At 64.6% G+C, this 111,845-nt stretch carries 109 protein-coding genes and 1 tRNA gene (2 of these 110 running past the window's edge); 69 read left to right on the top strand and 41 right to left on the bottom strand.

The window, feature by feature from the left end; all coding sequences use genetic code 11:
• Both BME24068_RS14335 and BME24068_RS14330 read right to left on the bottom strand, forming a co-directional pair.
• Positions 1-376 carry the 5' portion of a hypothetical protein gene (locus tag BME24068_RS14335; RefSeq protein WP_174926486.1) on the bottom strand. 617 nt of this gene lie to the left of the window's left edge, so 376 of the gene's 993 nt are visible here — the first part of the coding sequence; its start codon is at positions 374-376; the stop codon falls past the left edge of the window.
• 22 nt (positions 377-398) lie between these two features.
• Positions 399-1,133, bottom strand: a complete 735-nt coding sequence (locus BME24068_RS14330; protein ID WP_174926485.1) for a CPBP family intramembrane glutamic endopeptidase — start codon at positions 1,131-1,133, stop codon at positions 399-401.
• A gap of 528 nt (positions 1,134-1,661) precedes the next feature.
• Here BME24068_RS14330 and BME24068_RS14325 point away from each other — a divergent pair.
• From BME24068_RS14325 to BME24068_RS14310, 4 genes are all read left to right on the top strand, one after another.
• Positions 1,662-2,486 carry a DUF932 domain-containing protein gene (locus BME24068_RS14325; protein WP_174926484.1) on the top strand — a complete coding sequence of 275 codons (825 nt, stop codon included), beginning with the start codon at positions 1,662-1,664 and terminating at the stop codon, positions 2,484-2,486.
• A gap of 80 nt (positions 2,487-2,566) precedes the next feature.
• The gene (locus BME24068_RS14320) at positions 2,567-4,615 is read left to right on the top strand and encodes a ParB/RepB/Spo0J family partition protein (RefSeq protein ID WP_174926483.1); all 2,049 of its coding nucleotides are present in this window, start codon (positions 2,567-2,569) and stop codon (positions 4,613-4,615) included.
• Between the two features lie 235 nt (positions 4,616-4,850).
• Complete coding sequence (locus BME24068_RS14315; protein WP_174926482.1) at positions 4,851-5,954, top strand: hypothetical protein; 1,104 nt, start codon at positions 4,851-4,853, stop codon at positions 5,952-5,954.
• 719 nt (positions 5,955-6,673) lie between these two features.
• Positions 6,674-6,991: a DUF736 domain-containing protein gene (locus tag BME24068_RS14310; RefSeq protein WP_174926481.1), complete on the top strand. Its 318-nt coding sequence runs from the start codon at positions 6,674-6,676 to the stop codon at positions 6,989-6,991.
• Positions 6,992-7,096: 105 nt separating this feature from the next.
• Here the strand turns inward: BME24068_RS14310 and BME24068_RS14305 are convergent, their stop codons facing one another.
• Positions 7,097-7,777: a BrnT family toxin gene (locus tag BME24068_RS14305; protein ID WP_174926480.1), complete on the bottom strand. Its 681-nt coding sequence runs from the start codon at positions 7,775-7,777 to the stop codon at positions 7,097-7,099.
• A gap of 161 nt (positions 7,778-7,938) precedes the next feature.
• Positions 7,939-8,232 carry a helix-turn-helix domain-containing protein gene (locus tag BME24068_RS14300; RefSeq protein ID WP_174926479.1) on the bottom strand — a complete coding sequence of 98 codons (294 nt, stop codon included), beginning with the start codon at positions 8,230-8,232 and terminating at the stop codon, positions 7,939-7,941.
• A 319-nt stretch (positions 8,233-8,551) separates the two neighbouring features.
• On the opposite strand from BME24068_RS14300, the gene BME24068_RS14295 reads away from it, so the two are divergent.
• From BME24068_RS14295 to BME24068_RS14255, 9 genes are all read left to right on the top strand, one after another.
• The gene (locus tag BME24068_RS14295) at positions 8,552-8,902 is read left to right on the top strand and encodes a DUF2958 domain-containing protein (protein WP_174926478.1); all 351 of its coding nucleotides are present in this window, start codon (positions 8,552-8,554) and stop codon (positions 8,900-8,902) included.
• Between the two features lie 316 nt (positions 8,903-9,218).
• Positions 9,219-9,971: a DUF7011 domain-containing protein gene (locus BME24068_RS14290; protein ID WP_174926477.1), complete on the top strand. Its 753-nt coding sequence runs from the start codon at positions 9,219-9,221 to the stop codon at positions 9,969-9,971.
• 125 nt (positions 9,972-10,096) lie between these two features.
• Positions 10,097-10,378 (top strand): helix-turn-helix transcriptional regulator, encoded by a 282-nt coding sequence (locus tag BME24068_RS14285; RefSeq protein WP_174926520.1) that lies wholly within the window; start codon positions 10,097-10,099, stop codon positions 10,376-10,378.
• A gap of 26 nt (positions 10,379-10,404) precedes the next feature.
• Positions 10,405-11,238, top strand: a complete 834-nt coding sequence (locus tag BME24068_RS14280; RefSeq protein ID WP_174926476.1) for a replication initiator protein A — start codon at positions 10,405-10,407, stop codon at positions 11,236-11,238.
• 253 nt (positions 11,239-11,491) lie between these two features.
• Entirely contained in the window at positions 11,492-12,130 is a 639-nt protein-coding gene (parA, locus tag BME24068_RS14275; protein WP_174926475.1) for a ParA family partition ATPase, read from the top strand.
• Positions 12,127-12,390 carry a chromosome partitioning protein ParB gene (locus BME24068_RS14270; RefSeq protein ID WP_174926474.1) on the top strand — a complete coding sequence of 88 codons (264 nt, stop codon included), beginning with the start codon at positions 12,127-12,129 and terminating at the stop codon, positions 12,388-12,390. Before parA ends, BME24068_RS14270 begins: the two co-directional genes overlap by 4 nt.
• A complete protein-coding gene (locus tag BME24068_RS14265) occupies positions 12,387-12,920 on the top strand; it encodes a DUF2840 domain-containing protein (protein ID WP_174926473.1) in 534 nt (177 codons plus the stop codon). Before BME24068_RS14270 ends, BME24068_RS14265 begins: the two co-directional genes overlap by 4 nt.
• Positions 12,917-13,504 carry a S26 family signal peptidase gene (locus tag BME24068_RS14260; RefSeq protein ID WP_174926472.1) on the top strand — a complete coding sequence of 196 codons (588 nt, stop codon included), beginning with the start codon at positions 12,917-12,919 and terminating at the stop codon, positions 13,502-13,504. The genes BME24068_RS14265 and BME24068_RS14260 overlap by 4 nt, the downstream gene beginning before the upstream one ends.
• 436 nt (positions 13,505-13,940) lie before the next feature.
• On the top strand, positions 13,941-15,899 hold the full coding sequence (locus BME24068_RS14255) for a relaxase/mobilization nuclease and DUF3363 domain-containing protein (RefSeq protein ID WP_174926471.1): 1,959 nt from the start codon (positions 13,941-13,943) through the stop codon (positions 15,897-15,899).
• A 258-nt stretch (positions 15,900-16,157) separates the two neighbouring features.
• Here the strand turns inward: BME24068_RS14255 and BME24068_RS14250 are convergent, their stop codons facing one another.
• The gene (locus tag BME24068_RS14250; RefSeq protein ID WP_174926470.1) at positions 16,158-17,540 is read right to left on the bottom strand and encodes an aminotransferase-like domain-containing protein; all 1,383 of its coding nucleotides are present in this window, start codon (positions 17,538-17,540) and stop codon (positions 16,158-16,160) included.
• A gap of 118 nt (positions 17,541-17,658) precedes the next feature.
• On the opposite strand from BME24068_RS14250, the gene panE reads away from it, so the two are divergent.
• The 25 genes from panE (at position 17,659) to BME24068_RS14125 (ending at position 43,949) form a co-directional block, all read left to right on the top strand.
• The gene (gene panE / locus BME24068_RS14245) at positions 17,659-18,576 is read left to right on the top strand and encodes a 2-dehydropantoate 2-reductase (RefSeq protein WP_174926469.1); all 918 of its coding nucleotides are present in this window, start codon (positions 17,659-17,661) and stop codon (positions 18,574-18,576) included.
• A 13-nt stretch (positions 18,577-18,589) separates the two neighbouring features.
• Positions 18,590-19,081: a PaaI family thioesterase gene (locus BME24068_RS14240; protein WP_174926468.1), complete on the top strand. Its 492-nt coding sequence runs from the start codon at positions 18,590-18,592 to the stop codon at positions 19,079-19,081.
• Positions 19,082-19,154: 73 nt separating this feature from the next.
• Positions 19,155-20,324 carry a YbfB/YjiJ family MFS transporter gene (locus tag BME24068_RS14235; RefSeq protein WP_239007612.1) on the top strand — a complete coding sequence of 390 codons (1,170 nt, stop codon included), beginning with the start codon at positions 19,155-19,157 and terminating at the stop codon, positions 20,322-20,324.
• A gap of 67 nt (positions 20,325-20,391) precedes the next feature.
• Positions 20,392-21,204, top strand: coding sequence for an isocitrate lyase/PEP mutase family protein (locus BME24068_RS14230; protein WP_174926467.1), 813 nt, complete (start codon positions 20,392-20,394; stop codon positions 21,202-21,204).
• A 223-nt stretch (positions 21,205-21,427) separates the two neighbouring features.
• Positions 21,428-22,348 carry a cysteine synthase A gene (cysK, locus tag BME24068_RS14225; RefSeq protein WP_174926466.1) on the top strand — a complete coding sequence of 307 codons (921 nt, stop codon included), beginning with the start codon at positions 21,428-21,430 and terminating at the stop codon, positions 22,346-22,348.
• 42 nt (positions 22,349-22,390) lie between these two features.
• Positions 22,391-23,335 (top strand): LysR family transcriptional regulator, encoded by a 945-nt coding sequence (locus BME24068_RS14220; protein ID WP_174926465.1) that lies wholly within the window; start codon positions 22,391-22,393, stop codon positions 23,333-23,335.
• Positions 23,332-23,580, top strand: coding sequence for an EexN family lipoprotein (locus tag BME24068_RS14215; protein ID WP_174926464.1), 249 nt, complete (start codon positions 23,332-23,334; stop codon positions 23,578-23,580). The genes BME24068_RS14220 and BME24068_RS14215 overlap by 4 nt, the downstream gene beginning before the upstream one ends.
• A gap of 49 nt (positions 23,581-23,629) precedes the next feature.
• Positions 23,630-24,175 (top strand): GNAT family N-acetyltransferase, encoded by a 546-nt coding sequence (locus BME24068_RS14210; RefSeq protein ID WP_174926463.1) that lies wholly within the window; start codon positions 23,630-23,632, stop codon positions 24,173-24,175.
• Positions 24,176-24,421: 246 nt separating this feature from the next.
• Positions 24,422-26,425: a conjugal transfer protein TraG gene (locus BME24068_RS14205; protein ID WP_174926462.1), complete on the top strand. Its 2,004-nt coding sequence runs from the start codon at positions 24,422-24,424 to the stop codon at positions 26,423-26,425.
• Positions 26,422-26,886: a ribbon-helix-helix protein, CopG family gene (locus BME24068_RS14200; RefSeq protein WP_174926461.1), complete on the top strand. Its 465-nt coding sequence runs from the start codon at positions 26,422-26,424 to the stop codon at positions 26,884-26,886. Before BME24068_RS14205 ends, BME24068_RS14200 begins: the two co-directional genes overlap by 4 nt.
• Positions 26,883-27,908, top strand: coding sequence for a P-type conjugative transfer ATPase TrbB (gene trbB, locus BME24068_RS14195; protein WP_174926460.1), 1,026 nt, complete (start codon positions 26,883-26,885; stop codon positions 27,906-27,908). The genes BME24068_RS14200 and trbB overlap by 4 nt, the downstream gene beginning before the upstream one ends.
• The gene (locus BME24068_RS14190) at positions 27,905-28,288 is read left to right on the top strand and encodes a TrbC/VirB2 family type IV secretion system protein (RefSeq protein ID WP_174926459.1); all 384 of its coding nucleotides are present in this window, start codon (positions 27,905-27,907) and stop codon (positions 28,286-28,288) included. The genes trbB and BME24068_RS14190 overlap by 4 nt, the downstream gene beginning before the upstream one ends.
• The gene (locus BME24068_RS14185; RefSeq protein ID WP_174926458.1) at positions 28,285-28,554 is read left to right on the top strand and encodes a VirB3 family type IV secretion system protein; all 270 of its coding nucleotides are present in this window, start codon (positions 28,285-28,287) and stop codon (positions 28,552-28,554) included. Before BME24068_RS14190 ends, BME24068_RS14185 begins: the two co-directional genes overlap by 4 nt.
• Positions 28,555-28,568: 14 nt before the next feature.
• On the top strand, positions 28,569-31,019 hold the full coding sequence (trbE, locus tag BME24068_RS14180) for a conjugal transfer protein TrbE (RefSeq protein ID WP_174926457.1): 2,451 nt from the start codon (positions 28,569-28,571) through the stop codon (positions 31,017-31,019).
• A complete protein-coding gene (trbJ, locus tag BME24068_RS14175) occupies positions 31,016-31,744 on the top strand; it encodes a P-type conjugative transfer protein TrbJ (RefSeq protein WP_174926456.1) in 729 nt (242 codons plus the stop codon). The genes trbE and trbJ overlap by 4 nt, the downstream gene beginning before the upstream one ends.
• A gap of 11 nt (positions 31,745-31,755) precedes the next feature.
• Complete coding sequence (locus BME24068_RS14170; RefSeq protein ID WP_174926455.1) at positions 31,756-32,049, top strand: hypothetical protein; 294 nt, start codon at positions 31,756-31,758, stop codon at positions 32,047-32,049.
• A complete protein-coding gene (gene trbL / locus BME24068_RS14165) occupies positions 32,046-33,428 on the top strand; it encodes a P-type conjugative transfer protein TrbL (protein WP_174926454.1) in 1,383 nt (460 codons plus the stop codon). The genes BME24068_RS14170 and trbL overlap by 4 nt, the downstream gene beginning before the upstream one ends.
• 12 nt (positions 33,429-33,440) lie before the next feature.
• Entirely contained in the window at positions 33,441-34,145 is a 705-nt protein-coding gene (gene trbF / locus BME24068_RS14160) for a conjugal transfer protein TrbF (RefSeq protein WP_174926453.1), read from the top strand.
• Entirely contained in the window at positions 34,142-35,131 is a 990-nt protein-coding gene (gene trbG, locus BME24068_RS14155) for a P-type conjugative transfer protein TrbG (protein ID WP_174926452.1), read from the top strand. The genes trbF and trbG overlap by 4 nt, the downstream gene beginning before the upstream one ends.
• 2 nt (positions 35,132-35,133) lie before the next feature.
• Positions 35,134-36,426 carry a TraB/TrbI/VirB10 family type IV secretion system protein gene (locus tag BME24068_RS14150; RefSeq protein WP_174926451.1) on the top strand — a complete coding sequence of 431 codons (1,293 nt, stop codon included), beginning with the start codon at positions 35,134-35,136 and terminating at the stop codon, positions 36,424-36,426.
• Positions 36,427-36,437: 11 nt separating this feature from the next.
• Entirely contained in the window at positions 36,438-36,689 is a 252-nt protein-coding gene (locus BME24068_RS14145; protein WP_174926450.1) for a DUF2274 domain-containing protein, read from the top strand.
• Between the two features lie 228 nt (positions 36,690-36,917).
• Complete coding sequence (locus tag BME24068_RS14140) at positions 36,918-38,075, top strand: AAA family ATPase (protein WP_174926449.1); 1,158 nt, start codon at positions 36,918-36,920, stop codon at positions 38,073-38,075.
• Complete coding sequence (locus BME24068_RS14135; RefSeq protein WP_174926448.1) at positions 38,072-40,294, top strand: S8 family peptidase; 2,223 nt, start codon at positions 38,072-38,074, stop codon at positions 40,292-40,294. Before BME24068_RS14140 ends, BME24068_RS14135 begins: the two co-directional genes overlap by 4 nt.
• A gap of 75 nt (positions 40,295-40,369) precedes the next feature.
• Entirely contained in the window at positions 40,370-42,169 is a 1,800-nt protein-coding gene (locus tag BME24068_RS14130) for an ATP-dependent nuclease (RefSeq protein ID WP_174926447.1), read from the top strand.
• Positions 42,162-43,949: an ATP-dependent helicase gene (locus tag BME24068_RS14125; protein WP_174926446.1), complete on the top strand. Its 1,788-nt coding sequence runs from the start codon at positions 42,162-42,164 to the stop codon at positions 43,947-43,949. Before BME24068_RS14130 ends, BME24068_RS14125 begins: the two co-directional genes overlap by 8 nt.
• Before the next feature lie 733 nt (positions 43,950-44,682).
• Here BME24068_RS14125 and BME24068_RS14120 read toward each other — a convergent pair.
• On the bottom strand, positions 44,683-45,561 hold the full coding sequence (locus BME24068_RS14120) for a LysR family transcriptional regulator (RefSeq protein ID WP_174926445.1): 879 nt from the start codon (positions 45,559-45,561) through the stop codon (positions 44,683-44,685).
• On the opposite strand from BME24068_RS14120, the gene BME24068_RS14115 reads away from it, so the two are divergent.
• On the top strand, positions 45,540-46,430 hold the full coding sequence (locus BME24068_RS14115; protein WP_239007595.1) for an NAD(P)H-dependent oxidoreductase: 891 nt from the start codon (positions 45,540-45,542) through the stop codon (positions 46,428-46,430). The two genes, BME24068_RS14120 and BME24068_RS14115, sit on opposite strands and share 22 nt — an antisense overlap.
• Positions 46,431-46,454: 24 nt before the next feature.
• Here the strand turns inward: BME24068_RS14115 and BME24068_RS14110 are convergent, their stop codons facing one another.
• Positions 46,455-47,621, bottom strand: coding sequence for a pyridoxal phosphate-dependent aminotransferase (locus BME24068_RS14110; protein WP_174926444.1), 1,167 nt, complete (start codon positions 47,619-47,621; stop codon positions 46,455-46,457).
• A 53-nt stretch (positions 47,622-47,674) separates the two neighbouring features.
• Between BME24068_RS14110 and BME24068_RS14105 the strand changes: the two genes are divergently transcribed.
• Together BME24068_RS14105 and thpR are read left to right on the top strand one after the other, a co-directional pair.
• Positions 47,675-48,322, top strand: coding sequence for a GntR family transcriptional regulator (locus BME24068_RS14105; protein ID WP_174926443.1), 648 nt, complete (start codon positions 47,675-47,677; stop codon positions 48,320-48,322).
• A gap of 255 nt (positions 48,323-48,577) precedes the next feature.
• Positions 48,578-49,165: an RNA 2',3'-cyclic phosphodiesterase gene (thpR, locus tag BME24068_RS14100; protein WP_096503261.1), complete on the top strand. Its 588-nt coding sequence runs from the start codon at positions 48,578-48,580 to the stop codon at positions 49,163-49,165.
• A gap of 9 nt (positions 49,166-49,174) precedes the next feature.
• Here thpR and BME24068_RS14095 read toward each other — a convergent pair whose 3' ends face one another.
• The 10 genes from BME24068_RS14095 to BME24068_RS14050 form a co-directional block, all read right to left on the bottom strand.
• Positions 49,175-49,657 carry an NUDIX hydrolase gene (locus BME24068_RS14095; protein WP_174926442.1) on the bottom strand — a complete coding sequence of 161 codons (483 nt, stop codon included), beginning with the start codon at positions 49,655-49,657 and terminating at the stop codon, positions 49,175-49,177.
• Positions 49,658-49,706: 49 nt separating this feature from the next.
• The gene (locus BME24068_RS14090) at positions 49,707-50,591 is read right to left on the bottom strand and encodes an NAD(P)-dependent oxidoreductase (protein WP_174926441.1); all 885 of its coding nucleotides are present in this window, start codon (positions 50,589-50,591) and stop codon (positions 49,707-49,709) included.
• Between the two features lie 160 nt (positions 50,592-50,751).
• Positions 50,752-51,093, bottom strand: a complete 342-nt coding sequence (locus BME24068_RS14085) for a gamma-butyrobetaine hydroxylase-like domain-containing protein (RefSeq protein ID WP_174926440.1) — start codon at positions 51,091-51,093, stop codon at positions 50,752-50,754.
• Complete coding sequence (locus BME24068_RS14080) at positions 51,090-52,085, bottom strand: HEAT repeat domain-containing protein (protein ID WP_174926439.1); 996 nt, start codon at positions 52,083-52,085, stop codon at positions 51,090-51,092. The genes BME24068_RS14085 and BME24068_RS14080 overlap by 4 nt, the downstream gene beginning before the upstream one ends.
• Before the next feature lie 32 nt (positions 52,086-52,117).
• Positions 52,118-52,906: an ABC transporter ATP-binding protein gene (locus BME24068_RS14075; RefSeq protein ID WP_174926438.1), complete on the bottom strand. Its 789-nt coding sequence runs from the start codon at positions 52,904-52,906 to the stop codon at positions 52,118-52,120.
• The gene (locus tag BME24068_RS14070; protein WP_096503249.1) at positions 52,903-53,778 is read right to left on the bottom strand and encodes an ABC transporter permease; all 876 of its coding nucleotides are present in this window, start codon (positions 53,776-53,778) and stop codon (positions 52,903-52,905) included. The genes BME24068_RS14075 and BME24068_RS14070 overlap by 4 nt, the downstream gene beginning before the upstream one ends.
• A gap of 37 nt (positions 53,779-53,815) precedes the next feature.
• Positions 53,816-55,240 (bottom strand): ABC transporter substrate-binding protein, encoded by a 1,425-nt coding sequence (locus BME24068_RS14065; protein ID WP_174926437.1) that lies wholly within the window; start codon positions 55,238-55,240, stop codon positions 53,816-53,818.
• 38 nt (positions 55,241-55,278) lie between these two features.
• Entirely contained in the window at positions 55,279-55,524 is a 246-nt protein-coding gene (locus BME24068_RS14060; protein ID WP_096503245.1) for a 4Fe-4S dicluster domain-containing protein, read from the bottom strand.
• Between the two features lie 17 nt (positions 55,525-55,541).
• Positions 55,542-57,281, bottom strand: a complete 1,740-nt coding sequence (locus BME24068_RS14055) for a fumarate reductase/succinate dehydrogenase flavoprotein subunit (protein WP_174926436.1) — start codon at positions 57,279-57,281, stop codon at positions 55,542-55,544.
• Entirely contained in the window at positions 57,281-58,048 is a 768-nt protein-coding gene (locus tag BME24068_RS14050) for a GntR family transcriptional regulator (RefSeq protein ID WP_096503241.1), read from the bottom strand. Before BME24068_RS14050 ends, BME24068_RS14055 begins: the two co-directional genes overlap by 1 nt.
• Before the next feature lie 346 nt (positions 58,049-58,394).
• Between BME24068_RS14050 and BME24068_RS14045 the strand changes: the two genes are divergently transcribed.
• From BME24068_RS14045 to BME24068_RS13995, 11 genes are all read left to right on the top strand, one after another.
• Positions 58,395-59,606, top strand: coding sequence for an MFS transporter (locus BME24068_RS14045; protein WP_174926435.1), 1,212 nt, complete (start codon positions 58,395-58,397; stop codon positions 59,604-59,606).
• A gap of 275 nt (positions 59,607-59,881) precedes the next feature.
• Positions 59,882-60,283, top strand: coding sequence for a DnaJ family domain-containing protein (locus BME24068_RS14040; RefSeq protein ID WP_174926434.1), 402 nt, complete (start codon positions 59,882-59,884; stop codon positions 60,281-60,283).
• A complete protein-coding gene (gene tadA / locus BME24068_RS14035) occupies positions 60,280-60,855 on the top strand; it encodes a tRNA adenosine(34) deaminase TadA (protein ID WP_174926433.1) in 576 nt (191 codons plus the stop codon). The genes BME24068_RS14040 and tadA overlap by 4 nt, the downstream gene beginning before the upstream one ends.
• Before the next feature lie 113 nt (positions 60,856-60,968).
• Positions 60,969-61,907: a muramoyltetrapeptide carboxypeptidase gene (ldcA, locus tag BME24068_RS14030; protein ID WP_174926432.1), complete on the top strand. Its 939-nt coding sequence runs from the start codon at positions 60,969-60,971 to the stop codon at positions 61,905-61,907.
• 321 nt (positions 61,908-62,228) lie between these two features.
• On the top strand, positions 62,229-62,933 hold the full coding sequence (locus tag BME24068_RS14025; protein ID WP_174926431.1) for a GntR family transcriptional regulator: 705 nt from the start codon (positions 62,229-62,231) through the stop codon (positions 62,931-62,933).
• Positions 62,934-63,082: 149 nt separating this feature from the next.
• Positions 63,083-64,567, top strand: a complete 1,485-nt coding sequence (locus BME24068_RS14020; RefSeq protein ID WP_096503229.1) for an NCS1 family nucleobase:cation symporter-1 — start codon at positions 63,083-63,085, stop codon at positions 64,565-64,567.
• A gap of 10 nt (positions 64,568-64,577) precedes the next feature.
• Positions 64,578-65,405: an aspartate/glutamate racemase family protein gene (locus BME24068_RS14015; RefSeq protein ID WP_174926430.1), complete on the top strand. Its 828-nt coding sequence runs from the start codon at positions 64,578-64,580 to the stop codon at positions 65,403-65,405.
• 149 nt (positions 65,406-65,554) lie between these two features.
• Positions 65,555-66,508, top strand: a complete 954-nt coding sequence (puuE, locus tag BME24068_RS14010) for an allantoinase PuuE (RefSeq protein ID WP_174926429.1) — start codon at positions 65,555-65,557, stop codon at positions 66,506-66,508.
• Positions 66,505-67,026, top strand: a complete 522-nt coding sequence (gene uraD, locus BME24068_RS14005) for a 2-oxo-4-hydroxy-4-carboxy-5-ureidoimidazoline decarboxylase (RefSeq protein ID WP_096503223.1) — start codon at positions 66,505-66,507, stop codon at positions 67,024-67,026. The genes puuE and uraD overlap by 4 nt, the downstream gene beginning before the upstream one ends.
• Positions 67,027-67,088: 62 nt before the next feature.
• Positions 67,089-68,102 carry an allantoicase gene (gene alc / locus BME24068_RS14000; protein WP_096503221.1) on the top strand — a complete coding sequence of 338 codons (1,014 nt, stop codon included), beginning with the start codon at positions 67,089-67,091 and terminating at the stop codon, positions 68,100-68,102.
• Positions 68,099-68,611: an ureidoglycolate lyase gene (locus tag BME24068_RS13995; RefSeq protein ID WP_174926428.1), complete on the top strand. Its 513-nt coding sequence runs from the start codon at positions 68,099-68,101 to the stop codon at positions 68,609-68,611. The genes alc and BME24068_RS13995 overlap by 4 nt, the downstream gene beginning before the upstream one ends.
• A 61-nt stretch (positions 68,612-68,672) precedes the next feature.
• Here the strand turns inward: BME24068_RS13995 and BME24068_RS13990 are convergent, their stop codons facing one another.
• A complete protein-coding gene (locus BME24068_RS13990) occupies positions 68,673-69,656 on the bottom strand; it encodes a LysR family transcriptional regulator (protein ID WP_174926427.1) in 984 nt (327 codons plus the stop codon).
• A 151-nt stretch (positions 69,657-69,807) separates the two neighbouring features.
• Here BME24068_RS13990 and BME24068_RS13985 point away from each other — a divergent pair, with 151 nt between their 5' ends.
• Positions 69,808-70,212 carry a RidA family protein gene (locus tag BME24068_RS13985; RefSeq protein WP_096503215.1) on the top strand — a complete coding sequence of 135 codons (405 nt, stop codon included), beginning with the start codon at positions 69,808-69,810 and terminating at the stop codon, positions 70,210-70,212.
• Between the two features lie 248 nt (positions 70,213-70,460).
• Positions 70,461-70,871, top strand: coding sequence for an ACT domain-containing protein (locus BME24068_RS13980; protein ID WP_096503213.1), 411 nt, complete (start codon positions 70,461-70,463; stop codon positions 70,869-70,871).
• Between the two features lie 95 nt (positions 70,872-70,966).
• Here BME24068_RS13980 and BME24068_RS13975 read toward each other — a convergent pair whose 3' ends face one another.
• Entirely contained in the window at positions 70,967-72,160 is a 1,194-nt protein-coding gene (locus BME24068_RS13975) for a urate hydroxylase PuuD (protein ID WP_096503211.1), read from the bottom strand.
• 54 nt (positions 72,161-72,214) lie between these two features.
• Positions 72,215-72,568 carry a hydroxyisourate hydrolase gene (uraH, locus tag BME24068_RS13970; RefSeq protein WP_012364099.1) on the bottom strand — a complete coding sequence of 118 codons (354 nt, stop codon included), beginning with the start codon at positions 72,566-72,568 and terminating at the stop codon, positions 72,215-72,217.
• A 510-nt stretch (positions 72,569-73,078) separates the two neighbouring features.
• Between uraH and BME24068_RS13965 the strand changes: the two genes are divergently transcribed.
• Positions 73,079-74,491, top strand: coding sequence for an 8-oxoguanine deaminase (locus tag BME24068_RS13965; RefSeq protein WP_096503209.1), 1,413 nt, complete (start codon positions 73,079-73,081; stop codon positions 74,489-74,491).
• Between the two features lie 80 nt (positions 74,492-74,571).
• Here BME24068_RS13965 and BME24068_RS13960 read toward each other — a convergent pair whose 3' ends face one another.
• Positions 74,572-75,501, bottom strand: a complete 930-nt coding sequence (locus BME24068_RS13960; protein WP_006402708.1) for a LysR substrate-binding domain-containing protein — start codon at positions 75,499-75,501, stop codon at positions 74,572-74,574.
• Between the two features lie 221 nt (positions 75,502-75,722).
• The gene (locus tag BME24068_RS13955) at positions 75,723-75,932 is read right to left on the bottom strand and encodes a dodecin (protein WP_096503207.1); all 210 of its coding nucleotides are present in this window, start codon (positions 75,930-75,932) and stop codon (positions 75,723-75,725) included.
• A 135-nt stretch (positions 75,933-76,067) separates the two neighbouring features.
• On the opposite strand from BME24068_RS13955, the gene BME24068_RS13950 reads away from it, so the two are divergent.
• Positions 76,068-76,961: an NAD(P)-dependent oxidoreductase gene (locus tag BME24068_RS13950; protein ID WP_096503371.1), complete on the top strand. Its 894-nt coding sequence runs from the start codon at positions 76,068-76,070 to the stop codon at positions 76,959-76,961.
• A 66-nt stretch (positions 76,962-77,027) separates the two neighbouring features.
• Here BME24068_RS13950 and BME24068_RS13945 read toward each other — a convergent pair whose 3' ends face one another.
• From BME24068_RS13945 to BME24068_RS13930, 4 genes are all read right to left on the bottom strand, one after another.
• Positions 77,028-77,474 (bottom strand): hypothetical protein, encoded by a 447-nt coding sequence (locus BME24068_RS13945; RefSeq protein ID WP_027784713.1) that lies wholly within the window; start codon positions 77,472-77,474, stop codon positions 77,028-77,030.
• Between the two features lie 343 nt (positions 77,475-77,817).
• The gene (mscL, locus tag BME24068_RS13940; protein ID WP_096503205.1) at positions 77,818-78,249 is read right to left on the bottom strand and encodes a large conductance mechanosensitive channel protein MscL; all 432 of its coding nucleotides are present in this window, start codon (positions 78,247-78,249) and stop codon (positions 77,818-77,820) included.
• A gap of 235 nt (positions 78,250-78,484) precedes the next feature.
• Positions 78,485-79,645 carry a tetratricopeptide repeat protein gene (locus BME24068_RS13935; protein ID WP_174926426.1) on the bottom strand — a complete coding sequence of 387 codons (1,161 nt, stop codon included), beginning with the start codon at positions 79,643-79,645 and terminating at the stop codon, positions 78,485-78,487.
• A 79-nt stretch (positions 79,646-79,724) separates the two neighbouring features.
• A complete protein-coding gene (locus BME24068_RS13930) occupies positions 79,725-80,405 on the bottom strand; it encodes a PspA/IM30 family protein (protein WP_059233905.1) in 681 nt (226 codons plus the stop codon).
• 440 nt (positions 80,406-80,845) lie between these two features.
• Here BME24068_RS13930 and BME24068_RS13925 point away from each other — a divergent pair, with 440 nt between their 5' ends.
• A complete protein-coding gene (locus tag BME24068_RS13925) occupies positions 80,846-83,365 on the top strand; it encodes a penicillin-binding protein 1A (protein ID WP_174926425.1) in 2,520 nt (839 codons plus the stop codon).
• Positions 83,366-83,451: 86 nt separating this feature from the next.
• Here BME24068_RS13925 and BME24068_RS13920 read toward each other — a convergent pair whose 3' ends face one another.
• From BME24068_RS13920 to mfd, 4 genes are all read right to left on the bottom strand, one after another.
• Positions 83,452-83,985, bottom strand: a complete 534-nt coding sequence (locus BME24068_RS13920) for a DUF3574 domain-containing protein (RefSeq protein WP_338138545.1) — start codon at positions 83,983-83,985, stop codon at positions 83,452-83,454.
• Between the two features lie 76 nt (positions 83,986-84,061).
• Positions 84,062-85,081, bottom strand: coding sequence for a threonine/serine dehydratase family protein (locus BME24068_RS13915; protein WP_096503197.1), 1,020 nt, complete (start codon positions 85,079-85,081; stop codon positions 84,062-84,064).
• A gap of 59 nt (positions 85,082-85,140) precedes the next feature.
• Positions 85,141-86,361, bottom strand: a complete 1,221-nt coding sequence (argE, locus tag BME24068_RS13910) for an acetylornithine deacetylase (protein WP_096503195.1) — start codon at positions 86,359-86,361, stop codon at positions 85,141-85,143.
• A gap of 95 nt (positions 86,362-86,456) precedes the next feature.
• The gene (mfd, locus tag BME24068_RS13905) at positions 86,457-89,927 is read right to left on the bottom strand and encodes a transcription-repair coupling factor (RefSeq protein WP_096503193.1); all 3,471 of its coding nucleotides are present in this window, start codon (positions 89,925-89,927) and stop codon (positions 86,457-86,459) included.
• Positions 89,928-90,035: 108 nt separating this feature from the next.
• Here mfd and ispD point away from each other — a divergent pair, with 108 nt between their 5' ends.
• Both ispD and ispF read left to right on the top strand, forming a co-directional pair.
• Entirely contained in the window at positions 90,036-90,746 is a 711-nt protein-coding gene (ispD, locus tag BME24068_RS13900) for a 2-C-methyl-D-erythritol 4-phosphate cytidylyltransferase (protein WP_096503191.1), read from the top strand.
• Between the two features lie 28 nt (positions 90,747-90,774).
• A complete protein-coding gene (gene ispF / locus BME24068_RS13895; RefSeq protein WP_096503189.1) occupies positions 90,775-91,260 on the top strand; it encodes a 2-C-methyl-D-erythritol 2,4-cyclodiphosphate synthase in 486 nt (161 codons plus the stop codon).
• A 134-nt stretch (positions 91,261-91,394) separates the two neighbouring features.
• Here ispF and BME24068_RS13890 read toward each other — a convergent pair whose 3' ends face one another.
• The 4 genes from BME24068_RS13890 to ompR form a co-directional block, all read right to left on the bottom strand.
• A complete protein-coding gene (locus tag BME24068_RS13890; RefSeq protein ID WP_096503187.1) occupies positions 91,395-91,922 on the bottom strand; it encodes a carboxymuconolactone decarboxylase family protein in 528 nt (175 codons plus the stop codon).
• Between the two features lie 76 nt (positions 91,923-91,998).
• The gene (locus BME24068_RS13885; RefSeq protein WP_006478563.1) at positions 91,999-92,547 is read right to left on the bottom strand and encodes a peroxiredoxin; all 549 of its coding nucleotides are present in this window, start codon (positions 92,545-92,547) and stop codon (positions 91,999-92,001) included.
• A gap of 191 nt (positions 92,548-92,738) precedes the next feature.
• Positions 92,739-94,100: an ATP-binding protein gene (locus BME24068_RS13880; RefSeq protein ID WP_096503185.1), complete on the bottom strand. Its 1,362-nt coding sequence runs from the start codon at positions 94,098-94,100 to the stop codon at positions 92,739-92,741.
• Positions 94,101-94,140: 40 nt separating this feature from the next.
• Complete coding sequence (gene ompR, locus BME24068_RS13875) at positions 94,141-94,875, bottom strand: osmolarity response regulator transcription factor OmpR (RefSeq protein WP_004192636.1); 735 nt, start codon at positions 94,873-94,875, stop codon at positions 94,141-94,143.
• 257 nt (positions 94,876-95,132) lie between these two features.
• Between ompR and BME24068_RS13870 the strand changes: the two genes are divergently transcribed.
• The 3 genes from BME24068_RS13870 to BME24068_RS13860 all read left to right on the top strand — a co-directional run bounded on the left by BME24068_RS13870 (position 95,133) and on the right by BME24068_RS13860 (position 98,302).
• Positions 95,133-95,411, top strand: coding sequence for a hypothetical protein (locus BME24068_RS13870; RefSeq protein WP_174926423.1), 279 nt, complete (start codon positions 95,133-95,135; stop codon positions 95,409-95,411).
• Between the two features lie 118 nt (positions 95,412-95,529).
• A complete protein-coding gene (locus BME24068_RS13865; RefSeq protein WP_174926422.1) occupies positions 95,530-97,026 on the top strand; it encodes a DUF1800 domain-containing protein in 1,497 nt (498 codons plus the stop codon).
• Positions 97,027-97,093: 67 nt separating this feature from the next.
• Positions 97,094-98,302 (top strand): DUF1501 domain-containing protein, encoded by a 1,209-nt coding sequence (locus BME24068_RS13860; RefSeq protein WP_174926421.1) that lies wholly within the window; start codon positions 97,094-97,096, stop codon positions 98,300-98,302.
• A 30-nt stretch (positions 98,303-98,332) separates the two neighbouring features.
• Here the strand turns inward: BME24068_RS13860 and hpnD are convergent, their stop codons facing one another.
• The gene (gene hpnD / locus BME24068_RS13855; protein WP_174926420.1) at positions 98,333-99,166 is read right to left on the bottom strand and encodes a presqualene diphosphate synthase HpnD; all 834 of its coding nucleotides are present in this window, start codon (positions 99,164-99,166) and stop codon (positions 98,333-98,335) included.
• A 249-nt stretch (positions 99,167-99,415) separates the two neighbouring features.
• Between hpnD and BME24068_RS13850 the strand changes: the two genes are divergently transcribed.
• Positions 99,416-99,502, top strand: a tRNA-Leu gene (locus BME24068_RS13850).
• 326 nt (positions 99,503-99,828) lie between these two features.
• The gene (locus tag BME24068_RS13845) at positions 99,829-100,119 is read left to right on the top strand and encodes a hypothetical protein (RefSeq protein ID WP_096503167.1); all 291 of its coding nucleotides are present in this window, start codon (positions 99,829-99,831) and stop codon (positions 100,117-100,119) included.
• 114 nt (positions 100,120-100,233) lie between these two features.
• On the opposite strand, the gene BME24068_RS13840 is transcribed toward BME24068_RS13845, so the two are convergent.
• The 4 genes from BME24068_RS13840 to BME24068_RS13825 form a co-directional block, all read right to left on the bottom strand.
• Positions 100,234-100,464, bottom strand: coding sequence for a hypothetical protein (locus BME24068_RS13840; protein WP_096503165.1), 231 nt, complete (start codon positions 100,462-100,464; stop codon positions 100,234-100,236).
• 140 nt (positions 100,465-100,604) lie between these two features.
• Positions 100,605-101,714 (bottom strand): class II histone deacetylase, encoded by a 1,110-nt coding sequence (locus BME24068_RS13835; RefSeq protein ID WP_174926419.1) that lies wholly within the window; start codon positions 101,712-101,714, stop codon positions 100,605-100,607.
• Positions 101,715-101,730: 16 nt separating this feature from the next.
• On the bottom strand, positions 101,731-102,948 hold the full coding sequence (locus BME24068_RS13830) for an MFS transporter (protein ID WP_174926418.1): 1,218 nt from the start codon (positions 102,946-102,948) through the stop codon (positions 101,731-101,733).
• A 22-nt stretch (positions 102,949-102,970) separates the two neighbouring features.
• Positions 102,971-104,026 (bottom strand): porin, encoded by a 1,056-nt coding sequence (locus BME24068_RS13825; RefSeq protein ID WP_174926417.1) that lies wholly within the window; start codon positions 104,024-104,026, stop codon positions 102,971-102,973.
• 305 nt (positions 104,027-104,331) lie between these two features.
• Between BME24068_RS13825 and BME24068_RS13820 the strand changes: the two genes are divergently transcribed.
• Both BME24068_RS13820 and BME24068_RS13815 read left to right on the top strand, forming a co-directional pair.
• Complete coding sequence (locus tag BME24068_RS13820; protein ID WP_096503157.1) at positions 104,332-105,474, top strand: helix-turn-helix transcriptional regulator; 1,143 nt, start codon at positions 104,332-104,334, stop codon at positions 105,472-105,474.
• Positions 105,475-105,572: 98 nt separating this feature from the next.
• Positions 105,573-106,571: a 2-dehydropantoate 2-reductase gene (locus BME24068_RS13815; RefSeq protein ID WP_174926416.1), complete on the top strand. Its 999-nt coding sequence runs from the start codon at positions 105,573-105,575 to the stop codon at positions 106,569-106,571.
• Positions 106,572-106,827: 256 nt separating this feature from the next.
• On the opposite strand, the gene BME24068_RS13810 is transcribed toward BME24068_RS13815, so the two are convergent.
• Both BME24068_RS13810 and BME24068_RS13805 read right to left on the bottom strand, forming a co-directional pair.
• Complete coding sequence (locus BME24068_RS13810) at positions 106,828-107,277, bottom strand: MarR family winged helix-turn-helix transcriptional regulator (protein ID WP_174926415.1); 450 nt, start codon at positions 107,275-107,277, stop codon at positions 106,828-106,830.
• 62 nt (positions 107,278-107,339) lie between these two features.
• Entirely contained in the window at positions 107,340-108,485 is a 1,146-nt protein-coding gene (locus tag BME24068_RS13805; RefSeq protein ID WP_174926414.1) for a glycerate kinase, read from the bottom strand.
• A gap of 428 nt (positions 108,486-108,913) precedes the next feature.
• On the opposite strand from BME24068_RS13805, the gene tig reads away from it, so the two are divergent.
• The 3 genes from tig to clpX all read left to right on the top strand — a co-directional run.
• Positions 108,914-110,260: a trigger factor gene (tig, locus tag BME24068_RS13800; protein WP_096503149.1), complete on the top strand. Its 1,347-nt coding sequence runs from the start codon at positions 108,914-108,916 to the stop codon at positions 110,258-110,260.
• A 140-nt stretch (positions 110,261-110,400) separates the two neighbouring features.
• Positions 110,401-111,054, top strand: a complete 654-nt coding sequence (clpP, locus tag BME24068_RS13795) for an ATP-dependent Clp endopeptidase proteolytic subunit ClpP (protein ID WP_006496351.1) — start codon at positions 110,401-110,403, stop codon at positions 111,052-111,054.
• A gap of 163 nt (positions 111,055-111,217) precedes the next feature.
• On the top strand, positions 111,218-111,845 hold the beginning of the coding sequence (gene clpX / locus BME24068_RS13790) for an ATP-dependent Clp protease ATP-binding subunit ClpX (RefSeq protein ID WP_006754177.1). The gene runs 644 nt beyond the window's last position; the window shows 628 of its 1,272 coding nt (coding positions 1-628); the start codon lies at positions 111,218-111,220; its stop codon lies off the right edge, out of view.

The following is a 111,845-nucleotide window of genomic DNA, read 5'->3' as shown; positions in this document are numbered from 1 at the left end:
GCCGGTCAATTAAGACTGTAATGAGATTTCCACTGAGTTTGCCCGCAGCTTCAAGAAAGGCAGGCAAAGCTCGCCAGCGAACGGGTTCGTTGAGTTTCTTAAAGGAGATGCGCCGCCCGTCAGGGAGCCAACGTTCACGGAATTCTTGCAATAGTGGTAGCCATTCGTTCAGCGCCAGATCAGTGGTTACTAAAAATGAATAAGCTTCGTGCGTCGCCTCCTTGTGCTGGCCGGAGTAATCGCTGGCAATGATCATGGCTCCATTTGCTACGGAAGCCAACATACCTGGGAATTTTGTCTCGGTGATGCTAAGCGAATCACTCAAGCTAAATAGGTAGCCCGCGCCTTCGTCAATTACGGATTGCCAAATCTTCATTTGGTTGTCGGTCCTACTTAAGCTACGTTTGAATGCGTGCGATTACTTGATCGCAGACCAATGCAAAGGCGATAGCGTAGGCGTGCAAGCTGATTGGAAGTGCCAGGCCATCGGAGCGAATCCGCGCTAATGCGAACACAAGCCCAAGCGCGAAGAGCGTCAGGAAGGTTGTCAGGTACTGGTAGCTCGTGTGGTGTTGGTAAGAGAAGAAGGTTGCCGTACCCACGACCGCAACCGTCGCGATCCATCTATTTGCCTTGAATGGCAGCAGCGAAAGCAAAAAATGCCGGAAGGCGAGTTCTTCCACGATAGGCGGCAGGAGCAGCAGACAGGCCACCATGACGGCGATCTGCGCTGGCGTCTTATGGTCGTAGAGGATCGTCATGCTGACTTCACGTGGTTGTCTGAGCCACAGTGCCGTGCCATAGGCAGCCAGATAGATAGCTGATACCGCCAAAATGCCTTGCACGATATGCTGGTGCCGAATGTCACCTATGAAGCGGATATTTGGGAAGTACCAGCGCTTGTGGGCGGCGAATAAAGCGAGAAGCAACAAGGCAGACGGCCCGTAGAACACGGCAATCGTGTAGTGCACTGTGTCTTGTAGGCTGAACTGGCTGACGATCCAGGGTAGGGTCAGCCGATAGATGCGGTAGGCCAACAATCCGAGCAGTAAGGCCAAGCTCCATCGGGTGGCAAAGGGTTGCCCCAAACCAAAAATATTTCTGAATCGTTGCGCATCCAGTCGCATTTCCATTTCGTTCCCACGTCCTGATTTACGTATGTCCGACTAAGAATAATCGAGTCGGGTGTCTCCCGGCGATGCCGGGCCGCGCTGTCGTGCTCCGCATCAAGCCTCGCTGCGCGAGTCTCGCCCCTGACGGGCTTCCATCCCTGACGCCTACGGCCCGGATTCCCTCGATCCGGGCCTGCGCGCTTCGCTTGCGTGCGGTCGGCACACGGGATGGCCGTTGCCTGTCCAGCCGTCTCCCCTGACTTCCTCCCCTTGTCCGCGACTGTAGCCCGCGGCCGTGCGCCGTCAAGGCGCGCAGGGCCGTGTCCTCGGCTACGCCTGCGGGCCGCGCCAACCCTGCGCTTTTCTCCTTGACGGCGCCCGTCCGCGCGCTCCTGACCGTCGCGGGCGATGAACTCAGGAAAGACGGTGGCAACGAGGCCAACCGGGTTCTTCGTGCCGACCGCACCGAACAGCCGAAAGGCTGGGCTTCCGAATCTAGGAATCCGGTTGCGGTGAACAGCAAACCGTTTCTTTATCAGGAGAAATGCCATGCAACTCGCTACCCGTTTCGCTTCCCGTTCGCCGATGCTGCGTTCCGATTATCCCTTGTCGGATGACCAGATCCGCGCCGTTGCACCTTCCATCTTCGCCGACGCTCCGCACGAAAGCCGTTCGGGACGGTACAGCTACATCCCCACCGCAACCGTGCTGCAAGAACTGCGTGGGGAAGGCTTCGAGCCTTTCATGGTGTGCCAGACCCGTGTGCGCCACGACGACCGCCGCGACTACACCAAACACATGATCCGGCTGCGCCACGCCAGCCAGATCAACGGACGCGAAGCCAACGAGATCATCCTGCTGAACTCCCATGACGGGACGAGCAGTTATCAGATGCTGGCCGGAATGTTCCGCTTCGTGTGCCAGAACGGCCTCGTTTGCGGCGACGCCGTGGCGGACGTGCGCGTACCCCACAAGGGCGACGTAGCCGAGCACGTCATCGAAGGCGCCTACGAAGTCCTGCACGGCTTCGACCGGGCGCAGGAATCCCGCGATGCCATGCAGGCAATCACCCTGGACAGCGGGGAATCGGAAGTATTCGCCCGCGCCGCGCTGGCGTTGAAGTACGACGAAGCCACGCCCGCGCCCATCACCGAATCGCAAATCCTGAGGCCACGTCGTCGCGACGACAGCCGCCCCGACTTGTGGAGCGTATTCAACCGCACGCAAGAAAACCTTATCAAAGGCGGCCTGTCCGCCAGCGCCGCGAACGGTTGCCGCCAGACCACGCGCCCGGTGCAAGGCATCGACAACGGTATCCGCCTCAATCGCGCCTTGTGGCTGCTGGCCGATGGCCTGCGCCAGTTGAAAGGCTGATTCCCCACGCGGCAGGGGCAGGCGGTAGCCCTTGCCGCTTCTCTCGCTGCTGCACCCCTCAACCGATTGGAGTCCTCACCATGAACGCCGTAACCAAAGCCGAAGCACATACCATCGAATCCGCCGCGCCACTGGAAATGGCCGACCCGACCAAGAACCTCATCTTGGTTCCGCTGTCGCAGTTGTTGCCGCGTCGTTCCAAGCGCAATGTCCGCACGACCCCGCGCCAGTCCATTCCCGCACTGGCCGCGTGCATTGCCCGCGTCGGCCTGCTGCAAAACCTCATCGTCATCCTCGCCGCCGATGGTGAGCAGTACGAAGTCGTCGCGGGCGACCGCCGCCTGACCGCATTGAAGCTGTTGGCAAAGAAGAAGCGCATTGCCGCCGATTACGACGTGCCGTGCCTGCTGGTGGCCGATGCGTCCGCCCGTACCGTGAGCCTCGCCGAGAACGTGCAGCGCGAGAACATGCACCCCGCCGACCAGTTCGCGGCCTTCGCCGCGCTGGTCAAGGAAGGCCGTCCCATCGAGGACATTGCCGCCGACTTCGGCGTGTCCCCGCTGGCGGTGCAGCGCCGCTTGAAGCTGGCGAACGTCTCGCCGCGCCTGCTGACCGACTATCGCGCCGGAGCCGCAACGCTGGAACAGTTGATGGCCTTGACCATCACCGACGACCATGCCGCGCAGGAAGCCGCTTTCTACGGTGCGCCGGAATGGCAGCGCAGCCCGTCCGCATTGCGCGAGCGCCTGACCGAGCGTGAAATCACCGCTACGCATCCGCTGGTGCGTTTCGTCGGGCTGGACGCATACACCGAGGCAGGCGGCGGCATCCGCCGCGACCTGTTCGCGGAAGGCGATGCCGGAACTTACCTGACCGACGCCGCCCTGCTGGAAACGCTGGTGCGCGGCAAGTTGGACGCGCTGACCGAGGACGTGCGCGCCGAGGGTTGGGCATGGGTGGAAGCCGTGCCGCATTTGAGCCATGCCGAGCGGCAGGCGTTCCAGAACGCGCCGCGCCAGCGCCGCGAGCCGAGCGCCCGCGAAGCCAGCCGCATCGCTTCGCTGCAATCTCGTCTCGAAAAGATCGATGCTGAACTGAAAGAAGCATACGACGCGGAGGACGAGGGCAGGACCGAGGCGCTGCAACCGCGCCGCGAGCAGGTGGCCGAGGAACTGCAAGCCATCGAGGACGCCTTGCGAGACTATGCATCAGACGTGCGCGCCGTGGCCGGTGCCATCGTTACGCTGGATCGTGACGGCGAGGCCGTGACTCATCGCGGCCTGCTGCGCGAGGCCGAGGCGAAGGCGTTGCGGACGCTGGAAAAGCTGCGGCAGGGTTTCAGCGCAGGCGAAGGCGCGAATGACGAGGAAAGCGACCATGCCGACGAAGCGCCCAAGACCGCGAGCCTGTCCGACCGGCTGGCGCAGCGGTTGAGCGCGCAACGCACGGCGGCGCTGCAAATCGAAGTTGCCCGGCACCCGCATATCGCGCTGGCCGCGCTGGTGCATGGCATGGTGCAGGCCGTCTTGCAGCCCCACACCTACGGCGACGGCCTGCCGCTCGGCGTGCGCCTGACCGTGCAAGACCGGCTGGAAGGCATGGCCCCTGACGTGCCGGAATCGCCTGCCGCCGTGGCGCTGCGAGAGTTGCAGCAGGTCGCAGGCGAAGCGTTGCCGCAGGACAGCGCCGAACTGTTTGCCGCGTTGCAGGCGAAGCCGCAAGACGAACTGGTGCGCTTGCTGGCCGTGTGCGTGGCGTCCACCGTGGACGTGGTCACGCCGCGCGCCATGCAGCGCCAGCCCGGCGCGGAACTGGCGCAGGCTGTCGGTTTGGATATGGCTGCATGGTGGAAGCCGACCGCCGAGGGCTATTTCTGCCACCTCGTCAAGCCCGCGATTCTGGAAGCCGTGGGGAAGTTCGCGTCGGCACACGTTACCCGGCTGGCGAAGTTGAAGAAGGGCGACATTGCCAGCGAAGCCGAACGGCTGGCCGAGGGCACCGGCTGGATGCCTGCCGTGTTCCAGATCGACCACGACACGGAGCCGAAAGGCCTACCGGAGGCGGTAGGCGATGCCGACGCGCCGGAAGATGCCGCCGCCGAGGTGGAAGCACACGCACTGGCCGCGTGAGGTAGCCCCATAGCCCCGGTGCGCAGCGTCGGGGCTTTCCTTCATCCAGAACCGGGCGCGGCAAGACTGCCGCGCCTGGTCAATGTCCACCGCAAAATCTCCCCGTCGCCGCCTTAGGCCAGGCAGCGACGGGGCGGGCGTACAACGCGCCTTGCGCGCGGTACGGCACAAATCAACTCCAGTTCCAGGTATTGCAGTCGTAAGATTACACATCTTCCTTGCTTCGCTCTAACACATGAAATACTCAAAATCTTTTGCTCTATACAATTTCGATCATGGCTTTGAAAAACCGGGGACGATTCGATTTGGTTCGTTTGAGATAAAAATATCTGAAGCGAATATCCTCTCTGCGTCAAAATTATCGCGTCGTGCCGCCACCAACTTCACGTGGAACTCGCGAGGCGATCGCATTGTTTCAAAAACGCCAGCTAAAATTGGAAAAATATCTAGAACAGCAACTGTTCGCCGAGTTTATTCAAAACCCAATGTCATCCAGTCATCTGACAATTCTGTTGATCCCGGTGGGATTGGCGATCTTTGTCTGTTTTTGTCATTTTTGACTGGACGCCGGGTTTTCCAAAAATCGGAATTGAGTGGTCTTGAGGGAGGTTACTACGGCGAATCGGTTGTTGGTCGAAACTATTTTCTTACTCTTGGACCCAACTGGCCCGATGTAGATGCGCTTCAACGAGAAGGGCTATTTCCAGTTTTATGGGCAATAGTCAATTCCAATTCAACAAACGACATGATTGGGAAAATATGCTACGTAAGTGCTTCGCTAGACTCCATTTCTACAAAATGGTTTAAAGGCGAAGGGGTGCGGTATAGCGAAGATGAGTGCGCCGCAATTGACAGAGCAAAGAGAAATATAGAATCCATCATTCGTGATGAGCTTAAGAATTCATCGGCTGCGGGCGATGCTTTGCCAAGGGTTGGCGGCCTTTTTGCTCCGTCGGCATTGATGAAGCTTAGTTCCTTTTTAATTGCCCAAGGACTGCTATCGAACGAGCCAAGTAAGGATGAAATGGGTCGGTTAAAGTTATTAAACTCAATACGGAATCGTGTGGTTCATTCGACCGACATTCCATCGGAGATACATAAAGACTTTAATCGCCGTGGTGAAATTGCGGCGTGCGTGCTTGCGATCACTAGCGAGATATGCTCGGTCTATATCGCGGGGGTTTCTGGTATAAGAGATTTTCAGATCGAACAATCAAGAAAATATATTGTGGATTTCTTTAAAACTGGGGTTTTTAGAAATCACAAGGTTTTTGATGAGGACTATGAGACCTTTTTCGCTAGACTTGAAGGAAATTGGCTGAATGGAAATGGGATTTAGTCCGGCACTTGTCCATACGCTTTGACGGTCTTGGGCGTGTCGGCGTTACCGCCGCCGGGCTTTCGGGCTACGCCCCGTGCCGCTTGGCCGTCACGACCATTCGGCTTCAATCCCTCCCGCCTTCGCGCCTCCGGCGCTGCGCGCTGACGCTTGCCGAACTGCCCCCGCCGCAATGGGCGGGGCTTGTTGGGCTACGCCCCGGCTTGCTCCTGCAGGTTGTGCAAAAGCGCGCCGTCTCCGAGGCCGGCGGCTCGTCGCCTATACGACACGAAGGACGGTTCATCGACACGCCGCCCGGCCCTGCCTATGGAGCTTCTACTCCACGTCTGACGCACGAAGCCGCAAGCTGAGGCAGGGGCGTTCTCGCCTTGTCGTTGTTGGTTGGCGTTGCCCGCTTTGGGGCACAAGCCAGTGGAGCCGTCATGCGGGATGCCGAAGTCGGCCACCTCTCCTTGAGGAAGCGGGCGGCCCCTGCGTCCTTGGCTTGTCGTGAATCCTGGCGAGGGCACGGCTACACCTTGGGCTTCATGGCTGCAACCTTCCAGCGAAAACAATTTCCCCGCCGCTGCGCGGCTTCCTCGCGCAGCAAATTCTTTTCGCTTCCAGGTGCTCCACGGTGTTGCGCCCGCTGCGCGGTGCAGCCAGCCCAGCCCCCGCCGGTCGGTTCACAACAAGGACGCGATGGGCGCGACCTCGTTCAACCCGAAAGGAGAAACATCATGGCTAACATCGGCACTTTCACCGCAGAGAAAGACGGCTTTACCGGCACGCTCCGCACCCTGACGCTCAACGTCAAGGTGAAGCTGGTCCCCAACGACAAAGGTGACAGTGAGAACGCCCCCGACTTCCGCGTGCAGGCGGCGAGCCACGATATCGGCGCGGCGTGGAAGAGAGTCAGCAAGGCCGAACGGCCTTACGTGTCTGTGACCCTCGACGATCCTTCGTTCTCGGCAACGGTCTATGCCCGCCTGATCGAGAATGAGGACGGCACGCACGACCTGATCTGGTCGCGCAGCAAGCCGCAGCAGGCGGACTAACCGCTACCACTGCGTCCCGCCCATTGCGGCGGGGCGCCGTGCTGCTGGCGCAGCACAACACGCATGGGCCTACGGCGCTCCGCGTTCCTTCACTACGACCTCAATTCAATTGGTGCGAGGGGAGGGACTGGTCGACGCAGGCTGAATCAGGTCTCTTTCCAGAATTTCTACGCAGCGATCAACAAAGCCTTGTCTTGCCTGCGCGTCGGGAATTATTTCTCCGAGAGCCTGCGCTATGGTTTCTTGGTATTTTTTCTTTTTTGAACTTAAGAGCCTTGAGGAAATGAATCTGAATTTCCCTTCCCTAAGGATCGTAATGGATATGGTGTAGTTCATCTCTCTGATGCTAGGGGGAGGCATTTCCAGTTCATCGCCTTCGCGTTTCAGATTGAGGTCGGAGAAGACGACATATCGTTGTCCATCTATCTCGTCAGGGATAGGAATCTGCAGTGTTCCAAACTGCCTTGAGTAGCTGACGACCTCACCAAATCCAATGCCGTGCTTGATGATGTTCTGCCCATTCTTGGACGGGTCGTACTCATAGAGTTCGCTGCTCGAATATGGATGCCCGTTGAGGGGGATCGACTCGTAAAATTCCGGCAGCAAGCGCTTCAGCGCATACTCCTCGATGTCGGTTTTGCAGGCGTAGCTGACCTGGATCTCGTCTTGTATAAATTTGAACAGTAGATCTTGTCGATCTTCAGGCAGTCGCTGGGATTTGATCTTTTCTTCAAATTCATCCTTGCTGAGGCCCTTGATGATCTGCCAGGCGTCCACACGATCCATTTGAGTCCCTATACGTAAATTTGAAGTATTCGCCCGGCGCGTCGTCGTGATACGTCTTCGGGCTTTTGTCTCGTGCTTTGTGCCAGGAAACTGTCGCCGTTGCCCGGCTTCAACCTAGCACATCTCAGAGCCGCTGCTTGCGGGGGAGTTCGCTTGAACGTCTAAGGCGCGTCGCGTTCCTTCAAGACGGCCTCCAGTTCCTGGTGCACCAGCGCCAGAATCTGCTCGGTCTCACGCATGCTGTTGCCTGCGTAGGCCAGCGTCAACAGCGTGAGCGGATGGATCTCCATCACCTCGCACAACTCGGCCAACTTGTTCAGGGTCGGGCTTTTCAGATCGCGCTCCAGAGAACTCAAATAGGTACGGCTGGACACGTCGGAGAACGCTTCTTGGCTCAAGCCACGCGCTTTCCTGACCGTCCGTATCGCCGCCGCCAGTGAGTGCTTTGCCGTCACCTATGGTTTCCCCTGAAAAACCAAGATGACAGCCGATTGCGCCCTATAGGGCTACAATCTATAGTGTTCATTTTCGCAATGTTGATTTCCGTATTTGTGCCTTTACGGAAATCCGCATCGGCGGATGCCGGCAGAATCGGGGAACCGTATCCGTGCTTTTCCTGACTCTCACAATTCCGCCTCTGCGTTCTTGTGCTTGTGCGGATTCGGTGGCTTGTGCATCCGTGCTTGAACACGAAAGCACGGATGCTGCTTGGCAGTTGCGTGCTTCGACGGAAAAGCGTTTCCGTGCATCCTTGGCTTTGCGGAGTTCCTGACCATGACCGGACTGCTGACCACCGCCGACCAACGTGCGCAATTGCTTGCCAACGGCGTGGCACGTGCCGCCGGCCAAGGCATTGACCCGCTGCCGGTAGTGCGGCTGTTCACGCCCGATGCGCACGCGACCTGGCTGCTGGCCGCGCTCGATCCGGCCGATGGCGATACCGCCTGGGGATTGATTGACCTCGGCATCGGGATGCCGGTACTGGGAACGGTCAAGCTGTCCGACTTGGCCGGCATCGTCGGGCCGCAACATTGGCCCATCCTGCGCGACCAGTATTTTCACGCCGCAAGGCCGTTATCGGAGTACGTCCAGCTCGCGCAGCGCGACGGCTCCATCCCCGACTGACCGGGGCGAATTGTGTCTTTCTCAGTCTAGTTCCAGACGGCTACGGTCTGGATCGGCACTCTTGCACCAACCAGGTGCGAAACTGATCGAAAGAGACATGATGCGCAGCGCGACTTGCGGCAGGGTGTCCTGTGTTGCGCGCGGTTTCCCCCTGCGCAGCCGTCGCACTCGGACGTTCCATGTAAGGCTTCGGAGCTGATCGATCTTGACACCCTCCCTACAGCTTGAGTTTGCGCTTCCTTGATGGCGTTTTGATTGCCGTAGCTCCCGTGTTCAATGTCCCTGGCGACGTTCCTGTTGAACAGAAGGTCGCGTCATGGCTGATCGAAGCACCTATGCCTGGTATCCCACCGCCGCGTACCTGTACGTTCTGCATTTGGACGGCCCCGCGCTGGCGTGGGAGTACCTGCGTCGCCACCCCGACTACCGGCGTGACTGGCTTCGCCGTCGCGGGCAACCTCAGACGGCGCAGGCTTGGGGCCTGCGCCTGCTGGAAGATCCGGCACTAGATGCGCGCGACGCGCATCCGACTTGGTTTCCCGACCATGACGGTGTGCTCCAGCTCTATCCAGATGCCGACCCGCCGCCTGATGCGGCTTTGTTTGAGTTCTGGCGTATTCCCGGCCACAAGCACCTGACCCACGATGGCAAGCGCCTGGTGCTGGTGTCGCGCTGGCCGGGCTGCTGCATGCGGCTCGCGCTGGCACCGGGTTTGGCCGATGGCATGGCCTACCTCTATGCCGTCCGCGCGTGCGCCTCATCTTGCGCAAGCTACCGCACGATCACAGCCGAGCTGAACAAGCTGGTGACGGCGGACGGAGCCGTGCCTGCGGCGGCCCGTTCTCGGCCTGCACCGGCTGCGCTGTTGGAACTGCACACTTTGCAGGCGCTCGACGCGACTCTCGCGGGCGCGTCCTTGCGCGAAGTCGCCGAAGGACTGTTCGGCATCGAGGCCGTGGCCGTCAACTGGTACGCCGACGGCGGCCTGCGCTCGCGCGTGCGACGACTCGTGCGGCGCGGCCAATCGCTGATGCGCGGCGGCTATCGCCGCCTTGCACAGATCGATTGACCTGCAGAGGGTCGTTTTGCACCGCAGGCAAAACGACCCTCTGTGCAACGCATCGCTATCTTGAGACTGACTCCATCCGGCTGCGCTCGTGCTGCCGGCGTTCTTGCCAGATGGAGGTTCATCCGATGCGTCCCGCTCCCTTGCGGCCTGCCGTTGCACCCGTCGCCACGCCTGCACAACCCCAACGCTACCTGACGAACGACGAAGCCGCCGAATACCTGCGGCTGTCGCCGCGCACGCTCGAAAAGCAGCGCGTCATCGGCAATGGGCCAAAGTTTCGCAAGTTCGGCCGCCGCGTCATGTACGCGGTGGCCGACCTCGATGCCTGGGCAGACCAGCGCAGCTACGAAACCACGTCCGATCCCGAATACGCCGAACACCATTCGGCCGACAGCCGTGCGCGCTGATCGTTGGCTCGCCGGTGGCCGTCCCCATGTCCAGCCCATCGCGGGAGCGGGAACAGCTCGACTTGTTCCGCGCATTGCCGGGCGACATGGTGCCGCGCGATGCACAGGACCTGATGGCATACCCGTTTTTCTCGCTGGCGAAGTCGCGGCGCACCGAGCCGATCGACTTCCGCAGCGGGAACGTCACGATCCGCGTGGAAGGCACGCAGGAGCACGGCATAGCGACCATATGGGACGCGGACGTGTTGATTTGGGCGGCCTCGCAGATTGTGGAAGCGCGCGACGCGGGCCTGCGGCCGTCGCGCCTGATGCACGCCACGCCCTACGAGATCCTGCGCTTCATCGGGCGCGGCGTGTCGCTGCGCGACTACCAGCGCCTCAAGGCCGCGCTCGACCGGCTGCAATCGACCACTGTGGCGACTTCCATCCGCGAGATGACAGGGCGTCGACTGCATCGCTTCTCGTGGATCAACGAGTGGAAAGAGCTGGCCGACGCCCGCGGCACGCCGCTGGGCATCGAGCTGATCCTGCCGGACTGGTTCTATGCCGGCGTGCTCGACGCAGCCTTGGTGTTGACCATCGACCCGGCGTATTTCCGGCTCACCGGAGGCATCGAGCGGTGGCTGTACCGCCTGGTGCGCAAGCATGGCGGCAAGCAGCCTGGTGGTTGGCAATTCGACTTCCGGCACCTGCACCGCAAGTCGGGCAGCACAGCGAGGCTCTACGACTTTGCCTGCGACTTGCGCGCGCTGGTCGTGCGGCAATCGCTGCCCGGCTACGTGCTCGGCATCGAGCGAATGCCGGACGACGGAACCGAGTTGCTGACCTTCCGGCCCGTGCCGTCGACGGCACGGGGATAACTCGGGGAAAACGTGTGGACGGCCTCGTGCTATCAGGCGTGCCGGGTATCGTGCCATCAGGCGTGTGCCTATCGTGCTATCAGGCGTGCGAAATCGCCGGCAAGCCAATAACGGCGCGGGTTTCGGCGCTCTCTAACTTACCTAACTTAAAAGCTCTAACTTTTGGTAAGAGCGCGCCGGTTCGGTGGATAACCACCCAACGCCACGAAGCGCGGCAGCCAAAGCCCGGCTTTCCAACACGGAGGGCCGCGCCATGATCGTTGCCTTTCTCAACCAGAAAGGCGGCGTCGGCAAGACCACGCTCGCCACTCACGTTGCCGGCGAGCTCGCGATGCGCGGACAGTCGGTCATCCTGCTGGATGCCGACCCGCAAGGCTCGGCCTTGGACTGGACACAGCGCAGAAGCCAGCAAGGCTTGCCACGGCTGTTCAGCGCCGTGGGCCTTGCCCGCGAGACGTTGCACCAGGAGGCACCGGAGCTGGCCCGTGCCGCCGATCATGTCGTCATCGACGGCCCGCCGCGCATCGCCGCCTTGGCGCGGTCCGCGCTGCTGGCGGCAGAGCGCGTGCTGATTCCGGTGCAGCCCAGCCCCTACGACTTGTGGGCCTCGTCCGAGATGGTGGCGCTGATTCGAGAGGCGCAGGTGTTCCGGCCTGCACTGCGCGCGGCCTTCGTCGTCAACCGGCGCGTCAGCACCACCATCATCGGCCGCGAGGCGCGCAGCGCGCTCGCCGAACAACCGCTGCCAGCGCTACGTGCGGAGGTGCATCAGCGCATCGTGTTCGCCGACAGCGTGGCCGCTGGTCGGCTTGCGCGTGAGACAGCGCCCGACAGCGCCGCCGCACGCGAGATCGCCGCGCTGACCGACGAGCTGCTGCGGTGGCCGACATGAATCAGCGCAACGGCAAGCGTGTCGGCATCGGCGCGCGTCCACCGGCGAACCCGCACGCCGAGGCGTGGGTGCGCCAGGGCGACGCCGACGGCATCCAGAAAGGCGATCTCTACACCGCGCGCCTGACCCTCGACATTACGACCGCCATGCGGGCGCGCATCAAGGTGTCAGCGTTTACGCAAGGCGTGACCGTAGCCGAACTGCTGCGCGCACTGCTGGAACGCGAGTTTCCCGCGAACCATCCGGAGAATCTTCCATGAACGCATCAGGTCTACCGATCACGGACGCATCACCACCATCCCTTGCGGTGCTCGCCGGTCAGGCCGGCATCGCGCCGCTGACGTGCGTTTCGCTCGCTTTCATCGAGCAGCGCATCGACGTATATCTGCGCTTTGGCGAGCCGGCACGCACCGTTCGGCTCGATCGCTGGCGGCGTTGCGCGGTGTTCCTGCCGGGCGCGATGTTCTGCCGCATTCACTGGCAAGCCAACGACTACGGCACGATTCGCTGGCAACTCATGGTGATGCAGGCTTGCACGCCGCTGGACGCGGCACAGCGCATCCCCGGCGTGCTGCCGGGCGCACGCCTGTTGCTGCACGCCGAGAGCGAACCCGCCGTGCGCGCAGTGCTGGCGCAGCTCGACGCCATCGAGGCGCAGAACATCGCGCCCGCCGACGTGTCGCCCACGTACTGGCGCACGCTCGGCAATCGTCTCGCAGCGCGCTTGCTGCTGCCGGCGTACACCGCCGAGCGGCACGCTGCCTGGCTGGCCAGGAGGTTGCTGCCATGACGATCGTTTCCACATCTGTCGTCCCGCCGCATCCTCGCTCGCGCGGGCGCGCTCGCATCGTCGTGGCGACACTGGCCGCCATCGGCTTCGCTGCCCTGGCCTGGGTGTCTTTTGTCTCGCCGCCGCCGCGCCTGACCTACAACCCATCCGACAGCGTAGCGGTCGGCTGGTATCGCGTCGAACCGTTCGACTCGCGCACCGCCTTACTGCCGCGTCGGTTGTCCGTGGACAGCATCGTGCTGGTGCCGCTGCCGGCCGAGGCCGCTGCACTGGCCGCGCAGCGAGGTTACCTGCCGGTGCAAGTGCCGCTGCTCAAGCGCGTGGGTGCGATTGCGCCGCAGGTGGTGTGCATTGTCGGCGGCATCGTCCGCATCGACGGTGTGCCTTCGGCCGCCGTACTGCGCGCCGATCGGCTGGGCCGGCTGCTGCCATCTTGGCAGCAGTGCCGCCGCCTCCAACCGGGCGAGCTGTTCTTGTTGAGCACGACCAATCCGGCGTCGTTCGACAGTCGCTATTTCGGTCCGGTCAGCGCGTCCACCGTGATCGGTGTCGCGCACCCGGTCTGGCTGGAGACACGTCGATGACGGCCGCCGATTCACTGCGTTTCATCGTGCCATCCGGCGTGTTATTCCGCTGGCCGTCGCCGTGTCGTCGCGCGTGTCGTGCGAGCGCATCCGCGCTGCACGTCGCACAACATTCGGCGACGCTTTCCCCCATGCAGACATCTTGTCTTGAACGCGCTCGGCCGAGGGCCGTGGCCGCGTTCCCCGGCGCGCTGGCTGCAAGCAGCGCAGCGCCGCCGGGCCGCCGATGCCCGGAGCGACAGAGCAGGGCAAAGGCGGAAGGCAAGATAAAAGGTCGCGGCACATGGCCGCTTGAAAACCTTGTCTGCACGTGGAGGTGGTGCGGCACGCGCCAGGGACCGGCGGCGTGCCGCGAAGGTGCGCAACGCCGCATCGGCGTTGGCGAAGCCGCGTGCTTCGTCCGCTGGACGGCGACGCTTTTAGATGGAGCAGCATCATGAGCAACCGCGACGACGACCGTTTCCGCGTCCGGCCTGGTGCGCCGAAACAGCGCGGCGATGCCTACGTCAACAAGGTGCTGCGGCAGGCCAACAAGGCAGGCGCGAAGCTCGGCAAGACAGCCGGCAAAGTCGGCCAGCGCCCCGGTTCCCGGTTGGGTCGCGGCCACATCGCGGCGCATTTCGCTGGCCGGGGACTTGGGGCGAACGCGCGGCGCGTGACGATCAAGGCCAGGCTGGTAAATCTGGCGAAGGCCGGGCCGCGCTCGACCGCCGCACACCTGCGCTATATCGAGCGCGAAGGTGTCGATCGACAGGGTGGGGCAGGGCACGCCTATGGGCCGACGACCGATGATGCCGACCTTGAAGCGTTCAAGAAGCGCGGCGACGGCGACCGGCACCAGTTCCGGTACATCGTCTCGCCGGAGGATACCGAACAGCTCGACGACCTGCGTACCTACACCCGTCACCTGATGGCGCGCATGGAGGCGGATCTGGGCTCGCGGCTGGAATGGGTTGCGGTCGATCACTGGAACACGGACAACCCGCACACGCATGTCGTCCTGCGCGGCAAGGACGATACCGGCAAAGACCTCATCATCTCCCGCGACTACATCGCCGAGGGGATGCGCCAGCGGGCGTCGGAGCTGGCAACGGAATGGCTGGGGCCGCGTACCGAGTTGGAAATGCAGCGCGCCATGTTGCGCGAGGTGGAACAAGAACGGTGGACGGGGCTGGATCGCAACTTGCAGCGCGAGGCCGGCGATGACGGCTCGGTGCGCGTCGAACGCTTCGCCGAACCCCGATTGCAACGCCAGCGGCAGGCGCTGATCGGTCGCCTGCAATACTTGCAGCGCATGGGGCTGGCGACCGAGCAGCAACCCGGCATATGGGCCATCCATGCCGGGGCCGAGCCGACCTTGCGGGCAATGGCCGAACGCGGCGACATCATCCGCACCATGCAGCGCGCCATGAGCGGCCAGCAGCGCGAGCTGACCGTGTTCCAGGCCAGCAAGGATGGCCGTGCCATCGTGGGTCGCGTCGCCGGTAAGGGGCTGGCCGACGAGCTGTACGACAAGGGCTACTTGATCGTCGATGGCATGGATGGCAAGGTGCACTACGTCGCGTTGCCACCGCGGTCGGAGCTGGAGCAGTACCCGACCGGCGCCGTGGTGGAAGTCAAAGGCGCGGCCGACGTGCGTACCGCTGACCGGAACATTGCAGCGCTGGCCGTCGATGGTGTGTATCGCACCGATCATCACCTTGCCGTCGCACAGGGACTAGCCATGCCCGACCGCGATCCGGGCGAGGTGGTGGCCACCCATATACGCCGACTCGAAGCCTTGCGCCGCGCTGGCATCGTTGAGCGCGAAGCTGAAGGCGTGTGGCGTATCCCCGATGGCCTGGCTGAGCGAGGCCGCCAGTACGACGCGCAGCGTCTCGACGGTGGTGTCGCAGTGGAGCTGAAATCGCACCTGCCCATCGCGCGGCAGGTCCGCGCGATCGGTGCCACCTGGCTCGACCAGCAGTTGATCGGTGGCGGCAAGGGGCTGGGCGACCTTGGCTTTGGTGCGGAGGTGAAGGACGCTCTACGTGAACGCGCCGACTTCCTGGCCGAACAAGGGTTGGCGAAGCAGCACGGGCAGCGCGTTGTCCTCGCGCGCAACCTGTTGGCGACGCTGCGCGGGCGCGAACTGACGCAGGCCGCGCAGGAAATAGCCGCCGAAACCGGCTTGGAGCATCGGCCGGTGGTCGCCGGGCAGCGCGTGGTCGGCGTCTATCGGCGCAACGTCATGCTCGCCAGCGGGCGCTACGCGATGCTCGATGACGGCATGGGTTTCTCGCTGGTGCCGTGGAAGCCTGTGATCGAACAACGGCTAGGGCAGCAACTTACCGCTACAGTGCGCGGCAGCGGAGTGTCGTGGAGTTGGGGCCATCAGCGCTCCCCCTCAATATGACTACGACAGGGCGTTGTCTTTCTCCTCCCCCAAACTTCTGCAGTACATCCCACGGCTGGACGCGGCGCATATCAACACCATTGAAAATCGGACCTAGTTCGATCTATTCCCAAGTCGGTCGAACCGGGTCATCTCATCATCGCGGATGAGCAGTTATGGCGCGAGGCGCGTGAACATGTATATGGAAGAGAGATTGATACACAGTGTTGGAGATCGGGGGCGGAATCGTCTAGTTATGCGTCGCTCGCTCGGGCACGTTCATTGATCCATCGCACTGGCAAGAACATCAAAGATTCGTTTGTTGCTGCATTGCGCGACATTGAACCGTAGATATTCTCCCGCCGTGGAGGAGACACTAAAAACGTTTCCCGGGGCAAGAACGACATGTTTCTCCAAAGCTCTTTGTGCGACTTCCGAAGATTTGAGCCCTTCAGGCAGCTTTGCCCAAACGAACATTCCCGCCGCTGGCCGTGTCCAGAGAGTGAAACCTAGGTGTTCAAGCCGCCCGATCGTGGAAGCCATATTTTTCGCCAGTCGTGGGCGTAAGCCGTCCAGATGATGACGATAGCTGCCGTCAACAAGAAGACGATGGGTAATTTGTGCGGGCAAGTCGCTCATGCCGAAGCTAGTGGCAAGAGCAAGATCAATAAGTCCCTCGATCCAGTCGCTCCGGGTAGCGATAAAACCGCAGCGTAACGCAGCAGTTAAGGTCTTGGAAAAGCTACCAAGAAGGATGACCCGTTCAAAACCGTCGAGAGCCGCTAGGCCCGGCGTTGGGTGATCCTCAAGATCGGCATATACACAATCTTCTACCAGTACAAGGTTGTGCAGTTCAGCTAGCTTAAGCAGTCGATGCGCCGTTCCGACGCTGATATTTGCACCGGTTGGATTATGCAAAGCACCAGTTGTTAAGTAGATTTTGGGATGGTGCTCGATGCACGCCGCAGCAAATCGATCGAGATCCGGCCCGTTTGGTGTGTACGGCACGCCAACAATATTTACGCGCTGTGCTTGCAGCGTTGACTGGAAGCTGAAATAGCAAGGGTCATCTACTAAAACAGTATCTCCGGGTTGAAGCAGGAATCGACACACTATGTCGATTGAGCGCGTGGCCGAATCTGTGAGCAAAATTGAATCCGGCCCAATGGCAACGTCACGGTCGTTCAGCCGTCGTGCCAATTGTTCGCGCATCGGGAGGAAGCCTTGGGGTGCTCCGTATGCGGTGAGATTGGCTTTTTCCTCACGTGCCACCCCGCGAAAAATTCTCCGCATAACTTCACTGGGCATCCACTCGTCGGGCAACCAGCCACAACCGGGTATCAAGGAGGGGTCCTTGACAGCCAGGGACTGACGCATGATCCATAACGGATCTATCGCACGCTCGAAATGCGGACCCGACTCCATCAACTTGAAGGGGCGTACCCGCGCAGAGGCATAGAAGCCCGACCCTGGTTTGACTTCTACTTCGCCTTCCGCCACTAGGCGGTCATAAGCCTCGACGACAGTTGTTTTGGATACGCCTTGCGTCTCCGCGAGCTGTCGGATCGAAGGAAGCTTTGCGCCTGGAGCCTTCTCTATGCGATTGCGTATTACCGCCATCACCACCTCGATGCGGGTGGGGGACTTGCTGCTGTTGCTCATCCGTACCTCTCAGTGAACCAGTACAGTCTCTTGAAACCGTACCTGATTGTATCTCGTTAATCTGGCTCTTGCTTGATATAAGAAACGGTTCAAGGACCATTTCAACGAGGCCAGTTTTATGCGCGTTCTCACTGTTGGTGCCGGCGCTATTGGCGGGTATTTCGGAGGTCGGTTGCTGCAAGCTGGCCATGATGTGACTTTCCTCGTGCGGCCCGGCCGAGCAAAGGAACTGACCTCGGGCGGACTAAGGATTCATAGCCCGCACGGAGATGTATTTTTTAGTTCTCCGCCAATCGTTCTGGCCAATGATCTTACGGAAAAATTCGATGTCATCCTTTTGAGCTGCAAGTCTTACGACTTGATTGATGCCATCCAATCGTTCACACCGGCCGTGGGCCCTCAAACCTTAATCATTCCGTTGCTAAATGGAATGAAGCATCTGGAAATGCTTGACGAAAAGTTCGGGCGAGAGCGCGTATTGGGTGGGCTATGCACAATCCATACGACATTGAATGAAGAACGCGAAGTCGTTCAATTGCAACCAATCCAGTCGCTGACTTTCGGGGATCGCGGGAATAATCAGCCGGAACTTCTACGTTCGGTTGATCGCTTGATTGGGTCTGGAAACTTCAATGGTTCCATCAGCGAGACCATCGAACAAGACATGTGGGAAAAGTGGATATTTATAACTCCGTTGGCAGCGGCGACATGTCTGATGCGAGCGTCCACCGATCTGATTCTCAGCGCACCAGGCGGTAGAGATTTCATCGCCACGCTGATTGAAGAATGTAAATCGATTGCTACCGCATATGGCCATGAGCCTAGAGACCAATTTGTCGAGCAGCGGCTTTCATTGCTGACTGCGGACGGTTCGCCGCTCACCTCGTCTATGTTCCGTGACATCCAGGCAGGCTTCCGAGTGGAGGCTGATAACTTGATTGGCGATCTGGTGACACGAGCTGCTGCAAAAGCCATCCCGGTTCCTTTGTTGCGCGTGGCATATACACATCTAAAAGCCTACGAGGCTCAACATTAAAGACGGAGGGAATATGGCTAACGAAAATTTGAATCGAAATATTGGCATCGTTACGAGGGATGTCTTGCTATCAGAAGATGGACTGACCTTTATGAAAGGTCTTCTCGACGGCCGCCACCCCTATCCACCATTCGCCGACATGATTGAAATCGAGTTTTCGGAAATAGATGTCGGGCACGCTGTTTTTATAGGCAGGCCAACACCCAGGTTCTTCAATCCCATTGGATCGATTCAGGGTGGATGGGCGGCAACTATTCTGGATGCGGCAATGGGCTTTGCGACTCACGCGACACTCAAGATAGGCGAAGGCTGGACCACGATTGAGATGAAGATCAACTACGTTCGTCCAGTATTGCCTGCGAGCGGGCTTGTGCGCTGTGAAGGCAAGGTAATTCACCGGGGTGGGCGGATAGCTACTGCAGACGGCCGACTCCTTGATGAACAAGGAAAGCTGTTAGCCCATGGCAGCGAGACCTGCATGATTTTCCCAGCGGAAGTTGCCTGAAATTATGCCGGTAAATGTGGATATGCGTGCTGGTAGAACAATTAGCGATGGGCCTGGACCTTGGGCCGTGGCCATGGCCGGATTTGGTTCACTGGCAATGGCGCTTTCTCTTGGTCGGTTCGTTCTTACGCCGTTGCTGCCGATAATGCTGCGTGAAGGTACGGTAACCCTCGATCAGGGTGGGGCCTTGGCAACCATGAACTACATCGGCTACCTCCTCGGAGCGCTAGTCAGCCTCTGCATACGCCCCGATCCCGCCCGGATGGTGCGCGCCTCTCTGGTACTTACCATAGCTATGACGCTGGCGATGGCGTTGCCAGGGGGCATGCTTTTTTGGGGAGCATGGCGATTCATCTCCGGGATTTGCTGCGGGTTCGTGATGGTCTACGCTACGGCCTGGAGCCAGCAGCGGCTCGCGGAGCTTGGTCACCTGAAATTGGGCGGGGTGATGTTCTGTGGCCCAGGTGTCGGTGTGCTGCTAACCAGCGTGCCTACATTTGGCATGACCGCCGCGCATTGGCCCGCGAGTTGGGGGTGGGCTGCCTTCACGATTCTCGGTGTGGCGATGCTCGCACCCATCTGGCGCATTCTTCGGTCGCCGTCCCGCTCGCGCCGCGTGGGTCGGACGACGGGGTCGGAATCATCGACTACCGAATCACATATGACTTTGCAGCTCGATCTCGAAGCTGTGGCGATAACAATAATCTTCGGCCTTGCGGGTTTCGGCTACATCATCACAGCTACATTCCTGCCCGTTATAGCTCGCCATGCGATGCCCGGAAGCACATGGATTGAGTTGTTTTGGCCGTTGTTTGGCGTTGGTGTCACTGTGGGCGCATGGCTGGTCGGGCGCATCGGGCTGCATCACGACAATAGGCATATCCTGATAGTTCTGTACACGGCTCAAGCCATTGGTGTTGGTACCGCCATTGTGTCGCCTACTGTAATGGGCTTCGCCATCAGCAGCCTATTAGTCGGTGTTCCATTTGCGGCCATCACGTCTATTGCGATGCGCGAGGCTCGCCGTTTGCGAGGATCTAAAGCGGTGAAACTGATTGGCCTCATGGTTGCAATTTACGCCAGTGGTCAAATTGCTGGGCCACCTCTCGCAACAGCTTTAGTAGCACGTACAGGTGGGTTCAATGCATCGCTTGGCGTAGCCGCAGCAGCGTTGACTATTGGCGCACTTGCTTGCCTAGCTTTATCTCTTCTCAAACCCGTTCGTGATCGCGATATCAGATAAAAACTAAATACGCGGATCGACGATTTCATTAGTAGCATTCCTACATATGTAAAATGGAGCGAACATCGTGAGCGATCACACAGAAAGTCGGCGTCAGGCTGAAATATTCTCGCAACTGCATGGCAAAGAGTATCCACTTGTGCTTGTCAATGTATGGGACGCGTGGTCAGCAATCGAATGCGAGGCGGCGAGTCATATGGCACTTGCAACGAGCAGCCACTCCGTGGCCTCAGCTTTAGGCTACAAGGACGGAGAGAATATTCCGCTCCAATCACTGCTAACTGTAGTGGAGAGCATAAGCCGCGCCACGTCCATTCCTCTTACAGTGGACTTCGAGGCGGGTTTTGGAGATACGTCCAAGGCGATTGAGGATAGCGTTGCCTTGGTAATCGACGCCGGAGCTGTTGGGGTCAATCTCGAAGATGGCCTCTTAGATCATAAGCGAATCCTGTCTAGTGCCGACCATCATTGTGAACGGATAGCCGGGGCTCGGGCCGCAGCTGATGGCCGTAATGTACCCTTGTTCATTAACGCGAGATTCGATGGAATACTTCTCGAAAGGCGACAGACTGAAACGCTCGTTGATGAGGCTATCCGGCGATGCAAGCTGTACCAGGAGGCCGGAGCCAACGGGCTATTCGTACCAGGGTTAACTGAATTGCCATTGATACAGCGGCTAAGTCAGTCGATCGATCTGCCGCTGAATATCATGATGGTACCCGGTTGTCCAACTGTCGATGAATTGGCCTCTGCTGGAGCCAGGCGGATAAGCCTTGGGGGGGCGCCGTTCGAATTCGTGCGGCGAGCGTTTCGTCAGGCAATCAAGGACTTTTCAGCCGACTCTTCAGCCTTCTTCTCGTCCGTGCGGGCCAGGACGTAAGCACCTCCCGGCTCGATGTGGTGCATGTCTCTCACCGTAGCTCTGTCACGAGGATCTGATCTCCTTCTGATAGGAAATTAGTCAATCCGTCCATGTTTATGTACCGGTACAGTAATACAAATCTGTACCTGTTCTGTCTCTGGTGAAGTTGTCGATATGGGACAGAGAATATGCGACTGGCTCTATTGCCTAACACCTTTGGAAGATTTCATAGGAGAACATCATGATCTACGACGACATAACCCGCACCATTGGTCGCACGCCACTCGTGAGGTTGAGCCGACTAGGCGGCGATCGGTTTGGCTCCATTCTCGCAAAGCTGGAAATGCGTAATCCGGGGGGCAGCGTGAAGGATCGCGTTGGTTTAGCTTTGATCGAGGATGCAGAGGCGAGTGGCCGGATCAAGCCCGGTGCTACGTTGATCGAAGCAACGGCAGGAAACACCGGTATTGGCCTCGCTGTCGCCGCAGCTGTAAAGGGATATCACTTAATCGTCGTGATGCCTGAAGTCATGTCGGAAGAACGAACGGCTCTGCTGCGACATTTTGGTGCCGAAGTGCGCCACACGCCGGGTATCTTGATGGCGGACGCTGTGCAGCTTGCGAAGAAGCTCCTGCAAGAGATTCCGGGAGCGATTCTCCTGGACCAGTTCAACAACCAGTCGAACACAGCAGTACACCGTCGCACTACTGCCGAAGAAATTTGGGCCGATACGAGCGGAGATATTGATGTTCTGGTTGCTGCTGTCGGTACAGGTGGAACTCTCATTGGGACGGCAGGCGCATTGAAAGAGAAAAAACCCAACTTGCACGTTGTTGCAGTCGAACCGCTGGATTCCAATGTGCTTTCCGGCGGTAAAGCGGGACAGCATCGTATTCCCGGCATTGGGGTCGGTTTTGTACCTCCTCTGTTTGATCGCCAACTCGTTGACGAGGTGATCGCGGTGTCAAACGATGACGCCTTCAGCGCAGCACGTATGTTGGCGAAACGCGAAGGCATTTGCGCTGGTATATCAGGTGGAGCGGCGATTCACGCTTCTTTGTCTCTGTTGCAGCGGCCAGATATGCAGGGCAAGACAGTAGTAGCCATCCTGCCGGACACTGGTGATCGTTACGCTAGCTCGGGGCTTTTCGATCACTCGTAAGTTCGGCCTGGTTCGCTGCATCGTCACTGGAGGCAACGGTTGATGGAACTTCGGCATCTGAAGTGCTTTCTGGCCGTTGCAGAAGAATTGCACTTTGCGCGTGCAGCGGAACGACTGCACATTGAACAATCTCCACTGTCACGAGCGATCAAGGAGTTGGAAGAAGATCTTGGCATCCAGCTTTTTGTTCGCACTACACGAAGTACCCGGCTAACTCTTGCAGGAAAGCTGTTTATGGAGCATGTGCCGCGCGTCTTCACTGCTTTACAGCAGGCGCGAGATAGCGTGCGGGCTGCCGCTAATGGATTTCATAGTCAGTTGCGCGTCGCACTCTCAGATGGCATCCCACCGTCGCGCTTCTCAACCTTTCTGGCGTTGTGCCGCCAAGAAGAACCCGAGATCGAGATACGTCTGTTCGAGGTTCCATTAGCGCAACAGATCAAAGGATTGCACGACGATTTGTACGATGTGGGATTTGCTCGATCAGATGATGTCGGAGACGGCATTCTTGCTGAAGCTGTTTGGGACGATCCATTGATGGTGGCGATGCCAGCGCGCCACCCTCTAATGACATACAAGCGCATCCCTCTTGAGGAAGTTCTGCACTATCCACTGGTACTTGGAAATCCTCACGCATGTGAAGGCTACGCAAGGCAAATCGAACGCGTACTGCGTCGTGTCGATCGCGAGCCGTTAGTCGCTGAACGGGTTTCGTCCGTCGATTTGATGATGGCACTGGTGGCGGCAGGATTCGCCTTGGGTTTGATTGGTGCCTCGCAGATCGCCGCCAGCCGCGAGCCCGGCGTGGTAGCCCGACCGTTAGCTGGTCGTGCAGCCATGCTCACCACGTACTTACTCCGATCAGATAACGAACTTTCGGAAACACTAGCTCGCTTCGTTGAACGGACAAATACCTTGGGATTGTCTCCTACCAAGGAGCCGGCCGTATTGCCTGATTCCAGCGCTTCGGAGGAAATCGAACCATGAAAAAGGTCATCTTTCTTCTGCTTGCTTCAATGTTAGCTGCTTGCGGTAAGTCCGAGCTGGTCGAAACAGTTGACTCGCTCGCGGCAAACCCAGAGCGTTTGAAGGAACTGCATCAGCAGTGCAAGACAGATCGTGCCAAGCTTGGCGATGCTCTCTGTGATCGTGCGGCCGAGGCAATCAATCGGCGTTTTTTCGGCAATGGCCAGACTCCGTATAAACCACCTAAGGAGCAGCCCAAGTTCTGATCGTGGGCGAGTCGGTACCAATTCCAGCTATTAACCACGAGGAGTTTCCATGACTTCCCACACACCTGACGATGTGCGGCTCATCGACTGCTGCGAAGCAGAACACGCATCCGCCATTCTGGCGATATTGAACGAGGCTATCGTCAACTCGACGGCCTTGTATGACTATGTTCCTCGGCCGCCGCAGGCGATGACTAACTGGTTTGCCACCAAGAAAGCAAATGGATTTCCTGTCGTGGGCGCCGTCGATGCTTCGGGAAAATTGTTGGGCTTTGCAAGTTGGGGCTCGTTTCGCGCATTTCCTGCCTACAAATACACAGTAGAACACAGCGTATATGTGCATTACGAGCAGCGGGGACGTGGTCTTGGCAAGCTTCTGATGAACGACTTGATTTTGCGTGCACGTAAGGCCCAACTGCACGTACTGGTCGGGTGCATCGATGCCACCAATACCCCCAGCATCAACTTGCATGAGCGACTGGGGTTCGTACATTCCGGCACGTTTCCCCAGGTCGGATTTAAGTTTGGTCGCTGGTTGGATGCGGCATTCTATCAACTCAATTTGGAAACGCCGGTACAACCGCAGGATGGCTAAGAAGCTCGCCGAGCCAAAGTCTAGTTCGTCATCTTTTCACCAAAATCTCCATTTTTTTAACTCGCCACGCCGCAATGCGCCATCGCTTGCGGCGTTTCGCTTTAGTTCGACTCTGCGCGGAATCTTGCTTTTTCCTCGACGTTTCTCCCGATAACGGTCTTTGACCGGCCCTAGACCTGACTCTGATCCTCGCATGTGCGGCACGCCTTTGTGCCGCGTGTTGTGCAGGAGAAAGCGGAGGCCAGGATGCAAGGTCAAGGCGTGCTGTTCGGACAGGTTGCCGTCGTGTTCGGCGTTGTGATCGCAGGCGTAGAGGCCGCGACACAGTGGACAGCAGCGGCTCTTGCCTTCCAGCTACGCCTTGGCTCGCCGTGGTTTGATTTCTTCGGTACGCCGGTCTACTACCCGTGGCGGCTGTTCGGGTGGTGGTTCCTCTACGACGGTTACGCGCCACGCATCTTCAACATAGGCGGGGCCATCGCGGCCGGCAGCGGCCTGGTGGCCGTGCTGGTCGCCATCACCATGTCGGTTTGGCGCTCGCGGCAGTCGAAGCTCGTCACGACCTATGGTTCGGCGCGCTGGGCCGAAACCGCCGATATTCACAAAGCCGGCCTCGACAAGCCGGCCGGCGTATTCCTCGGCCTGCATCGCGGTCAGTACCTGCGGCATGAAGGTCCAGAACACGTACTGACTTTCGCGCCGACGCGCTCGGGCAAGGGCGTCGGCCTTGTCGTGCCGACGCTGTTGAGCTGGCCGGCGTCCGCCGTCATTCACGACATCAAGGGCGAGAACTGGCAGATCACGGCCGGTTGGCGCTCGTGCTTCTCGCATTGCCTGCTGTTCAACCCGACCGATGCGAGGTCGGCCGCGTACAACCCGCTGCTCGAAGTCCGGCGCGGCGCGTATGAAGTGCGCGACGTACAGAACATTGCAGACATTCTGGTCGATCCCGAAGGCGCGTTGGAGAAGCGCAACCATTGGGAGAAGACCTCACACGCGCTGCTGGTCGGCGCGATCCTGCATGTGCTCTACGCAGGCGAGGACAAGACGCTGCGTGGTGTTGCCAACTTCCTGTCCGATCCGGCTTGCCCGTTCGAGTTGACACTGCATCGGATGATGACGACGCGCCACCTGGGCGATACGTCGCATCCCGTCGTCGCGTCTGCTGCGCGCGAAGTGCTCAACAAGTCGGACAACGAGCGTTCTGGCGTGTTGAGCACCGCCATGTCATTCCTCGGCCTGTACCGCGACCCCACGGTGGCCGAAGTCACTTCGCGCTGCGACTGGCGCATCGCCGATCTGATCGCATCCCAACATCCCGTCTCGCTGTACCTCGTCGTGCCGCCGTCCGACATCAGCCGCACGAAACCGCTGGTGCGCCTGATCCTCAACCAGATCGGCCGGCGTCTGACCGAATCGCTAGACGGCAGCGACGGCATCGCGCGCCGCCACAAGCTGCTGCTGATGCTTGACGAGTTTCCGGCGCTGGGCCGGCTCGACTTCTTCGAGACAGCGCTGGCATTCATGGCCGGCTACGGCATCCGTAGTTTCCTCATCGCGCAGTCGCTCAATCAGATCGACAAAGCCTACGGTCAGAACCACTCCATCCTTGATAACTGCCATGTGCGCGTGACGTTCGCCACCAACGACGAACGCACCGCCAAGCGAATCTCCGAAACGCTCGGCACCGCAACCGAGCTGCGCGCGCAGCGCAACTACGCTGGCCACCGGCTCGCGCCGTGGCTCGGGCACTTGATGGTGTCGCGTCAGGAAACCGCGCGTCCTCTGCTCACGCCGGGTGAAGTGATGCAGCTCCCGCCTGGCGATGAAGTGGTGATGGTATCCAGCGTCGCGCCGATTCGCGCCAAGAAGCTGCGCTACTACGCCGACGCCAATTTCAAGCGCCGCGTGCTGCCGCCGCCCGCGCTTGCGGCCGGGCGCTATGTCGATGCGCCGCCGCTGCGGCCCGACGACTGGAGCGGGCTGGCGATTCCCGCCGTTCCAGCGGCCCCTGTCTCAGCCGGCCTCGCTGGCGACGACACCAGCATTGCAGACGACGGCGGCCCACGTCGCCAACCGGAACTGTCCGAAGTCGCCGAATACAGCCCCGAACCGCAATCCGCCGACAACGACCTAGCGCTGCTCGATGACGACGACTTGCCGCTGCCGCTTCCTCGTCAGCTTGATCCGGCCATGCAACGCGCGGCCCGGCTGGCGTCCCTCGACCAACTAGATGGGATCGAGTTATGAGCCAGTACCGCCTCAACCTGTTCATTCCGCGCGAACACGCCAAACGCCTCGACGAACTGGCCGCCAAGAAAGGCGTCTCGAAATCCAGCATCGTCGCGGCGGCGCTCGCGTCCTGGTTGTCGCCCGACGCGGGCGACCAGCGTGAGGCTGCCATCGCCAAGCGGCTCGACCGGCTGACACGCCAGTTCGAGCGGCTGGAGCGCGACCAGAACATCGAGATCGAGACGCTGGCGCTGTTCGTCCGCTACTACCTGACCGTCAGCACGCCGGTTCCCGAAGCCCTTCAGGAAGCCGCCCGCGCGCAGGGCAAGGCGCGTTTCGAGCAATTCGTCGAACAGCTCGGCCGCCACCTGATGCGCGGCCGCAGTCTCGTGCGCGACGTGGTGGAGGAGTTGAATCCCGACACTGCACGACTCCACGACGCGGCGGCATTGGCCGAGGCCGAGGAGCGTGCGTCATGAGCGACGTGCCGCAGTCCTTCGCCACCACGTCGCTCGACCGGCGTATCCGCATGTTGCGCACGGCAATGGGGCCGCTGATCGCCGCCGCGCTCGAAGACCCAGACGTGGTGGAAATCATGCTCAATCCCGACCACACGCTATGGGTTGATCGCCTGTCGTCAGGCCGCGCCCCAATGGGCGCCGAGCTGTCCGAAGAAGACGGCGAACGCATCATCCGCCTAGTCGCCGCACACGTCGGTGCAGAAGTGCATCGCGGCCAACCGCTCTTGACCGCCGAGCTGCCTGAGACGGGCGAACGCTTCGAGGGCATCCTGCCACCGGCCGCGCCGGGGCCGGCCTTCGCGCTGCGTAAGCGCGCGGTTGGCGTCATTCCGCTGGAACGCTACATCACCGACGGGATGATGACGGTCGAACAGGCCGCATTCCTGCGTGACGCGGTACACGAGCGGCAGAACATCCTCATCGCCGGCGGCACCAGCACCGGCAAGACCACGCTTGCCAATGCCTTGCTCGCGGAAATCGCCGCCACCGGCGACCGCGTGCTGGTACTTGAAGACACCGTAGAGCTCCAATGTGCGGCGCGCGATCACGTTCCGCTGCGCACGCGCGCGGGCGTCGTGTCGATGACCGAGCTGGTGCGCGCCACGATGCGATTGCGTCCCGACCGCGTGATTGTCGGCGAGGTACGCGGCGGCGAGGCGCTGGATCTCATCAAGGTGTGGGGCACCGGGCATCCGGGCGGCATCGCCACGATTCATGCTGGCTCCGCGCTCGGCGCGCTGTTGCGCTTGGAGCAACTGATTCTCGAAGTGGCCGTGAACCCGCCGCGTGCGCTCGTCGCCGAAGCGGTCAACGTCGTCATCCACATCGCCGGCCGCGGCCGGCGTCGCCGCATCGAGAGCATCGCCCGCGTGCTCGGTTTCGATGGCGTGGGCTACCGCTTGGCGGATGTGCTGGAAGCACCGCTTCCTGAGCTGCCGCTTTCTTTCCCGTCCTCTGACCAACCTGGAGAACTGCCATGACGCAGATGCACACCCATGCTTTCCGCTTTTTCGTAAATCCGGTTTCGTGCGTCGCGCGCCTGCGCCGACTGGCTGGCCCCGCGCATCACGGCCTGCTGCTCGCTGCGGTCATGCTGATGGCGGCTGGCACGGCACGGGCATCCGGTTCGTCGATGCCTTGGGAAACCCCATTGCAATCCATCCTCGATTCCATTCAGGGGCCAGTCTCCAAGATCATCGCCGTCATCATCATCATTTCGACTGGCCTGGCACTGGCTTTCGGCGACACCAGCGGAGGCTTCCGCAAGCTGATCCAGATCGTGTTCGGCCTGTCCATCGCGTTCGCGGCATCGAGCTTCTTCCTATCGTTCTTCAGCTTCTCCGGCGGGGCCGTCGTATGAATACGGCCAATGACCTGCCGGGCTTCGAGGTGCCACTGCATCGCTCGCTCACCGAGCCGATCCTGATGGGCGGTGCGCCGCGCACCGTGGCGATTGCCAACGGCACGCTATCCGGTGCGGTCGGGCTGGGCCTGCAACTGTGGATTCCCGGTGTCGTGCTCTGGATCGTCGGGCATTCGCTCGCCGTGTGGGGCGCGCGCGTGGATGCGCAGTTCATGCAGGTGTTCGCCCGGCATCTTCGGCACAAGCCGCTTTTGGACGTGTGACGGGAGACGCCGCGATGCTGAACCTCGCCGAATACCGTCACCGTCCGGCCTTGCTTGCCGACTGGCTGCCGTGGGCCGGCCTAGTCGCGCCCGGCGTCGTGCTCAACAAGGACGGTAGCTTCCAGCGCACGGCGCGCTTTCGCGGGCCTGACCTGGACAGCGCGACGCAGAGCGAGCTAATCGCCACGACCGCGCGCCTGAACAACGCGCTGCGCCGGCTCGGCGCCGGCTGGGCGTTGTACGTCGAAGCCGAACGCCGGCCGGCAGCCGACTATCCACACTCGGATTTTCCCGAGCCGCTGTCTTGGCTGGTGGACGAAGAACGCCGCGCGACGTTCGAGGAATCGGGCAACCACTTCGAGAGCGGCTATCACCTCACGCTTCAATACCTGCCGCCGGAAGAATCACGGGCACGCGCGGCCAAGTTGCTATACGAGAACTCCCCGACCAATGGCGTGGATTGGCGAGAACGCCTGGCCGCGTTCGTTTCTGAAACCAGCCGCATCTTCGATCTGCTCGACGGCGTGATGCCGGAGATCGATTGGCTCGACGATGCCGACACGCTGACCTACCTGCACGCGACCGTCTCGACACGGCACTATCGGCTGGCTGTCCCGGAAGTGCCGTTCCACCTCGACGCGCTGCTGGCCGACATGCCGCTGGTTGGCGGCCTGGCGCCGATACTCGGCGATCGGCACCTGCGCGTCGTCACCGTGCGCGGGTTTCCGACCTCGACCTGGCCGGGGATTCTGGACGACCTCAACCGGCTCGGTTTCGCCTACCGCTGGAGCACGCGCTTTCTGTGTCTGGACAAGGCCGAGGCCGAGAAGGAACTCGGGCGGCTACGCCGGCAGTGGTTCGCGAAGCGCAAGAACGTCCTCGCGCTGCTGCGCGAGACGATCTTCCAGCAGGAAAGCCCGCTGGTCGATACAGACGCGAGCAACAAGGCCGCCGACGCGGATGCGGCGATGCAGGAGCTTGGTAGCGATCAAGTCGCCTTCGGCTTCGTCACCGCGACCGTCACCGTGCTCGATAGCGATGCCAACACGGCTGACGAGAAGCTGCGCCAGGTCGAGCGCGTGATTCAGGGCCGGGGCTTCGTGACGATCCCCGAAACCCTCAATTCGGTGGAGGCATGGCTGTCGTCGGTGCCGGGCCATGCGTATGCGAACGTGCGCCAACCCATCGTTTCGACGCTGAATCTCGCGCACCTGATGCCGGTGTCGGCGGTATGGGCCGGGCCGGAGAGGAACGCGCACCTCGACGGCCCGCCGCTGATCGTGACCCGTACCGAAGGCGCGACTCCGTTCCGGCTGGTGACACATATCGGCGACGTGGGCCACACGCTGATTGCTGGTCCGACCGGCATGGGTAAATCCGTACTGCTCGCCACGCTGGCGATGCAGTTCCGCCGCTATCCCGGTGCGCGCATCTTCGCTTTCGACATGGGGCGCTCGATGCGGGCGACGACGCTGGGCCTGGGCGGCGAACACTACGACCTCGGCGCCGATGGCGCGATCGCATTCCAGCCGCTCGCGCGCACCGACCTGGAGGGCTATCGCACCTGGGCCGCCGAATGGGTCGAAGGCCGCCTGACATACGAAGGCATCGCCGTCGGCCCCGACGAGAAGGCGGCCATCTGGTCGGCGCTCGGCAGCCTTGCCGGTGCGCCGCTCGAACAGCGCACGCTTACGGGCCTGTCGGTGCTGCTGCAATCGAACGCGCTGCGCCAGGCGCTTGCGCCGTATGTGCTCGGCGGCGCACACGGCAAGCTGCTCGACGCCGATCACGACCGGCTCGGCGCGGCTGACGTGCAGTGCTTTGAGATGGAGGAACTGATGCACAGCAAGGCCGCGGTGCTGGCCGTGCTGGGCTATCTGTTTGCGCGTTTCGATGAGCGGTTCGACGGTGTGCCGACGCTGCTGATCCTTGACGAGTCCTGGCTGTTCCTCGATGACCCGGTGTTCGCGGCGCGCATCCGCCAGTGGCTCAAGACGCTGCGCAAGAAGAACGTCAGCGTCATCTTCGCCACGCAGTCGCTCGCGGACATCAAGGATTCGACCATCGCGCCCGCAATCATCGAGAGCTGCGCGAGCCGTATTTTTCTGCCGAACCCGCAGGCGGCCGAGCCGCAGATTCGCACGATCTACGAAGGCTTCGGCCTCAACAGTCGGCAGATCGAGATCGTGGCTACTGCACAGCCCAAGCGCGACTACTACTACCAGTCCACCGCAGGCAATCGCCTGTTCGACCTCGACCTAGGGCCGGTCGCGCTCGCGTTCGCGGGCGCCTCGACACCCCAAGACCAACGCAACATCGACCGCGTGCTGACACAGGCGGGTGCTCCCGGCTTCTCGGGTGCTTGGCTGCGCCACCGCGGCCTCGATTGGGCGGCCGACCTTTTGCCGTCCGCGCCATCCGCCGCGTCCTTCCTCGCTCCTCAACCGCTGGAGGTTTCGCCATGAAAATTCGCTTTCTTGCCATCGCCATTGCCACGTTCATCGGTGTGATGCCTGTCGCGCACGCGCAATGGGCCGTCATCGACGCGACCAATCTTGTGCAGAACACGATGACGGCCGCACGCACTTTGGAGCAGATCAACAACCAAGTCCGGCAACTCCAGAACCAGGCGCAGTCGCTGATAAATCAGGCGCGCAATCTGGAGAGTTTGCCGTTCAACGTCGTCAGTCGGCTGCAATCGACGCTGGCGACCACGCAGCAGCTCATCACGCAGGCGCAGGGACTGGCGTTCCAGGTGCAGAGCATGGACCAGCAGTTCGCGCAGTTGTATCCGCAGCAGTACACCGCCACCGTGACGGGCAACCAGATGTACCAGGACGCGCACCAGCGTTGGCAGAACACGCTCAACGGCTTGCAGACCGCGATGCAGATGCAGGCGCAGGTATCGCAGAACGTGACCAGCGACGAAGGCGTGCTGACCGACCTTGTGGGCCAGAGCCAGTCAGCCACCGGCGCCTTGCAAGCCCAGCAGGCGACCAATCAGCTTCTCGCCTTGCAGGCCAAGCAGTCGATCCAGGCGCAACAGCTTCAGCTCACGCAGGGCCGCGCATCGGCGCTGGAACTGGCGCGAGAGGCCGCCGCCGTCGAACAAGGCCGCGTCATCACGCAGCGTTTCCTCGGCACCGGCACGCCGTACACGCCGCAGCCGGTGAATTTCTACGGCAACTGACGGGCACGGCCATGAACCGCACGCCCGTCCTGTTCGCCATTGCGTGCCTGCTGGCCGGTTGCGACCGGCCGCAGGCGCTGTCGGTCGATGCGCTGGCCGCTGACCCCGAGCGGCTGCACGCGCTGCACGGGCAATGCCTGCACGGCCAGCACGATGCCGCGCTTTACGCACAGGTCGAACAAGCCAACTTGCGGCGCTTTTTCTCCGGGCGCGTTGGCCCCGGCGAGTACCAGACGCTCGCCGACCTGCCGCCCATTCCGGCCAGCTTCGACGGCCCCAGCGAATCGACGGAGCAACGGCCATGAACGATGTTTCGATCATCGACCACTTCCTCAGTGTCTTTTCCACCTACATCGACTCGGGCTTTGGCCTGCTGCGTGGCGAGGTCGGATTCTTGACCGCGACGCTGGTGGTCATCGACATGACGCTGGTGGGCCTTTACTGGTCGCTCGGCCATGCCACCGACCAGGGCGAGGACGTGATGGCGAAGCTCATCCGCAAGGTGCTGTACGTCGGTGCCTTTGCCTACATCATCGGCAACTTCAACATGCTGTCCGGCGTCGTGTTCCGTTCCTTCGCTGGACTCGGCCTGACCGCCACCGGCTCGGCCGTGAGCATGGAGACGTTCCTGCAACCGGGACATCTCGCCAAGACCGGCATCGACGCCGGTATGCCGATCCTCGAACAGATCAGCGACATGGCGGGCTTTCCCGAGGTGTTCATCAACATCACGCCCATCGTCGTGATGTTCCTCGCCTGGCTGACCGTCATCGTCTGTTTCTTCGTGCTGGCGGTGCAGCTTTTCATCACGTTGATCGAGTTCAAGCTGACCACACTCGCCGGTTTCGTGCTGGTGCCGTTCGCGCTGTGGAACAAGACCGCGTTCCTCGCCGAAAAGGTGCTCGGCAATGTGGTGTCGGCGGGCATCAAGGTACTGGTGCTGGCCGTCATCGTCGGCATCGGTACGGGGCTGTTCGCGCAGTTCCCGACGACGCCCAGCGAGCCGTCCATCGATCATGCGCTGGTCGTGATGCTGGCCTCGCTCGCCTTGCTTGCGCTGGGCATCTACGGGCCGGGCATCGCCACCGGCCTCGTGTCCGGCGCGCCGCAGCTCGGCGCGGGTGCGGTGGCCGGCGCCGCCGTAGGCGCGGCCGGCACCGCGGTTGCAATCGGCGTAGCAGCTACCGGCGTCGGGGGCGCGGTCGCGGCTGGGGCGCGCATGGCGCCAGCCGCCGCCAGCGCGCTCGGCAAGGGCGCGCGCATGGCCGCGTCCACGGCGGGTAGCGCCGGAGCAGCGTTCCACGCCGGTTCTGCCGCAGCGGGTGGAGGCGCGAAAGGTGCAATGGCGGGCTTCGGCAACGTCGCCAAGACCGGAGCACAGGCCGTCGGCCAGAAGGCCGCCGCTGGCGCACGCGCGTTCGGGGAACGTGCTGCCGCTGCTTTCCGTTCGGACGGCGCGAGCGGTAGGGCATCCGGCGGTAGCAGCAGTGGCGCTGCCTCCGGCGCGACCGCATCCGGCGACTCCGCCGCCAACCCCACCGACCAGCCGCAACCCGCGTGGGCCAAGCGCCTGCACCGCCGCCAGCAACTCGCCCATGCCGCGACCACCACCGCACACACGTTGCGCGGCGGCGACGGCGGCGGCTCGGCGCAAGGCCCGAGCCTGGGCGATTCCGACCATTGAGGAGAACCAGCCATGCGATTCAAGCGACCGCAGGTGCGCTACGCCGACACGCCGCAGCCAGCCACCCCGTATCAAGCCGCCGCGCAGGTGTGGGACGAGCGCATCGGCTCGGCCCGCGTGCAGGCGAAAAACTGGCGCTTCATGGCCTTCGGCTGTCTCGCGCTCGCCTTGCTGATGGCGGGCGGCCTGGTCTGGCGATCGGCGCAGTCCATCGTCACACCCTACGTGGTGGAGGTGGACAAGACCGGCCAGGTGCGCGCGGTCGGCGAAGCCGCCACGCCGTATCGACCGGCGGATGCGCAGATCGCATACCACCTGGCGAACTTCATCACGCTGGTTCGCTCGCTCTCCATCGACCCGATCGTGGTGCGGCAGAACTGGCTCAACGCCTACGACTACACGACCGACCACGGTGCGGCCGTGCTCAACGACTACGCCAGCAAGAACGATCCGTTCGCTCGCGTCGGCAAGGAGTCGGTGACGGTGCAGATCACCAGCGTTACGCGCGCCAGTGATTGGTCGTTCAACGTCCGGTGGACGGAGCAGCGGTTCGTCAACGGCGCGCCCGCTGGCATCGAACGCTGGAACGCCGTGCTGTCCATCGTCCTGCAAACCCCGCGCACTGAACAGCGGCTGCGCAAGAACCCGCTCGGCATCTACGTCAACGGCCTGTCGTGGAGCCGCGAGCTGGATGCGTCCGAAGGAGCCAAGCCATGAACCCGTCTTTCCGCTTTTACGCTTTCGTGTTGGTCGTGGCAGCCTTGCCAGGCTGCGCCTCGCAGGGCAAGCCGCCGCCGCATATTTCGCTCGACGAGCCGGTGCAGGCACAGCAGCAGTCCGAGCCGCCCAAGCCAGTCGAAGTGGTGGAGGTGCCGAAGGTGTTGCCAATGCCGGCGCAGATGAAGCCACTGCCGGATGCGGACGACGCCAAGCCTGCGCCGGAACCGGCTGACGAAATCGTGCGAGTCTCGCGTGCGAATGCCGAGGCGCGTATGGCCCCCACGCGCGAGGGCTATGTCAACGCGATTCAGGTGTGGCCCTTCACCGACGGCGCGCTGTATCAGGTTTATGCCGCGCCGGGGCGCGTTACCGTGATTTCGCTGCAGGCTGGCGAGGAACTGGTGACGGTCGCTGCGGGCGACACTGTGCGCTGGATCGTCGGCGACACGTCCAGCGGCGCGGGCGACGCGCTCCGCGTGAGCGTGCTGGTGAAGCCCATCCGCTCGGGCCTCAAGACGAATCTGGTCATCAGCACCAGCCGGCGCACCTACCTGATCGAACTGACCTCGACGGACAAGGCATGGATGGCGTCGGTGTCGTGGGAGTATCCGAAAGACCAGATGCTCGCCTTGCAGCGTCAGGATCGGGCGGCACAAGCAGCCGCGCCGATCGACGCCGGCCTGTCGCTGGAGAAGATCCGTTTCCGCTACGCAATCAGCGGCAGCAATCCGCCGTGGAAGCCGCTGCACGCCTTCGACGACGGCGAGAAGGTCTATATCGAGTTTCCACCCGGCATCGCCCAAGGCGAGTTGCCGCCCCTGTTCGTCATCGGCTCGCAGGGTGACGGCCAACTCGTCAACTACCGCTTCCGCGCGCCGTACTACATCGTGGATCGGCTGTTCGGCGCGGCCGAACTGCGCCTGGGCGGCGACAAGGGCGACGTGGTGCGTATCGAGCGCACGGATGGCACGCGGGGGAATTGACCATGAGCCAGGATGAAAGCCCGGACGTACCGGTTCCCGATGCCGCGCCGAAGGTTGCGCCGGAGAACGTCGAGCTGCGGGCGCAGCCGCGCCCGGTGACGCGCCTCAATCGCCGCACACTCGCACTGCTGGCCGGTGGTCTCGGTGCTGCGGTGCTGGGCGCAACGATGTGGTCGTTGCAGCCGAAGCACCTGCGCGGCAATAACGACACGACCGAGCTTTACAACGTGGATCGCGTGTCGAAGTCCGAAGAACTCGGCCAGCTTCCCGCCGATTACTCGAAGCTGCCGCCGCCAATGCCGACGAAGGTGCCCGAGTTGGGGCCGCCGCTGCCGGGCGACCTCGGCCCGGTCATCGTGAAGTCGCAGCCGCCGGCCGTAGCGAACTACGCGCAGCCTGGCCAAGATGCAGCGGCGGCCGAGCGCGACGCGCTACGCAAGGAAGCTGAAGCAGCGGCGGGTTCGTCGGTGTTCTTCCGTTCCAGCAGTTCGCAGCGCGCCGCTGCCGCGACCGTTGCGCCCACGCAAATCGCCTCGGCCGTGCCAGCGTCCGGCCTGGCGGGTTTCGACCCACAGGCCGCCGGGCCGGCCTCGACAGCGGCGCAGCCGGCCGACCCGACCGCCGTGCAGAACCGGCAAGACCAGAAAGAGGCGTTCCAGACTGCCGGAATTACGCAAACCCGTAATTCCGGCAGTCTGCAAACGCCGACCTCGCCGTATCAGGTGATGGCCGGCACCGTGATCTCGGCGGCGCTGCTAACGGGCATCAAGTCCGACCTGCCGGGCGACGTGATCGGCACCGTGACGGTGCCGGTGTACGACACGGCGACGGGCCGTTATCTGCTGATTCCGCAGGGTTCGCGCATCCTCGGCAAATACAACAGCCAGGTCGCCTACGGGCAGAGCCGCGTGCAGATCGTGTGGAACCGCATCATCCTGCCGGACACGTCTTCGCTCACGCTGGACAACTTGGCCGGAGCCGATGCGGCTGGCTATGTGGGTCTGGAGGACGGCGTCGATTGGCATTGGGGACGCATCCTGGCGGGTGCCGCGCTGTCTACCCTATTGGGCGTGGGTTCCGAACTGGCCGTCTCGAACCAGGGCAATGCCAACGGCAATACCGTCATCGCGTTCCGGGATAGCGCGCAGGACACGGCCAATCAGGTCGGCCAGGAGTTCACACGCCGCAACCTCAACATCCAGCCGACCTTGACGGAGCGGCCGGGCCTGCCGGTCAGCATCATTGTCAACCGCGATCTGGTGCTGCGACCGTACCAACCGCTGTTCTTCAACTGAGGGACTTCACGATGAACACGACGCGCAAGCTGCGGCTGGGGCCGCTGCCGAAGACCGAAAGCATCAAGCTGACCTTCGCGTGCCCGTCCAGCCTAAAAGCTGACCTTGACCGCTACGCCGCGTTGCACGCGCAAGCATATGGCGAGGCTTTCGATGCCACGACGTTGATTCCGCACATGTTGGAGGCCTTTATGGTTGGGGATCGAGGGTTTCGGCGGACTAACAAATTCCCGGCCACGAAGCCCATCGCCAAAGACGGCTGACAGCTATCTGTCGCGCTTCCGATAAGTCGCCGCTGTCTGCGCCCCTGGGCCTGATGCGGTGGACTGTGCCACCTCCGCACCGTCGGCACCTGCCTCCTGTAGGAGGTAGATCGGCGCGATGTGCACATTTCCGATCTCCTTCACAGCCCTCTGAAAAGTGTGAGACAATACGCTTAGTCCGTTTTTGTTTCAATAAAATATATTTTAAATCAATGGGTTGTGCGTGTTATGGGCGAATTGAGTGGTTTGAAGGCTGATTTAGCCCAGATTGTGCGATTGGCACTGGCTGAGCAGACGGAGGATGTTCGTCTGTTCGCTGCGAGGCTGGTCAGAAAGTATCGGGGCACCGAGCCAGAGTTGGCTGAGCAGGTGGATTTGTTCCTTCGCGCCAAGCCGCATCGGGCGGGGGCGCCATTGCGCAAGGCGGCCGCGCCGTCCTTCACCGAACAGGTGCTGCCGGTGGATGATGAATCGCGTTTGTCGCTGCTTAAGGTTTTCAAGGACTCTCCGGATCGCGAAGCGCCACTGCTGTCCGCCAGTCTAGAAGAGTCCCTTGGTCAGCTAATTCAGGAGCGCAAGCAAACAGCCCGTCTCACCGCACTGGGCTTGACGCCGACGCGCTCTGCCATCTTTGTTGGTCAGCCAGGTGTCGGCAAAACGCTGACAGCGCGTTGGTTGGCAGCTCAACTTGGCGTGCCGTTGTACGTACTCGATCTGACTGCTGTGATGAGTAGCTTGCTGGGACGTAGTGGCAGCAATCTGCGCGCAGCACTGGATTTTGCCAAACGTGTCCCCTGTGTCTTGTTGCTGGATGAGATCGACGCGATCGCCAAACGACGTAGCGACGACACTGACGTCGGCGAACTCAAGCGGCTGGTGACCGTGATATTGCAGGAGGTTGATGAGTGGCCGGCGACGGGGATGCTACTGGCAGCAACCAATCATCCGGAACTGATCGATCCGGCGCTATGGCGTCGATTCGACCTCGTGGTCGAATTCAAGGTGCCAGAGGCAGCAGCAGTCAAAGAGGCAATCAAGCACTTCCTGGGGCCGGACTTCGCCCTGTTTGGGCGTTGGATCGAGATTCTGGCCTTCGCGTTTCGCGGCCAGTCCTTCAGCGACATCGAGCGCGAGATACAGCGTTTCCGACGTGCTGTGGCGTTGGGGACGACACCAGATGCAGATTTGATCGAAGAGTTCATCAAGGCGCGCGCTCTGTCGCTGGACCGTCAGGGGCGCATCGATATGGCGGTGCTGCTGGCTAAGCAGACGCGTTTGTCCCAGCACAGCATCTCGGATATCACCGGCGTGAGCAGAGACACCATTCGCAAGTACACAAGCGACGGATCGACCGTCGCGCCCAAAAAACGGGGGCGTGAGGCATGAACCAGACCAATTTCCTGATCGGGCGTGGCGAGTTGCTGACCCACGAAATCAAGGGGCCGAAGCGCGGCATGGATAAGGCTGAGGTCTACACGCTGCAGCAGGCGAGGAGTCGACTGACACCGCAGTTCCTCGACGTTGCAGCAAGCCTCGATACCTTGCCTGACAACGCCTGCCCGGGGGATTTGGGGGTAGCACGCCTCGCGCTCAATCCCAGCTACATTGCGCGCTCTTTTTTTCCGGTGGCCATGCTGCGCAGCGTAGGTCTTGAGTCGGTCGGCAGCAGGGCAGTCAAACTTACGCCGGACGGCTGGTCGAAGAAGGGACCGCCGCGGGAGTCGACCACCACAGAGCTATTCGTGGTGGGCAGGCGCCAAGCCTTCCGTCAGTTGAAGGACTGGGCAGGGCAACTGGAGGAGGGGTCGAGCGAAGCGAAGGATCTGTCGCATATCGAGCGGATTTCCGCGTTCGAACCGAAGGATCGTATCGTTTCGCTTGGCGAGGAAAAGGATCGCTTCTTCGAGGTTGGCATCCATATGCTTCCTGGCGACAATGATCAGTTCGTGCAGCGGGCATTTGCCAAGTACGCGGCTGATGTCGGCGTGAAGATCCATGCCGACTTGGCGTTTAGCGCTGGCAATCTGTGGTTCCTCCCGATTGAAGGTGCGCATGACAACGTTGTGCGTCTGGCCGAATTCTCATTTGTTCGCGTAATTCGTTCTATGCCGAAGCTGCGTGGTATGCGTCCCGTGCAGCGTTCGGCGGCTGTGACGGTGGCGTGCAGTCTGCCGACAGAACAGCCGTTATCGTCCGAGCCTAAGGTGGCTATCCTCGATGGCGGTTTGCCCGAGCTGCACGGCATTGCGCCATGGTTGCATACCTACCGCGTTCTGGATGAAAAGGCAGAGGACGATCCGGGCGGCTTGGAGCATGGCCTTGGTGTGACTTCGGCATTCCTGTTCGGCCCAATCGCTCCGAATAGCACCGCTGCACGGCCTTACTCTTACGTCGATCACTTGCGCGTTCTGGATCGCGAGACTGACTCGGAAGACCCATTGGAGCTGTATCGTACGCTGGGACTGGTCGAAGAAGTGCTGTTGTCGCGACAGTATCAGTTCATCAATTTGAGTCTCGGGCCGGATCTTCCAATTGATGACACGGATGTGCATGCCTGGACTTCCGTGATCGACGACCTGCTCAGCGATGGCGAGACGTTGATGACCGTGGCTGTTGGCAACAATGGTCAAATGGATAGGTCGGTAGGAAACGCCCGTGTGCAGGTACCTTCGGACTGCGTCAATGCGCTAGCTGTGGGCGCTGCCGACAACATCGACGCATCATGGTCACGCGCCGCGTACAGTGCCATTGGGCCGGGGCGTAGCCCCGGCGTGGTGAAGCCAGACCTCATGGCCTTCGGCGGGGATGCCGCTAACTCCAAGTATTTTCATGTGTTGGCGCCAGGTGCGAAGCCGACACTGGTGCCGCAGTTGGGTACCAGCTTTGCGTCGCCATATCTATTGCGCAATGCCGTCGGTGTCCGAGCGATTCTAGGCGCGGACTTAACGCCGCTGGCTATCAAGGCCCTGCTCGTTCACGCAGCAGACTCGTCCACGCACGACAAGCTAGAAGTGGGTTGGGGCAAGATCCCAGAAGACTTGATGGATGTTATTACGTGCCCAACCGGCGTGGCGAGGGTGGTCTATCAGGGTGAGCTGAAACCGGGAAAATATCTGCGTGCGTCACTTCCGCTGCCTGCCGGTGGTTTGCAAGGCAACATCCGCCTGAAGGCGACCTTCTGCTATGCGTCGCCCACAGACCCGCAGGATGCCGTTGCCTACACGCGGGCCGGCTTGGAAATCGTGTTCCGGCCCAGCGACAAGAAGGTCAAGGAAGGCAAGAGCAACGCGGACACGAAGGGCTTCTTCGATATGAAGAAGTACTCTACGGAAGAGGAGCGTCGTTCCGACATGGGCAAGTGGGAGACGGTCCTGCACGGTCACAAGTCCATGCGCGGCACTAGCCTGGATAACCCCGTGTTCGATATCCACTACAACGCACGCGAGGCCGGTGCGCCGACGACAAGTGCGGAGAAGATTCGCTACGCGCTAATTATCACTGTCGAGGCACCCAAGCACGCGGATCTGTACAACGACATTTTGCGCGCCTACGCCAAGATGTTGGTGCCCATTCAGCCGAAGGTCACTCTGCCTATTCGTGTGTAGCGGCAAATGCGTAGGGGGCATCTCATTGCCACGCCGTGCCGGCTTCGATAGACATAATTCAAGAAGAGATGAGGCATGAAACTCACGAGAATTTACGTTAGCAATTTTCGCAACTTTCGCGAGGTGGACGTCGTCGTAGATGGAAACGTCGTCATCGTCGGCGAGAACCGCGTTGGTAAGAGCAACCTGCTTCATGCATTGCGACTTGTTTTCGATTCAAGCTTGCCCGACAGCGGTCGACAGCTTGGGCAGGGCGATTTCTGGGATGGATTGGGAGAGCCACTCGAAGACGAAGAGATTACTGTCTCCGTAGAATTGCAGGAGTTTGAGGATGACCTAGATGTTCTCGCCCAGCTCACGGACTTTCGACTTGACGATGATCCGCACACGGTGCGGCTTACCTATAAGTTTCGGCCAATTCCTGGGTTAGAGAGGACACCGGAATGCGACGACGACTACGAATTCATCTGCTTTGGCGGTGAAGTCGAGACGAAGCGGTTTAGCCATGAAGTGCGCCGGCGCATTGCGATGGACCTCCTGCCGGCGCTGCGCGATGCTGAAGGTGATCTAGCGACGTGGCGCCGCTCGCCTTTGCGGCCCTTGCTCGAACGCGCCTTTGCAAGCGTGTCTGGCGAAGACCTCGCAGATGTTCGCAATGCTGTCCAGGCCGCGACGGGACAACTGGCGGACTTCCCTTCGGTGCAGCATTTGGAGCGGGCTCTGCAGCAACTGTTCGCATCTATGAGTGGTCCCAAGCAGGATATCGAACCCAGCCTGGGATTCGGGACGACTGACGTGACACGTCTGTTCCGCAATCTTCGGCTACTGATCGATGGCGGCCTACGCACAATTAGCGAGGCCAGTCTCGGCTCGGCCAATGTAGCGTTCCTGACTTTGAAGGCCCTGGAACTTCGCCAACTGATGGGAGAGAACCGGCGGGACCACACGTTACTGGCGATTGAGGAGCCAGAGGCCCACCTGCACCCCCATCTGCAACGCTCTGTGTATCGCCATCTATTTGAAGGTCTCGCGGGCGAGGAGGGGAACGAACAGCTCTCGCTACTCCTGACAACGCACTCGCCCCACATTGCCAGCGTCGCACCTCTGCGCTCCCTGGTGCTGCTACGCGACACGGCTGGCGAGGAGACTGTGGCCGCCTCAGCCGCGTCGATCGACCTTACCGATGAAGAGGAGGACGATCTTGCGCGCTACCTCGACGTGACGCGTGCTGAGATGCTATTCGCTCGGGGGATTGTCCTGGTCGAAGGAGATGCTGAAAAATTCCTGCTGCCAGTGTTTGCCGCCTCTATGGGGCACGATCTCGATCATCTCGGTATCACGGTGTGCTCGGTGGCGGGCACGAACTTCACGCCATACTCGAAATTCCTTGCTGCCCTTGGCATTCCGTTCTCAATAGTGACCGATTGGGATCCACAGGGTGAACGGACACCTCTCGGCTACAACCGTTCCTGGCGACTCGTAAAAACTATTGAGGAAGTACGAACGGGTGAGGATCAGGGTGGGCTCATCGAGGAAATAAGGAGGATCGAGCAGTACAGCGATTTCTCTGACCGCTGTGAGGAGTATGGAGTTTTCACCAATCTCGACACATTAGAGGTCGATTTGTTTGAAGATGAAGACTTCACGGCGGCCATCATCGAAACACTCCGGGAGCAAAGGTTAAGCGAGGAACGGCAGGCGTGGGTGATTCAGTGGGAAGACGACCCAGAGACCTTGAATCGGGAGAACTACCTGAAGCTGATTGAAGCCGTCGGAAAAGGACGATTTGCACAGCGTTTGGCGTCTCGCATTGAGGGTATCGCACCGCCCCCCTACATTGCGCGCGCAATTACCTACGTGGTCGACCGTGTCTGATCGCGCGGCCTACCTGCGGGCGGCTGCGCAGATCCAGCGCAACGCGGGGCAATGGGCAGCATACGAATCCCGTGGCCATTGCGTCGTGCTGGCGGGGCCCGGGAGCGGGAAAACCAAGACGCTCGTGACAAAGTTGGCGCGTATGCTCGCGGAGGACGTACCGGAACCACGCGGCATCGCCTGCATCACATATAACAATGAATGCGCGCGCGAGCTAGAAGATCGGCTGGCTTCACTCGGGGTAGCGCCGGGTGGACGTGTGTTTGTTGGGACCGTGCATTCCTTCTCGCTTACGCAGATCCTCTTACCCTATGCCAAGGTCGCCCGATTGGGTCTGCCTGAAGGCTTCGGTGTGGCGACCCGAGCTGAGCGACAGGCGGCGCTGGCCGAAGCGGTGAACCTCACGATCGAAGCGCCCGGCAATCCTCAAGACTGGGAATTCCGGCTCGGCAACTATCGCCGATCAATCCTAAATCGCGAAAGTCAAGAATGGCGTGATACCGAACCAGAGCTTGCGCGCCTTGTTGAGGCCTACGAAGCACAACTACGTCGCCGTGGCCTGATCGACTTCGATGACATGCCCTTGCTGGCGGTGCGAGCGCTGCGTGACAACCCGTGGTTGCAGCGGGCACTGCTCGCCAAGTATCCCGTGCTCGTCGTCGATGAGTACCAGGACCTTGGTGTAGCGCTGCATCGCATGGTGATGGGGTTATGTTTTCGTGCCGGCATGCGGCTCTTTGCCGTGGGCGATGTCGACCAATCGATCTACGGGTTCACAGGGGCTCGCCCCGATCTGCTCCGCAGACTGTCCGAGCGCGAGGACGTGGAGACAGTGCGTCTGCGGCTGAACTATCGCAGTGGAAACCGTATCGTAGTTGCCTCGCGCGTGGCCCTGGGCGAAGAGCGCGATTACGAGGCTGCTGATGCTGCGGTCCAAGGAACGGTGTATATCCACCCCACTGGCGGCACCTATGAGCAGCAGGCGGCACGCCTTGTAGGCGAGTTGCTTCCGCAAGCGCTGAGGCGTCACCCGCAGCTCGGCTATCGCAATGTTGCGGTGCTTTACCCAGCCGCTTGGATCGGCGATGCGGTTGCCGGCGCGGCGCAAGCTGCCGGCATCCCAATTGTGCGCATAGACGGCAATGCCCTATACCCGCGTTCTAGTCGCCTCATGCAGTGGTTGGAGTTATGCGGCCAATGGTGTTGTGGCGGATGGCGAACGGGGAAGCCGCGTTTTACTCGCCTGACGCAGGAGGGGCGGCGACTGTTCGCAGAGTCCATAAATGGTGATGAACAGGCGATGGACTTTCATCGCCGATTGATTGCCGCGCTGTGGGATAGCCGGGATGCAAACCTGAACCTACATGGTTGGCTTGCAAGACTGTCGAGAGACGTGATCGAACCATTTGCCTCCGAATGCCCTGCGCTGAGGGATGAGATGGACACCTTGGCTGTCTTTGCTGCCCGGATTGCTCCGGAGGGAGATCGTGCCGATATGGTTCTGGGAGAGTTGGCTGGCGACGGCGAGCATTTGAATCGGCTAACACTGTCGACGCTGCACAGCGCAAAGGGCAGGGAGTTCGACGTGGTGTTCTTGTTCGGTATGGACCGCGGACGGCTACCGCGCAACGGAGTTGGTCCGCAGCAGGTCGTCGAGGCGCGCCGACTGTTTTACGTAGGCTTTACCCGGGCCAAGTCTGAGGTTCATCTAGTGCACAGTGCGGGGCGTTCATCGCCATTTGTGGAAGAAATTGAAATTCACCTAGCCGAGGATGCTTGACGGCCCCGCATTCGGCGCCGGCAGCCTTCCTGCGGGGGCAAAGCTGCGGTACGAATGGTTCTAGGTGGCATAATGCTGCGCATGCGGGGTGCCCTTGATATCATGTCTACTGATTGACGATGGACTAGCCAGAATCGCCGCCCCGCAAATTGCTCCATCTACGGCGCCGGCAAAAGGTTGACGCTTATGACGGTAAAAGCGACGGTAAAGGCCCATGTCGATCACTGCCAAACCCTTTAACCATGCGGGCTTGCGAGACCTGTTGATGATCGAGTGGGAGTGAATTGACGTCCTTCGAGGACTATCGCCAGCTATCGAAAAACTGTCGTGACGTGTTGATTTTCAAGTCAATGCGTCGCGGCACCTATCGGCGGCTATCCGCCGGCCAGCAAAAAAGGCTGACGATAAATCTGACGGTAAGAACCGAGGCCGACATTCGCATTCACGATTCAGACTTTTACCGTCCTTGACGGTAAAAGTCTTCCCGGGAAAGCTTGTTTTACCCGGCTTTCCGGGCATCAACAGATATCCCGATCCCTGACGCTGTACTAGCAATCTGAAGCCCAAATCCAAGATTTATATAAGGCTTCTGATCCTGCCCGTCGCTGCCATTATCCTGCGGTGCCGATGAGCGGCCTTTCTCGCGCGCCATCAAGTATTTCGTGATCCACTTGCACAGCAGGTTGGCATGTCGTGCGCGCGAAGCGTCGATACGTGGGCCGGTATCGCTGCGCTACGCGCCGGCGAGACGTGCTTGCAGCGTATCGATCGACGCCGCGACGAACGACGAGAACGCACGAATCCTGGCGGTCTTGCGAAGATCCGGATGAGTCAGCATCCACAGGTCCGTCGCCAGTGCATCGATCCGGCCGCCGATTCGCACCAGATCGCGATCACCGTCGACCAGATAGCACGGCAGCACGGCCGCGCCAAGGCCCTCGCGCGCTGCGGCGAGCAGGCCGAGCAATGTATCGACCCGATACGCACAACGCGCGTCAGCCCCCTGCGCGCACATCCATTGTTCCAGCGAACGGTAGCCCATCTTCGGGTCCGGGCCGATCCATTCCAGATCATCGCCACGTGCGCGCCACGCTGGCGTCGCATAAATGGCTTGCGCGATTGTCCCGATCTGGCGGCCGATCAATGTGCCCGGAGGCGACGACGACGGGCGGATCGCGACATCGGCCTCGCGCTTCGACAGATCGAATACCGTGTTCGACACGGACACCTCAAGCGCGATTTCCGGGTAGGCGCGCCGGAATGCGGCAAACATCGGCGACAGCAGCCCCGACAGCAGCGTGTCGGTTGTCGTCACGCGGACGGTGCCCAACGGGCGCGCGTCGCGACCGGCCACGCGTCGCTCGATGCCATTGACCTCGTCCTGGATCCTTGCGGCGGCAGCTGCGACATCCTCGCCGTCCGGCGTAGGCACATAACCGGTCCGAGTCCGCTCGAACAGCCTGACGCGCAGCCTCGTCTCGATCGCCGACAGTCGGCGGAACACTGTCGCGTGGCTGGTTCCGAGTAGCCGCGCAGCACCCGCGAGCGACCCGGTCCGCGAAACGGCCAGCACCAATCTCAGATCGTCCCATGACATTCGCTGTTCATTCATGCAAACCTCGTTTGCGAAGTTGGCCGGTTCCCGCGCATTTTCGCCGCGTGTACCGTAGCAAGCATATACCGGCCACCGCAGCAGCGAGATCGCCACATCCTTTACACCATCGAGGATCGTCGCAAATGAACACACTGATCGTCCATTGCCACCCGGAAGCACGTTCGTTCAACGCTGCGCTGCGCGACACCGCAGCGCAGGCGATGCGCACGCTCGGCCATGAAATTGACGTGTCGGATCTATACGCGGAAGCCTTCGATCCGGTCGAGGCGCCGCGCCATTACCGGTGCCGGGCGAACGACGACGTTTTTTCCGCGCTGGCCGAGCAGCGCCACGCGAGCGCGCACGACACGCTGCCCGAGGACGTTCGTCGGGAAATCGGCCGGCTCGAGCAGGCCGACCTTGTGATTTTCCAGTTTCCGATCTGGTGGCACGCTGCGCCCGCGATGCTGAAGGGATGGTTCGATCGCGTGTTCGTGAACGGGGGCTTGTACACCGGCAGTCGGCGTTACGATCATGGCCATTTCCGCGGGCGGCGCGCAATTTGTTCGGTCACGACCGGCGCGCCGGCGGCAACATTCGCCCCGGATGGGCGCAGCGGCGACATCGACCTGTTGCTGTGGCCGATCCACTATTCGTTGTACTACATGGGCTACGACGTGCTGAAGCCGGTGCTTGCGCACGGCGTGCAAGACACGCGCGGCGGCTATGCGTATCAGGCCGATGCGCCATTCATCGCCGAGCTGGCCACGCATCGTGAAAACCTTGCCCGCCGCCTCGCGAACTGGCAGACGGATACGCCGCTCCGGTTTCCCGGATGGGATGACTGGGACGAGCATGGTGTGCTGAAACCCGGGGTCACCGGGTAAGGCGTCGGAGCATGCTTGCCAGTTTCAGCCGCCGTCAAGCGCACGGCGAACCTTGTCGCCGAGGTTGCGCAAACGCTCGACAGGTTCATTGGAAAACACGAATCGAATGTAGTCGTTTCCGTGTTGGTGTCCCCATCCCGCCATGCCTGTCGCGCAGACTCCACGGGCGAACAGGCGTTGTGCCATTTGCTCACCGGTCAGGCCAAACTCCGAGACGCGCAACAACATCGACCAGCCTCCCGCCGGCATGCCGAATGGCAATCCCGCGAGCGCGTTCGCAATCGTGTCGCGCCGGCGCTCGAGCTCGGCGACATAAGCGGGCAAATCCTGGTTGGAGCGCTCCAGCGCGACGGACACCGCTTCCTGCGCGATGCCGACGGGTACCACGACGTTGGCGAGCGACACGGCAATCAGGTCCGGCATGAGCCAAGCCGGCCCCACGATCCAGCCGACGCGCCAGCCAATCATGCGCAATTCCTTTGAGGCGGCGCCAACCGTTACCGTGCGATCGATCATCCCCGCGTAACCGGCGGGATGGATCACCTTGCGTCCATCGAACAGCAGCCGTTCCATTGCGCTATCGACGATCAGCAGAAGATCGTTGCGCACGCACAGTTCAGCGACGAGCGCCCAGTCTTCGGAATCCAATACGCCGCCGGAGGGCATCGAGGGCGACATCAGAAGCATCGCGCGCGTTCGCGGCCCAATGGCCGTCCGCAGCGCCGCGCGGTTCAGTTTCCATTCGCCTTCCTGATTAAAGTCGAACGGCACCTGCCGCGGCGAGCCACCCGCCAGCCGGATCCGGTTCAACAACCCGGCGTAGGTCGGGTCCGTGACGATCACCTCGTCGCCGACCTCGATGGTGGCGAGCAGCACATTCAGGATGCCGGACAAGCCGCCCGCGGAAATCACGACGTTGTCGGCGGTGTAGGGCACGCCGGACAGCGCCGAGACATGCGCGGCAGCGGTCGCGCGCAATCGATCGTGGCCCACGAACGGCAGATAGGAATTGGCCGAATCGCGCACAACGGACGCCTGGGTTATTGCCAGCACTTCAGCCACTGGCGCGATGTCCGTGTCGAGATTCTCGAGGCGCAACAGGTCGCCGCCCGTGTGGTCGGCCAATGAACCCATTCGATCGACGCCAATACCGGCAATGTGCGCAAGACGTGCTGGGCGATTGCGGCTCATGCGATCTCCATTTCGTGATAGATTATAGATAATCTACAAAAAGGATGTTCGCAATGAACTTCAATGTCAAGGAGAATCGTTCGATCGCCGGACAAATCGCGACGTCGCTAGCGGAGCGCATCATCTCGGGCGACATTGCGCCAGGCGAGCGCTTGCGTCAGGACGAACTGGCTATCCAGTTCAAGGCGAGCCACGTGCCCGTGCGCGAGGCCTTCAGGCGACTCGAAGCGCAGGGTCTCGTCGTTTCGGAGCCGAGGCGCGGGGTGCGTGTGGCACCGCTTGATCCGCTGGCGGTGCGGGAGGTCGCGAAAATGCGGGCGGCGCTTGAAACGCTCGCGTTGCGCGAGTCCATGCCGGCGTTAGCCGACGCCGGCTTTGCCGACATTGATCGACTGCTCGAAGACGAATCGTCCGAGCGCAGCGTGTTGCAGCTCGAAGTGCTCAATCAGCGGTTGCATCGCGCGCTGGTCGAGCATTGCGCGATGCCGCGTCTACTCACCGCAATTGACGACCTGCATCGTGCCAGCACACGCCATTTATTCGCTGCGTGGAAACGGCTGGACTGGCAGTCCCAGTCGCATGATGGACACAAGCAGATTGTCGAGGCACTTCGTGTTCGCGATGTCGAAGCGGCCTGCGCGGCGCTCTCCAGCCATATTATTGGTGCGGGTGACGCGCTCGCGGCGGCACTTGAGCGCTGACTGCCGCAACCCGCACGCCAGGTGGGTAACGTGTCCGCATACACCGCCCACGAGTCAACGCGTTCCTTCGACGAAGCGTTGATCGGGATATTCGCCAAGGGGGCGAATGGGGCATGCCCCGGTAACGGATCACGGCATCGAACGATGCGAAATGCCCGGCAGGGGAACCTGCCGGGCATTTTCTATGCCGTGGGCACATGGTCGTCCGATTGACCATAATGGAAGCGTCATCTTCGGCGTATTTCCCATGCTGCCATGACCCAACTGACGCTACCCGGAATCGAAGCGGGCCGGCTGGAGCATCACCTGTTCTTCGCGGTGAAGCCCGATCCGGATACCGCCGCGCGCATCGCGGACCAGGCCGGCCGACTGCAGGCCGAGGTGCCCGTCGAAGGCCGGTTGCAGGACGCCGACCGTTTCCACATCACGTTGCAGTCGCTCGGGCCGTTCATGCAGGTGCCGTCGGGCGTCGCCGCACGTGCGTGCCTGGCGGCGCAACGCATCCACGTGGCGCCGTTCGACGTGACGTTCGACCGGATTCTCAGCTTCAAGGGCCGGCCGGGAAATTTTCCGTGGGTGCTGACCCCGGAGATCGCGCCGGGTGCATTGACTGCGTTCCATCAGAAACTGGTCGACGCGCTCAACTGGGCCGGGTTTCGCGCATCAGGCAGGCATTTCACGCCTCATGTCACGTTGTTGTATAGCGAACACCGATTCCGGCCGCGCGAGATTGCGCCGATTACGTGGCGCGTGCGCGAATTCGTGCTGATCGACAGCTGGTTCGGCAAGACACATCATGAAATCAAAGGGTGCTGGCCGTTGAGCGACGATGGCTTGCAGTAAGGGCGCCGCTCACGGACGGTTCGATCGGTCGATGTCCGCGGCCCGCGCGACGGCACGCAGCGCAACGTCGCGCACGCCCGCGCTCATCGGCAGATCGTCGCGTTCGAGTTCAACGAGATCGAACCAGCGTGCCTCCAGCGCGTCGTCGCCGGCAGCGGGCGTACCGCGCAGCCATCTGCACAGCACCGCGACCATCACGAAATGCTGGCGCACGCGGCCGGCGGCATCGTGATCGAATGAGTCGAGCGCGGTGAGTACGTCGAGCGCTTCGACGTCGAGCGTCGTCTCTTCGGCGATCTCGCGAACGATCGCGTCCGCGATCGGCTCGCCCGGTTCGATCTTGCCGCCGGGGAATCCCCAGCGGCCCGCGTCCGGCGGATTCGCGCGCCGCACGAGCAGCACGTCGCGGTCGCGCAGCACGACGCCGATCACGGCAGGAACGGCACGCAGCGGCGATGCGTCGGCGGTCGGGGAGCGTGAGGGTTCGGACATGATCGGGTCTAGGCGTCAGCGGACGCGAACGGGTTGGTGTACCTGCGATTCATCGCACGTCGTTGCTGCGCTGCTCGATTGCATGAATCACGGCGACCATGTCGGACGAGCCGTATCCGGCCTGCTCGGTTTCGCCATAGAGCGCATGACAGATGTCCAGCAGCGGCGACGCGATCCCGATGCCGCGCGCGGATTCGGCGACGAGCCGCGCGTTCTTCAGCACGTCGGTGATTGCCGCCTGCACGTCGAAGTCCGACGCGACGAGCTTGCCGAGCTTCACGCGCGACACGTCGCTTGCCATCGGGCCGGCGTTCAGCACGTCGGCGAAGCGCCCGAGATCGATGCCGTGGCGTTGCGCGAAATGCGTCGCTTCGGTCAGGCCCGTGACCATCGTGATCAGGAACAGGTTCACGGCGAGTTTCATCGTCAGCGCGGCCGGCACGTCGCCGCACACGAAGCTGTCGCGGCACAGCGGCTTCACGAGCGGGCGGATCGCGGCGACGTCTTCCGGCGCGCCGGCCAGCATCACGACGAGCTGTCCGGCTTCGGCCGGCTTGCGCGAACCCGACACCGGCGATTCGACGTAGCGGCCGGATGCGGCGGCGATTTCGTCGGCGAGCGCGCGCGAGTATTCGGGCGAATTCGTGCCCATGTTCACGATCGCGTGTCCGCCGACGCGTGCGGCGAAATCGGGCGTGCCGCGGGCAAGGACGGTATCGATCGCGGCGTCGTTCGCGAGCATCAGCAGCACGGTGCGGCACGCGTCGAACACGTCGTCGACGCGTTCGACGACTTGCGCGCCGGCATCGCGCAGCGCATCGTCGCTGCCGTGCGACCGGCTCCACACGACGAGCGGCGTGCCGGCCCGCGCGAGGTTGAGTGCCATCGGCGTGCCCATTACGCCGAGGCCGATGAATCCGACTGCCGTTTGCATGTCCGTGCTCCTTCGGGAAAGGCGAGTGCAGCGCGCAGGCGTCAGTATCGCAGCGTTTTCGGACTCGTGCGGGCGCGTGCCGGTGGGGTGCACTGAAGCCGTGCGGATCGCGACCCGGTGGGACGGTGAAACGGCAGATCGAAGGCCGTTCGTTCGGTATTCAGCCCGCGGACTCGTCGCGAGCATGCAAGCCGTGCGAAGCGAGGCCTGTATCCGGTCGGTTCTTGCCGAGTTCGACCAGATACGGCCACGGATAGATACCGCGCGCATGACCGTCGCCGAACAGCAGCCGGATGCCGTAGCCGGCCGCTTCGACACCGTCCAGCATCAGGCCCGGTTGCGCGCGAACGCTGCCGCCGTCGAACCGGATTTTCCTGCACGCGGCGCACGGACAATCGCGGCGCAACCGCGCATAGCCGATGCGTTGCGTAGCGCCATCCGGCCAGCGCAGCGTCAACGCGCGGGCCGCATGGTCGAGCAGGATCTCGGTCGGCGCGATCATCGTGCGTCTCCTTCGATCTGCGCGATGGCGATCCGCACGGCCTTGCGGACTTCGGGATCGCGATCCTCCAGCGCGTCATGCAATGCGGGCAACGTCGCGGGATCGCGCAGTTCGCCGAGCGCGAGCGCGGCCTCCTTGCGCAGGTTGCTGATCGCATGCGCGAGCAATGCGACGACGGCCGATGCTGCTGCGGCATCGTGCAACTGTCCGAGCGCGCGCACCGCACGCAATCGCACCTGCCAGTAATCGTCGTCGAGCGCGGCGACGAGCGGCGCACGCGCGGCTGCGATGCGCAGCTTGCCGAGCGTCGCGGCCGCTTCTTCGCGGACCTGCCATTCGGCGTCGCGCAATGCCGCAAGCAATGCGGTCGCGACGGCTGTGTCGCTCGATGCCGCAAATCCGACCGCGCCGACCGCGATGCGTCGTACGTCGGCATGAGCGTCGGCTGTCGCCACGCGGGCGAGCGGCGCGAGCCCGCGAGCGTCCTTGAGCCACCCGAGCACGGCGACGCCTTCCGCCCGCACGGCCGCCGCGTCCGCGTCGAGCGCGCGCAGTGCCGGCGCGAACGCGTCGGGGTCGCGCAGTTCGCGCAGCCCGCGCAGCACGGCGCCGCGCACGAACGGTTCCGGCCGTTCGGCCCAGCGGCACAGCACGGCACCGGAGGTCACGTCCTTCAGCTCGGACAGGCTTTGTGCAGCGGTCGCGCGTACACCGTCGTCCGGGTCGAGCAGCGCGTGACACAGTGCGTCGACGACGTCGGGCTGTTCCCACGCGCCGAGCACGCGCGCGGCTTCGCCGCGCACGTCGGCCGACGGATCGTCGCGCAGTGCTGCAACGAATGCCGGCACGAGATCGGGATCCTCGAGGTCGGCGAGTTCAAGGAGTGCAAGGCGGCGCACCGGTGCGTCGGGCGAACCGACGCGCGCGACGAGGCCGGCAAGGTCGGGATCGAACGCGCCGGGCAGCGGGAAAGCAGGAGAAGAAGCGGTCATGGGCAATAGGCGGAGCGGTGAGGGGCGCGCGATCAAACGGCGTCGCGCAGGAGCGCGAGGCAGCGGCGCTTGATGTCGACGAACGCGGACTCGGTGGTGCTGTCGTCGGTGCGCGGTCGTGCGAGCGGCACCGGTATGTCGACGACGATGCGTGCGGGCCGCGGCGACAGCATCAGGATGCGGTCGCCGAGAAACAGCGCTTCCTCGATGTCGTGCGTGACGAACAACACGGTCGTGCCGATGCGCGACCAGATGTCGAGCAGCAGCGTTTGCATCATGCGGCGCGTCTGCGCGTCGAGCGCGCCGAACGGTTCGTCCATCAGCAGGATGCGCGGCCGGTTGATCAGCACGCGGGCAATCTCGACGCGCTGCTGCATGCCGCCGGACAACTGCGCGGGGTAGTGCGCGCCGTAGTCGCCGAGCCCGACGAGTTCGAGCAGCGCGGCGGCTTCGCGGCGACGCTCGCGCGCAGGCACGCCTTTCATCTTCAGGCCGAATGCGACGTTGTCGATCACGCGCTTCCATGGAAACAGCGTGTGCTGCTGGAACACGAGCCCGCGATCGGGATGCGGGCGGTCGACCGGTTCGCCGTCGACGACGATCTCGCCGTGCGTGGCCTCGACGTGTCCGGCGAGCGCGCCGAGCAGCGTCGACTTTCCGCACCCGGACGGCCCGAGCACGCAGACGAATTCGCCGGGTGCGATGTCGACGTCGAGTGCATCGAGCGCCGCGAAGCGCGCATGCGGCGGCCCGAGTTCGATCGTCAGCGCACGTACGCCGACGCGGCCCGGTGCGGCCGTGGCAAGAGCGGCGGTGGTCATTGCCGGCCTCCACGCGGTGCGTACCACGGCGTGAGCGCCGTGCCGATTCGTTTGACGAGCAGGCTGCTGCCCATCCCGAGCAGGCCGATCAGCGCCATCCCGACGACGATGTCCGGGTAGTTCTGCAACGTATAGGACTCCCATGTGAAATAGCCGATGCCGTACTGGCCCGCGATCATCTCGGCCGTGACGAGGCAGAACCACGCCGTGCCCATCCCGATCGACAGCCCCGTGAAGATCGCCGGCGCCGCGCCCGGCAGGATCACTTCCGCGTAGAGTGCGATGCCGCGCGTGCCGAGGCTGCGAGCGGTCGCGACGAGCCGCGGGTCGACGGCTTCGGCGCCGTGCACGGTGTTCAACAGGATCGGGAACAGCGCGCCGACGAACGTGATGAACATCATGCTCAGTTCGGACGACGGAAACATCAGGATCGCGAGCGGAATCCACGCGACGGCCGGAATCGGCCGCAGCACTTCGAGCGGCGGCAGCAGCGTGTCTTCGAGCGCACGATAGCGGCCGATCGCGAGCCCGAGACCGACGCCGGCGAATGCCGCCGCGACGAAGCCGGCGAGTACGCGCGTGATGCTCGCGAACAGGTGCATCGGCAGCTTCGGCGAATGCAGCAGCGACCATAGCGCAGGCCCGACGTCGGCCGGCGCCGGCACGTTCGCGAACGTGACGATGCCGAGCGACAGCCGCCACTGGACGGCCGCCTGCCACAGCGCGACGCACGCGACGAGCGACGCGATTCGCCATGCGCGGCGGCGCAACGAGGTCGGGCGCGCATGCGCGGCGGCATGCGTGGTGCGGGTGTCGCCGGCGCGCGGCGATTCGGAGAGACGGCGTTTGGCAAGCTCGACGGTGGCGGCCATGCGGATATCCGGTGTCGGTGAAGAGGGCGGGGAAGGTTCAGCGCGATGCAAGCGCTTGCGCGGCGCCGGTCTTCGCGGCCGCGTAGTCGACGACCGAACCGGACACCCGCTGTGCGTACGCATCGGCGCTCGTTTTCAGCAGGAATGCGCTCAACGCGCCGTGCGCGTCCTTCACGTACCACGCCTGGTCTGCGAACAGCTTCAGCCCGCTCGCATGGTCGTGCACGAAGACCGCACGCACCTTCGCGGCCGGGCCGAGCTTGCCGAGCGCAGTGAACGCGGCTGCGGGGCTCGCGTAGTGACGTACGGGTTCGTCGTCGACCAGCCAGACCTGTGCGACGTCGTTGAAGTCGCGGATCGGCTTGCCCGTCGTCGCGTCGTTCGCGACGAGCGGCTGCTTGCCGTAGTGCTTCAGCGCGGCGTCGTAGTCGAGCCCCGACGCCTTGAAGGCGGCGCGGATATAGCGGTCGTCGATGAAGGTCGCCGGATCGGGCGCGGTGTCGGTCTTCTTCAGCAGCTTGAGCGTGTCGATGGCGGTCGCGACGGCCTGCCGGTATTCGGGCTTCCACGTGAGGTCGCGGGTCTGGATGCCGAGCGGCCCGTGATACAGGTAGTCGACCGGCGCCTCGATGCCGGTGACCTTTTCGATCAGCAGGCTGTATTTCTCGGGATTCTGCGCAAGCAGGCGGTTCGCTTCGATCGCGGCACGCAGGTACGCGACGACCACCTCCGGATAGCGCTGCGCGTAGTCCGCGTCGACGAGCGCGCCGTGGAAAGTCGGCGCATGGGTTTGCGCACCGTCGTAGATCTTGCGCGCGATGCCGCGATACGGGAACAGATCGGCAAACGGCACGAAGTCGGCATGCGCGTCGATCTTGCCGGCCTTCAATGCGCTGCCGGCCACTTCGGGCGCCTGCGTGACGATGTTCACGTCGGTATCGGGGTTCCAGCCCTGCGCCTTGATCGCGCGCAGCAGCATCCCGTGCGAGGTCGACGCGAACGGCACCGAGATCGTCTTGCCCTTGAGGTCCGCGAGCGAGCGCACCGGCGAACCGGTCGGCACGACGATCCCGTTGCCGCTGCCTTCGATGCTGCCGTCGAGCACGGTGATGAACACGCTCTTGCGGCCGGCCTTGCGGAACGCCGCACCGTTCAGCGCACCGGGGAAATCGGCCATCGCGCCGAAGTCGAGCTTGCCGGCGACCATCTCGTTGGTCAGCGGTGCGCCGGACGTGAAGTCCTTCCACTGCACGTCGTACTTCACGTCCTGGTACTTGCCGGTGTGCGGCAGATATTTGTCGAGCAGATGCAGCTCGCGAATCAGCAGGCCGCCGGTCGCGCAGTTGATCGTCGTGTCCTGCGTGCCGATCGCGACGCGGATCGTTTCGGCGTGCGCGAGGCCGGCGGCCGACAGCGCGAGCGAGGCGGCGAGGAGGCGGAACATCCGTAGCGTAGGGTTCATGTGTCGTAGGTCCGATGGTGGAGAAGCGGCGTGCCAGGTCAGCGCAGCAGGTACGGGATGTCGACCTTGACCGCGCCGGTCGGGCAGTCGCGTTCGCACGGCATGCAGTACCAGCATTCGTCGAACTGCATGTAGGCCTTGCCCTTGGTCACGTCGATCGCGAGCAGGTCGAGCGGGCACACGTCGACGCAGACGGTGCAGCCCTTGTCGGCGATGCAGCGGTCCTCGTCGATCGTCACGGGCGCGCTGCTGCGCAGAAAGATGTCGTGCGGGGTATGGGACACGGTAAGGCTCCTCGGAGTCACAGGGCGGCCGCGAGTGCGGCCGGTTCGCGGATGCGCAGGTGCGCGTAGGCGCTGCGCTCGTCGTCGGCGAGCGGCACGATGTAGGGTTCGACCGGACGCTTCTCGCTGCGCATCGCACCGGCGGCACCTTTGCGCAGCCACGTGTGGCAGAACCATTCCGCGTCGTTGCGATGCGGGAAATCGACGCGATGGTGGTACAGTCCCCAGCGGCTCTCGGTACGGAACAGCGACGCACGCGCAGCCATTTCGGCGCAGTCGCGGATCGCCCGCACTTCGGCGGCACGCATCAGTTCGTGCGGATGGTTCGCCTTGATTTCTTCGATATCCTCAATAATTCCGTCAAAACGTTGCAGGCCGATTTCCATCTTGCGCGTCACCTTCGGCGGTTGCAGGTAATCGTTCACCATGCGGCGCAGCTTGTATTCGACCTGCGCGGGCGCGAGGCCGCGTTCGCGCGTGAGCGGCGCGAGCACGCGGGTGCGCTCGGCCGCGACCTGCGCGTCGTCCACCGGCGCGTGATCGCGTCCGGCCACGTAGTCGGCCGCGTTCTGCCCGGCGAACCAGCCGTACGTGAACGCGCCGAGCATGTAGTTGTGCGGTACGGCCGCCATGTCGCCGGCTGCATAGAGCCCCGGCACGGTCGTTTCCGCGCGGGCGTTCACGTACACGCCGGACGCGCTGTGCCCGCTGCAGAAGCCGATCTCGGAGATGTGCATCTCGACCATCTGCTGCCGGTAGTCGGTGCCGCGCCCCGCATGGAAGCGGCCGCGGCTCGGCCGCTCGTTGGTGTGCAGGATCTGCTCGATGGTCTGGATCGTTTCTTCCGCGAGGTGGTCGAGCTTCAGGAACACCGGGCCGTTGCCGCTTTGCAGTTCCTGGTAGAACTCCCACATCATCTGGCCGCTCCAGTAGTCGCACTCGATGAAGCGTTCGCCCTTGCCGTTCGCGGTGAAGCCGCCGAGCGGGCCCGTCACGTAAGCGCAGGCCGGCCCGTTGTAGTCCTTGATCAGCGGATTGATCTGGAAGCACTCGAGGTTCGCGAGTGCGGCGCCCGCGTGGTAGGCCATCGCGTAGCCGTCGCCCGCATTGGTCGGGTTTTCGTACGTGCCCATCAGGTAGCCGGACGCCGGCAGCCCGAGGCGGCCGGCCGCGCCGCAGCACAGAATCACGGCCTTCGCGCGGATCACGTGAAAATCCGCCGTGCGGCAGTCGAAGCCGAGTACGCCGCTCGCGCGGCCTTGCGCGTCGGTCAGCACGCGCGTCGCGACGATCCGGTTCGTGATCGCGATGCGCGCGCGCTTCAACTGCCGGTACAGCACCTTCTTGATATCGTGTCCTTCCGGCATCGGCAGCACGTACGAGCCCATGTGATGGACCTTCTTCACCGCGTAGTCGCCGGTGCCGTCCTTCTCGAACTTCACCCCCCAGCGGTCGAGCTGTTCGATCGTCGCGAAGCTGTGCGTCGCGTATGCATGCACGGCCTCCTGGTCGACGATCCCGTCGTTGGCGATCGTGATTTCGCGCGTGTACTGTTCGGGCGTCGCATGGCCGGGGATCACCGCGTTGTTCAGTCCGTCCATCCCCATCGAGATCGCGCCGCTGCGCTTCACGTGCGCCTTCTCCAGCAACAGCACGCGCAGCGACGGGTCGCGCTCCTTCGCCTTGATCGCCGCCATCGGGCCGGCCGTGCCGCCGCCGACCACGACGATGTCGTATTCGAGTACATGGGTATTCATCACGGGTTCCTTGCAGGTTGGCGAGTCTTCTGCCGGTCGATGCGCAACCGGTACTGGAAGGCGTCGCCGCGGAAGTAGAGGTATTCGTAGTCGATCGGCGTACCCGACGCGTCGTGCGTGAGCCGCTCGATGCGCAGCACCGGGCTGCTTTCCTCGACGCGCAGCGCATCGACGATCTCGTCGTCGGCGAGGATCGCGTCGATCGACACGTCGGCGTGGCCGAGCGGCACGCCGCAGTCGTTTTCCAGGATCAGGAAGATGTCGCGGGTCGCGAGATCGGCGCCGGCGAGCCGCTTGCCGAGCGCTTCGGGCACCCACGTCTGTTCGAGCGACACGGGCTCGCGGTTCAAGAGCCGCACGCGGTGGATCTCGACGAGCGGCGCACCTTCCGGCACGTTCAGTTTCGTCGCGAGATGGCGATCGGCCTTGACGGTGCGAAAGCTGCGCAGCTGGTTGACGATCTCGTAGCCCATCGACGACATCGCTTCGGCAAAGCCCTGCAGCGACGTCACGTTCTGGAATGCCTTCGGCTTCGACACGAACGTGCCCTTGCCGTGCAGCTTGAACAGCAGGCCTTCCTTCTGCAGGTCGCCGAGCGCCTGGCGCACCGTGATGCGGCTCACGTCGAACATCGCGCAGAGTTCGTGCTCGGACGGCATCCGGCTGTGCGGCGCATAGGTGCCGTCGAGGATGCGCGCGCGCAGCGTGTCCTTGATCTGCACGTAGAGCGGGGCCGTCGATAGCGGCACGACGTTGGGTGGGGTCATCGGTCAACTTGTTATGACAAGAAGACTGGAGTGTAGTGAGCGGGCTCGCGCGCCCAAACCAACTATTTCTGATTTCGACTTTCCGATTCCGGAAAAGCGGGGTGGGGTTCCGTGGACCGAATGATGGGGGCCGATGCCGGGCGGCACGTCGATCGGTCCCCCTGGCCGCTTGCCACGCGCGGAAATCGGCCGACAATCGGAAATTCGCGGCTGGCGTGCCGCGCGTGTCGATTTCCCGATGTGTCGTTCGTCGTATCGATGTCGACCGGATGGCGTCGCCGCGCCCGTGCGCGAACGCTGCCCGGTTCCCCGTCGATGGCTGCTGGACAGAGAAAGGAGCTACCGGATGCCGGATTCCCGATACCGTTGGGTGATCGTCGCCGCGGGCGGCCTGCTGAGCTGCATCGCGATCGGCGCGATGTTTTCGCTGCCGGTGTTCCTGCGGGCCGTCGCGCGCGACACGGGGTGGTCGATGACCGGCATTTCGGCCGCGATGACGCTCGGCTTCATCGCGATGGCGTTCGCGAGCATCGCGTGGGGCAGCCTGTCGGACCGGATCGGCACGCGCGCGGTGGTCGCGACGGGCGCGGTGCTGCTGGCGGCGAGTCTCGCGCTCGCGAGCCGTGCGCCGTCGCTGCTCGCGTTCCAGCTGATTTTCGGACTGGGTGTCGGGGGTGCCGCCGCCGCGGTGTTCGCGCCGATGATGGCGTGCGTGACGGGCTGGTTCGACACGCACCGCAGCCTCGCGGTGTCGCTGGTGTCGGCCGGCATGGGGATGGCGCCGATGACGATGTCGCCGCTTGCCGCGTGGCTCGTGTCACGCGAAGACTGGCGCGCGTCGATGCTGACGATCGCCGTGCTGGCGGCCGCCGTGATGATCCCGGCGTCGCTGCTCGTGCGCCGCCCGCCGGCGCTCGACCGCCCGCCTGCCGAACCGGTGGCGGCCGGTGCGCCCGCGCCGCTGTCGGTCGGCAACGCGCTGCGCTCGCCGCAGTTCGTCGTGCTGTTGCTGACCAATTTCTTCTGCTGCGCGACGCACTCCGGGCCGATCTTCCATACGGTCAGCTATGCGGTGACCTGCGGGATTCCGCTGATCGCCGCGGTGTCGATCTACAGCGTCGAAGGGCTCGCGGGGCTGGGCGGGCGGATCGCATTCGGGCTGCTCGGCGACCGTTTCGGCGCGAAGCGCATGCTGGCGGCCGGGTTGCTCGCGCAGGCGCTGGGCGCGCTCGGCTACTACTTCGTGCGCACGCTCGACGGGTTCTACGCGGTCGCGATGCTGTTCGGCTTCATTTATGCGGGCGTGATGCCGCTGTATTCGGTGCTCGCCCGCGAGAATTTTCCGCTGCGGATGATGGGCACCGTGATCGGTGGCAGCGCGATGGCCGGCAGCCTCGGGATGGCGGCGGGGCCCGTCGCGGGCGGCCTGATCGTCGATGCGCTCGGCAGCTACGGCTGGCTGTACATCGGATCGTTCGTGATCGGCATCGCCGCGTTCGCCGTGGCGATGATGTTCAGGCCGTTTCCGAAGGCGCCGTCGCAAACGGTTGCCGTGTGACCGGGCAGGACCACAAGGGCGGTGTTGGCAGCGAAACGAACGTCGATTTGCAAGGATACACAATAAAAAAACGGGGGCGGACGCTGCCGGTCCGAAATGACACCAAGCCCGCGCGGAGCCTGCTGCGGCGCAGCAGAGCGGCAAATCGCGTCGATCGGCACGCATGCGCGGCGATTCGGCCCCTAAAAAACACAATATCGAGCATACCTTCGAAGAGCCTGTCATCCACGCGTCACCCTGCTAGAATTCGGCTGCCGCATTGTTCCGATTGACTGATGAGATTGCTTGACGCACTGGTCGAACAACGTATCGCCGCCGCCGCCGCGCGGGGCGAGTTCGACGACTTGCCGGGTGCCGGCGCGCCGCAGGCGCTGGACGACGACCTGCTCGTACCCGAGGAGGTGCGGGTGGCCAACCGTATCCTGAAGAACGCGGGTTTCGTGCCGCCGGCCGTCGAGCAACTGCGCGCGCTGCGCAATCTGCAGGACGAATTGCAGGCGGTCAGCGACCGGACTGCGCGCTGCCGGCTGCAGGCGAAGATCCTCGCGCTCGACATGGCGCTCGAATCGCTGCGCGGCGGCCCGATGGTGATGCCGCGCGACTATTGCCGGCGCATCGCCGAACGCCTGTGCGAACGCGGGCTCGACGAAGTGTCGGCCGAAGCGGGGCCGATGTGAGCGCCGACGCGCTGCACCCCGCGGCAACCGAATCCGTCGCGCCTTCTCCTGTTTCCGAAGCCTCGCCCGTGTCGGCGCGCGATCTGCATTTCATGCGTCTCGCGCAGGCTGCCGCCGAAGAGGCGCGCGCGGCCGGCGAAGTGCCGGTCGGCGCGGTGCTCGTGCGCGGTGACGAAGTGATCGCGCGCGGCTTCAACCATCCGATCGGCGGGCACGACCCGTCGGCTCATGCGGAAATGGCCGCGCTGCGCATGGCCGCGCAGCATCTGCAGAATTACCGGATGCCCGGCTGCGAGCTGTACGTGACGCTCGAGCCGTGCCTGATGTGCGCGGGCGCGATCATGCATGCGCGCATCGCCCGCGTGGTGTACGGCGCCGCCGATCCGAAGACGGGTGCGTGCGGCAGCGTGATCGACGCGTTCGCCAATCCGCAGCTCAACCACCATACCGACGTGACCGGCGGCGTGCTCGCCGACGAGTGCGGCGCCGCGCTGAAGTCGTTCTTCGCGGAGCGCCGCCGCGCGCTGCGCGAAGCGCGGCTGGCCCGCGACGCGGCATCCGGCGCGTCATAAGCGCATCGCCTCGCGCAGCGGCCGGCTTCCGTGAGCGTCGCTGCGATCCCGGCCCGTGAACCGGAGACGGTTCGGACCCTCTAAGCAGGTTTGACGACCCGATACCTTTCGCCATGTCCTTCCAGCCCGCCGCGTCCTACACTATCCGCCTGCTGGCGCCCTCCGGTTATCCGCACGATCCCGATGCGATCAATCGCGCGCTCGAACGCCTGAGCGGTGCGCAGCATCGCATCGAGAACATCGAGGCGACGCAGCGCCGCTTTCAGCGTTTCGGCGGCACCGACGGCGAGCGGGCGGGGGACCTGAACCGCCTGGCGGATCCCGAGCGGCCGCTGCCGGACATCGCGCTCGCGGTGCGCGGCGGCTACGGCGCGGCGCGCATCCTGCACGGGCTCGACTATCTCGGGCTCGAGCGTCGCCTGCGCGACCAGCCGATCGCGCTCGTCGGCCACAGCGACTTCACCGCGATCCAGCTCGCGCTGTATGCGAAGGCGCGCATCAAGACCTTCGGCGGCCCGATGCTGTCGGCCGACTTCGGCGCCGAAACGCCGAGCGACTTCACGATGCAGCACTTCTGGCAGACGCTGTCGCAGCCGACCACGACGATCGTCGCCGAAGCGCCGCAGGTGCAGACCGTGAACGTGACGGGCACGCTGTGGGGCGGCAACCTCGCGATCCTCACGTCGCTCGTCGGCACGCCGTACATGCCCGATATCGAAGGCGGCATCCTGTTCATCGAGGACGTCAACGAACAGCCGTTCCGGATCGAGCGGATGATCTATCAGCTGCACCTGTCGGGGCTGCTCGCGCGCCAGCAGGCGCTCGTGCTCGGCCAGTTCACCGGTGCGCGGCCGTTCGAATACGACAACGGCTACGACATGCAGGCGATGATCGACCAGGTGCGCTCGGTGGTCGGCATTCCGGTCGTCACGGGGCTGCAGTTCGGTCACGTGCCCGACCTGCTGACGCTGCCGTTCGGCGCGAAGGCGCAGCTCGTCGCGAATGCGCACGGCTTCCGGCTGACGCTGTCGGACTATCCGCATCTCGGCTGAGCCGGCCGGATGCGACGGTCGGGTACGATCGAAAGGCGGGATTTCCCGCCTTTTTCTTTAAGTAAATGCGCAACTAACGGTCTGGATTTTTCGTCGACACCGATCGAGTCGGCACCGTGTCACGCACCATTTTTGTCAACAAAACGACCGCGAGGGTATACGCCGTGATCGGCCGTGGGCAAGCCTGATAGGCTTGATGTGCATGGATTCGGAGCGGCACGCACCGATTCGGTACATCGAAACGCACGCCGATTGTGCGCATTTCGAGAAAAGAATTGTTGACAATCTTTATGTCCGTTCTAGGATGAGGACCATCACGCGATGCAGATCATGAACGAGCCCGATTCCCACCCGTCCGGCGCAGCCGGTTCCGAAGCGATCGCCGAGCGGATCCGTACCGCGATCCTCGAGCATCGGCTCGCGCCCGGCGCGAAGCTGACGGAAGCGCAGCTTTGCGACGTGTTCGGCGTGAAGCGCGGGCCGATCCGGCAGGCGCTCGCGCAGCTCGCGGCCGACAAGCTGGTCGATCTCGAGCCGAACCGCGGCGCGTTCGTCGCGAGCCCGACGCTGCAGGACGTGCACGAGGTGTTCGAAATGCGCCGGATCGTCGAGCTGGCCGTCGTGGAGCGGCTCGCGACGGGCCCGGGCGCGAAGCGGCTGAAGGGCGTCGCCGCGCTGATCGACAAGGAACGCCGTGCGTTCGAGCGGCACGACTTCGCGGCATGGATCCGCCTGTCGGGCGAATTCCATACGGCGCTCGCGGCGCTGACGGGCAATGCGACGCTCTGCGAGTGCCTCGACGGGCTCGTCGCACGCTCGACGCTGATGTCGGCGCTGTACGAATCGCACGGGCGCAGCCCGTGCTCGTGCGACGACCACGACGAGATCCTGACCGCGCTGGAAGCGGGAGATCCGAAGCGGGCGGTGACGCTGATGGCGCACCACCTGCAGCATGTCGAACTGAAGATGCTGGACCGGCCCGCGCAAGGGCAGGTCGATTTGCGCGAAGTGTTCGGCGGCGCCTGAGCGGCGACGCGAACCCGGCCGCGCGCCACAGAACGAGAGCAATGCAGGCCGGCGGTATCTGCCGCCGGCTGCCAGTCCGACTCCGGGCGACGATCCGGAGCGATATCGATGACGGTGGAGCGGCTGTCCGGCCGCGTCAAGGAGAAGTCATGGCTCAGTTCAGTGTCGCGCACGACAGCGCGTATCCGGCGGAAGAAGGCGGCGAGGGCAGCGATCCCACGTTGCCGGACGGCTATAGCAGACGTTTGTACAACGAAGATTTGGCACCCCTAAAAAATCAGACGTGGGGTTCGTACAACATCTTCGCGTTCTGGATGTCGGATGTGCACAGCGTCGGCGGCTATGTGTTCGCGGGCAGCCTGTTCGCACTCGGGCTGACGAGCTGGCAGGTGCTGATCGCGCTGATCGTCGGCATCACGATCGTGAACCGGCTGTGCAACCTGATCGCGCGGCCGAGCCAGCAGATCGGCGTGCCGTATCCGGTCGCCTGCCGTGCGACGTTCGGCGTGCTCGGCGCGAACGTGCCGGCCGTGCTCCGCGGGTTGATCGCGATCGCGTGGTACGGCATCCAGACCTATCTCGCGTCCAGCGCGCTCGTGATCGTCGTGCTGAAGTTCTTTCCGCAATGGATGCCGTACGCCGACGTCCATCGCTACGGCTTTCTCGGGCTGTCGGCGATCGGCTGGGCCGGCTTCATGCTGCTGTGGGTGCTGCAGGCGTTCGTGTTCTGGAACGGGATGGAGACGATCAAGAAGTTCATCGACTTCGCGGGCCCGGCCGTCTACGTCGTGATGTTCATCCTGGCCGGCTACATGGTGTGGCGCGCGGGCTGGCGCAACATCGGCATCAACCTCGGCGGCGTCAAGTATCACGGCGCGGAAGTGATCCCGGTGATGATCACGGCCGTGTCGCTCGTCGTGTCGTACTTCTCCGGGCCGATGCTGAATTTCGGCGACTTCTCGCGCTACTGCCGCTCGTTCGGCGAAGTGAAGCGCGGCAACTTCTGGGGGCTGCCCGTCAACTTCCTCGCGTTCTCGCTCGTCACGGTGATCACGACGGCCGCGACGCTGCCGGTGTTCGGCGAACTCATCACCGATCCGGTCGAGACGGTCGGCCGCATCGACCATCCGACCGCCGTGATCCTCGGCGCGCTGACCTTCACGATCGCGACGATCGGCATCAACATCGTCGCGAACTTCGTGTCGCCGGCGTTCGACTTCTCGAACGTCGCGCCGCGGCTGATCAGCTGGCGCGCGGGCGGGATGCTCGCGGCCGTCGCATCGATCTTCATCACGCCGTGGAACCTGTTCAACAACCCGGCGGTGATCCACTACACGCTCGACGTGCTCGGCGCGTTCATCGGTCCGCTGTACGGCGTGCTGGTCGCCGACTTCTACCTCGTCAAGCGCGGCCGGCTCGTGCGCGACGATCTCTACACGATGTCGGAGCGCGGCGCGTACTGGTACACGGGCGGCGTGAACCGCCGCGCGCTCGCGGCGCTGTTGCCGGCCGCGGTGATCGCGATCGTTTGCGTGATGGTGCCGGGCTGGCAGGCCGCCGCGAACTTCTCGTGGTTCATCGGCGCGGGGCTCGGTTTCCTGTTCTACCGGCTGCTCGTGAACGCGAAGGCCTGAGGAGCGCGCGATGAAGATCAAGCTGATCAATCCGAATACGACGCAGCGGATGACCGACGCGATGGGGCGTTGCGCGCGCGAAGTCGCGGCCGCGGGCACGGAAGTCGTCGCCGTGAGCCCGCCGATGGGGCCGCCGTCGATCGAAGGGTATTACGACGAGGCGCTCGCGACGCCGGGGCTCCTGGCCGAGATCGTGCACGGCGAGCGCGAAGGTGTCGATGCCTACGTGATCGCGTGTTTCGGCGACCCGGGCCTGTATGCGGCGCGCGAGGTCGCGCGCGGGCCGGTGATCGGGATCGCCGAGGCGGCGATGCATGCGGCCAGCGTGCTCGCGCCGGGCTTCTCGATCGTCACGACGCTGGCGCGCACGTGCGGGATGGCGTGGCATCTTGCCGAACGCTACGGGATGAAGCGGTTCTGCCGCAACGTGCGCGCGACCGACGTGGCCGTGCTCGAGCTCGACCGGCCCGGCTCGGCCGCGCGGCGCATCATCGTCGACGAATGCCGGCGCGCGCTCGACGAGGACGGCGCCGACGCGATCGTGCTCGGCTGCGCCGGGATGGCCGAGTTCGCGCACGAGATCGAGCAGCAGATCGGCGCGCCGGTGGTCGAGGGCGTCACGGCGGCCGTCAAGTGGGCCGAGGCGCTCGTGTCGCTGCGGCTCGCGACCGCGAAGCGCGGCGACTACGCGCGGCCGCTGCCGAAGCGCTACGACGGCGAATTCGCGCGGTTCAGCCCGCCGGACGACCTGCCGGCGGCCGCCGCCACGGCCCGAAGCGGGGTTGCCGCACCGGAACCGGTCCCGAATTTGCCGCAACCGCACATACACTCCGTCTGACATGCACTATCTGCGCCGCTGTATGGGCGCGTATGAACCTTTTCGCTACACTGGGCCGTCATCGCATCGGCCCGCACGGCGTCCCTCCGGCACCCGCGCGGGCTGATGCGAACCCATTATTTCAGCAAGCTTTCGCCGCACTTCGAACCATGTCACTCGATCCCAACTATCCTCGCGACCTGATCGGCTACGGCCGCCATCCCGTGCAGGCGAACTGGCCGGGGCGCGCCCGCGTCGCCGTGCAGTTCGTCCTCAACTACGAGGAGGGCGGCGAGAACTGCGTGCTGCACGGCGATCCGGGCTCCGAGCAGTTCCTGTCCGAAATCGTCGGCGCGGCCGCGTATCCGGATCGGCACATGAGCATGGAATCGATCTACGAATACGGTTCGCGGGCCGGCGTGTGGCGCATCCTGCGCGAATTCGAGAAGCGCGGGCTGCCGCTGACGGTGTTCGGGGTCGGCATGGCGATCGAACGCCATCCGGAACTCGCACGCGCATTCGTCGAGCTCGGTCATGAAATCGCATGCCACGGCTGGCGCTGGATCCACTATCAGAGCATGACGCCCGAGCTCGAAGCCGAGCACATGCGTCTCGGGATGGAAGCGATCGAACGCGTGACGGGCGAGCGCCCGCTCGGCTGGTACACCGGCCGCGACAGTCCCAACACGCACCGTCTCGTCGCGGAATACGGCGGCTTCCTGTACGACTCCGACAATTACGGCGACGACCTGCCGTTCTGGATGAACGTCGAAGTATCGGGCGGCGGCACGTCGCCGCAACTGATCGTGCCGTACACGCTCGACACGAACGACATGCGCTTCGCGACGCCGCAGGGTTTCAACACCGGCGATCACTTCTTCGACTACCTGCGCGACGCATTCGACGTGCTGTACGCGGAAGGCGACGAAGCGCCGAAGATGCTGTCGATCGGCATGCACTGCCGGCTGCTGGGCCGGCCGGGCCGTTTCCGCGGGCTGCAGCGTTTCCTCGATCACATCGAAAAGCACGATCGCGTATGGGTGACGCGTCGTGTCGATATTGCGCGTCATTGGCGTGAACATCATCCGTATCAGCCCAATCATCGAAACGAAGGGAAAGCATGAAGGCGATGCGTTACACGTTGGATCAACTGAACACGATGGCGCCGAGCGCATTCGTCGCGGCGCTGTCCGGGATCTTCGAACATTCGCCGTGGGTGGCCGAGATCGCCGCGGGCGAGCGGCCGTTCGCGAATATCGACGCGCTGCACAAGACGATGTCGGGCGCGGTGGAGGCGAGCGGCGAAGTGCGCCAGCTCGCGCTGATCAACGCTCACCCGGAGCTGGCCGGCAAGGCCGCCGTGCGCGGCGAGCTGACGGCCGAGTCGACGCGCGAGCAGAGCGGCGCGGGCCTCGACCAGTGCACGCAGGAAGAGTTCGACAAGCTGCTGACGCTGAACCGCACGTATCGCGAGAAGTTCGGCTTCCCGTTCATCCTCGCGGTGCGCGGCTATGACCGGCACGGCATCATCGCGAACTTCGAGGCGCGCGTGAATCATTCGCGCACCGAGGAACTGCGCACGAGCCTCGACCAGATCTACCGGATCGCGCGCTTCCGCCTCGACGACCTGATCGACGCCTGACACCGCAATACGGCCTGCTGCGTGGCAGCGGCCTGACCGCCTCACTGAAACAAGGAAACATCATGGCTGTTCCGCTTCTCGATCCGAACGCACCCGATTTCACGCGGCGCTACGTGAACCTCGCCGACCCGCGTCTCGGTGCGCAGGCGCTCGAGGCCAGCGACGACTTCTTCGCGCCGAAGGACCGGATGCTGAACCCCGAGCCGGCGGTATTCATCCCCGGCAAGTACGACGACCACGGCAAGTGGATGGACGGCTGGGAGACGCGCCGCAAGCGCACGACGGGCTACGACTGGTGCATCGTCAAGCTCGCGCGCCCGGGCGTGATCAAGGGCTTCGACATCGACACGAGCCACTTCACCGGCAATTTCCCGCCGGCCGCGTCGATCGAGGCCGCGTACGTGGCCGACGGCGCGCCGACGCACGCGACCGAATGGGTCGAGATCGTGCCGTCGACGACGCTGCAGGGCAACAGCCATCACTACGTCGAAGCGAGCGACGCCCGTGCGTTCACGCACCTGCGCGTGAACATCTATCCGGACGGCGGCATCGCGCGCCTGCGCGTGTACGGCCAGCCGCAGCTCGACTGGGCCGGCGCGAGCGCGACCGAGCAGTTCGATCTCGCGGCGATGGAAAACGGCGGCTACGTGGTGGCGGCGAACAACCAGCACTTCGGCGTCGCGTCGAACCTGCTGCTGCCGGGCCGCGGCGTGAACATGGGCGACGGCTGGGAAACCCGCCGCCGCCGCGAACCGGGCAACGACTGGGCGATCATCGCGCTGGCGCGGCCGGGCGTGATCCGCAAGATCGAAGTCGATACGGCGTTCTTCAAGGGCAACTACCCGGATCGCTGCTCGATCCAGGCCGCGTACGTGTCGGGCGGTACCGACAGCTCGCTGATCACGCAGTCGATGTTCTGGCCGGTGCTGCTCGGCGAACAGAAGCTGCAGATGGACAAGCAGCACTACTTCGAACAGGAAATCGCAGCGCTGGGCCCGGTGACCCACGTGCGCCTGAACATCATTCCGGACGGCGGCGTATCGCGCCTGCGTCTGTGGGGGACGCTCGACCAATGAAGACGCTTGCAATCGAACCGCTGACCAAGGAAGCGTTCGCGCCGTTCGGCGACGTGATCGAAACGGAAGGCGCGAGGCAGATTCCGATCAACCTCGGCACGACGATCCGCTTTCACGATCTCGCGACAGTCGACGTGACCGACGAAGACGGCCGCACGCTCGTGAACCTGTTCCGCGGCCAGCCGCGCACGCTGCCGTTCGAGGTGAAGATGCTCGAGCGTCATCCGCTCGGCAGCCAGGCGTTCGTGCCGCTGAACGACCAGCCGTATCTCGTCGTCGTCGCGCCGGCGGGCGAGCTCGATCCGTCGAAGATCCGCGCGTTCGTGACGAGCGGGTGGCAAGGCGTGAACTACGCGAAGGGCGTGTGGCATCACCCGCTGATCGCGCTGGGCGGCGTCAGCGACTTCATCGTCGTCGATCGCGGCGGCGACGGGCTGAACCTGAACGAGCAGGATCTGCAGGAGTCGCTGTGGCTCACCGACGAAGCGCTGCATGCGTTGACGGCCTGAGTTATCGGCTCGCGTAGCCGTTCTCCGTTCGACGAAACCCGCGCACGATGCGCGGGTTTTTTCATGCGTCGTCGCGCCGGGCGTTCGCGCGACGCTTGCGGGTGTCGTGCTGGCCGCTGCTGCCGCGGCGCCGCTCGGTGACAGGCGCATGCTGTGCCGTCAACGCGGCGATCCAGTCGATGAACACGCGCAGCTTCGCGCTGACGTGCCGGTTCGGCGGGTAGGCCACGTACATCGGCATCGGATCGAGCCGCCAGTGCCCGAACAGCGGCACCAGCTCGCCGCGCGCGCGGTGCCGCTCGGCCATGTAGTCGGGCAGCCACAGGATGCCGAGGCCGGCGAGGCCGGCCTCGACGTACGCGTTGCCGTCGTCGACCGCCAGCACGTAGCGCCCGCGCACGTTGACGCGCTCGCCGTCGTGTTCCATCGCATATGGCAGCGCCTTGCCGGTACGCGCCCAAAGAAAACCCACGATCCGGTGATGCGTGTCCTCGAGTTCCGCCGGATGCGACGGCGTGCCGGCGCGCGCCAGATAGTCGGGCGATGCGTAGACGCCGAGCCGCAGGTCGCCGACCTTGCGCGCGACCAGCGCCTGGTCGGTCGGCTCGCCGCCGCGCACGACGCAGTCGACGTTCTCGCCGATCACGTCCACCACGCGGTCGCTCACGCCCATGTCGAGCTGGATGTCCGGATAGCGCGCGTGGAACGCGGGCAGCGCCGGGATCAGGATCAGCCGCGCGAACGGGCTGGGCACGTCGACGCGCAGCCGTCCGCGCGGGGATGCGGATGCACCGGACAGGCTCGTCTCGGCATCGTCCATGTCGGCGAGCAGCCGCACCACGCGCTCGTAGTAGGCGGCGCCGTCGGCCGTGACGACGACCTTGCGCGTCGTGCGGTTGAACAGCCTCACGCGCAGTCGCGCTTCCAGTTGCTGCACCAGCTGCGTCACGCTGGTCCGGCTCATGTGCAGCGTCTCGGCCGCCTTCGTGAAACTGCCGGTTTCCACCACGCGGGCGAACGCCTGCATCGCGTCGAATCGATCCATCGGGTGTGTGCTCCGCGTCGCTCGGAAATTGTTTGGGTTTCGCAAACAGTGCTGGACACGATTGCCTGTTTATCGGTCGGGCAGCGGTCCTTAAAGTGCCTTCATCGTTGATACCGGGGCGGTTGGCCCCAAGGATGAATGGAGGATCGGCATGACGAAGCGTAGCGTAGTTTTCCCGCCCGGGCGCCGGGCGCTGTACGAGCGCAACCGGTATTCGCCGGCGGTGAAGTCGAACGGCTTCCTGTTCGTGTCCGGGCAGGTCGGCAGTTGCGACGACGGTTCGCCGGAACCGGCGCTCGACACGCAGGTGCGGCGTGCGTTCGAGAACCTGAACGCGGTGCTGCACGCAGCCGGCTGTACGTTCGACGACGTGGTCGACGTGACGGTATTTCTCGTCGATCCCGAAGCGACGTTCGAGCGGATCTGGCAGATCGTTCCGGAGTACTGGGGCGACGCACCGCATCCGACGCTGACCGCCGTCGGCGTGACCTGGCTGTACGGTTTCCAGTTCGAGATCAAGGCGATCGCGCGGATGCCGGAGACGGTCGACGGGTGAGCGGGGCCCGACGGGCTGATTGCGTGCCGTGTTGGCATGCGCCACGGCGAGAGGGGCGTCCTCCGTTCATCCGCGCGATGCAGCCGCGCGGCGATCGGCACCGCATTGCGCCGTGTCGCCATGCCGAAGCTGCACACGAGGATTGCGGGTGGGGCGCTCACGCGTTCATCACGCCGGCGCCGGCCATCGCACGTGCTATCGTGCCCGCATTGCCACCCCACGACGTCCATGCCGGATGATTCCCGCCGATGAGCCAGCCTGAAAACGACCTTGCGACCCTGTTGCGCACGATGCAACCCGAGCTGCATCCGGGCGCGTACGCATTCGTATCGCTGCCGAACGGCATCGACGTTTCGTTATCCGAAACGGTCGCCACGTTCCAGGAAGCCGAAGGACTGACGGTGATCGTCAGCGAGGAAACGGCGGCCCGCCGCGGCTGGCCTGTGCTGTTTCGCGCCGCGTGGATCACGCTGACCGTGCATTCCGACCTGCAGGCGGTCGGGTTGACGGCCGCGTTCGCGCAGGCGCTCGGCGCGGCCGGCATCAGCTGCAACGTGATGGCGGCCGCGTGCCACGATCACATCTTCGTCGCATTCGGCGACGGTGCGCGCGCGCTCGACACACTGGTCGCGCTGCAGCGCGACGCGTCGCGCGACTGACGCACGCATTCGCCGCACGCAAAAAAAACGGGCCCGTTTCCGGGCCCGCGAACGGAGAGGATCGCGCCGGCAAACAACCTCCGGCGCACGGTGGCTTACTTGTTCGCGCCACCCTCGAACCAGGCGGCGAGCTTCACGCGCTCGTCGTCGGTCATGTGCGTGACGTTGCCGATCGGCATCGCCTTCAGGCGCACGGCCTGTTCATAGATGCGCTGCGCGTTCTTCGACACTTCGTCCGGCGTATCGAACATCACGCCGGCAGGCGCGCTGCCCATCAGCGTCGGCTTGGCCGAGTGGCACTCGACGCAGCGCTGCTGCAGGACCGGCATGATGTCGGCGATCACGACCTTCGGCGCGTTGGCGGCTTGCGCTTCCGGTGCGACCGGCTTCGGCATCGTCCATACCAGTGCGCCGGACAGCAGGGCGACGCCGCCGATCGGCAGGTACCACAGCTGCTTGCCGCGGTGACGCATCACGAAGAACTGACGGATCAGCGCGCCGGCCAGCATGATCATCACGAGCACGACCCAGTTGAGCTTGTTCGTGTAGGTCATCGCATAGTGGTTCGACAGCATCGCGAACACGACGGGCAGCGTGAAATACGTGTTGTGCACCGAGCGTTGCTTGCCGCGCTTGCCGTAGATCGGGTTCGGCTCTTCGCCCTTGAGCATCTTGTCGACCATCTTGCGCTGGCCGGGGATGATCACGAAGAACACGTTCGCCGACATGATCGTCGCGAGCATCGCACCGACGATCAGGTACGCCGCACGGCCCGAGAAGATGTGGCAGGCGAGGTATGCGGCGACGACGACGTAGATGCCGACGCAGATACCGAGCACGCGATCGTTGGTGCCGAGGATGCGGCACAGCGAGTCGTAGACGATCCAGCCGGCCGCGAGGAAGCCGAGCGCGGATGCGACGGCGACCACCGGGCCCATGTCGAGCACGCTCTTGTCGATCAGGTAGGTGTTCGGCGCGAGCAGGTACAGCACGAAGAACAGCGAGAACCCCGACAGCCAGGTCGTGTACGACGGCCACTTCGACCAGTGCAGGTCATCCGGCATTTCCGGCGGGGCGACCGTGTACTTCTGCATGTTGTAGAAACCGCCGCCGTGGACGTGCCACAGTTCGCCGAACACACCGCGCTTGCGCTGGTTCGGGTCGGTCGGCGGTTTCAGGCTGTTGTCGAGCGCGACGAAATAGAAGGACTCGCCGATCCACGCAATGGCGACGATGACGTGCAGCCATCGCAGCGCGAGGTTCAGCCAGTCGGTGATGAAGCCTTCCATGAAACTCCTCCAGACTCAGATCGTTGTCTTTGATGCGGGCAGCCGATGCGTATGTCAGCTGCCGCGATAGGTGCTGTACGACCACGGCGACACGAGCAGCGGCACGTGGTAGTGCGATGCGGTGTCGGCGATGCCGAAGCGCAGCACGACGCGATCGACGAAACGCGGTTCGGGAACCTTCACGCCGAGCGACGCGAAGTAGTCGCCGGCGTGGAATACGAGTTCGTATTCGCCGGCGGCGAGTGCCGCGCCTTCGAGCAGGGGGGCGTCGCAGCGGCCGTCGCTATTGGTCAGCACGGTCTTGATCGCGCGGCGCGATTCGCCGTCCAGCGCGTAGAGGTCCACCTTGATGGCGGCGCCGGGACGACCGTGCGCCGTATCGAGTACGTGGGTAGTGAGCTTTCCCATTCGCAATTGTCCTTGTGTGAATGCGAGGTTCGGCGGCGACTCGATCCATGACTGTGCGGCGGATCGAGGCTCCACGTCACGTGGCTACATACCCGTCGGCGAAATTGAAGCGAGCGCCGTGCAGGCATTGTAAAAAGGTTCCCCGCGTAAATACGGGCGCGATATCAAAGATAATGCGCCGCGCATGAACCGCTGTCGACGGCGTGCCGGAAGCGGCTGGCGACCCGTGCTTCGCGCGGCCGGCGGCCCGTCGCGCGGCGTACCATATCGAAACCGTGAAGCGCGGTATTGCGGATCGCGCATTGTGCGCGGCGCGCGCTTGGGCGATCCTGCCGCCGTGCGCGTCGGGCAGTGTCCGGTGCGTACCCCGAAGACGGCGAGCACGCCGGGTAACCGGGCCAGCGCGTTCGAACGGACGCAGGCACCGGGGCGTGCCGCGAATCAGCGTTCGAACGGCTTTGTGATGGTCTCCGGGAGCGGCTCCCGGGGGCAGAACGACGCGGAGAACGCATGAACCTCGAGCAGCACGCCGGCGCACGCGCGCCGCACCCATCCTCATCCCGCCCGAAAACCCTGCTGGTCAGGCACGCCGACGTGCTCGTGACCATGGACGACACGCGTCGCGAACTGCGCGATGCGGGGCTCTACATCGAAGACAACCGGATCGTCGCGGTCGGCCCGAGCGCCGAGCTGCCCGACACCGCCGACGAGGTGCTCGACCTGCGCGGCCACCTCGTGATCCCGGGGCTCGTGAACACCCACCATCACATGTACCAGAGCCTCACGCGCGCGGTGCCGGCCGCGCAGAACGCCGAGCTGTTCGGCTGGCTCACGAATCTGTACCGGATCTGGGCGCACCTGACGCCCGAAATGATCGAGGTGTCGACGCTCACCGCGATGGCCGAACTGCTGCAGTCGGGCTGCACGACGTCGAGCGATCATCTGTACATCTATCCGAACGGCAGCCGGCTCGACGACAGCATCGGCGCCGCGCAGCGGATCGGCATGCGCTTTCACGCAAGCCGCGGCGCGATGAGCGTCGGCCAGCGCGACGGCGGCCTGCCGCCCGATTCGGTCGTCGAGCGTGAACCCGACATCCTGCGCGACGCGCAGCGCCTGATCGAGACCTATCACGACGAAGGCCGTTACGCGATGCTGCGCGTGGTCGTCGCGCCGTGCTCGCCCTTCTCGGTGAGCCGCGAGCTGATGCGCGACGCCGCCGTGCTCGCGCGCGAATACGGCGTGTCGTTGCACACGCACCTGGCGGAGAACGTGAACGACATCGCGTACAGCCGCGAGAAATTCGGGATGACGCCGGCCGAATACGCGGAAGACCTCGGCTGGGTCGGTCATGACGTGTGGCACGCGCACTGCGTGCAGCTCGACGATGCGGGCATCGGCCTGTTCGCGCGCACCGGCACCGGCGTCGCGCACTGCCCGTGCTCGAACATGCGGCTTGCGTCCGGCATCGCGCCGGTGAAGAAGATGCGTCTGGCAGGCGTGCCGGTCGGTCTCGGCGTCGACGGCTCCGCGTCGAACGACGGCGCGCAGATGGTCGCGGAAGTGCGCCAGGCGCTGTTGCTGCAACGGGTCGGCTTCGGGCCCGATGCGATGACCGCGCGCGAGGCGCTCGAGATCGCGACGCTCGGCGGCGCGAAGGTGCTGAACCGCGACGACATCGGCGCGCTGAAGCCCGGCATGGCTGCCGACTTCGCCGCGTTCGACCTGCGTCAGCCGTTGTTCGCGGGCGCGCTGCACGATCCGGTGGCGGCGCTCGTGTTCTGCGCGCCGTCGCAGACGGCGTACACGGTGGTGAACGGGAAGGTGGTGGTGCGGGAAGGGCGGCTCGCGACGCTCGATCTGCCGCCCGTCATCGAGCGCCATAACGCGCTTGCGCACGCGCTCGTGGAAGCGTCGCGCTGACGCGCCGGGGCGGAGGTCGCGCCGCGTCACGCGATGCCGCGCCACGCCGTAACGGCGTGGCCGGCGCGCGTCGTGCGTGATTACGGCTCGATCAGCGTGCGGGTGGCTTCGGCGACGAGGCCGCGCAGCCAGCGCACTTCGTCGGAGTAGTGGCAGCGTTCGTGCCACAGCTGGTAGTACTGCATCGGCGGGAAGTCGAGCGGCGCCGGCACGACCGACAGCGGCAGGAACTTCGCGTAGTGATCGGCGAACAGGCGCGTCGTCGTGAAGATCAGGTCCGACTTCACGAGCACGTACGGCGCGAGGTTGAAGTACGGCAGCGTGACGACCACGTGACGCTTGAGCCGTTCGCGCGCGAGATGCACGTCGATCGCGCCGCGCTGGCCGACCGAGTACGGCGTCGGCGCGAGGTGCGGCGCGTTCAGGTACTGGTCGAGCGTCAGCCCGCCGCGCTTCGCGAACGGGTGCGTGTTGCTCATCAGACAGACGATTTCATCGACGAACAGGTTCGACAGGTGCAGCTGCTCCGGCGGCTCGGGCCAGTTGCCGACGACGATGTCGAGCTTGCCGTCTTCCAGCGCGAGCTCGTAGTCGAAGGCGGGGCCGAGCGAATGGAATTCGAGCGTCGCATTCGGCGCCGCCTGGCGGAAGCGTTCGACGACGGTCGGCACGAACAGCACGTTCAGGTAGTCGGGGCAGCCGATCCGGTAGCAGCGGATCGACGTGGCCGGGTCGAAATTGTGCTGCTGGAACTTGATCCGCTCGATTTCGCGCAGCGCGTTCTGTACCGGCTCGAGCAGGCGCAGCCCGTATTCGGTCGGAACCATGCCGGACTTGCCGCGCACGAGCAGCGGGTCGCCGGTGATGTCGCGCAGGCGCCGCAGCGCGGCGCTGATCGCCGGTTGCGACTGGTTCAGTTTGACGGCCGCGCGCGTGACACTGCGCTCCATCAACAAGGTGTGCAAGACGCGCAAGAGGTACGTGTCGATCGCCTCGCGTTGCTGACTCATGGTATCTCCGTTTTATATGTCCGGGCTGATCGAGGGGCAGGTGGGGTATATCGTTTTTAATATGAACCGGAGCCAGCGTCAAGGGATGGATACCCGCAGACCCCCGCCGGTCGGGCCTCGACGAGGGGCCGGAACGGGGCGAAACGCAGGTGGGCGGGCACCGCGCGGATGCGCATTGCACGCATCCGGCGATCATGGCGCCGCGTGCGGTGCGGTGCGCGTCAGTCGTCGATGCGCATGCCGACTTTCAGCGTGACCTGCCAGTGGATGACCTGGTCGCCTTCGATGTGGCCGCGCGTTTCGGTCACCTCGAACCAGTGCAGGTTGTGCAGCGTCTTGCCGGCTTTCGAAATCGCGTTGCGGATGGCGTCGTCGCACGATTGCTTCGACGAGCCGGTCAGTTCGATCAACTTGTAGACGTGGTCGCTCATGATGCGCTCCCTGGGGTGTCGGTATGTGCGGCCGGCGCAAGCCGCGGGCCCGAAGCAGCGCCGCGCGTGTCCGGCTTCTTGAGTGATAGGTATGATGGGCGGCAAGTGCAACCCCAATTGGAGACGAGGAACATCGTGGAAGTCGGATTTTGCGGACCGGGATTGATGGGCGCGCCGATGATTCGGCATTTGCTGGCGGCGGGCCACCGGGTCAGCGTATGGAACCGCACGCGTGAAAAGGCCGAGGCGCTCGCGCGGGATGGCGCGCAGGTGGTCGACACGCCGCGCGAACTGGCCGGGCGCGTCGAAACCGTCTTCGTATGCGTGCTCGACGCGCGTGCGGTCGGCGACGTCGCGTTCGGCGAGAACGGGCTCTTCGCCGGCGACGCGGCCGGGCGCCGCGTGCGGCGCATCGTCGATCATTCGAGCATTCCGCCCGCCGCGACGCGCGACTATGCGGCGCGCGCAGCCGCGCTCGGCGCGGGCTGGATCGATGCGCCGGTGTCGGGCGGCGTGCCCGGCGCGCAGGCCGGCACGCTCGCGGTGATGGCCGGCGGCGGTGCGGCCGACCTCGACGCGGTCAGGCCGCTGATCGACACCTATGCGTCACGCATCACGCACATGGGCGAAGCGGGGGCGGGCCAGACCGCGAAGCTGTGCAACCAGGCGATCGTCACCGCGACGGTGACGGCGATTGCCGAGGCCGTCGGCCTCGCACAGGCGAGCGGGATCGACGCCGCGCGGCTGGCCGAAGCGCTGGCCGGCGGATGGGCGGATTCGGTGCTGCTGCAGACGTTCGTGCCGCGCATGACGTCGGGCGGCCATCCGCCGATCGGCGCGCTCGCCACGTTCCAGAAGGATGTCGACGCGATCGCCGACGCGGCGCGCGAAACGGGTGCGGTGATGCCGGTGTCGGCCACGGTGCAGCAGGTGCTGCGGCTGGGCGCCGCGCAAGGGCTGGCGGGTGCCGATTTCGCCGCATTCATCGACATCGTGCGGCCCGGCCACGCTCGCGCGGCAGCGCAGTGACGACGAAGCGGGAAGCCTGAATGACCGATGGGCCGCTCGCGGGCGGCCCATCGTATCGGTGTCGGTTCAGCCGAGGGAGCGCGGTGTCGTGTCGCCGGCGTTCTGGCGTCCGAGCCCGCCGCGCAGGCTCGCCTTCGTGCCTGCACCAAATTCGGGCAGGATGCGCGCGCGGGCGCGGCTCGCGAAGACCAGGAAGCCGAAGCCGTTCGCCTCGTACCAGTACCCGCCGTTCTCGAGGCCGTCGAGCGGCTGCTCGAGCGCGTTGGCGATCGATTCGATGCAACGCTTGCGCAGTTCGGCGATGGCCGGATAGGGCGGCTGTGCGCCGCGCACGCTGCACAGGAGCACGTCGAGTCCGGGCAGCACGTGCGCGTAGAGGACGGGCTCGTCCTGCGCACGGGCGCGGGCAATCTTGGTGTCGAGCTGTGCGAACGGCTTGGAGTGGCGCAATACCGCGAGGAACGACTCCTGGCCATCCTGCTGCGCGCGTCGACGTTTTTTCGGGAAGGACATAAACACTCGCCTCAAAAACAATTGCAAGAAATGCGGCACTTTCATGCGACCCACTCCCGGCTATGTACGCCGCATGTCGATCCTTTATAGCACACGAAAATGCTGCACTCGTGTGCGGTACGACGATCAATGTCTCCCGTCGACCCGCTTGCCACGATGATCGACACAGCCAGCGTCTTGGCGCCCGTACTGTCGTTTAGTCTCCATCATAGACCTGCTTTTCCCGCGCGTGCATTCGCGCGTCACAAAAAAGTGGGATAAGCCGCGCGCGGCGATGCGCGGCACGCGTCCATGAAAAAGGCCCGCACGTGGCGGGCCTGGCGGATGCGGCGTGGCGCGGTGCTCAGCGTTGCTTGAGCGAATCGCGGATTTCGCGCAGCAGCACGGTGTCTTCCGGCGTCGCGGCCGGCGCGGCTTCTTCCGGCTTGCGCAGCTTGTTGATGAATTTCACCATCAGGAAAATGATGAACGCGAGAATGATGAAGTTGATCGCCACCGTGATGAACGAGCCGTAGCCGAACGCGGCGACGCCCGCGGCCTGCAGGTCCTTGAACGAATCGGGGTTGCCCTTGAACGTCGGGGGAATGGTGCCGAGCAGAACGAACTTGTTCGAGAAATCCAGGCCGCCGGTCAGCACGCCGATGACCGGCATGATGAGGTCTTTCACGACCGAGTCGACGATCTTCGAGAATGCGCCGCCGATGATCACGCCGACGGCGAGATCCATCACATTGCCCTTGACGGCAAACTCCTTGAATTCCTTGATTATGCTCATAAGCGGCTTTCTCCTGGTTGGGCGAGGGGAGGCGTGCCGCGACGCGCAGGGCTGCGAAACGTCGGATGGGATCGGGGGCACGCCGATGGTCGCATGATAACGAACGTACCCCATTGCCGGTAGCCCATCTTGAAATGATTGACAAATTCGGCGGGCCGGCGCGAGTGAAAATGAAAGGAAGCGCGGTGTAGGCCGCGGGCGTCGCGCCATGCGTCGACGCCCGCGTTCGTGATGCTCAACTGTTGTCGTCGGTCCAGCCGTCGTCGTTGCTGCCGACATCGACACCGCCGCCGCCGCCGTTGCCGTCGCTCCAACTGGCGTCGTCGCCGCGGCCGAGGTCGAAGCCCTGGCCGTTGTCCTGCCGCCGGCGCGGGTCGTCGACGATCACGTCGCGCTCGACCACGCGCTCGCGGCCGCCCGACATCGCTTCGCCGAGCAGCACGCCGGTCAGCAGCCCGCCCATGCCGCCGCCGAAGCCGCCGCCTTGCTGAACCACGACGGTCGGCTGCTGTTGCGGCGGGTACGGTTGCTGCTGATACGGCTGGCCTTGCATGCCGGTGACGCGATCGGCTTCCTGCGCGTACACCGAGCCGTTGCCGTTCTGCTGCGCGGGCTGCGCGCTCGGGTCGGGGCGTCCTTCGACGCGCGCCTTCACGCTCGCGTGACGCTGTTCGAGTTCGTCGATGCGATACGGCGGCACCGGATTCTTGCCGTTCGCCAGCGCTTCGACGAGCCCGCGCGCATCGGTCTCGATGCCTTCGAGCTCGCCCGTGAGCGCGGCGGCGCCGGCCGCGGTCGACAGCCGCGCATCGAGCTTGAGCGGGCGGATGTCGTTGAGCACGTCGGTGGCGCGCTTCAGTTGCGAGCGGCGTTCGTCGTCCGCGCGACTGTCGTCGGCCGAGCGCGCGCGGCGCAGCGTCCAGCGCAGCACGAGCGCGACGATCGCGATGAGCAGCGCGAGGCCGATCCACATGCCGGTCGACGGGCCGTGTTTGGCGACCGGCGCGGCCGGCGCGAGCGACGATTGCAGCGAGCCGGACTGGGTGGCCGACGGCGCGTTGCCGCTCGTGCGCGCGGCGTCCGCGCGGATGCGCGATTCCGTTTGGGCGAAGTGCGACGCGTCGGTGAAACGCAATTGCGGATCGAGCGATTTCGCGCGCTGCAGCTGCGTCAGTGCGTCGGACGCGCGGCCTTCGCGGTCCAGCACCTGCGCGTACAGGTAGCGCGCATGCGCGTTGTTCGGATGGGCGTCGATGACTTGCGAGAGCTGCGTGTCGGCGTTCTGCCAGTCACGCTGTGCGATCGACTGCTCGACTTGCTGCAGCGACGGTACCGCAAATGCGGCGGACGACAGCAACATCAGCGAAAAGCCGAGTGCGGCGAGAGATTTCTTCATGGTCGAACCGGGCGCGCGCGCCCGTCTCCTGACGATCGGTGCGCGCCGCGAACCCGGTCGGGCCGCGGCGCGGTTGCCGTTACTGCGCGGGCGTGTCGAGCTGCTTCTTCAGCGCGGCGAGGCGATCCTCGACCGACGGGCCCTTGTTTAGCGCGGCGAGCTTGTCGTCGAGCGCCTTGCCGCTCGACGTGTCGGCCGAATTCAGGCGGGCGTCCGAGCGCGCGTTCTGCAGCGCGACCTTGTCTTCCAGCTTCTGGAAGTCTTCGGACAGGTTCTTGCCGCCGATGCCGCCCAGCGCGCTGGCCGCGACGTCCTTCGCCTGTGCGATTTCCTGTTTGGCCTGCAGGATGTTCGAGCGTGCGTTCAGATCGTTGCGGCGCTGACGCATGTCGGCGATCTGCCCCTTCAGCTTGTCGACCGACGGTTCGAGCGTGGTCAGCTCGGCCGCGAGCGCATCGCGTTCGGCTTCCGCATTCGACTGCGCGGCGAGCGCCTCGCGTGCGAGCGCTTCGTCGCCGGACTGCAGTGCGCGCTTCGCGCCGTCTTCGTACTTCTTTACCTTGTCGTCGGCCGCATCGCGCTTGCTGCGCTGGGTCGCGACCTGTGCTTCGATTTCGATCAGCGAATTCTCGGCACGGCCGATGCTGTCGTCGAGCTCCCGCACGATCTGCCGTGCGTCGCGCGACGGATCCTGTACCGAGTCGGCCGCATCGTTCAGCAGGCCTTTGATCGTGCGCGAAACAGAGTCGAAAAGCGACATGAAATCCTCCGTGGTTGAAAAACGCCGCGTCAGCGCGGCAGTGCTCGCCGCGGACCGGTTGCGGTCCGCCAGAGCCGGCGGATATTACACCGCCGGCCCCTTAAATACGGCTTAAGCGCCGAAGTTCAAGCAGCGTGCGTGCGCGTCGTTCCGACCTTTCGCATTTGAAAGGAAGGCCGCCGGCACGCATGGGGTGCGTGTCCATGATAGGTCGAGGATGCCGCCAATACGTTCCGCAATTCACGATCGTGCGGGAATTTTTACAAAAAATCGCGAAGCCGATCGGTCGATTTCATTAAAATGCGCTGTCACGTCGCGGGAACGGATCGCCGCGCGGCGGGGTCTGTCGACGTGACAGTTGCCGCGATGCACCCACTCTGATTCATCCGCTTGCATTTCCGCATGCATCCGAGGGCGCCATGTACGCCCGCCATTCCGACATGCCAATCATCAAACGACCGTCTTCTTCTTCCGACCGGAAAGAACCCCACTACACGTTGCGCCGTTCGCCTTCGGGAGCCTATTACCCCGATGACGACAACGGCGACAACGACCGTCGCACGCCGCGCAGCGGAGGCGGGGGCAGTGGCCGCCGCTCGTTCGGCTCGCGCGTCGCTTTGTGGTTCGTCGGCCTGTTCGCGACGCTCGCCGTCGTCGGCGCGCTGATCGTCGGCTACGCGCTCGTCGTGATGGCGCCGCAGCTGCCGTCGCTCGATGCGCTGACCAACTACCAGCCGAAGGTGCCGCTGCGGGTGTTTACGGCCGACCACGTGCTGATCGGCGAATTCGGCGAAGAGCGCCGCAGCCTCGTGCGCTTCCAGGACATTCCCGACGTGATGAAGAAGGCGGTGCTCGCGATCGAGGACTACCGCTTCTACGAACACGGCGGCGTCGACTTCGTCGGCATCCTGCGCGCGGGCGTGGCCGACCTGCTGCACGGCGGCGCGCGCCAGGGCGCGAGCACGATCACGATGCAGGTCGCGCGCAACTTCTTCCTGTCGAGCGAAAAGACCTACACGCGCAAGATCTACGAGATGCTGCTCGCGTACAAGATCGAGAAGGCGCTGACGAAGGACCAGATCCTCGAGCTGTACATGAACCAGATTTATCTGGGGCAGCGCTCGTACGGTTTCGCGGCCGCCGCGCGCGTGTATTTCGGCAAGGACCTGAAGGACATCACGCTCGCGGAAGCGGCGATGCTCGCGGGGCTGCCGAAGGCGCCGTCCGCGTATAACCCGGTCGTCAATCCGAAACGCGCGAAGGTGCGCCAGGAATACATCCTGAAGCGCATGCTCGAGATCGGCTACATCACGCAGCCGCAATATGACGAGGCGGTGAAGGAAGAGATCCACGTGCGCACGCCGGGCAACCAGTACGCGGTGCACGGCGAGTACGTCGCCGAGATGGTGCGGCAGATGATGTACCAGCAGTACAAGGACGAAACCTATACGCGCGGGCTGACCGTCACGACGACGATCAACTCGGCCGACCAGGAAGCGGCGTACCAGGCCGTGCGTCGCGGCATTCTCGACTACGAGCGCCGCCACGGCTATCGCGGGCCGGAAGGCTCGATCAACCTGCCGGCGGCCGGCGACGACCGCGACGAGGCGATCGACGACGCGCTCGCCGATCACCCGGACAACGGCGACCTGCAGTCGGCCGTCGTGCTGACGGCATCGCCGAACGCGGTCGACGTGCAGTTCGTCGGCGGCACGACGACGACGATCGGCGCGGCCGGGCTGCGCTTCGTGTCGGCTGCGCTGAGCCCGCGTGCGAACGCGACGCTGCGGATCAAGCCGGGCTCGATCGTGCGCGTGATGAAGGACGGCAAGACGGGCTGGCAGGTCGTGCAGTTGCCGCAGGTCGAGGGCGCGCTCGTCGCGATCGCGCCGCAGGACGGTGCGATCCGCTCGCTCGTCGGCGGCTTCGACTTCAACAAGAGCAAGTTCAACCACGTGACGCAGGCGTGGCGCCAGCCGGGTTCGTCGTTCAAGCCGTTCATCTATTCGGCCTCGCTCGACAAGGGGCTCGGGCCGGCGACGATCATCAACGATGCGCCGCTGTACTTCCCGCCGAGCGTGCCGGGCGGCACCGCGTGGGAGCCGAAGGACGACGACCAGCCGGACGGCCCGATGACGATGCGCACCGGCCTGCAGCGCTCGAAGAACCTCGTGTCGATCCGGATCCTCGCATCGATCGGCACGCAGTATGCGCAGCAGTACGTCACGCAGCGCTTCGGCTTCGATCCGGCGAAGACGCCGCCTTACCTGCCGATGGCGCTCGGCGCGGGTCTCGTGACGCCGCTGCAGCTCGCGACCGGTTACGCGGTATTCGCGAACGGCGGCTACAAGGTCGATCCGTACCTGATCGCCGAAGTCGACGACGCGCGCGGCCAGCCGCTGCAGAAGTCGCAGCCGGTGGTCGCGGGCGGCACGGCGCCGCGCACGATCGAAGGCCGCAACGCGTACGTGATGAACAGCCTGCTGCACACGGTCGCGACGGCCGGCACCGGTGCGGGCACCAACGCGCTCGGCCGCGGCGACCTGCAGGGCAAGACGGGTACGACCAACGATGCGAAGGACGGCTGGTTCGCCGGCTACCAGCAGTCGCTCGTCGCGGTCGCGTGGATGGGCTTCGATCAGCCGAAGAGCCTGGGCAGCCGCGAATTCGGCGCGCAGCTCGCGCTGCCGATCTGGGTGAACTACATGCGCACCGCGCTGAACGGCGTGCCCGAGCAGCAGATGCCGATGCCGGACGGCCTGACGACGATCGACGGCGAGCTGTACTACGCCGATCGCACGCCGGGCAACGGCTTCGTCGCGAGCGTCGACATCAACCCGGCCGCGAACGCGATCAGCGCGAACGATGCGCTCGGCTCGGCCGGCGCGGCGGGCCTCGCACCGCCGCCCGTCACGCCGCAGGAGAAGCAGCAGATCATGGACATGTTCGAGAGCAAGTAAGCGGTACTCGGATGTTTCGCATGCGACGGGCGCCTTCGGGCGCCCGTTTTTTTATGCGGCGTCGAATGAAAGCCGTGGAGTGCGACTCAGAACGATGCGCAGGCCGGCACGATGGTGATGCCGACCGACTGCTGCCGGAAGCGCTCGACGTACGCGTGCCGGATCGCCTGGAGCCGCGCGCGCGTATCGTCCGTATCGTCGGCGACGATACGGACCACGAAGCCCGTTTCCCGGATGGTCCGGCCGGTGGCGCGATCGCGCCATTGGCCGCGGGTGTCCCAGACCGTGAAGCCGTCCGGAAAGCGTGGCGTGACGACGTCGGCAAGGAAGGCGGTGCGTTCCTCGTCGGTGACGGGGCCGCGTCCGGCGATATCGCGCCCGAACAGCAGGTCGGCCTGCAACATGCGATGCGCGTCGGGCTGCGTGCAGGCGAGCGGGGCGACAGTGTTGGCGACGGGCGAGGGCGGGGCCGCGCAACCGGCGAGCAGCGCGATCGCGGCAGCGCCGATGATCTGCCGCGAGCGCTGCCGCCACGCGGCGGGACGCGCGTTCGGTGGCGGAATCTGCCTATTTCGCGTCCGGCGCCCTTCGCGCGCGCAAAACGCTGCGCGTTCAACCACTTGCGTGTTTGTCCGGCGGGTTATCAACAGGGCTGTCAACATAAACTGGGGATAACCCTGAGTGCTTCGCGGGAGGTCAGCGCTGCAGTTTCGCGTGCGCGAGATGCATGCCGAGCGTGGCGGGGTCGGTGTTGGTGCCCGACAGCAGCACGCCGACCCGCTTGCCCTGCAGCGTTTCGCGCAGCGGGCCGAGCAGCGCCGCGAGCGCCGCCGCGCACGCCGGTTCGACCGACAGCTTCAGGTGCGAGAACAGGAACAGCATCGCCGCGCGCAGCGCGTCGTCGGACACCGTGACGATGCGGTCGACATGACGTCGGCACAGCTGGTAGCTGTATTCCTCGGTATGCGGCGCCATCAGCGAATCGGCGATGGTCTGCATCGCGCTCATCTTGATCGTGTGATTGGCCGCGAAGCTGCGGCTCATCGCGTCGGCGCCTTCGGGTTCGACGCCGTACACGTGCACGCGCGGATTCGCGAGCCGCAGCGCGGTCGCCATGCCGGCCGCGAGCCCGCCGCCGCCGATCGGCACGATCACGGCGTCGAGATCGGGCGTCTGCGTCGCCCATTCGTAGCCGAGCGTCGCGGTGCCGAGAATCGTGTGATAGCCGTTGAACGGATGGATGAAGAAGCGGCCTTCCTCGGCCTCGATCCGCCGCACGAGGTCGAATGCCTGCGACGCGCTGCCGGCGAGCACGACTTCCGCGCGGTACTGCTTGCACTGCGCGATGCGCGTCGGGCTCGCGGTGTGAAACATCACGACCTTCGCGCTGCTGCCGAGCCGCATCGCCGCATACGCGACGGCGGCCGCATGATTGCCGGCCGACACGCAGGTGACGCCGGCGTTCTTGCGCGCTTCGTCGAGTGCGAGCAGATGCGTGAACGCGCCGCGCGCCTTGAAGCTGCCGCTCGCCTGCAGCAGCTCGAACTTGAAATTGACGTGCGTGCCTTCGAGGGACGGCAGGTCGGCGCGCTCGAACACGGGCGTGCGGGCGACCCACGGCGACAATGCGAAATGCTGCGCGGCGATTTCGTCGAGCGTCGGAATCGGCTCGCCGTCGATCGTCGTATGGGCTGTGCCCTGTTGTTCAGTCGACATGACGTGGCGTGTGGCGCGAGTGAGCCGGCCCGCTCGCGCAGGCCGGCGTGGGCGGGCGGTCAGTGTGCGTCGACCGACATGCTGCGGATGAACTTGCGCAGAAACTGCTCGCAGCCCGCGAGCTGCGCGAGCTCGACATACTCGTTCGGCTTGTGCGCCTGTTCGATGTTGCCCGGCCCGCAGACGATGCTCGGAATGCCCGCGCGTTCGAACAGGCCGGCCTCGGTGCCGTAGGCGACCTTGCGCTTGTCCTGGTCGGCCGTCAGCGCGCGCACGAGCTGCGTGATCGCGGCCTGTTCGGTTGCGTCGAGCCCCGGCGCCGCGGCGATCTTCGAGAACTCGATCGCGGCGTTCGGATGCTCGCGCTGCATCTGCGGCAGCAGCGTTTCCCGCGCATACGCTTCGATGCGCGTGAAGATCTGCTCGGGATCGAGCGTCGGCAGGTTGCGGAACTCGAAGTCGAACCGGCATTCGGCTGGCACCGTATTGATCGCGTTGCCGCCCTGGATCGTGCTCGTCTGCGCGGTCGTGAACGGGACGTCGTACAGGTCGTCGAACGGGCCTTCGGCGCGGAAGCGGTCGGCGATGTCGCGGATGTGGCAGATGAGGCGTGCCGCATATTCGATCGCGTTCAGCCCCTTCGGCGTCAGCGACGAGTGCGCCGCGTGGCCGCGCACGCAGCAGCGGTACGCGTTGATGCCCTTGTGCGCGATGATCGGGCGCATGCTGGTCGGCTCGCCGACGATGCAGCCGGACGGCTTCACGCCGCGCTCGACGAGATCGGCGATCAGCAGCGGCGCGCCGGCGCAGCCGATTTCCTCGTCGTAGGACAGCGCGAAATGAATCGGCTGCGCGAGCTTCGTCGCCTGCATCTCGGGCAGCAGCGCGAGCGCCGTGCCGATGAAACCCTTCATGTCGCACGTGCCGCGGCCGTACAGGCGGCCGTCGCGCAGTTCCGGCGCGAACGGGTTGCTGTCCCACTGCTGGCCGTCGACCGGCACGACGTCGGTATGCCCCGACAGCACGATGCCGCCGTCGGTCGAGCCGTCGTGCGCGGGCACCGTCGCGAACAGGTTCGCCCAGCCTTCGCGCGGATCGTGCGTGAGCGTCGACACGATGCCCTTCGCGGCCAGCGCGTCGCGCACCGTTTCGATCAGGCCGAGGTTCGGCACGCGGCTCGTCGTGTCCATCGATACCAACTGCTTGATCCAGGGCAGGCCGACGAGCGAAGCGTCGCCTTGGTCGGCGGCGGGCGGGGCCGTCGCGTCGAGAGTGGACATGGCAAAACTCCGTCAGAGGAATGGGAAAATCATACTCAAAAACGCGCCGGCCCGCCTTCGCCCGGCGCAGTGCGGTGCAGCATCGCCGCGCGCCGTCAGCGCGCCGCGCTGGTCGCGCCCGGACGCGGCGCGAGCGCGCGCAGCGTTTCCTTGATCGTCGACACGCGGATCGCGAGATCGGGCGAGCGCGTCTCGATGCGCAGCTTGTCCTGGCCCGCGAGCTTGATGTGCCGGTGTTTCTGCACCATCTCGATGATCCGCATCGGGTCGATCGGCGGGTTCGGTTCGAACTGCAGCCCGATCGCGATCTCGCTCGCGTCGATCTTGACGATGCCGAGCGGCTTCGCCGCCAGCCGCAACCGGTGCGTTTCGACGAGCGCGTGCGCCTGCGGCGGCAGCTTGCCGAAACGGTCGATCAGCTCTTCCTGGATGCCGTCGATCGCGTCGCCGTGCTCGCAGTTCGCGAGACGCTTGTACAGCGACAGCCGCTCCTGCACGTCCACGCAGTAGTCGGCCGGCAGGATCGCGGGCGCATGCAGGTTGATTTCCGTCGTCGCGGCGAGCGGGGCGGTGAGGTCGGGCTCCTTGCCGTTCTTCAGCGCCTTCACCGCGTCGTTGAGCATGTCGGTGTAAAGCTGGAAGCCGATCTCGTGGATCTCGCCCGACTGCTTGTCGCCGAGCACCTCGCCGGTGCCGCGGATCTCGAGGTCGTGCATCGCGAGATAGAAGCCCGAACCGAGTTCCTCCATCTGCTGGATCGCCTCGAGCCGGCGCTGCGCCTGCTTGGTCAGCGCCTGCGGATCGTGGACCAGCAGATACGCATAGGCCTGGTGGTGCGAACGGCCGACGCGGCCGCGCAGCTGGTGGAGCTGCGCGAGGCCGAACTTGTCCGCGCGGTGCATGATGATCGTGTTCGCGCTCGGCACGTCGATGCCGGTCTCGATGATGGTCGTGCACAGCAGCACGTTCGCGCGCTGCGCGACGAAATCGCGCATCACGCGTTCGAGTTCGCGCTCGTGCATCTGGCCGTGCGCGATCGCGATGCGCGCTTCGGGCACCAGTTCCTCGAGCATCGCCTTGCGATTCTCGATCGTCTCGACCTCGTTGTGCAGGAAGTACACCTGGCCGCCGCGCTTCAGTTCGCGCAGCATCGCCTCGCGGATCACGCTTTCTTCCTCGCGGCGCACGAAGGTCTTGATCGCGAGCCGCTTCTGCGGCGCGGTGGCGATCACCGAGAAGTCGCGCAGCCCCTCGAGCGCCATCCCGAGCGTGCGCGGGATCGGCGTCGCGGTGAGCGTCAGCACGTCGACTTCCGCGCGCAGCGCCTTCAGCGCTTCCTTCTGGCGCACGCCGAAGCGGTGCTCCTCGTCGATGATCACGAGGCCGAGGCGCTTGAACTGCACGTCCGACGACAGCAGCTTGTGCGTGCCGATCACGATGTCGACGCTGCCTTCGTTGATCTGCGCGATCGCCGCGTTCACTTCCTTGGTCGTCTTGAAACGCGACAGCTCGACGATACGCACCGGCCAGTCCGCGAAGCGGTCGGCGAAGGTTTGCGTATGTTGCTCCGCGAGCAGCGTGGTCGGCGACAGCAGCGCGACCTGCTTGCCGCCCATCACCGCGATGAACGCGGCGCGCAGCGCGACTTCGGTCTTGCCGAAGCCGACGTCGCCGCACACGAGGCGGTCCATCGGCTTGCCGCTCGTCATGTCGCCGATCACGGCCGCGATCGCCGCGGCCTGGTCGGGCGTTTCCTCGAAGCCGAAGCTTTCCGCGAACTTCACGTAGTCGCGCGGCTCGAGCGCGAACGCATGGCCTTCGCGGGCCGCGCGGCGCGCGTACAGGTTCAGCAGCTCGGCGGCGGTGTCGCGGATCTGCTGCGCGGCCTTGCGCTTCGCGCGCTCCCACTGGCCCGAGCCGAGCGCGTGCAGCGGTGCGCTGTCGGGATCGGCGCCGCTGTAGCGCGAGATCACGTGCAGTTGCGAGACCGGCACGTAGAGCTTGCTGTCGCCCGCGTATTCGAGGTGCAGGAATTCGGTTTCGCCTTCGCCGAGATCCATCGACACGAGGCCCATGTAGCGGCCGATGCCGTGCTGCGCGTGGACCACCGGGTCGCCGACCTTCAGCTCCGACAGGTCGCGCACCATCGCGTCGACGTTGCTCGCCTGCTCCTGCCGGCGGCGCCCCGCGCGGCGGCCGAGCGCGCCGTACAGCTCGGTTTCGGTGACGAGCGCATAGCCTTCGCCCGGCACCGCGAAGCCGCTCGCGAGCGGCGCGACGCCGAGCGCGAAGCGCGCGTCGCTCGCGAGCCAGCTCGCGAAGTCGTCGTTCGACGACGGTCGCAGGTGATGTTCGGCGAGCAGTTGCAGGATCGTTTCGCGGCGGCCGGCCGATTCGACGGTCAGCAGCACGCGCTTGCCGGACGATTCGACGAACGTGCGCAGCGCGGCGAGCGGATCGTCGGCGTGGCGATCGACCGTCAGCTCGGGCAGCCCGGTCGCCCAGCCGCCGGCCGGCTGCGCGGGCAGCACGACGCGCGCGAACGGCTTCGCGAACGCGAAGAAATCCTCGTCCGACAGGAACAGGCGCTGCGGTTCGAGGATCGGCCGCTCGCGATCGTGCGACAGGAAGGCGTGGCGCTGCTTCGTGTCGGCGGTGAAGCGGCGGATCGACGTTTCGAGATCGCCGGCGAACACCAGGTGCGCGTCCTGCGGCAGGTAGTGGAACAGCGTGGCCGTTTCGTCGAAGAACAGCGGCAGGTAATACTCGATGCCGGCCGACGGCACGCCGCTGCCGATGTCCTTGTAGATCGGCGCGCGGCTCGGGTCGCCTTCGAAGGTTTCGCGCCAGCGGCTGCGAAAGGCCGTGCGGGCAGCTTCGTCGAACGGAAATTCGCGGCCGGGCAGCAGGCGCACGTCGCGCACCGGATAGAGGCTGCGCTGCGTATCGGGATCGAACGCGCGGATCGAGTCGACCTGGTCGTCGAACAGGTCGATCCGGTACGGCAGCGGCGAACCCATCGGGTACAGGTCGATCAGCGAGCCGCGCACGCAGTATTCGCCGGGCCGCACGACCTGGCTCACGTGCTCGTAGCCGGCCAGCGTCAGCTGCGCCTTCAGCTTCGCCTCGTCGAGCCGCTCGCCCTGCGCGAACGCGAACGTGTACGCGGCCATGAACGACGCGGGCGGCATCCGGTACAGCGCGGTGGTCGCGGGCACCAGCAGGATGTCGCAGCGCCCCTCGCCGAGGTCGTGCAGCGTCGCCAGTCGCTCGGAGACGAGATCCTGGTGCGGCGAGAAGGTGTCGTACGGCAGCGTTTCCCAGTCCGGCAGCAGGCGTACGCGCGCATCGGGCGAGAAGTAGCGGAGTTCCTGCGACAGCCGCTGCGCGTCCACCGCGTTCGCGCAGATCACCGCAAGGAGCGGGACCGCGTCGCGGTTGTCGGCGAGATAGCGGGCGATGGCGAGCGCGTCGGCGGAGCCGTGCGCGCCGTCGAAGGCGAACCGCTGGCCCGGCTTGACGCGGGCGACGGGCGAGGCGAACGGGGTGGAAGCGTTGTCTGGCATAGGGACGGCAGGGGTGGCGGGCACGGGCGCATCGCGGTGCGCCGGTCGAGACGAAAGACCTATTATAAAATCCGCTTCTCGATTTCACCTTTCCGGCGTTTTTCTTTCGTGACTCCCCGACTTTTCGCCCTGATTCCCTGTGCCGGCACGGGCAGCCGTTCCGGTTCGGCCGTGCCGAAGCAATATCGCACGCTGGCCGGCCGCGCGCTGCTGCATTACACGCTCGCCGCGTTCGACGCGTGCAGCGAATTCGCGCAGACGCTCGTCGTCCTCGCGCCCGACGACACGCACTTCGACGCGCGCCGCTTCGCGGGCCTGCGCTTCGCGGTGCGCCGCTGCGGCGGCGGCTCGCGGCAGGCATCGGTGCTGAACGGGCTGCTCGAGCTGGCCGAATTCGGCGCGACCGACCAGGACTGGGTGCTCGTGCACGACGCCGCGCGCCCGGGCATCACGCCGGCGCTGATCCGCACGCTCGTCGCGACGCTGAAGGACGACCCGGTCGGCGGCATCGTCGCGCTGCCGGTGGCCGATACGCTCAAGCGCGTGCCGGCCGGCGGCGACGCGATCGCGCGCACCGAGTCGCGCGACGCGCTGTGGCAGGCGCAGACGCCGCAGATGTTCCGCATCGGCATGCTGCGCGACGCGATCCTGCGCGCGCAGCGCGACGGGCACGACCTGACCGACGAGGCCAGCGCGATCGAATGGGCCGGCCATACGCCGCGCGTCGTACAGGGCAGCCTGCGCAACTTCAAGGTCACGTACCCGGAAGATTTCGCGCTCGCGGAAGCGATTCTCGCGCGCCCCGCGAACGCTTCCTGACTTTCACCTTATCTCAACCGGAATACGCATGGACTTCAGAATCGGACAAGGCTACGACGTGCACCAGCTCGTGTCGGGGCGCCCCCTCATCATTGGCGGCGTGACGATTCCGTACGAGCGCGGCCTGCTCGGCCATTCGGACGCCGACGTGCTGCTGCACGCGATCACCGACGCGCTGTTCGGCGCGGCGGCGCTGGGCGACATCGGTCGCCATTTCTCGGACACCGATGCGGCGTTCAAGGGCGCGGACAGCCGCGTGCTGCTGCGCGAATGCGTCGCCCGCGTGAAGGCGGCCGGCTTCACGATCCAGAACGTCGACAGCACCGTGATCGCGCAGGCGCCGAAGCTCGCGCCGCATATCGACGGGATGCGTGCGAACATCGCGGCCGATCTCGGGTTGCCGCTCGAGCGCGTGAACGTGAAGGCGAAGACCAACGAGAAGCTCGGCTATCTCGGCCGCGGCGAGGGCATCGAGGCGCAGGCCGCGGCGTTGCTGGTGAAGCAGGGCGCCTGACGGCGTCGCGAAGCGGCGTGCGCGTTGTGCTGCCGGAATGAAAAAATGCCACGCGAATGCGTGGCATTTTCGTTTGACGGCGGCGGCATGACGCAGCACCCACGGGCCGCGGCATGCCGCCGCGCGGCGGCCGGTTACTCCCCTTCGGCGGCGATCACCTGCGCGGCGGCGTTGATCACCGACGCGATGCGGCCGACGTCGCGCAGCTGTGTCGTCGTCATCCCTTGCTCGTTCTTCAGCAGCGCATAGTGCGACTTCACGCAGAAGTGGCACTTGCCGACGATCGACGCGGCGAGCGCGTACATCTCGAACCTGCGCTTGTCGACGCCGCCGTGCGACGCATACGCACCCATCCGCAGCTCGGCGCGCTGGGTCTTCAGGTCGGCGTCGTCGGCCATCTCGACATACGGATACCAGGTGTTGTTCATCCCCATCAGCGCGGCGGCCGTCAGCACGGCATGCGTCTCTTCGGGCGACAGCACGCCGGCTTCGCGGATCGTCTTCACCAGCACGGTGCTCTTCGCCGCGACCGCCGCTGCCAGCGCGACGCCGACCGCATCGGTGCCTTCGAGCGACGAGCGCGAGATCGTGCCGTCGAGGTTCAGGCGAATGTCCTTCGCGTAGTCGGGGATACGTGCCTTAATCGAGTCGATGAATTCCATTGATATCTCCTATGGGTTGGCCGTTAAAAAAGCCCGCAGGCAGGACGTGCGCCGCGGGCTTCGTGCATCGATGCGCTTACAGCGTTGCGCCGCCGACTGCACGGTTGCACGGGCACAGTTCGTCCGTTTGCAGGCCGTCCAGAATGCGCAGGACTTCTTCCGGGCTACGGCCGACGTTCAGGTTGTTCACCGAAACGTGCTGGATCGTGTTGTCCGGGTCGACGATGAACGTCGCGCGCAGCGCAACGCCGGCTTCCTTGTCGCGCACGCCGAGCTGGTCGATCAGCTCGCCCTTGACGTCGCCGAACGAGTAGTGGTTCAGCTTGTCCAGGTCCTTGTGCTCACGGCGCCATGCGAGCTTCACGAATTCGTTGTCCGAGCTGCCGCCGAGCAGGACGGCGTCGCGCTCTTCGAACTGCTTCGTGAGCTTGGCGAATTCGACGATTTCCGTCGGGCACACGAACGTGAAATCCTTCGGATAGAAGTAGATGATCTTCCACTTGCCCGGGAACGACGCTTCGGTGACGGTCTCGAACGCCGACTGGCCGTTTTCCTCGTGATTGTTGAAGCCCGGCTTCGCGGCTACGACGGTGAATGCTTCGAGTTTATCGCCCACGGTTTTCATGCGGATACTCCTGTATGAGTTGGGAAGAAGACTGAGTCAAGCTACCTCGGTGCTGCAACGGTGATGTGACAGCACATGGGGAAAACTATAACACTATTGGCAAAGCGCTTCAATAGATTTTAACTAACTATCCTCATAGCTTTTTTCAACCGCGGCGATAGTGTGACGCGCAAGAACCGTGCGCGAACGTGTCATGCCGTCGCACGCGCCTTGCCGGCGCCGGGGAATTCGAGGGTGACTTCGAGGCCCGCTTCGGGGCTGCGGTTGCGCAGGCGCAGCGCGCCGCGATAGCGGCCGACGAGGCGCAGCACGATCGCCATGCCGAGCCCCGTGCCGTCCGCCTTGGTGCGGGCCGTGTCGACGCGGTAGAACGGCCGCATCACGAGCGGCAGCTGGTCCTCGGGGATGCCGGGGCCCTCGTCGCTCACCGACAGCTCGACGCGTGCGTGCGTCACGCGCGTCTCGAGCGTGATGCGCGACACGCCGTCCTGCCGGCTCTGGCCGTACTTGCGCGCGTTCTCGACGAGGTTGCCGATCACGCGGCGCATGTCCGTCTCGTCGGCTTCGATCACGGCGGTCGGCGCGAGCCGGGTGTGGATCTCGACGCCGTCCTCGCCCGACAGGCGTGCGGCGACTTCCTGCACGATCGACGACAGGTCGACCGGCTCCGGCTTGCGTTGCGTCGGGCGTGCGTAGTCGATGAATGCCGCGATGATGCGGTCCATCTGCTCGATGTCGTCGACCATCGCGTCCTTGGTCGCCTGGTCGGACGGGCTCATCTCGGTTTCGAGCCGCAGCCGCGCGAGCGGCGTGCGCAGGTCGTGCGAGATGCCCGCGAGCATCAGCGCGCGATCGGCCTCGAGCTGTTCGAGGTCGCGCACCATCTGGTTGAAGCTGCGATTGGTGTCGGCCGCGACGCCCATCCCGCGTTCGGGCAGCGGATCGGGCGCCTGGCCCGAACCGACCTGGCGCGCGGCGAGCGCGAGCCGCGAGAACGGCCGGTTCACGAGGCTCGTGATGAACGCGGAGCCGAATAGCGACAGCGCGAGCGCGAACAGGCCCCAGCCGGCCCACTGCAGGCCGGTGACGTTGTCGAGCTGGTCGCGGTCGAGCGCGACCCAGTAGTCGTCGTCGTCGATCTTGAAGCTGATCCACACGCCCGGGATGTCGTTGACCGACTGGGCGATCACGGTGTCGTCGCCGAGACGGCTGCGGATGTCGTGTTCGATCAGACGATTCAGCGACTCGTCGGGCTGCAGCTTGAACTTGTCGGTTTTTTCGCGCGGGTAAACGCGCACGCCCTCGTTGCTCTCCAGATCCTGCAGCAGCGCGCGCCGCAAATCGGGATCGGAATAGAGCAGGGCGGTGCGCGTGAGCTTCACGATCGCGACGAGCTGGAGCGCGACGCGCTGCGCGCGCGGCTCCCGCTCGATCACGCGAAAGCTCTGGAACCACGCGGCGAGACTGACCGAGATCAGCAGCGCGATCAGCAGGAAGGTGCGCCAGAACAGCCCGCCGAACGCGAGCTGCAGGAGGCGCCGGTCGATACGCATGGGACGGGCCGAGGACAGGCGAAACCGGAAAGAAAGAAGATCAGGCGGCGCCGTCCGGAATGAACACGTAGCCGAGGCCCCAGACGGTCTGGATGAAGCGCGGGCTGCCCGGATCCGGTTCGATCAGCTTGCGCAGGCGCGAGATCTGCACGTCGAGGCTGCGGTCGAACACTTCGTATTCACGGCCGCGCGCGAGCTCCATCAGCTTCTCGCGCGACAGCGGCTGGCGCGGATGACGCGCGAATACCTTCAGCACCGAGAATTCGCCGGTCGTCAGCGGAATTTCCTGGCCCGATTTCGTGAGCGTGCGCGTCGCGAGATTCAGCGAGAACTCGCCGAACTCGAACACCTCGGTGGTTTCGGACGGTGCGCCCGGCAGTTCGGCCGGCGCCTGGCGGCGCAGCACCGCGTGAATGCGCGCGACGAGTTCGCGCGGGTTGAACGGCTTGGGCAGGTAGTCGTCGGCGCCCATCTCGAGGCCGACGATGCGATCGACGTCTTCACCCTTCGCGGTGAGCATGATGATCGGCGTGCGGTCGTTGCTGCCGCGCAGACGGCGGCAGATCGACAGGCCGTCTTCGCCGGGCAGCATCAGGTCGAGCACGAGCAGGTCGAAGCGCTCGCGCACCCAGAGCTTGTTCATCGCGGTCGCGTTCTCCGCGACGTATACGTTGAAACCCTGCTCGCCGAGATAGCGGCGCAGCAGATCGCGCAGGCGCGGGTCGTCGTCGACGACGAGAATCTTGGAGGGGTTTTTCGTTTCCATGAGCGGCATCTTATCGCGAATGAGAAATCACGCACGGTCGCGTATTTTCAGGCGTTACAGTCAGTTACAAAATTTACCCGTAGTGTCGTAGAGAGTAAAGGCAGGCTATCGAGATTCCTTTACTCGAAGCCGAAATTCGGTGGATACTCCCTGCACTCCATCTTTCATCTTTGCACACCCGAATTCCGCAGGGTTTTTCAAGTACCAGAGGTAACCGGTTGCCGCGTGACGAAGGGAACAAATCGACCAGAGAAGCGAGGACGGTCATGCGATCTGCCCGGATTGCACTGATGCTGACGATCGCACTTGCCGGTCCATATGCGTCGAACTTCGCGTATGCGCAGCGCCCCGAACAGGGCGCATGGTCGCGCAAGATGCAGCGCGGCAAAGCGTCGCAGCCCGACCGCGCCGCCGACACGGCGGTTCGTTCCGCCGTGCCTCCCGATCTCGAACAGCGCCGCCGCGACGGGCACATGACGCCCGAAGAGCGCCACCTGCTGCGTCAGCACATCGAAGACGCCGTCCGCGAGCTGTACAAGCGCTGAGCCGCGCGCCTTGCCCGCTGCCCGAAAAATTCCGTAGCAATTTTTCCGTCAACTTTCACCCGCGTCCCGCCGTTGAACCGGCATCCGCGCCGACGGTGCGTTCCGGGAGTTCCAGACGATGAAAGCGCATGCTGCCGCATCGGTTTCACCTGCGATGCAGGCGCCGCTCGACGCCGACGATGCGTCGTTCTTCCTGAGCCGTACCGGCTTTTCTCCCGCCCCTGCCGAGGTTGCCCGCGTCGTCGGCATGACGCGCGCGCAGGCCGTGGCCGACGTGCTCGCCGATGTGCGCCGCGACCCCGTGACGACGTGGCCCGACTGGATCGCCGAGCTGCCGCCGACACGCGCGCAGCGTCAGGCGCTGACGCCCGACATGCGCCGCGACGCGCAGCGCGAACGCAATCACCGTTACGATGCGTTACGCGCCGCATGGGTCAACGAGATGATCGTGACGCCGTCGCCGCTCACCGAACGCATGACGCTGTTCTGGCATGGACACTTCACGTCGGGGCAGGACAAGGTGCCGTATCCGCAGACGATGGCCGTGCAGAACGCGCTGTTTCGCCGCGAGGCGCTCGGCAATTTCGGCACGCTGCTGCATGCCGTCGCGAAGGATCCGGCGATGCTCCAGTATCTCGACGGCGCGAGCAATCGCAAGGGGCGCCCGAACGAGAATTTCGCGCGCGAGGTGATGGAGCTGTTCACGCTCGGCGAAGGGCATTACACGCAGCGCGACGTGACCGAAGCCGCGCGCGCGATGACCGGCTGGAGCATCGATCCCGATACGCTGCGCTTCGTGGTGCGGCCCGAATGGCACGATGCAGGCGACAAGACGATTCTCGGCGAGACCGGCGCGTTCGACGGCGACGGGTTTCTCGACATCCTGCTGAAGCGGCCCGACACCGCACGCTTCATTGCAGGCAAGCTGTGGCGCGAGTTCGTTTCCGATACGCCCGACGCCGGCGCGCTCGACACCGTTGCCGAACGGTTTCGCGCGAGCGGCTACGACGTTCGCGCGGCGCTCGCCGCGCTATGGTCGACCGATGCATTCTGGGATCCGCGCAACCGCGGCGTGCTCGTGAAATCGCCGGCCGAATTCGTGGTCGGCTCGGTGCGGCTCTTCGACGTCGCGTACGGCGACCCGCAGATGCTCGCGAACACCGTGCGCACGCTCGGGCAGAACCTGTTCTATCCGCCGAACGTGAAGGGCTGGCCGGGCGGCGCGATGTGGATCAACAGCACCACGCTGCTCGCGCGCAAGCAGTTCGTCGAGCAGTTGTTCCGCGCGACCGAGACGGCCGGCATGCGCGCGCCGGCGCCGCCGCCGAATGCCCGCGCTGCCCGCGCGCACGTGGTGCCGGTGGTCGACACGGCGTCTGCTGCCGCCATGCGCGGCGGGCCGGCCAAACCCGTGCGCGGCGGTCTGCGGTTCGACCTCGAGCGCTGGCTCGCGCAGTATCGCGCGCGACCGCAGGCGACGGCGGGATTGTCGATCGAGCTTCAACTGCAGCATGCGGTGCTGCCGGTGTCGCCCGTTGCGGCGATCGATACGGACTCGACCGGCAGCGCGTATCTCGAGGCGCTGCTGATGGACCCGGCCTATCAACTGAAATGACGAAATCGACGATGGAGAGGCGCGCCGCAGCGGCGAATGTGCCGCGCGGCGAACCGAAGGATGCGGGATGAATCGACGTGACTTTCTGACGCTGACGGGCGCCGCGGCGGCCGCGGGCGTGTCGGTGTGGCAACCGTCCGCGCTGGCCGCTCCAGCCGCGCGCACGACGGCCGGCTATGCGAACGTGCTGATCCTCGTCGAGCTGAAAGGCGGCAACGACGGGCTCAACACGGTGGTGCCGTATGCCGATCCGTTGTACTACCAGTTCCGCCGCGGCATCGGCATCAGGCGCGAGCAGGTGCTGCAGCTCGATGCGCATACGGGGCTGCATCCGTCGCTGGCACCGCTGATACCGTTGTGGCGCGACGGGCAGGTCGCCATCGTGCAGGGCGTCGGCTATCCGCAGCCGAACCTGTCGCATTTCCGCTCGATCGAGATCTGGGATACCGCGTCGCGTTCCGATCAATACCTGCACGAAGGCTGGCTCACGCGCACGTTTGCGCAGGCGCCCGTGCCGCCCGGTTTCGCGGCGGACGGCGTCGTGCTCGGCAGCGCCGAGATGGGGCCGCTCGCGAACGGCGCGCGTGCGATCGCGCTCGTCAATCCCGCGCAGTTCATCCGTGCGGCGCGGCTTGCCGAGCCGTCGTCGCTGCGCGAACGGAATCCGGCGCTCGCGCACATCGTCGACGTCGAGAACGATATCGTGAAGGCAGCCGACCGGCTGCGCCCGCGCGGCGGGATGCGCGCGTTCAGGACGGCCTTTCCGGCCGGGACGTTCGGCACGTCGGTGAAGACGGCGATGCAGGTGCTCGCCGCATGCGAGGCGCCGGGGCCGGGGGCACAGGATGGCGTCGCGGTGCTGCGGCTCACGCTCAACGGATTCGACACGCACCAGAACCAGCCGGGACAGCAGGCGGCGTTGCTCAAGCAGTTTGCGGAAGGGATGAGCGCGATGCGCAGCGCGCTGACCGAGCTCGGGCGCTGGAACCAGACGCTCGTGATGACGTATGCGGAATTCGGCCGGCGCGTGCGCGAGAACCAGAGCAACGGCACCGATCACGGGGCGGCCGCGCCGCATTTCGTGATGGGCGGCCGCGTGGCCGGCGGCCTGTACGGTGCGCCGCCCGCGCTCGGGCACCTCGACGGCAACGGCAACCTGCCGGTCGCGGTCGATTTCCGCCAGCTCTATGCGACCGTGCTCGGGCCGTGGTGGGGGCTCGATGCGACGCGCGTGCTGCAGCAGCGCTTCGATACGTTGCCGCTGCTCAAGGCGTGAGGGTGCAAGTGCGTCGCGTTGCGCTACGGGTCAGCGGCGGCGTGCGGCTCGCCATGCGATCCACAGCTTGCGGATCGGCGTCAGCGCGATGCGCTGGTGCAGCACCTGGAAGCCGTCGCGCTCGATTTCGTCGAGCAGCGCGCCGGCCAGCGCGATCTGCGCCCGCAGCGTGCGCTGCGCGCGGCGTTCGGATGCCGGGATCGCCGCGTTGGTCGCAGCGAGCGCTTCGCGCGCGCGGGCCGTCTGGAACTGCAGCAGCTCGGTGAAGGCCGGGCTGTAGCGGCGGTTCAGCAGATCGGCCGCGGTCACGTTGTAGCGTTGCAGTTCGTCGATCGGCAGGTAGATGCGGCCATGACGCGCATCGTTGCCGAGTTCCTGCACGAACTGCGCGAGCATCAGCGCGTGGCCGGCATCCGCGGCCCACGGCTGCGGGTCGGCCGGATTCGCGGCGCTCGCGCGCGCGACCAGCGATGCGAACGTGCTGCCGACCTGCGCGATGTAGCGCTGCAGGTTCGCGAAATCCAGGTAGCGCGCCTGTTCGAGATCCATCCCGTAACCGTTGACGAGCGTGCGTAGCGCGTCGGCCTCAGCCGCGATCGACGGATGATGTTGCGTCAGCGCTTTCGTGACCGGGTGCGTCGGTTCGCCGGCGGCGAGCGCCGCGAGTTCCTTGTGCCACCATGCGAGCTTCGTGTGTCCGACGGTCGGGTCGCTGGTTTCCTTGACGGTTTCCTCGAGTTCGCGGCGCAGCGCGAACAGGGCCGTCAGGCGTGGCGCGGCGGCGAGCGGTGCCTGGCGCAGCGCGTAGTAGACGCTGGAACCGGCGGGAGCAGCCTTTTGCTGACAGTAGTCGTCGAAGTTCACGGGCGGGATCGTGGCGAAGGCGGGTTCGGGGGACGCGTGCCGGCGCGTGGCCGACACGTCGAGCGCGGCATTCTAGCACCGCTCGTCGAGCGATGCCGGCGGGGCGAGACAATGCGGCGGAGATCGGGTAGAATCTCGCGCTCGCCTGATCGGGCGTGCCGGCTTTTCGGGTCGGCGCGAAGGGTCCCGGGTATTTCGGGCGCGCGGAGAACGTATCTTGCGTGCCGCGCGATCAGGCAACGGACATGCGCGTGAGTGGCGAAATTGGTAGACGCACCAGGTTTAGGTCCTGACGCCCGCAAGGGTGTGCCGGTTCGAGTCCGGCCTCACGCACCACGTATGCTCCCCGGCATTGCCATGTCGGGTCGAAAAGCCCCGCGAGTCTCGCATTCGCGGGGCTTTTTGTTATCCGCGCAGGTCGTTGGACTCGCGGAAGCGGCGAGCCTCTCAGAGGGCGCTGCTCCTGCAGCAAGGCGCCGAAATGTCCTCATGCCCGAGACGGCTATCCCGGCCACGGCTCGCGGCGCGCCATATTGCGGCGGCCATGCCGGTTGATGCCGTTTCGCGGGCACACACGCTTTTGCGTGCGCAGCCAACCCGGTTCCGTATAATCATGAACAAAACCTTTCATTCACGCGGGCTGTTTAACCGGGGGGCCGTCGATGATCCACACCACGCGCACGCTGATTTCCGTTTTGTCCTTGACGCTGACCATGCCGGCTTTTGCCGGCATACCCGCGGACAACATTGCCTGGAGCGCACGATCGGTGCAGACGGCCGCGCCGTCGGCGGCGTGCACGGCCTACTCCGGACGGCCGATCGCCAGCGGCCTCCCGCTGAACACGGACACCGTGCTGAAATCGGTCGGCATGGCGCTGCTGGGTTCCGCGTTGAGCGCGACCCAGGGCTATCAGGGGACGGTTCCGAACCCGTGCGCACGCGCGGGCCTGTAACTGCGCCACCGACGAACGGAGCGGCTTGCCGCTTCGTTCGACCAACGCGATACAGCCGATTCCCGAAAGCGCCGCGCGTCGACCGACCGCGGCGCTTTGTCGTTGCGAGCGTGACTAGTCCCAGAAACTGCGCACCGCGACCGCCACGATCACCGGTACCGAAAACACCAGCGGAATCGCGAAATACTGCGCTTCGCGATCGACGACCCAGCTATAGATCAACCACGCCACGCCGATCGCGAACGTGATCACGCCAACCAGAACGGCGGCGATATTCACGGCGAGCTTCGAAGGCTGGCGGCGCGCCTTGTCGTTGGAATCGGGTTCGCGCGGAGACGATTTCATCTGAAGAAGGGCCCGGGCCTGGCAGGTGTAAAAGCACAGGAGACCCCATCCGCACCGATCGCGCAAGGGTCCGGGCACACCGGCTCCGCATCGCCCGTTCCCGCGGGTGAGCGCGCGAGAACGGGCGAGAACAACGGGCGCTACAACCCGAACGACGTCGCCAGCTCGTCGAGCAGTCCGCGCTGGAACGCAACGAAGCGTTCTCCCGGCTGCTGCGCGATCGCGAGGCCGAGCATCGGATCGGCGACGTCGGTGCGCATGCCGGTCAGTTCCTCGACGATCGCGAGCCCGCAAAACGGCACATACGCCTCCGAATAGCCGCCTTCGTGAACGATCACGAGCCGCCCGCCGCAGTGGCGCTGCGCGGCCTCCTTCACCGCGCGCGTCATGAACCGGTAGCTGTCGGTATGCAGCTGCATGCGCGCGAGCGGATCCACGGCGCTCGCATCGAGGCCGCTCGCGATGACGATCAGCTCGGGCCGGAACCGCTCCAGCGCGGGCAGCACGATCCGCTCGAATGCGTAGCGATACGCGTCGTCGCCGCTGCCGGCGAGCAGCGGCACGTTCAGGTTCGCGCCGACGCCCGCGCCTTCGCCGCGATCGCCGCCGCCGCTGTAGCCGGGCGGGAAGCAGCGATCCTGGTGCAGCGAAATCGTCAGCGTATCCGGGTCGTCGTAGTAGATCGATTGCGTGCCGTTGCCGTGGTGCACGTCCCAGTCGATCACCGCGACGCGTTCGATCCCGTGTTTCGCACGCGCGGCCTCGATCGCGATCGGGATGTTCGCGAGCAGGCAGAAACCCATCGGACGATCGCGCAGGCAGTGATGGCCGGGCGGCCGCGACAGCGAGAACGCGTTGGCCGCGTGTTCGGCGACCACCGTGTCGACGGCCGCGATCGCGAGGCCCGCGGACAGCGCAGCGATCTCGTAGCTGCCCTTGCCGAACGGCGCGAGATCGCCGAGGTCGCCGCCGTTCGCGTCGCTGAGTGCGCGGAACGCGTCGAGATAGCTCGCGGGATGAATGCGCAGCAAATCGCCGGTCGTGGCCGGCGCGGCGCCGTGCATGTCGAGGTGCGCGGCAAGCCCGGACGCCTGCACGAGCGACAGGAAGCGGCGCTTCGAATCGGGCGATTCGGCGTAGCCGGCGCTCGACGGCGGCTGGACCCAGCCGCCGACCGGGAAGAACAGCGCATGCGTGCCGCCGGTGTGCCAGAAGGTGCGTTCGTCGGTAAAGAAGGCAGTGCGATTCATGGATGGGCTTGACCTGTCACGGTTGGGAGGAAACGGGAATCACGGAAGCGGGCGCGCGGCGATCGATATGACGCAGCGCGGCGAACGATGCGATCGCAACGGCCGTCGCGATCGCGAACAGCGCGTGCATCGTGCCGCCTGCATCGAGCAGCAGGCCGGCGAGCAGCGGACCGGCCGCGAGGCCCGCGCCGATCACGAAATTGAGCGTCGCGACGAGGCGCCCGGACGTATCGATCTGCGCGACGGTCGCGAGAATGAACGGCAGCACGAAGGTCCACGCGAACTTGAACGCGAAGATCGCGGCGCTGTAGCCGCTCGCATGCGGAAGCGCGGCGAGTGCGACGAGCGACGCCGCGAGCAGTGCGTAACCGGCGGCGAGCATCGCGCGCCGCGCGACGCGGCCGCCCGCACACGACGCGAGTGCCGCGCCGGCGATGCCCATCACGCTCGCGATCGCGAGCACGTTGCCGGTCGACTGCGGATCGAGGCCGGCTTGTGCCGCGGCACGGCTCGCGAACGTCCACACGCTGCCGATCGCGAGATAGAACGTCAGCACCGCACCGATCGCGAGCGCGACGTACAGCCGCGGCGCATGCGATGCGGCGTTGCGCGTGGTCTGCGCCGACGCGGCCTGTGTACCGAGCGTCGCCGGAAAGCCGCGCGACAGCGGCGCGGCGATGACGGCAAGCATCGCGAGCGCGACGTACAGCGCGCGCAGCCCGAACGCGACAAACACGTGAGGCAGCACGAACAGCCCGATCGCGCCCGCGATCAACTGGCCGACGACCCACAGGCCGTATACGCGGTCGCTGTTCTTGCTGGTGGCCGCGCTCGTCATGCAGAGCACCATCAACGAGCCGCCGCCGAGCGCGGTGACGGCACGCAGCGCGAGCAGCGCGACGAAGCCCGGCATCCACACTGCGGTGAGCAGATTGCCCGCGCCGAACAACGCGATTGCACAGGCGGCGACGCGGCGCGCATCGACGCGGCCGAGCCACAGATACGACGGCACGGTCGCGAGGCTGAACGCGCCGAGTTCGACGAAGAAGTAGGTGCCGATTTGCGATGCGGACAGCCCGAGCTGCGTCGCGAGCTGACCGGCGACGGCCGGCGCGACGAGCAGCAGCAGCGGCGTGATGGCCGCGAACACGACGAGCGCGACGAGCGTCGAGCGCGCAAAGGTCGACGCGCGGTCGTCGGACGGCCGTGCGGCATCGGAGCAAAGGGTTTTCATGGCGGGTTCCAGGTGGACAGGATCAGAACAGGTGGTACATGCCGACCATCGCGCCGAACTGCGACGCGCCGGCGAGCGGCGTCGGGTCGTATTCGTAGACGGTCTGCGAGCTCTGGCCGCTGTTGCGCGCATAGCCGACGTTCACGTAGGCGACGGTGCGTTTCGACAGCGCGTACGTGGTGCTCGCGATGAACAGCGTCGGATGGCCGATCGCCGGTGTGTGCGAATCGGTGTGGTAGACGCCCGCGTTCAGTCCGATTCCGCTCGATGCGATCAGGTAACGCGCACCGCCCCAGATGACGGTGCGTGCCGCATCGAGGTCGCCGGTCACGCGTTCGACGCCCGCGTAGACGGTGAGCGGCAGCGTTGCGAACGCGTAACGTGCGGCGAGCGTGCCGAGTTCGCGGCGACGGGCGGATGCGTCATCCGCGGCCGTTGCGTCGCCGTGCGCCTGATGCAGCACGGCGCTGACCGACAGCCCGTTGCTCGTGTACTGGCCGCCCAGTTCCAGCACGCGTCCGGCGCGTGTATTGCCGGCGACGCCGGCCGTGGCGGCGAGTGCTTCGGCGTCGAAGCCGGCGAAGGTCGGCGACTGGTACTTGATCGAGTGGTCGATGAAGTTCGCCGCCATCGGCATGATCACGCCCTGGCCGCTGTACGACGCGTACCACAGCGGGTCGTAGAACAGCGTCTTGTCGAACAGCACGCTGAACTGCCGGCCGAGCGTGACGGTGCCGATCGGGCCCGCGATACCCACGTATGCGCCGCGAAAAAAGGCGTAGCCGGGCGCGGTCGGGGTGCCGTCGTTGACGTTCAGGCCTTGCTCGAGCTTGAACAGCGCGCGCCAGCCGCCGCCGAGATCTTCGTTGCCCTTCAGTCCGATCTGCGACGGCACGATGCCGTAGTTCTGCAACTGCACGGCCGAGTGGCGTCCGTCGGCATGCGTCAGGTACTGCACGCCGGCGTCGAGCGCGCCGTACAGCGTGAGCGCCGATTGCGCGTGTGCGGCGACGCTGCACGTAGCGAGCGTCACGGCGGCTGCGGTCGCGGCCGTGCGGATGAAGCGGGGTTTCGTCACGTGGGGTTCTCCATACCGTCCTGCATCGGGGTGTGTCGTTGGTGTTGTCGCGATGCAGTGTCCGCAGCAGGAAAGCCGCCGAACAGTCGTACAGATGAACGGTGTGGAAAACCCGCGGTGTGCGGCACGCCCGCGCCGCCTGGCTGCCGCGACGCGTGCTGCGCAGCAGCAACGCGCGGCGTACCGTTCAAATGGATGGGGTTGCCGCGTGTTCCGGCAGCGGTGCCCGCCAAAAATGACGATCGCTATAATCGGCCGGTCTGCGTTGCGCGCATCAGCGGCCCGATCGGGCAGGGGAGCGGAAGGTGAGGATCACGACGGATATCAGGCAGGATCTCGACGCGCTGCGCGACGTGCCTGCCGCGATCGTGCTCGACGAATCCGCATGGCCGCCATTGCCCTCCCGCCGTGCCGATTTCGACGGCGTCACGCGCGGCGACGCATCGCGGCGCGAGTTCGGCCTGATGCTGCTCGACCTGTATGCGGTCGCCGCGCAATCCGGAATCGGCGAGTTCGAGTGCCGCTTCTTTTCGCTGTTGCAGGCGCTGATCCCGTTCGATGCCGCGTGGACCGGCGTCGCGACGCACGTGCCGACCGGCCCGGTGATGCACAACAGCTTCCTGTACCGTCTTCCGCACGCGTTTTTCAGCGACTGGAAACGCGTGCGCGACTGCGATCCGCTCGCCCGTCGCACGCTGCTCGGCGCGCATGGCCGCGCGGTGCGGTTGTCGGTCGTCGAGCCGGGGGTCGATGCGCGGTTTCGCGACTGGTGCGTGAAGTACGGGCTCGCGCAACTGATGTGCGTGTGTACGCTCGATCGGCGCTTCGGTCTGACGACGTTCATGTCGATCTACCGGCAGGGCCTGAACCGGCCGTTCAGCGACGAGGATGCGAATCGTTTCGAAGAGATGATTCCGCATCTCGCGGCCGCGCTCACCATCAACCGGGCGGCACAGCTCACGCGCGAGCGCGGCGACGCGGTGGCGCCGGCGGCGCGCGCGCTGTGCGACAACTTCGGCGTGCTGCACCATGCCGATCACGGCTTCGACGACGTGCTGCGTACCGAATGGCCTGCATGGACGGGGCCGCGCGTGCCGGACCCGCTGGTCACCCACGTGCGGCGCCAGTCGGGCCAGCCGTTCATCGGCGACGCGCTGCGCATCCAGTGCGTGCCGGTCGCGGGACTGTTCCAGATCGAGGCGCGGCCGCGCTCGCTGCTCGACCGGCTGAGCCCGCGCGAGCTGGCGGCGATCCGCTATTACGGCGCGGGGCGCTCGCACAAGGAGGTGGCGCAACAGATGGCGATTTCGCCGACGACGGTGCGGCATTACCTGCGCTGCGCATACCGCAAGCTCGGCATGCACGACAAGAGCCAGATCGCCGGCGTGCTCGGCGCGACGGGGCCGACCGACGACGAACCGGAGGAGGCCGGCAGCCCGGTACGATGAATCGGGACGACACGGATACGTCGTGCGCTCGCATGAATGGTTGTATCCGCAACCATTGAGCGTTATGCTCGTCAGCTCCCAGGAGACGGATTCCCATCATGAACGACACGAATTCAGGGTCGGTGCGCGCGGCGGTGGTCGGCGTCGGCGCGATCGGCGGATTGCTCGCGGCTGCGCTGTCGCGGGCCGGCATGACCGTGAGCGCGTACGCGCGCGGCGCGACGCTCGATGCGTTGAACGCGCACGGTGTGCGCGTGATCGACGAGACGGGCGCGATGTCGTCGATTCCCGTACGTGCGAGCGACGACGCGGCCGCGCTCGGCGTGCAGGACTACGTGGTGATCGCGCTGAAGGCGCAGGCGTTGCCGGCGCTGGCCGCGAGAATCGCACCGCTGGTCGGGCCGCACACGGTGATCGTCGCCGCGATGAACGGGTTGCCGTGGTGGTTCACGCACGGGCTCGCGGGGGCGATCGACGGCGTGCCGCTCGACGCGGTCGATCCGGGCGGCGCGGTGTCGGCGGCGCTGCCGCCCGCGCAGGCGATCGGCTGCGTCGTGCATCTGTCGTCGAGTACCGACGGGCCGGGTGTCGTGCGCCGTGGACGCGGCAATCGCCTGATCGTCGGCTCGCCCGATCCGCGGCTCGATGCGCCGACGGCGCGGCTCGCGGCGGCGCTCGCCGCGGGCGGCTTCGACGTCGAGCCGACGCCGGCGATCCGCGCCGAGATCTGGGCGAAGCTGTGGGGCAACATGAACATGAACCCGCTGAGCGCGCTCACGGGTTCGACCGCCGAGCAGTTGCTCGACGATCCGTACACGGAGCATCTTGCGTTGCGGATGATGGAGGAGGCTGCCGCGATCGGCGCGAAGCTCGGTCTTCACACCGGGATGAGCGGGCCGGAGCGAATCGCGGTGACGCGCAAGCTCGGCGCGTTCAAGACGTCGATGCTGCAGGATTTCGAGGCGGGGCGTCCGCTCGAGATCGGGCCGATCCTCGGCGTGTTTCCGGAGCTGGGCCGCAAGCTCGATGTGCCGACGCCATATTGCGACGCAGTGCTCGGCTTGCTGCGTCAGCGGGCGGAAAACAGCGGGCTGTAGCAGAGGGAGGCAGGTATGCGGAGGCGGTTGCATACCGGCAAGACGACGTTCGGCGCGTACCGGGCGAGGGAGGCCGGACTGCGGCCTCGTGCGCTCACGCAACCCGGGGCGGCCCGCTGATTCGTCTGAATAAAGCCGGGCGGCCAGCATCGTGCGTGACGCACTTGCGAGGCCGCCCGTCGATCCGATGTGCGTTGCGATGCGAGCCGCACCACGTCAGGCAACATGCGGTGCGGACATCGACCGTTGTGCCGCCTCAGTCGTCCTGTTCGATCGCGTGCGCGACGACCTTGTCGAGCAGCCGCTCGAACGTCTGGCGCTCGCTGTCGGACAGGCCCGCGAGCAGGCCTTCATTCCACTTGCGCACGATCGGCATGATCTTGCGATGCAGCGCGCGGCCGTCGGTGGTCAGCGCGATCAGCACGATCCGGCCGTCCTCCTCGCTCGCGCTGCGCTCGAGCAGCCCCTGGCGCAGCAGCGCTTCGGCCGCGCGGCTCGCCTGGCTCTTGTCGAGATTGGTGTGGCGCGCGAGATCCATGATCGAGAACGGACCGAAGGCGCCGACGGCGGCGATCACGCGCGCCTCGGGCAGCGAGATGTCCAGCTTGTGCCGGTATACCTCGGCGATCCCGCGGTCGGATCGCTTCGTGAGCGCGTGGAGACGATAGGTCAGAAACTGATCGAGCCCGGCTTGACGGCCTTTCATGTCGAATCCTGAAGAAAAAGGGCGGGCCCGATTGTTCCTGTATCGCGCGCTCGGGTCAACGGTCAGTGTGCGCCGTACTTCAGCCGTGTCAACTGTTCGGCTTCGTTCGCGAGCAGGTTCGCCGCATCGCGGATCGCGACGTCGAGCGTGATCGGCCCGGGTGCCGGCGAGAAACAGCCGGAAAAATGTTCGGACAGGCGCGGCAGCGCAGCTGGGTCGACCGCGCCCGACAGCAGCGACGCGGGCACGCCCGCGGCCTGTGCGTGGCGGCACGCGATGAACGGCGCCTTGCCGTGCAGCGTCTGCACGTCGGAGCGGCCTTCGCCGGTGATCAGCCAGTCGGCGCCCGCGAGTGCCGTATCGAGGCCGACTTGCCGTGCGACGACTTCCGCGCCGGCTTCGAATCGCGCGCCCAGCATGTGCAGCGCGAAACCGAGGCCGCCTGCGGCGCCGGCGCCGGCCAGATCGCGGCTGCGCCGGTCGAGCGCGGCTTCGAGCAGGTCCGCAAAGTGCGCGAGCGCGGCGTCGAGGGTCGCGACCTGCTCGGGCGTCACGCCCTTTTGCGGACCGAACACGGCGGTTGCGCCATGTGCGCCCGTCAGCGGGTTGTCGACATCCGACATGCCGATGAATTCGGCTTCCTTCAGCCGCGGATCGAGCCCCGACGCGTCGATGCGGGCGATATCGGCGAGCCGTGCCGGGACGGGTTCCACCGGCTGGCCGGCCGCGTCGAAGCACTGCAGGCCGAGGCCGGCGAGGAGCCCCGCGCCCGCGTCGTTGGTGCTGCTGCCGCCGAGGGCGACGAAGAAGCGGCGCACGCCTTCGTCGAGCAGCGTGCGGATCGCTTCGCCCATCCCGCGCGTGCTGCGCGCTTCGACCGGCACGCTCATGCCGACCGCATCGGTGATGCCGACGATCTCGGCCGTCTCGACGATCGCGGTGCGCGCGTCGATCACGCCGAGCGCCGCGTCGCGTGCCGCGAGCGACGCGCCGGCCACCCGCAGCGTGCGCCGCGTGCCGCCGCCGGCCAGCATCGCATCGAGCGTGCCTTCGCCGCCGTCGGCCATCGGGCAGCAGCGCACGACCGCATCGGGCCGCGCGCGGCGGATGCCGGTGGCGATCGCGTCCGCGACCTGCTCGGCGGAAAGCGAGCCTTTGAACGAATCGGGCGCGATGACGACGACAGGCGCGGACGGGTGTTGCGGCATGGTGTCTCCGGAAGGCGGAATTGGTGTGAAGAATCGGGGCCGCGACGGCGGCGCACGCTCAATCGGAGCTTACAGGATGGCGGGCCCGCGGTGGATATGGCGTTCGGCATAGCGGCGATCCGCTCGCATTGCCGCGTACGGGAGACGGGTGACACGCCGGGTACGCACGTGAGTCGTGCCGATCTGGCGGTATGAGGAAGATTGTTTGCTAGAATAGTCGATTCTTCCGGCCAAAGCCGTGCTCCGAGCCGCTTGCGCTAGCCATCCGGCGCGTGCAGGGATGGCGTGGCGCTCCGGCGCGGCGTGTGTGTATGTAACGTATGACGGTGGGTATAGCGCACTCATGCGCACCTCATGCACCGCACGCCGCAGGCAGGCACGGCAAGGAAAACCCGATTCGCTCGAATAATTTTAGGACGATTGAAGCCATGGCTAACGTTGTTGAGAACCTCGGCAAGCTTGAACGCCGTGTGACGATTTCCCTGCCGAAAGACACCGTGCAGAAGGAAATCGACGCCCGTATCCAGAAACTCGCGAAGAACGTGCGCATGCCGGGTTTCCGCCCGGGCAAGGTGCCGCTGAAGATGGTCGCCCAGCAATACGCGGGTCAGGTCGAAGCGGAAGTGCTGAGCGACAAGATCGGCCAGGAGTTCTTCACGATCAGCCGCGCGGAAAACCTGCGCGTCGCCGGCCAGCCGAGCTTCGAGCCGAAGCAGGAGCAGGCTGAGGATGCATACGCGTTCGACGCGACGTTCGAGGTCTACCCGGAAGTGAAGATCGGCGATCTGGCGACGGCTGAAGTCGAGCGCTCGACGACGTCGATCGGCGACGCCGAAATCGACCGCACGCTCGACATCCTGCGCAACCAGCGCGTGCACTTCCACGCACGCGGCGAAGCCGGCGAGCACGGCGACGGCGGCGCCGACACCGCAGCGAAGAACGGCGACCGCGTGACGGTCGACTTCGTCGGCAAGATCGACGACGTCGCGTTCCAGGGCGGCACCGCGGAAGACTTCCCGTTCGTGCTCGGCGAAGGCCGCATGCTGCCGGAATTCGAAACGGCAGCGCTCGGCCTGAAGGCCGGCGAAGCGCGTACGTTCGACCTGAAGTTCCCGGACGACTACCACGGCAAGGACGTGGCAGGCAAAACGGCACAGTTCACGGTCACGATGAAGAAGATCGAGTGGCCGCACCTGCCGGAAATCGACGCTGAATTCGCGAAGTCGCTCGGCATCGAAGACGGCGACCTGACGAAGATGCGCGGCGAGATCAAGGAAAACCTCGAGCGCGAAGCCAAGCGCCGCACGCAATCCATCGTCAAGAACCAGGTGATGGACGCGCTGCTGAAGATTTCCGAACTCGACGTGCCGAAGGCGCTGATCGAGCAGGACCAGCAACGTCTCGTCGAAATGGCTCGCCAGGATCTGGCGCAGCGCGGCGTGCCGAACGCGAAGGACGCACCGATCCCGGCCGAGATGTTCGCCGAGCAGGCGGAGCGTCGCGTGAAGCTGGGCCTCGTGCTGGCCGAGCTCGTGAAGTCGAACGGCCTCGAAGCGAAGCCGGAACAGATCCGCGCGGAAGTCGACGAGTTCGCGAAGAGCTACGAAGACCCGAAGGAAGTGGTCCGCTGGTATTATTCGAACCAGCAGCGCCTCGCCGAGATGGAAGCGTTCGTCGTTGAGAGCAACGTCGTCGACTTCGTGCTGGGCAAGGCAAAGGTGACGGACAAGGAAGTGAGCTTCGAGGCACTCGCGAGCGCGTCGGCGCAAGCGTAAGTGTCGCTCTAGCGGCGTGCCGGCTGTCGGAGCGACGGCCCGCACGCCGTTTTTACGTCAAGCGCGCGGTTGCCATTAATATGGCGATTGAGCGGGCGGCTTCCCTCCGTTCAATTTTCCATTCGAACAAGGTTTATTGAATGATCACTCGTGCTGAATTGCTGGACATGCTTGCTTCGAACGCGCCGCAGGGTTTCGAGGCGCAAGCGCTGGGACTGGTGCCGATCGTCGTCGAAACGAGCGGCCGCGGCGAGCGTTCGTACGATATCTATTCGCGTCTCCTGAAGGAGCGCCTGGTGTTCATGGTCGGCGAAGTCAACGACCAGACCGCCAACCTCGTCGTCGCGCAATTGCTGTTCCTCGAGAGCGAGAATCCCGACAAGGACATCAGCCTCTACATCAACAGCCCGGGCGGCTCGGTGTCGGCCGGCATGGCGATCTACGACACGATGCAGTTCATCAAGCCGGACGTCTCCACGCTCTGCATGGGCCTCGCGGCCAGCATGGGCGCGTTCCTGCTCGCATCGGGCGCGAAGGGCAAGCGCTTTGCACTGCCGAACTCGCGCGTGATGATTCACCAGCCGCTCGGCGGTGCACGCGGCCAGGCTTCGGACATCGAAATCCAGGCACGCGAAATCCTGTACCTGAAGGAGCGGCTGAACAATCTGCTCGCGCAGCACACGGGCCAGGACGTCGAGCGCATCGCGCGCGACACCGACCGTGATAACTTCATGTCGAGCGAAGACGCGAAGGCGTACGGGCTGATCGATCAGGTGCTGTTGAAGCGCCCCTGAGTTTAAGTGGGGTGCCGCCCCGATTCGTGCGGCGCCTCGCGGCGTCCGAAACGCGTTGAGCATCTGCGGCAAGCGCATCCAGCCGGCTCCGGTCGCGCCCTAGGCGCGGCGCTCGGAGCATTCGGCGTATCATGTCATTTACCTGTCCGGAGGCTCTACATTCATGGCGGACAAAAAAGGTTCGAACAGCGAGAAGCTGTTGTATTGCTCGTTTTGCGGGAAGAGCCAGCATGAGGTGAAAAAACTCATCGCGGGCCCGTCGGTATTCATCTGCGATGAATGTATCGACCTCTGCAACGAGATCATTCGCGACGAGGCGGCTGCCGCCGGCGTCGAGGCCAGCCTGTCCCGGTCGGATCTGCCGAGCCCGCAGGAAATTCGCGACATCCTTGATCAATACGTGATCGGACAGGAGCGCGCGAAGAAGATCCTCGCGGTGGCCGTGTACAACCACTACAAGCGCCTGAAGCATCTCGACAAGAAGGACGACGTCGAGCTGTCGAAGAGCAACATCCTGCTGATCGGCCCGACGGGTTCCGGCAAGACGCTGCTCGCGCAGACGCTTGCACGGTTGCTCAACGTGCCGTTCGTGATCGCGGATGCGACGACGCTGACCGAAGCCGGCTACGTCGGCGAGGACGTCGAGAACATCATCCAGAAGCTGTTGCAGAACTGCAACTACGAGGTCGACAAGGCTCAGCGCGGGATCGTCTACATCGACGAAATCGACAAGATCAGCCGCAAGTCGGACAACCCGTCGATCACGCGCGACGTGTCGGGCGAGGGCGTCC

Source organism: Burkholderia anthina, from assembly GCF_902498995.1.
Classification (GTDB): Bacteria; Pseudomonadota; Gammaproteobacteria; order Burkholderiales; family Burkholderiaceae; genus Burkholderia; species Burkholderia anthina.
This window is presented reverse-complemented; position numbering and strand designations above follow the sequence as displayed.

What these genes read in the sequence shown, in the direction of transcription:
- BME24068_RS13980 (WP_096503213.1), top strand. Translation starts at nt 70,461, where the DNA reads ATGAGCCAGCCTGAAAACGACCTTGCGACCCTGTTGCGCACGATGCAA.
- thpR (WP_096503261.1), top strand. Translation starts at nt 48,578, where the DNA reads ATGACCCAACTGACGCTACCCGGAATCGAAGCGGGCCGGCTGGAGCAT.
- tig (WP_096503149.1), top strand. Translation starts at nt 108,914, where the DNA reads ATGGCTAACGTTGTTGAGAACCTCGGCAAGCTTGAACGCCGTGTGACG.
- BME24068_RS13960 (WP_006402708.1), bottom strand. Translation starts at nt 75,501, where the DNA reads ATGAGTCAGCAACGCGAGGCGATCGACACGTACCTCTTGCGCGTCTTG.
- BME24068_RS13885 (WP_006478563.1), bottom strand. Translation starts at nt 92,547, where the DNA reads ATGAAAACCGTGGGCGATAAACTCGAAGCATTCACCGTCGTAGCCGCG.
- BME24068_RS14185 (WP_174926458.1), top strand. Translation starts at nt 28,285, where the DNA reads ATGAATACGGCCAATGACCTGCCGGGCTTCGAGGTGCCACTGCATCGC.
- BME24068_RS13870 (WP_174926423.1), top strand. Translation starts at nt 95,133, where the DNA reads ATGCGATCTGCCCGGATTGCACTGATGCTGACGATCGCACTTGCCGGT.
- BME24068_RS13805 (WP_174926414.1), bottom strand. Translation starts at nt 108,485, where the DNA reads ATGCCGCAACACCCGTCCGCGCCTGTCGTCGTCATCGCGCCCGATTCG.
- BME24068_RS14170 (WP_174926455.1), top strand. Translation starts at nt 31,756, where the DNA reads ATGAACCGCACGCCCGTCCTGTTCGCCATTGCGTGCCTGCTGGCCGGT.
- BME24068_RS14215 (WP_174926464.1), top strand. Translation starts at nt 23,332, where the DNA reads ATGAAAAAGGTCATCTTTCTTCTGCTTGCTTCAATGTTAGCTGCTTGC.
- mscL (WP_096503205.1), bottom strand. Translation starts at nt 78,249, where the DNA reads ATGAGCATAATCAAGGAATTCAAGGAGTTTGCCGTCAAGGGCAATGTG.
- clpP (WP_006496351.1), top strand. Translation starts at nt 110,401, where the DNA reads ATGATCACTCGTGCTGAATTGCTGGACATGCTTGCTTCGAACGCGCCG.
- BME24068_RS14330 (WP_174926485.1), bottom strand. Translation starts at nt 1,133, where the DNA reads ATGGAAATGCGACTGGATGCGCAACGATTCAGAAATATTTTTGGTTTG.
- BME24068_RS14290 (WP_174926477.1), top strand. Translation starts at nt 9,219, where the DNA reads ATGGCTGATCGAAGCACCTATGCCTGGTATCCCACCGCCGCGTACCTG.
- BME24068_RS14050 (WP_096503241.1), bottom strand. Translation starts at nt 58,048, where the DNA reads ATGACCCCACCCAACGTCGTGCCGCTATCGACGGCCCCGCTCTACGTG.
- panE (WP_174926469.1), top strand. Translation starts at nt 17,659, where the DNA reads ATGCGCGTTCTCACTGTTGGTGCCGGCGCTATTGGCGGGTATTTCGGA.
- BME24068_RS14090 (WP_174926441.1), bottom strand. Translation starts at nt 50,591, where the DNA reads ATGCAAACGGCAGTCGGATTCATCGGCCTCGGCGTAATGGGCACGCCG.
- trbB (WP_174926460.1), top strand. Translation starts at nt 26,883, where the DNA reads ATGAGCGACGTGCCGCAGTCCTTCGCCACCACGTCGCTCGACCGGCGT.
- BME24068_RS13995 (WP_174926428.1), top strand. Translation starts at nt 68,099, where the DNA reads ATGAAGACGCTTGCAATCGAACCGCTGACCAAGGAAGCGTTCGCGCCG.
- ldcA (WP_174926432.1), top strand. Translation starts at nt 60,969, where the DNA reads ATGTCCTTCCAGCCCGCCGCGTCCTACACTATCCGCCTGCTGGCGCCC.
- BME24068_RS14080 (WP_174926439.1), bottom strand. Translation starts at nt 52,085, where the DNA reads ATGACCGCTTCTTCTCCTGCTTTCCCGCTGCCCGGCGCGTTCGATCCC.
- parA (WP_174926475.1), top strand. Translation starts at nt 11,492, where the DNA reads ATGATCGTTGCCTTTCTCAACCAGAAAGGCGGCGTCGGCAAGACCACG.
- ompR (WP_004192636.1), bottom strand. Translation starts at nt 94,875, where the DNA reads ATGCCGCTCATGGAAACGAAAAACCCCTCCAAGATTCTCGTCGTCGAC.
- BME24068_RS14140 (WP_174926449.1), top strand. Translation starts at nt 36,918, where the DNA reads ATGGGCGAATTGAGTGGTTTGAAGGCTGATTTAGCCCAGATTGTGCGA.
- BME24068_RS14205 (WP_174926462.1), top strand. Translation starts at nt 24,422, where the DNA reads ATGCAAGGTCAAGGCGTGCTGTTCGGACAGGTTGCCGTCGTGTTCGGC.
- BME24068_RS14120 (WP_174926445.1), bottom strand. Translation starts at nt 45,561, where the DNA reads ATGAATGAACAGCGAATGTCATGGGACGATCTGAGATTGGTGCTGGCC.
- BME24068_RS13835 (WP_174926419.1), bottom strand. Translation starts at nt 101,714, where the DNA reads ATGAATCGCACTGCCTTCTTTACCGACGAACGCACCTTCTGGCACACC.
- puuE (WP_174926429.1), top strand. Translation starts at nt 65,555, where the DNA reads ATGTCACTCGATCCCAACTATCCTCGCGACCTGATCGGCTACGGCCGC.
- BME24068_RS14145 (WP_174926450.1), top strand. Translation starts at nt 36,438, where the DNA reads ATGAACACGACGCGCAAGCTGCGGCTGGGGCCGCTGCCGAAGACCGAA.
- BME24068_RS14265 (WP_174926473.1), top strand. Translation starts at nt 12,387, where the DNA reads ATGAACGCATCAGGTCTACCGATCACGGACGCATCACCACCATCCCTT.
- trbE (WP_174926457.1), top strand. Translation starts at nt 28,569, where the DNA reads ATGCTGAACCTCGCCGAATACCGTCACCGTCCGGCCTTGCTTGCCGAC.
- ispF (WP_096503189.1), top strand. Translation starts at nt 90,775, where the DNA reads ATGGACTTCAGAATCGGACAAGGCTACGACGTGCACCAGCTCGTGTCG.
- BME24068_RS14325 (WP_174926484.1), top strand. Translation starts at nt 1,662, where the DNA reads ATGCAACTCGCTACCCGTTTCGCTTCCCGTTCGCCGATGCTGCGTTCC.
- BME24068_RS14270 (WP_174926474.1), top strand. Translation starts at nt 12,127, where the DNA reads ATGAATCAGCGCAACGGCAAGCGTGTCGGCATCGGCGCGCGTCCACCG.
- BME24068_RS14240 (WP_174926468.1), top strand. Translation starts at nt 18,590, where the DNA reads ATGGCTAACGAAAATTTGAATCGAAATATTGGCATCGTTACGAGGGAT.
- BME24068_RS14055 (WP_174926436.1), bottom strand. Translation starts at nt 57,281, where the DNA reads ATGAATACCCATGTACTCGAATACGACATCGTCGTGGTCGGCGGCGGC.
- uraD (WP_096503223.1), top strand. Translation starts at nt 66,505, where the DNA reads ATGAAGGCGATGCGTTACACGTTGGATCAACTGAACACGATGGCGCCG.
- BME24068_RS14110 (WP_174926444.1), bottom strand. Translation starts at nt 47,621, where the DNA reads ATGAGCCGCAATCGCCCAGCACGTCTTGCGCACATTGCCGGTATTGGC.
- BME24068_RS14200 (WP_174926461.1), top strand. Translation starts at nt 26,422, where the DNA reads ATGAGCCAGTACCGCCTCAACCTGTTCATTCCGCGCGAACACGCCAAA.
- BME24068_RS14115 (WP_239007595.1), top strand. Translation starts at nt 45,540, where the DNA reads ATGACATTCGCTGTTCATTCATGCAAACCTCGTTTGCGAAGTTGGCCG.
- BME24068_RS14150 (WP_174926451.1), top strand. Translation starts at nt 35,134, where the DNA reads ATGAGCCAGGATGAAAGCCCGGACGTACCGGTTCCCGATGCCGCGCCG.
- BME24068_RS13965 (WP_096503209.1), top strand. Translation starts at nt 73,079, where the DNA reads ATGAACCTCGAGCAGCACGCCGGCGCACGCGCGCCGCACCCATCCTCA.
- BME24068_RS14045 (WP_174926435.1), top strand. Translation starts at nt 58,395, where the DNA reads ATGCCGGATTCCCGATACCGTTGGGTGATCGTCGCCGCGGGCGGCCTG.
- BME24068_RS14305 (WP_174926480.1), bottom strand. Translation starts at nt 7,777, where the DNA reads ATGGATCGTGTGGACGCCTGGCAGATCATCAAGGGCCTCAGCAAGGAT.
- BME24068_RS14065 (WP_174926437.1), bottom strand. Translation starts at nt 55,240, where the DNA reads ATGAACCCTACGCTACGGATGTTCCGCCTCCTCGCCGCCTCGCTCGCG.
- BME24068_RS14135 (WP_174926448.1), top strand. Translation starts at nt 38,072, where the DNA reads ATGAACCAGACCAATTTCCTGATCGGGCGTGGCGAGTTGCTGACCCAC.
- cysK (WP_174926466.1), top strand. Translation starts at nt 21,428, where the DNA reads ATGATCTACGACGACATAACCCGCACCATTGGTCGCACGCCACTCGTG.
- BME24068_RS14280 (WP_174926476.1), top strand. Translation starts at nt 10,405, where the DNA reads ATGTCCAGCCCATCGCGGGAGCGGGAACAGCTCGACTTGTTCCGCGCA.
- mfd (WP_096503193.1), bottom strand. Translation starts at nt 89,927, where the DNA reads ATGCCAGACAACGCTTCCACCCCGTTCGCCTCGCCCGTCGCCCGCGTC.
- BME24068_RS13915 (WP_096503197.1), bottom strand. Translation starts at nt 85,081, where the DNA reads ATGTCGACTGAACAACAGGGCACAGCCCATACGACGATCGACGGCGAG.
- BME24068_RS14095 (WP_174926442.1), bottom strand. Translation starts at nt 49,657, where the DNA reads ATGTCCGAACCCTCACGCTCCCCGACCGCCGACGCATCGCCGCTGCGT.
- BME24068_RS14190 (WP_174926459.1), top strand. Translation starts at nt 27,905, where the DNA reads ATGACGCAGATGCACACCCATGCTTTCCGCTTTTTCGTAAATCCGGTT.
- alc (WP_096503221.1), top strand. Translation starts at nt 67,089, where the DNA reads ATGGCTGTTCCGCTTCTCGATCCGAACGCACCCGATTTCACGCGGCGC.
- BME24068_RS14070 (WP_096503249.1), bottom strand. Translation starts at nt 53,778, where the DNA reads ATGGCCGCCACCGTCGAGCTTGCCAAACGCCGTCTCTCCGAATCGCCG.
- BME24068_RS13925 (WP_174926425.1), top strand. Translation starts at nt 80,846, where the DNA reads ATGCCAATCATCAAACGACCGTCTTCTTCTTCCGACCGGAAAGAACCC.
- BME24068_RS14130 (WP_174926447.1), top strand. Translation starts at nt 40,370, where the DNA reads ATGAAACTCACGAGAATTTACGTTAGCAATTTTCGCAACTTTCGCGAG.
- BME24068_RS14085 (WP_174926440.1), bottom strand. Translation starts at nt 51,093, where the DNA reads ATGATCGCGCCGACCGAGATCCTGCTCGACCATGCGGCCCGCGCGTTG.
- BME24068_RS13990 (WP_174926427.1), bottom strand. Translation starts at nt 69,656, where the DNA reads ATGGATCGATTCGACGCGATGCAGGCGTTCGCCCGCGTGGTGGAAACC.
- BME24068_RS14040 (WP_174926434.1), top strand. Translation starts at nt 59,882, where the DNA reads ATGAGATTGCTTGACGCACTGGTCGAACAACGTATCGCCGCCGCCGCC.
- BME24068_RS14015 (WP_174926430.1), top strand. Translation starts at nt 64,578, where the DNA reads ATGAAGATCAAGCTGATCAATCCGAATACGACGCAGCGGATGACCGAC.
- trbF (WP_174926453.1), top strand. Translation starts at nt 33,441, where the DNA reads ATGCGATTCAAGCGACCGCAGGTGCGCTACGCCGACACGCCGCAGCCA.
- BME24068_RS13945 (WP_027784713.1), bottom strand. Translation starts at nt 77,474, where the DNA reads ATGTCCTTCCCGAAAAAACGTCGACGCGCGCAGCAGGATGGCCAGGAG.
- BME24068_RS14250 (WP_174926470.1), bottom strand. Translation starts at nt 17,540, where the DNA reads ATGAGCAACAGCAGCAAGTCCCCCACCCGCATCGAGGTGGTGATGGCG.
- BME24068_RS13935 (WP_174926426.1), bottom strand. Translation starts at nt 79,645, where the DNA reads ATGAAGAAATCTCTCGCCGCACTCGGCTTTTCGCTGATGTTGCTGTCG.
- argE (WP_096503195.1), bottom strand. Translation starts at nt 86,361, where the DNA reads ATGTCCACTCTCGACGCGACGGCCCCGCCCGCCGCCGACCAAGGCGAC.
- BME24068_RS14235 (WP_239007612.1), top strand. Translation starts at nt 19,155, where the DNA reads ATGGCCGGATTTGGTTCACTGGCAATGGCGCTTTCTCTTGGTCGGTTC.
- BME24068_RS13930 (WP_059233905.1), bottom strand. Translation starts at nt 80,405, where the DNA reads ATGTCGCTTTTCGACTCTGTTTCGCGCACGATCAAAGGCCTGCTGAAC.
- BME24068_RS13845 (WP_096503167.1), top strand. Translation starts at nt 99,829, where the DNA reads ATGATCCACACCACGCGCACGCTGATTTCCGTTTTGTCCTTGACGCTG.
- BME24068_RS14260 (WP_174926472.1), top strand. Translation starts at nt 12,917, where the DNA reads ATGACGATCGTTTCCACATCTGTCGTCCCGCCGCATCCTCGCTCGCGC.
- BME24068_RS13860 (WP_174926421.1), top strand. Translation starts at nt 97,094, where the DNA reads ATGAATCGACGTGACTTTCTGACGCTGACGGGCGCCGCGGCGGCCGCG.
- BME24068_RS13890 (WP_096503187.1), bottom strand. Translation starts at nt 91,922, where the DNA reads ATGGAATTCATCGACTCGATTAAGGCACGTATCCCCGACTACGCGAAG.
- BME24068_RS14315 (WP_174926482.1), top strand. Translation starts at nt 4,851, where the DNA reads ATGAAATACTCAAAATCTTTTGCTCTATACAATTTCGATCATGGCTTT.
- uraH (WP_012364099.1), bottom strand. Translation starts at nt 72,568, where the DNA reads ATGGGAAAGCTCACTACCCACGTACTCGATACGGCGCACGGTCGTCCC.
- BME24068_RS14105 (WP_174926443.1), top strand. Translation starts at nt 47,675, where the DNA reads ATGAACTTCAATGTCAAGGAGAATCGTTCGATCGCCGGACAAATCGCG.
- BME24068_RS14220 (WP_174926465.1), top strand. Translation starts at nt 22,391, where the DNA reads ATGGAACTTCGGCATCTGAAGTGCTTTCTGGCCGTTGCAGAAGAATTG.
- BME24068_RS14255 (WP_174926471.1), top strand. Translation starts at nt 13,941, where the DNA reads ATGAGCAACCGCGACGACGACCGTTTCCGCGTCCGGCCTGGTGCGCCG.
- BME24068_RS14310 (WP_174926481.1), top strand. Translation starts at nt 6,674, where the DNA reads ATGGCTAACATCGGCACTTTCACCGCAGAGAAAGACGGCTTTACCGGC.
- BME24068_RS13865 (WP_174926422.1), top strand. Translation starts at nt 95,530, where the DNA reads ATGAAAGCGCATGCTGCCGCATCGGTTTCACCTGCGATGCAGGCGCCG.
- BME24068_RS14025 (WP_174926431.1), top strand. Translation starts at nt 62,229, where the DNA reads ATGCAGATCATGAACGAGCCCGATTCCCACCCGTCCGGCGCAGCCGGT.
- BME24068_RS13955 (WP_096503207.1), bottom strand. Translation starts at nt 75,932, where the DNA reads ATGAGCGACCACGTCTACAAGTTGATCGAACTGACCGGCTCGTCGAAG.
- BME24068_RS14075 (WP_174926438.1), bottom strand. Translation starts at nt 52,906, where the DNA reads ATGACCACCGCCGCTCTTGCCACGGCCGCACCGGGCCGCGTCGGCGTA.
- BME24068_RS14295 (WP_174926478.1), top strand. Translation starts at nt 8,552, where the DNA reads ATGACCGGACTGCTGACCACCGCCGACCAACGTGCGCAATTGCTTGCC.
- BME24068_RS13830 (WP_174926418.1), bottom strand. Translation starts at nt 102,948, where the DNA reads ATGAAAACCCTTTGCTCCGATGCCGCACGGCCGTCCGACGACCGCGCG.
- trbJ (WP_174926456.1), top strand. Translation starts at nt 31,016, where the DNA reads ATGAAAATTCGCTTTCTTGCCATCGCCATTGCCACGTTCATCGGTGTG.
- BME24068_RS14210 (WP_174926463.1), top strand. Translation starts at nt 23,630, where the DNA reads ATGACTTCCCACACACCTGACGATGTGCGGCTCATCGACTGCTGCGAA.
- BME24068_RS13975 (WP_096503211.1), bottom strand. Translation starts at nt 72,160, where the DNA reads ATGGAAGGCTTCATCACCGACTGGCTGAACCTCGCGCTGCGATGGCTG.
- BME24068_RS13815 (WP_174926416.1), top strand. Translation starts at nt 105,573, where the DNA reads ATGAACGACACGAATTCAGGGTCGGTGCGCGCGGCGGTGGTCGGCGTC.
- BME24068_RS14285 (WP_174926520.1), top strand. Translation starts at nt 10,097, where the DNA reads ATGCGTCCCGCTCCCTTGCGGCCTGCCGTTGCACCCGTCGCCACGCCT.
- BME24068_RS13880 (WP_096503185.1), bottom strand. Translation starts at nt 94,100, where the DNA reads ATGCGTATCGACCGGCGCCTCCTGCAGCTCGCGTTCGGCGGGCTGTTC.
- BME24068_RS14320 (WP_174926483.1), top strand. Translation starts at nt 2,567, where the DNA reads ATGAACGCCGTAACCAAAGCCGAAGCACATACCATCGAATCCGCCGCG.
- BME24068_RS13985 (WP_096503215.1), top strand. Translation starts at nt 69,808, where the DNA reads ATGACGAAGCGTAGCGTAGTTTTCCCGCCCGGGCGCCGGGCGCTGTAC.
- BME24068_RS13840 (WP_096503165.1), bottom strand. Translation starts at nt 100,464, where the DNA reads ATGAAATCGTCTCCGCGCGAACCCGATTCCAACGACAAGGCGCGCCGC.
- BME24068_RS13810 (WP_174926415.1), bottom strand. Translation starts at nt 107,277, where the DNA reads ATGAAAGGCCGTCAAGCCGGGCTCGATCAGTTTCTGACCTATCGTCTC.
- trbG (WP_174926452.1), top strand. Translation starts at nt 34,142, where the DNA reads ATGAACCCGTCTTTCCGCTTTTACGCTTTCGTGTTGGTCGTGGCAGCC.
- trbL (WP_174926454.1), top strand. Translation starts at nt 32,046, where the DNA reads ATGAACGATGTTTCGATCATCGACCACTTCCTCAGTGTCTTTTCCACC.
- BME24068_RS14020 (WP_096503229.1), top strand. Translation starts at nt 63,083, where the DNA reads ATGGCTCAGTTCAGTGTCGCGCACGACAGCGCGTATCCGGCGGAAGAA.